The following is a 115,343-nucleotide window of genomic DNA, read 5'->3' on the forward strand; positions in this document are numbered from 1 at the left end:
CAGGATCAGCACCAGCTCGTAGCGCGCGTAAACGTCGCGCAGCGTCACGAATTTCGGCGCGATATCGCGACCGCGATTGGGGGCGATCCTAACCTCCACCTGCCCGCCGGACCAGTCGGCGAACTCGCGCTCGATCGCCTTCTTCTTGGCTTCGGTGTCGGTGGTAATGAAGACATCGGCCGGAAAAGGCACGTTGTTCATGTAGCTGCGCATCAGCGGCGCCAGGTCATCGTAGAACAGGTGACAAACGATCGCGATACCGCGCGCGGGTGCGGTGACGCCGCTCAAATCGTAGTTGAACGGAACGATGGCGCTGACGTCGGGTACGTCGCTGGGGCGCGAGCGCCCCTTCGGGCCTGCCAGCAGCTTGCGGAAATTGCGCAGCGTGAAGGAGCGTGCCTTTCGCACCAGTATCGCAGGGGTCACGGATTATTCCTGTTGAAAGATAGCTCGGTTCGATCGAGCTGCGGCGCCCGGATCGTCGGCAGGGTCGAGAACATCATGCGTGATGGCCCCAGCCCGTGACGCCCAAGACGAAATCCTTGGCTGCCGAGAATAGTCGCGTCCGCGGCGCCACATCGTCGCCGCCCCGTAATCGCTGCAGCCGAACCCAGGCGCGCAGTCGTTCAACCAGCGTGTCGCCGCCATGCAGGCCGGCGCGCAACGCGAACCGGTCGCGCCGCTCGCGGTAGCGCGTGGCTGCGGCTTTGGCGCGGCTACCCAGCTCACCCTGGTTGGTGCGTGCCATCTCGTCGAACAACGCGGCCAGGTGACCGAAGAAGATCACGCGTTCGTGGTAGCTCCCCAACGGCACCGTGGTCGCGGTGCGCCATCGCGCCCGCAGCCCCGGCGTCACCATGCCGCACGCGTTGCCGCCGTGCTGCCGGTACAGGATCAATGGCTGCGCGATGTGCGACACGCGCCCGATCGCTGCCGCGACGATGTAGAGCCAGGTGTCGTGCGACAATAGCCGGTTCGCCTCCGGGTGGCGCGGGCGCTGGGCGCGCGGCACCAGCGTCACCAGTTCACGGCGAAACAGCATGGTGTTGCCCCACCCCGCCCAAGGATCGAGTTCCAGCGGCTGCCACACCCGATCGGCAACGATTCCCTGGTTCCATAATTCGGTTGGCACCAGATCGCCGTCGGTCATCATCAGCTGGTGCAGCGACATCAAGCTATCGTCGGCCAGCAGCCGTCGCGCACCAACCTCGAGCTTGTCGGGCGTCCATACGTCGTCCTGGTCAACGAACGCGATCAACGGGCTGGTGCAATGCTCAGCCGCGAACAGGAAGTTGTCGGAGAAGCCCAATCGCTCGGTCTTGTCCAAGATCCGGACGGGAAAGGGCACCTGCGCGGCAAAGGCGCGGATGATCGTCAGCGTATCGTCGCTCGACCCGTCGTCGCTGACCACCAGCTCAGCGGGGCGCAGTGTCTGCGTCGCAATACTGGTGAGCTGTTCACCGAGGAAGCGTGCGCCGTTGTACGTCGCCATCGCCACCGATACGCCGGGAAGATCGTGTAACTGCTGCACGGCCGCGTGCGCTACCCGTCAGCGGGGCAACTGGCTAGTCACGATGTGACGACTGACGCGTCGGTCGCTATTCCGCCCGCATCGGTGTCGACGATCTGCTGGGCCGCTTGGCTGGATCGCCCAGCACGCCGTCGCGCGGGTAAATGCCCAGCAGCTTGCCCAAGCGCCGCTGCACCCCGCTCAGGCGATGGTGGAGCCGCGATCCCGAGAGCAGAAAGGGACGCAGCGTAATGACGTGCGCCCAGCGTGGTCGCAGCGCGCGTGCGTATTTGGCGGTGATCGCATCGCGCGACCGATCGTAGCTAGCATCCAGCGTCCCCCCGCTGTTGTGGCGCAGGAAGAAGTCGATAACGTAGTTGTTCCAGCCCAGGATGTCGGAAACCGTGCACAGGTCCACGGCGTAATGGTGGAACCCCGACAGGTCGCGCGACACCGCGAGGTTCGCTTCGCGGCGCACCAGCAGGAAGTTCTCGTCGAGCGATACCACGCGAACGGGAAACGGCGTGCCCAGCACATCGCGATCATTGGCCGGGTGCGACAAGTTCAGCACCGGCCAACCTTCCGCGGTGTAGCCGGCATTGCCGCACACGCCCCAGTGCGGATCGATCTGGTCAAGCTCGGCTAATCGCCGTTCCAGGTCCACGCGGCCATGCTCGATCAGCACCACATCCTGGTGACAGATCAATACGTACCGGCCCGCAGCCGCCTGGAGAAATTCGTTCAATGCGACATAACCGTCGGCCCGATTGCCTGCGGTGTTGTCCAGCACGATGAACTCGCAGCTTTGGTGGTCGAACCCGCCTCGTGCGAACGACGCCATGCACCCGTCATATTCATCCCAGTTCGTCACCATCGTGCAAATGGAGAAGACCGGTTGGGCACTGCCGCCCAAGCGCGTGACGATGCCTGCCGGGCCGACCCGTTCACCGCGGTGCGTCGTTTCGGCTGTCATGTGATCGTTCGCCTGTTGCAGCATGATGCGCGCGTTCCACCACTTCGCCTGCGTGTGCAATAAGTTTAGCATCTGCGGCCGGACCTGCGCTACCGCGCCCACGCAACCGCCGACGTCGGGCGAGTGGAGCTTCCATGTCGATACGCAAGTCGCTGCTATGGTCCTATGGCAGCCAGGCCATCACCTTCGTTGTCAGTTTCTCGACCTCGGTCGTCGTTGCCCGGCTGCTGTCTCCGCGCGAAGTGGGCATCTATGCGCTGGCGGTCGCGGTATCGGCGGTGCTTGCCATTTTCATGACGTTCAGCGTGCACACTTATCTAGTGCGCGAGGAACGGGTCGATCGCGCGCTGCTACGCAGCGTATTCACGGTGAATGCGGTGCTGAACATCGTGCTGGCGGGCGCGCTGTTCGGGATGGCGTTTGTCGAATCCGGTTATCTGGGGCAGCCGGATGTGGGCGCGGTGCTGTTGCTGACCAGCATGGCGCCGCTGATCGCGATCTTTGAATTCATTCCCACAGCGCTCAGCATGCGCGAAATGCGCTACGGCCTGATCTCGGCGGTGAACGTGGTGCGCGTGGTCGTCACCTCGGCCGTGACGGTCGCGCTCGCGCTACGCGGCTATGGCGCAATCAGCCTGGCGATCGGCCCGCTGGTCGCAGGGGCGGTGTGTGCCATCATCTATACCGTGACACGCTGGCGCGACACGGTGTTTGCTCCGTCACTCGCCAATTTCGGCCCGATCATCGCCTTCGGTGTCCAGATGATCTCGATCAGCGGCGTCGCGCAGCTTGCTACGCGCGGCAGCGACCTGATCCTGGGGCGGCTGATCGGCCTCTCCGCACTCGGACTGTACTCCCGTGCATCAAACATCCAGGCGCTGGTGTTCAGCAACGTCTACGGTGCTGCAACCAACGTGATCTTCTCGCACATGTCGCGCGAACTGCACGATCGCGGAACGGTGCACGATACGTTCACCACCTCGATCCGCAACATCATCGCCATCATGTGGCCGCTACTCGTCGGGCTGGCGATCCTGGCGCGGCCGGTGGTCGTCACCCTGTACGGCGAGCGGTGGCTGGGCGCGGCGCTTCCCTTGTCGCTGTTGATGGTATCCACCTTCGTCACCCTGGGGTTCGGGATGAACTGGGAACTGTTCGTGCTGCGCAAGGAAACCGCGCGTCAGACCCGGTTCGAGATGCTGCGGGCGATCATCGGCACCGGCCTGTTCACGGTTGGATGCTTCTTCGGGCTTGCCTGGGCTGCCGCATCGCGGATCGTTGAAGCTGCCGTCGGCTACTTCCTGTACCGGCCGCACATGGACCGGCTGGCCGGCACGAACCCGGGCGAACTGGAGCGCATCTACGGCGAGGGATTGCTGCTTACCCTCGCCGCGACCACCCCGGCATTGCTGCTGATGCTATGGTATCGCTGGTCGCCGAACACGCCGCTCATCGCCTTGGCAGCAGCAGTGCTGTTGGGGATCGTCGGATGGGCCGGGTTGATCGTGGCGCGCGATCACTCACTGATGGCGGAAGTGCGGCGATTGTACCATCGCCGCCGTGGAGCGTGACGCGTTATCGCATCATTGCGCATCACGCTGCTGCTGTTCACGCTCCAACAAGCCCGGCGTCATCGCGCAGCGCACCGCGATCGGAACCGTGACGCGGTAGTCAACGCCGCCTTGCTCGTAGGTGCAAATACGATTGCTGGCATCGGTGGCTTCGCTGCGCAGCGCAGCATTGGACGGGATCGGGGCGTTGGGGTCGCTGTAGGGTGCGCTGACCGGACATTCCTGTCCCAGACCAACCGTTGTGGCGCGCGCTCCGGACGCGTCATTGGGTAGCGTCGGCGAGCCGACGTACACGCAGACGCGCTCGTCGCCGCGTATTTCGCTACTGATCAGCTGCGCGTGCGCGGATCCGGCGATCATGCCTGCCATCGCGGCAATGGCAACGACCGTGTTGGCGATCCGTGTGGTGCGCTGGTGGATCATTGCTTCGTTGCTCCATTGCTTGCAGGAACCAGGCTGCGATAGAGCCCGACCAGGTCACGGTTCATCTTTTCCGAGGTGAAATGTTCTAGATACCATGCGCGCGCGCGCGGTCCCATTGCCTGCAGGCTGTCGCGATCAAGGCTCGCGAGCAGCGTGCTGAGCGCTGCCACATCGTCGGGTGGGAACAGATGACCCGACACACCTTCGCGGACCAGCTCGGGCAAGGCATCGACGTTGCTAGCGCACACCGGCACTTGCTGCCGCATCGCCTCAAGTGCGGCAAGGCCGAACCCTTCCCAGCGCGACGGCATCACCAGAGCGTCGGCCTGAGCCAGATAGGCCTCGACGTCCGCACGCGACTTCCAGCCGTGCTGAACTACGTTGGTGGGCACGGCGTCGATGCTCGTCTCGTCGCTATCCTGCGCCGACACCACCGCTCCGCCAACGACGTGCAGCGTGATCGGATGCCCTTGCAGCGTGTGCATCGCTTCCAGCAGCGTGTCATAGCCCTTTTGCCGATCGTGACGTCCGACGAACAGCAGGTTGAGTGTCGCAGGGTTGAACACCCCCCCACCGCGCCGCGCAGCGACCGGCTGATCAGCAATCCCGTTGTGGATGAGGTGCAGCAGGTCACGCGGCAACCCGCGCCGGATCGCCTGCGCGTACTCGAACCGGGAAATACACACGATCGCGTCCGTCACCCGTGCAAAGGTGCGTTCCAGCAGCGCGTAAATGCCCCGCAGGCGTTCCGAAACCTGCATGTTGAACGCCCAGCCGTGCGCGCAATAAACGATTGATGGGCGGTTCCACGGCAGCAACAAGAACCACATCCGCACCAATGCACCCGCGAACGTACTATGCAGGTGGATAACGTCCGGCTTCTCGGTGTTGATGACCTGGATCGTGTGAAAAAGGAAACGCAGCAAGCTGCCGACCTTGCGTCCCCTGGTTGCGATCGGGCGCAGCAGTGCAGGATCGTCATCGTCGATGAACGCGACCTCGCTCGCCGGAATGGCGACCAGCACCGCATTTCGACCAAAGGTCCGACGCTGATAAGGGATCACCTCGTTCAGGTAGCTGGCGACGCCCCCTTGTATCATCTGGGCGATGTGGATCACTTTCATGCGTCATTCCTGCATCGAACGTCGTGAGCCGGTCGTGAACCAAACCGCCGGCTTCGGATTGCGTGTTCTAAAGCGATAGATACGAGTGCACCGCGATGCCGGATGTGATCAGTGGCAACTCGACACAATCGAGGCTCGATCATCCACGCGGGGCCGCACGTCGCACCAACGGCAGCACGCCGCGCGCCAACCGGGCATATGCGTCAGCGCTCAGGTGCACCCCGTCACTCCACATGTTCAGCGTTCGCGGCACTGCGTAGAAGACGGCGCCCGAGCGGCGCGCTATTTGCGCCGCGGCACTGCGATATGGCTGGCATTTTCGGTCAGCCGCGGGATCCGCCAGCGGAGGTGGTGCCACGATGATGATCCTGGCCTTGTTCGCGCGGCGTCGTTGCACCAGCGTTCGAAGATTGGTGGAATAATCCACCACCGACAAAGCACTCGAATACCCGCCGTAGTTCATGCAATCGTTGGTGCCGTACATCAGCACCACCACCTTTGCCTGAGGGGGCGCTGGCCACCGCGCCAATCCCTCGGTTGTGCGATCTCCCGGAAATCCGTGGTTCAGCACCGTGTAACCACGGCCGAGCAGACGCTCGAGCGTTTCGGGATAGGGCGTGGCCGATCGACTGGCTCCTGCTCCGTTGATCGGAGGCAGCACCCGTGACGATGCCGTATCCTGCCCGTAGGTCAGGCTGTCGCCTTCCGCGACAATCACGATGGGGCCCGAACCGATTGATCGGGCAAAGCCGGCCGATCCGATGCTCGCGAGCAACAGCACGGCCCAGTGGATGGTTGTTCGACGGATACGCATTACAGCCGCTTCATGGCCCATCCCCGCCTGCGCGGCTAGGGTACGGAATGCCCTCCCGTCACATCGCTTTCGGCGATTGAATGCACATGCTAGCCGCGACGCATGACCGCGCAGCGTGAACAGATCGGCCTGACCTGCATTCGCGGCTTCGCTGCCTTATGGGTCGTTTTGTATCATTTCTCCGGGCATTTCGGCCCCGCACTCAGCGGTGAGTTCGTGCAGCGCGGCCACCTGGGCGTCGATCTGTTTTTCATTCTGAGCGGCTTCATTCTCGCGTACGTGTATCTTGCGCCGATCGAGAAAGGCGCATTCGAGTATCGCGTCTTTTTGCGCAAACGGTTCGCGCGCATCTACCCGGTGCACGCTGTCACCATGATCGCGGCATTCATCATTCTAGCAGGTGGATCGGCCGCCGGTCTGTCAAACGTCGACATCGCAAGCGAAGTGCGCGCGCTGGTGCCAACCGCACTGATGCTACAGGCTTACGGCCTGTTTGACAAATTGTACCTCAACTACCCGTCCTGGTCGATCAGCGCCGAATTTTTCGCCTATCTGCTGTTCTGGCCGATCGCCTTCGCCGTGCTGCGGGTACGATACCCGCTGGTCCTTGGCGTAGCGGTATTTCTAGCCTTTGTGGCGGGATTGGAGGCCGTCGGCGTTGATCCATTCGAGCTGACGACCTTCAGCCTGTTGCGGATCATGCCTGAGTTCATTCTCGGCATCACGCTTTTTCAAGCCTGCCGGCATGTTGCGATCGGCCGCACCGCCACAGTTGGCGGGTTACTCGTGGCACTTATCCTCGGATTTGGACCGAATTGGATCGCGGTGCTCGGCTTTGCCGTGCTGATCGCGACCTTGTTCATGAGCGACTGGCAGCTCACCTTTCCAGGACAGCGCGCGCTCACCCATCTGGGACACATTTCCTATTCGATCTACATGGTGCACGGCTTGATCGAGATGACCGGTTTCAAGGTGATCGAACGTGTCTTCGGTTATGGTGACGGTGTCGTGCCGATCGCGTTCCTTCCGGGGATGCTCATAGTAACGATCCTTGCCGGACACCTGTTGCACCGCTGGATCGAAGTGCCTGGGCGGACGCTGATCCTGCGCCGGCGTCGGTCGGCATAGAGGCCGATTATCGGTGCGCGGATAAGCTAGTCGCGCGTGACCGTTTCCAGGACGGCCAGCACACGTTCGGCCGCTGCCTCCCACGTGAACGATGCCGCGCGCGCGCGTGCATGGACGGCCAGTTGCTCGCGCAGCGCAGGCTCGTTCACGATCCGGCGCAATGCCTCGGTCCAAGCAGCGCGGTCATGCGGATCAGCGTAGACAGCGGCATCACCGCATACTTCGGGAACGGCACCCCCCGTGGTCGCGACAACCGGGCAGCCAAAGGTCATCGCCTCGAGCGGGGGCAGGCCAAATCCTTCGGAAATCGACGGGCACGCGAATGCCATCGCATTGGCATACAAGCCTTTCAGCGCGGCATCGCTGATACGCCCGGTATAGTGGATGTTGGCGCCTTCCCCGAAGCCCGCGTGCTGGAAGATGCGGGAATTACCGCCTCCCGCGATCACCAGGCTCACGTCAGGTAGCTCAGCTGCGCGGAATGCCTCCACCAGCATTGCTAGGTTCTTGTGGCGCGCCAGCGATCCGATCGCCAGAATGTAACGGCGCGGGAGGATCCCGATCTGCGCCAGGATCGTCTCGTCGACCGCCCCTTCTTCCAGATGGTCGACCCCCAAACGCAGCACGTGCGCCTTCCCCACCGGGACCAACCCGTGGCGCTCCAGGGACTTCTTCGAGAACTCGGATACGGTAAACACCGCGCCAGCCCGTCGCCCCAACACACTCAACACCAACCGGTACCACCAGCGGAACATGCGCGAGAATGATTCCGGGTGGTCGATGAACAGCGTGTCATGGATCACGACGGCCTGACGCCGGCGCAGCATCGGCCCGACATTGCACAGGCTGAGCAGCCACGCGTCCGGCTGCGCCCGCATCAGATCGAGCTGCTCCCACGCATGCCCGCTGCGTCGCCCAACAGCGGTCATGACCGGCACGGGATCGCCCATCGTCGCTGCAATATCGCTGGCCAAGGGGACGGGTGGGATCAACACGGCGATGTCGCGTTCGCCGCGTTGCGCAAGCACGGTGCGCATCGCGCGGGTCAGTTCCAGCGCTACGCGTTCGACCCCGGTGACAGGACGCCCGAGAAAACGGCCATTGAGAACGAGGCGCACAGGCTGTTGCTCTTGTTGTAAATCGACGTGCCACAATGCAGCAAAGTCCCCGATAGGGTGAGCGGGCCTAAATTCCCAGCCGCCTGCACGCGACCGTGCCGCTGATCGTCAGACACGTGAAACGAGGGTTAAAGCAGGACGGGCAAGGGCTGCCTGATGAGCGTGACCGGATCATGGCGGCCGTACGGCTCCATGCGTGGCGCTTAAAGGTTGTCGGACGCTGGCGCGCGCGGCTACGGAGTGCCGGGTGTATTGCCCGCAGGAGTGCAGATGAGTTCTTCCCCGCCGATTGGGGTGTCGGTTGCCGACAACGTACCCGACGGCACGGCGGAGCGCCCGCGCGCGCGGCGTTTAGCGCTGGTGCTGCATCGCCCGCCGGGACGCAGCATGGCATGGTGGCTCGATCCGATCTGGGCGATTGTCGCCATCGTGCTGCCGATCTTCTGCTTCGCAGCGTACCTCAATCAGTTCAACTACTCGTTATACAACGCGAGCGCCGATTTCGTGACATGGCAGACGTTCGGTCTGGCAATGTTCAGCGCTACGATGCTGCTGCTGGGCATAGCGATCGGCCGCGGGCTCGTACGACGGCGGGACATGATCGTGCTGATTGATCCCGACCGCGCCACCAAGGTGCTGCAGTGGTTCGGATGGATCGCCATCGTCGCTTACGTTCTGCTGCTGGGAACCCTGCTGTATCGCTTCGACCTGGTGCTCGAGCTTCTGCGCGGCAACGCGGCCGCTGCGGGGCTGCTGCGCGAGGCATTGGGTCGGATACCAGGGGTTACTTCCCTGGTTCAGTTCGGAATTGTCTATTTGGCGCTTTTGTCGGCGCTGGTCACGCTGGCAGGTTACCAGATGCCATCGCGCATCCGCCAGATCGCGCTTGCAATCATCGTGCTGACGTTCCTACGCTCGGTGCTCAACTCGGAACGGCTCGCATTGCTGGAAATCCTGGCTGCGATGTTCATGATCCCAATCGCGTATCGCTGGCGACCGTCTGCGTTGCGCAATTTCGCACCGTTTATCGGTGTCGGCGCCGTGTTTGCAGCATTCGCCGCGGGCGAATATTTCCGCAGCTGGCAATATTACCGATTATTTTTCCGCTCGTACCTCGATTTTATCAGTCAACGCTTCGCGGGGTATTTTTCAACCTCGATCAACAATGGTGCGGGTGCGTATCTGATGTACGGCCGTCATCATTCCACGCCTGAGATCACGATCGGTTGGATTAGTAAATTTCCCGGACTTCGCACCTTTTTTGCTTCCGAAGACGAATCGATGATGAATCAATATCTTCAGAAATACGCGACGCTCGAATTCAATAATCCAGGCGGATTTTTCTCCGCCTACCTGGATTACAATTTCGTTTTTGCATCCTTGTTCATGGTGGGTCTCGGTATTCTGATCGGCTCGGTGCACCGCAGCTTCCAGAACGGCAACCTCGCTGGACTGATGTTGTATCCCGCGGTGTTCCTCGGCTTAACCGATCTGATCCGCGTCATTTACATCGTCGACACACGCACGCTGCCGATCTTCCTAGGTACGGCAATCGTCTTTTACGCGCTGCGACCGATGCAGTTGCCGCGGGATCGTTTTCTCGCCCAAGTGGCATCAGCCGCGAACTGATAGGCGTTCCTCATGCACGAAACCGCAGCGTTCCCTGCCTCTGCCCCTGCCTCTGCCCCTGCATTGTCGCTTGTGGTGACGACGCTTGGACGTGTCGAACAGGTCGAACGGCTGTTCGACAGCCTTGCGCAACAATCCTTCACCGATTTCGACGTGCTGGTGGTCGACCAGAATGACGACGACCGTTTGGCCAGCATCTGCGTGCGGCCATGGCCTTTCCGGATCGAACGCCTTCATACGCCGGGCGAGCGCGGTGCCAGCCGTGGCCGTAACCGGGGATGGCGCCGAACCCGAGGCAATATCGTGCTCTTCCCCGACGATGATTGCTGGTATCCGAGCGACTTCCTGGAGAAATCCGTCGCGGCGATGACGCACTGGAATTGCGACATCATATCGGGCCGCGCCGCTGACGAAACCGGTCGAAGCATCAATGGCCGGTTCGAGGAGGCGCCCCAACCGCTCGACCTGGTCAACGTTTGGACAACGGCGATCGAGTGGATGGTGTTGTTCCGTCGCAGTGCGCTGGACATGCTCGACGGGTTCGATGACGACATCGGCATTGGTGCTGCGACACCGTGGCAATCGTGCGAAATCCAGGACATTCTCATTCGTGCGCTACGTGCCGGTCTGCGCTGCTGGTATGATCCCGCGCTCGTCGGTCACCACGAAGAGATGATCCTGGGCAGTCCCGATGCGAAGCTGATGCGAAAGGCGCACGGCTATGCTCGCGGCATGGGATTTGTCCTTCGGCTGCATGGCTATGGCCCAATCAAGATTGCGGAGTGGGTCGCGCGCCCGCTGGCCAGTGCGGCAGTGTCGCTGGCGCGCGGGCGCGCCGATATGCTGCCGTACTACGGTCGTGTCGCGATTGGCCGATTGGAAGGCGCCTTGCGCCGCACCTATGGGAATTGATGCGTTGATGGCATGGTCGCGCCGCCAGGTGATCGCTGGTCTAGCTGGTTCATGCGTGATCACGGCATGTCAGGGCAAGGAGCGCTCGGTAGCATCCGCGCCTACCGGCACGATCACCAAGCGACCGACGCGCACGCTATCCAGCCTGGGGGTCGACCGGTTCAGCAACCGTGATCAGTGGACACGGCTTGATCAGGCCTTTCGCGCCGCACACGAGCAAGGGTTCGATCTCCTGGGCGATCCCGATGCTTACTACCGCCACGATGGTCCCTTGTCGCTTCAGGGTGTCTCGTTCGATGGCCAGGGATGCACGTTGGGCGCACTGGCGGATGCGCGACAGGTGTTGCGCTGTATCGGGCGCGACTTCCGTATCGCGAACCTACGCCTGCTCGGCGCGGCGAACGCGCGCACGTCCGACGATTGGGACGATGGTCTGTGGATCGGCGACGAGGGCAACCAGGCGACTGATTTCGTCATCGAGAACGTCACGGTTGACGCGGTTGCCCCTGGCCGAGGCGTGGCTGCCGCAGGCTTCATGTTCAACAACGCGCATCGTGGGCGCATCATCCGGCCCATCGTGCGCCACAGCTTCGCCGACGGCATCCACGTCACCAACGGATCGACTGACCTGACATTCGAGCGGCCGTTGGCGGAGAATACGGGCGACGACGGTTTCGCGGTCGTCTCCTATGTGCGGCAACGTCAGGTATGTCGCAATATTCGCGCGGTCGACGGCATCAGCCGTGACTCAGCGGCGCGTGGCTTTACTGTGGTTGGCGGAACCGACGTCGTTTATGAGCGGCCATTGATCGAACGCGCTGCGGCCGCGGGCGTCTATCTCTACGGCGAGGAAGCGTTCAACACGTTCGGCGTGGCGCGCTGCCAAGTGATCGCACCCGTGATCCGCGGCTGCGTGACCGGGCGCAGGCTACCCGCTGGCTTCGATCAAGGCGCCATCACGATTGGCGGGCGGGCGGGTCAAGACCTTGCTGGATCGGAAACGCTCCCGCGCGCGGCGGTGGATTGTACCGTCACTGATCCCGTCATCGATACGGTAGGCCGGGCATGTCGTGCGGCGGTGATGCTGCATGAATTCGCGGTACGCCCGCGTATCGCCGGCGCACGTTTGCGCAACATCACCTCCAACAATCCCGACCTCCGCCCCAACGGTTTCGACATCGGTGGGCGCGATGCCGTGATCGATCGACCGCAACTGACCGACATCGCCGGCCTTGCTTTCGTGTTGACACGCACGGCAAGCGGAACGGCAACGGTCACCGCGCCAGTCGTCAGCGGCAGCCGGCTTCGCGGTGGCCCGGTCGACAGCGCGATCTACGCAGAGAATGCACCGGGCCTGCGTCGCCTCAGCATCAGTGGCGGACGCTTCACCAAGGGTTCTACGCGGCTGGTGATCAGCCTGTTACCCGCCGACAAGCTGCGTCTTGCCGACAACGTGATCGGTTGACCTCACCCGACCGCTCCGGCGTTTCACATGGACACTTCTGCTACCCGCCGGTAGGCGGCCCGCGTCGTCAACGCGTGAACAAGGGGGCGCGCACACACATGAACGCAGTCCGATCTCGAATGCCCTGCGTCACCCTGCCGCGCTCCGGGATGGTGGTGCCGCGGATCGGTGTCGGCCTTGCGCACCTCCATCTAATGCCGTCGCACGCCCGTACCGCGCTGATCGACACTGCGATCGATCTGGGGATGACTCACTTCGACACGTCGCGTTTCTACAGCGACGGTTTGTCCGAAGAAGTGCTCGGCCGCGTACTTGGAACACGCCGCAACAGGGTTACGATCACCACCAAGTTCGGGTTGCTGCCAACGCCGCTGATCGGTCGCATGGGGCCGCTGGCACCGTTCGGGCGCAAGCTGCGCTCCGCCGCTACGCGGTTGAAGCTGACGCGTTATCCCAGACAACGCTACACGCCGGACACGTTGCAGCGCTCCATCGCTGCGTCGCTCAAGGCGCTGCGGACTGATTACGTCGATGTGCTCGCGATCCATGAGCCCGCCGGCGCTGCGAGCCTCAATAACGAGATGATCGAGGCCTTGGTCGCCGTGCGCGCCAGCGGCATGGCGCGCCTGATCGGCGTGGCCGGCGATACGATCGACGACGTGGTCGCACGCTGGGGCGACGTGCTGGATGTGGTGCAGACCGCGGAAAGCCGCTGGGAAGAAACCCGGTTCGTGCCCGATTTCACCTATAGCCTGTTTTCGTCGCAGCGCGCGCACAGCGCAGCCCCGCTGTCGCAAGACGGGATCAACGCGCGCCTGACGGGAGCACTGGAGCGTCGGCCGAACGGAGCGGTGATTGTGCAAACGCGCAACCCGGATCGATTATCCGGTTATGCACGATTGGTGACGCCGTGACGCGCTCCGCCAGTCGACATTCGCTCGGGTCCCGACGCGAGCACGTCCATGCCGACGTGTGCGTGATTGGCGCAGGCATTGCCGGCCTGACGGCAGCCGTTAGGATCGCTGCGCATTCGCGCCTGCGCGTCGTTGTGCTGGAAAGCGGTACGGCAACGGCGCTCGACCACGAAGCGGCAATGGTCGAGCTCGACACGGTGGACGATCCCACGGGCAGGTATCAGGGGATCGCACGCGGTCGCGGCATCGGCGGCACCTCGGCCAAATGGGCTGGCAAGCTGCTTCCTTTGTCGCCGGGCGACATGGCGGCTCGGCCATATCTTGACCTGCCCGGCTGGCCGATCACGCCGAACGACCTGTCGCGCTACACCCGCGAGATCGAGGCGATGATGGGGGTTGATAACAGCCCCTACGAACATGATCAGGACCCCGATCTAAATCCCGGGCGATTGTTGCCCACCGGCATGTCCGACATCGCTTGGCGCTGGCCCAAGCGTCCCACCAAGGCAAATCATCGGATCGATCACGTGCTGCGGCACGAACTCGAGCGATTGAATAACCTCGAGATTTGGACCGATGCGACCGTGGGTAGGCTGGAGATAGCGGAAGGGCGTCTGACCGAAGTGTCCGCGACCAATCACCGCGGAGGCGAATTGACTGTGGCGGCCACCATGTTCGTGATCGCGGCCGGCACGCTTGAAAGTACCCGCTTGTTGCTGTTGGCTGATGCGCAAAACGAGGGTTGCATCAGCCGCACGACAGACAGCCTGGGACGTTATTTCAACGACCATTTCGGCGTAGAGGTCGCCGTTCTACGCGCTGCATCGATGACGCCGCTCAACCGCGCGCTCGCCGACCGCAAGGTCAACCGCACGGTTCGCCACCTACATGGTGAGCTCAGCGCGGGGCGACAACAAGCAGCTCGAAGCGCAAGCGCGTACTTTGACTTCGACGCGGTGTTTGCAGAGGATTCTGCGACCGCGCGCGCACGGGCGATGATTGCCAGCCTGCGTGCGCGTGATGGCGCTGCAATGCTGCGTCACTCGGTGAGGATGATGCGAAAGCTTCCCGCACTCGGGCGAGCGTTGGCGTGGCAAGCGCGCCACCACCAACAATTCTGGTCCGCGGACGCGGTGATCAACGTCAAAATCTGGATCGAGCAACGTCCGATCGCAGCGAACCGGCTGACATTGGGCGAGCGGCGCGACAGTTTGAACATGCCGATGCTGCACGTGGATCTTGAGCGCACGTCGGACGACGAGCACACGCTGCAAACCGCGCGGCAGAGCCTGGCGGATCTGTGGCATACCGATCCGACGTTGGGTTCACTCGACTGGAGCACGTTGCCTGAGCGCGCGATCGACGCCGCGTCTGAACAGGCGCACCCCGCAGGATCGCTGCGAATGGGACATGATCCGCGCACGTCTGTGGTCGGACCGACGCTGCGGGTTCACGCAATCTCCAACGTACAGATCGCCAGTGCCGCGGTGTTCCCGACTTCCGGTAGCGCCAATCCTACCTTCACCATCATGCAACTGGCGATGCGAGCGGCCGACGATCTCCTGTCGCAGTTCCGCATCGCCAGTTGAGGATATACCACCCGGCCAACGAGCAGCCGATCTGCCGGTATTGCGGCTACGCGGCTATTCGACGGCCACCACGCAGTCGGATACGCGGATCGGTCGTTCGGAAGCAGTTTGGCCGATCTGATCGATCCGGGTGGAGTAGCGATTGAGCGGGTCGGAAAGAGGAGCGATGCGATAGACCGTCGCGGATGTGGTGTCGTTGACCGACCAATCTTGCCCGGATTGCTGCGGTGCTGTCCCATAGGCGCGGCCCAGACAGGTGGCGACCTGCTCCACCGGCACGTTGGTCAGCCACGTGGCTTGCGCATCCGCACTGTCCTGTATCCTCGCTACCCCAACTCCTGAAGAGGTGCATCCGCACAGTAGCACCAGCACCGCAGATACCAAACTTCTCACCCGTCTACTCCTCACTTCCGGCAGTACGCCGAGCCCAGCATCCATTGCAGAAGATGGCGCGATAACGAAGCCGCTTTGACGTACGCATTTCCTACTCGAAAGCACGAACTCGCATACGCTCATGGGTGCTTTTCCTCGCGCATACGCCTTCGCCCTCCCCAAAGTTCGTGCTTTCGAGTAGGAAATATCCGGCATGACCCAGGTACCCGCCAAGCCGTCCGCTGCCCTCCCCGCCCGCACGCCTGCGTCCGCGCGCAAGCGCGATGGCAAGCCGCTATCGCAGCGTGACCTGTTCCAGCTCGACAGCCCCTTGTACGGCGAGATCCGCGGCGAGCGGTCGCTGATGGCGTTTCCGTTCTTCGCGCTGTCGAAGAACGCGTGGATGAAGCCGCTCAGCTACGAGCACGCCACCGTCTCGATCGAGGTGCGCCCGTCCGCCAACGGCGTCGCGACGATCTACGACAAGGAGATCGTGCTCTACATCGCCAGCCTGATGGCGGCGAAGCTGGAAGCGGGCGAGGACGTCGCGCAGGATTTCGTCTTCACCGCGCACGATTTGTTCTCGGTCACCGGCTCTAACCATTCGGCGCGGTCGTACCAGCGATTGTCCGAAGCGCTCGAGCGGCTGCAGGGCACGCAGATCAAGACCAACATCGAGGCGGGCGGCGAGGGCGAGGAGGGCTTCTTCTCGTGGCTGTCTGAAGCGCGACTGCATTATTCGAAGACCAAGACCGGCGAGCGGCGCCTGAAAGCCGTCAAAGTGCGGCTGTGCGACTGGCTGTTCCGCGCGATCCTGCGCGACCGGCAGGTGCTCAACTACGCCGCGACCTATTTCCAGCTCGGCCCCATCGAGCGGCGCATCTACGAGGTCGCGCGCTCGACCTGCGAGGACGGGCGGATGGAGATCGACCTCGCGACCTTCCGGCTCCAGATCGGCTATCAGAACCCGCTGTCGAACTTCCGTGCCGCGATGCGCGGGATCGCCGGGTCCGATGCGATCCCCGATTACGCGATCGAGCTGATCGAGGACGAGACCCCTGCCCCGGCTGCCGACGTTGGTGAGGGCGCCCAGCGCCGCGGACGCCGCGCCGCGCCCGCGCGCGTGGTCATCAACTATCGGCCGGAGCAGGCCGGCGAGCCGACCGACGAAGAGGTCGGCGGGCAGATTAACGCAGGCGCCGAATCACCGGCCACTGGCGCGCGCGAATCGACGCGCGAGCTGCCCGAGTAACGTCGATCAATTCTACTCGAAAGCACGAAGAGCGCGGCTATTTCCTACTCGATAGCACGAACTCTCCGTGCTTATTCTACTCGAAAGCACGAATAGACCGCGTGTATTTGGAGTTTTGTTCGCCAAATTCGGCATTTCCTACTCGAAAGCACGAACCGTAGTCGCTTTCTTTGTTGGATTTTTCTTGCGACACCATGCGCAGGATCGGCGCTGATGCCGGCACGAGTAGGAAAGCGGCTGTGACCACATAAAAGAAAGCCCGGCACGAAGGCCGGGCATCCCGAAAGGTAGATGGAACGACGTCGCCAAACGTCGTCCCGGGGTCAATCACAACCCCTTCTAGATACCGGCGAAACCTTCCCGTTTCAAGGATGCGCGTTCGGCGCCACGCCCCTTTTTTGTTCCTGGTCCCAGCCCTGCGAAGGGGATGGACGATGACGGCCTATACGCTCGGCGAGGTGGGCGCGCTGGCGCTCGCGCGGATCGGACAGCGCGCTGGCGTGATCACGGACGCGGCCCCGCGCCCGGTGCTGCCCGGCAGCCGCGAGGCGGGCACCTTCGAGGACGCGTTCTTCGCTCCCCCTGCGAAGGGTGAGACCGACCGCGTGCTGCGCGCCGCACGACGCGCGCTCGATGCCGCGCGGATGCTGCGACGGATCGAGCGGCGCGGCGAGCGCACGCTCACCGCGTCCGAGCGGCTGGTCGCACGATTGAGCGCGGGCGCGGTGCGCGTACTCGAGGAGTTGCTCGCGCTCGCGCGGCTCAACCGCGGGCGCGTCTATCCGAGCTACGACCATCTCGCGCGCGTCACCGGGCTGGGGCGTGCGACCGTCGCGCGCGGGTTAACGCTGCTCGAGGAGATCGGTTTTCTCGTCCGCCAGCGCCGCTTCGCGCGGCTGCGCGCCGAAGGGCCGGGGCCGCGGATCGCGCAGACCTCGAACGCCTATCGGCTGATGCTGCCCGACCGGCTGCTCCGCCACCTGCCGCGCTGGCTACGCCCCGCGCCGCTCCCCGCCGACGCGGAACAGCACGTGGCCGAGCACCAGCGCGAGCAGAGCGCGATGCGGCGGACGCTGTCGTGCCGAGAGCTCGCGCTCGCGACGCTCGACGGCCCGCTCGGGCGGATGCTCGCGAAGCTCGGCGCGGGTATCGACGCGCGCGAGGCCGCCAACCACACCGCGTTGGATCCAAGTGCGACGAGCGCGAGTCTCACGATGATCCGTAATCCCTTACGCAGTTATTAGTTACACAGTATTCCTACGGTATCCGTAACGATGACAGCGATAGACGATGGCACCAGCTCTTCATCAGCACCGGATAGCTAGTCATTGTACGACCAAACAGGTGGAGCGACTTCGTTGTCGCTAGATTGTGTATGCGGATTGGCATTGACGCCGTGCCCCGCACATTTTGATGAATCCGTGCATGCGATGCGACGGAACAGACGAAACGAACGATCAATCACCTCGACGTTTTGTTGCGACGCAGCTAAGGTAGTGTGTCTTACACACGGGAGTCACAACATGTTCGCTAGGTATTTCGCGGTTGCGGCCGCATCGGCGCTGGTCGCCGCCCCGGTCGCTGCGGCGCCCGTCAACCCCGCTTCGTCGCTGTCGGTCACCAAGTCGGTTCGCGCCTCGGCGCCGTTGGCGAACAAGAACGACATCGCAGCGGGCGGCAGCGGCCTGATCATCGCGATCGTCGCGGCAGCCGCCGTGATCGCCGGCATCATCATCATTGCCGACGACAACAACAACTCGGACAGCAACTGAGTTGATCCCCCCTGCCCTGCCGTTCGCGGTGGGGCAGGACCTTCCGCGCTGTGGCTCAGATCCGCGCGCGCAGCACGACGGTCGGACGACGCCGTCGCCGGTCCGGTCGCCAGACGAAATGCGTCGCGACCCCGAAATTGAACACCGAACTCATCAGCGCTCCCGCCACCCCCGCGAGCGGCCAGCTGCCCATCTCGTTGAGCGTCAGATTGGCGACCGAGATATTCGCGAGCGCGCCGAGGCTGCATACCGCGCTGAACACCAGATAGCCGATCACGAACCGCACGCCCCTCAACCGCGCCGAGCGATAGGTGATCGCGTTGTTGAGCACGTAGTTGAACGCCATCGCGGCGACGGTCGCGATCACCTGCGCGCGCAGGAATGTGACCCCCTGCCCGATCGTGATGTCGAGCACCGCGAGATGACACAATAACCCAAGCCCGCCGATCGCGCAGAACAATATAAACCGCGGCGGGATCAGCCCGTGCGTCAGCTTGTCGATGAGCAGGAAGGCATATTCGATCAATACGACGACATCGAGCTTGCTGGTGCCTGCGTGGCGTTCACGAAAGACGTAGCCGACCTCCGCCACCCTCAACGGGCGCGGTGAAGCGGTCAGGATATCGAGCAGAATCTTGTAGCCCTGCTGCGACAGATCGTAGATTGCCGCCTCGACCACCGATCGGCGCACCACGAAGAACCCACTCATCGGATCGCTGACGCGCACGCCCGCCAGCCGGTGCGCGATCCAGGTGGCGACCCGGCTCATGCGTTGCCGATGCTGGTCCCACTCCCCTACCCCGCCACCCGCGACATGGCGGCTGCCGATGACGAGGTCGACGTCGGTCGTCTCGAGTAGGCCTAGCATGACGGGCAGTCGCGTCTCGTCGTGCTGGAGGTCGGCGTCGATGACCGCGACCAGCTCGCTCGTCGCGGCGAGCACACCCTCGACCACCGCCGAGGCGAGCCCGCGCCGGTCGATGCGGCGGATGCAGCGCACCGGTGCCCCCTCCCCTGCGAGCACCGCGACCTCGCGCGCGGTACCGTCGGGGCTGTCATCGTCGACGATGATCAACTCCCACGACGTCTCCCCCATCGCATGCGCGACCGCGTGGACCAGCGGGCGGATGTTCTCGCGCTCGTTGTAGGCCGGGGCGACGATCGAGAGCGCGGGGGCGGCGTGCTGGACGGTAAAACCGAAGGGCTCCTGCCGCTGAATCATAAGGGCGACGGTGTTGACAAGGCGATGATGGTACCTGCTTGGGCGAGAAGCGTACAATAAGACGTTCCGACATGTCGACAATCCTTCATTTCGGCAGGATGGCGCATGAGTGATTACCGCGGGAGCATTGGTGACATCGAACTGGCCTCGTCGCGCGTGTCGCTGATAGTGACCCGATCATCTATGTCGATATGTCAGAGTGTCGACACCTCTACTTCTGAGTTCCGATCCGAAACCAGCCAGAACCCCAGATCTGACGCAATGCAGGTGGACTGGTTTCCGGCAACGCCGCATTGGGGAAGTCGCTAGCGTCTCGGCCTACGATGGTGACGATACAGTATCGGGACGCGATCGATGCGCGTTCAGCGGGCATCGCGGTCGGGCTAAGCCCTAGTCTCAGTCCACCGAGTTGAAGCAGCTTGGACAAGTTTGCCGCACGGAATGCTGTTTCGATCGCCGTCCGCGACTTCGTGGGAGCTTCTGCAGTAAAGATCACTGGAAACTCCAATGTCTGGAGCGCGTCCAGCCACAGCAGCGCGGTGGGTGCGAATGTCCAGCGCTCGCCAGTGCTGCTCATCGCAGTTTCGAGCCGGACGAGCATGGCTCGCGGCTTGCCGGAACATGGCACCCATGATGGTGCGTCGCTGCTGCTGCCACGCAGCAGGAGGACACTGTTGGTTGGCACGGTTGTTTGCGCGGCGACATAATGACCGATGTCGGCCCAACTGGTCGGAGGCAAAGCGGCGGGCACGGGTTCCGTGGGATGTGAGGAGGCAGCGGGGCGGGGCAGGTCGCCGGCGTAGATGACACCCGCTCGCATCGCTCGCGTGTCCTCCGGCAGGGGCACGACCACGGTTGATGGTGAAGGGCTCAGCTGCGACGGGGCAATTCCTGGTGCGGCCGACGCCGCCACAGCGCGTTCCGGGTCCGGCGTAGAGCGCGCGGGCGCGGCGTCTGACGGGGGCTGCGTTTGCCCGCGGCGCTTGGCGCGCGTCGTGGCGGCGTAATCGCCCGCCTTCTTCGCAGCGAGTCCGCCGGCAACAGCGGGGATTGCCGCGACCGCGACGCACCCCGACAGTGCACAGGCGACGAACACGAGCATCGCCGCCTGTACGCCGCGTTCCACCAATGCCGTCATTTGCGTCTCCTTGCTCATATTCTTCTGCGCTCAGCACGGTTGCACTGCAACGCACCGATAGTGTCGATCTGTTGACCTGTTGACCTGTTGACCTGTTGACCTGTCTACATGGAGACACGTAGAGATGACGTTATGCCGATAGTCGCGATCATCAGTCAAAAGGGCGGAGCGGGGAAGACCACGCTCGCCATTCATCTCGCCGCAGCCGCGCACGAAGCCGGACGCGTGGCGTTGATCGTGGACACCGACCCACAAGCGACCGCTAGTCAGTGGGCGTCGTGGCGCCACGACTCACCGCCCGAGGTCATCGACAGCCCGCCACCGCGCTTGGCAGCCAAGGTAGCGGCAGCGGCAGGGCAGGGGGCCGAGCTGATCGTGATCGACACGCCTCCACATGCCGACAGTGCCGCACGCGCGGCAGTCGAGATCGCCGACCTGGTGCTGATCCCGTGCCGTCCAAGTGCCTTTGACCTGTCAGCGATCCAGACCACCGCCAAGCTGGTTCAATTGCTGAAGAAGCCCGCCTTCGTCGTCTTCACCGCTGGCGCACCCAATGCGCCGCGCGTCTATGCCGAAGCAGGTGAACTGGTGGCAGAATATGGCTCGCCCGCATGCCCGGTGATAATCCCCGATCGCGCCGCCTATCGGCATGCAAGCGCGGAAGGGAAAAGCGTGATGGAAACCGAACCTACCGGCCGCGCTGCGTCTGATATCCGACTATTCTACGACTGGACGTGTCGACAACTCGACATGAAGACTCGCAAGCGTAAGGGAGTTACCGCTTGAGCCGCAAACCCAGCTTCGCCAATCTGCGCACCGCCGCAACACCGGCACCCATGCGCACGCCTGAGCCGGTGATGCCGGACAAACCATCGGGGGCGAGCACAGAAGGTGCGAGGGCAGGGGGCACGATGCCGCGTGCCGCCAGTCGGGAAGGCCGCAAGCAGGTCGCGGGCTTCTTCAGCCCTGAGATGTCCTTCGCGATGCACACCCTTGCGAGACGTCAGGGCCGCAGCCTCCAGGCGTTGATGGCCGAGGCGTTCAACGACGTCCTGCGCAAGCACGGCGAAAGCCCAATCGGTGACTGACTCCGTGTCGACATGTAGGATAACCTACACGTCGGCATATCTACTAACCATTTTCCTGCGCGAGCAGTAACTCACAGAACCTTCCCAATCTGCTTCGGCGGCAAGGGTTGGCATGGCACCCGCACAGGTCGTACCCGCCATGACGTGGGAAGGGGGGCGACATGTCTCAGAAGCGCATACGGGGGACCAATGCTGATCGCTTCCTGATCGTCGTCGCGCCGATCTGCGCGGGTGCGCCGCGCGACGAACGCAACCACGTCGAGCGGCCCGCCAGCGGACCATCGATCGCGTCGGTACGCCGACAACCGTCTGCTAGCGAATGCTCAAGTTGACGTGGGGATGTAACGACGCCCGTGCCGCATCGCTATGCGTGAGGACAACGCCGAGCTTCGACGAGGTCCGGCATGTGGCGTTTGCGCGCAATGTTGGGGGCCGATGTGCCGCCAGCCTCGGCCACGAGGTCACGCGTGGTGCGCAGATAGATAGCGTCGGCGCGTGGGGGGGGGCGACGACTAGTCTGGGTCCATATCGATTGCGTAGCTGACCGATAGCTCGACGATCCAGTTGTGCAGGTCGCAACGCCCCACCGCACGTGTTCCGCCTCGGCGCTGCGCCCGCACCAAGCCGCACTGATGCCGCGGCACCGTGGATCGCATCAGCGACCATGAAACCTGCCGAGTAAAAAGCTGAACCGCCTCGCGCACTCAGGTCGAATTGCGGATCAAGCGTGTGCGATCAAGTTGCTAGCTTTTGACCCTCATTACCTTGGAACTGACTTGTCCTATCCATCTCGAGCTCTCGATTGATCGGGCTCATAGAAAACGGGCTGGCCGTGAGGCCAGCCCGTTTGGTGGTGATAAAGCCGAAACCGCAACGGTCGCGGGCCGACATCATGCTGGATCGTAGAACGATCCTTGACGCCGGCCTGTGATCGTTACGCGATCACCAGATGCTGGCTGTGTGCCACATCGCCGATGTCGTTCTGCCAAGCCGACCCGCTGAACAGCACAGCGTCACCCGTGTTGGTGCTGACTGCATGGTCTGCGCCATCAACGAACGCTGCCGCCACGCTTGCGGCGGGTGCCGATGCTGCGGACGAAGTACCGAGCGAACGTCCTTCCGCGAAGCCGTAGAGGACGTAGTGGCGAGCCAGCGCCTCGGCATCGTTGCCGAATGCCGCCGCCAGATCAGCATTGGCTGCCGCATAGGCCTGGGCATTGAAGGTGATCGTGCGGTTCTCGTTCGCACCGTATTGAATGAAGTGCTGTGCTGCGGCTGCTTCGTTGGGGCCGAATGCCTGGATTAGATCCCCGTAAGAGGCGAGGTACTTCCAGCCATCAAAGGTGGTGCTGCGGTTCTCGCTAGCGCCATACAGGATGTAATGCTGTGCACCACCCTCTGCATTGGTGCCGTAAGCGGCCCGAAGATCGCTGTACGAAGCGATATAGTCGAGCGCGTTGAAGGCCATGCCGCGTCCTTCGGCGAAGCCGTATTCCACGAAATGTTGCGCACCCGCAGCAGCATTTGTGCCGAATGCAGCGCGCAGATCGCTGTACCCGGCGATGTAGCTCAACCCGCTGAACGTCGCCGTATTTGCGGTCAAGCTGGAGAAGGATTGTAGCGAGCCATTGAGGAAGCTGCCTTGTTCGATGTTGGCAACCTCGACAGCGCTGCGTGCGGCGACAAGGAACGTGCGGCCCCCCGACGCGAGCAGTTGGTAGTCGGCCTGGAACCCACCAAGACTAAGCGTGTCGAAGCCGTCTCCGCCATCAATACGATCAAACCCGGCATCGGGCTTGATTGCTGCGTTCCCGGTGACCGTGACGATCGTGTCATAGCCGCCACCGCCATTCAGCACGTTGTTGCCGCGGTTACCGAGGATATAATTGTTCTCGTCGTTGCCGGTACCATTGATCGACGCGGTTCCGGTGAGCAGCAGTGCCTCTACGTTGGCGCTTAGCGTGTAGCTGACGCTGCTCGACACGAAGTCAGTGCCACCGTTGCTGGATTCCAGCACCTGATCGTTGACGTTGTCGACTACGTAACGGTCGTTGCCCATCCCACCGGTCATGATGTCGGCGCCCGATCCGCCGTCGAGCAGGTCGTTGCCATCCCCGCCGTTCAGCGTGTCGTTGCCGGCCAAGCCGTACAGGTTGTCGTCACCGCCACCGCCGCTCAGGATGTCGTTACCCGTCGCGCCGGTGATCGTCTCGTTGCCGTCGAAGCCCGTCAGCGTCAGATTGCCGATGAAGCCGTCGAAATTGTACGCCGTGAACCCGCCGGTGTAGCCGTTGCTGATCGTGAAGATCGTCACGAACCCGTTGGTCGTGCCGGCCCCGTCGCGGTCGCTCTGGAGCAGCAGGTCGGTGCCCGACTGGATTAGCCGCAGATGACCGCTGGCAAAAGCGTTGCTGTTGGCGGTGTAGCCGGTCAGCCCTCGGTTGAGGAAGTCCGTCATCTCGAACCGGTCGCCGGCATTGCCGACCTGGAAGTCGGTAACGCGGTTGTCGCGCGCAGTCGCGGCAACCTCGGTCGACGTCGCGGCACTGCTACCGACACCCAATTGGATCGTGTCGGCGCCCGCACCCAGCGTCAGCTGATAGTTGTTCACCCCCGATGCGCCACGCATGCTGATGCTAACGGTATCGTTGCCACTACCCGCATCGACCGTCGCATTGGCGACGCCGGTCAGGATGATGCGGTCGTTGCCCGCACCACCATCGACGCGCACCACGTCGAGGGCGCGATCACCGGTCACACCTGCCGCGAGATAGGTCGCAGTCGACAACCCGTCGGCAACGGCGGCAAGCGCGCCGGTCAGCGAGCCGCTGCGCAACTCGATGATGTCGTTACCGTCGCCGCCATCCATATTGATGATGGTTGCGACCGAACCGGCACGCGTCACCAGCAGGCTGTCGTCGCCGCCATAGCCGAAGAGCGAGTCGGTCTGCGCCAGCTGCGTGGCGGTGCCGATGCCATTGTCGATGATGAGGTTGAAGCTGTCGTTGCCGCGCAGCGTATCACCGAAGCTCGAACCGGTCAGATACTCGATCCCGATCAGCGTATCGATGCCCTCGCCGCCGGTGTCCTGAGCCGTACCCTGGATGCGCAGGTCGACGTTCACGCCCGCGGTCGCATTGACGTAGGTCGCGGTGTCAAGGCCTTCGCCGCCGATCAGCGTGTCGTTGCCGAGCCCACCCGACAACGTGTCGTTGCCGTACCAGCCGTCGAGGATGTCGTCGCCCTCGTTGCCGACCAGCGTGTCGGCGGTACCACCGCCGCGCACGTTGTCGTTGCCGGTGCCGCCCCGGAAAATTACGCGCTCGACGCTGGTGAACGAGCCGATGTTGGTGCCGTCAAGCGTGATCGCGCTGTTGCCGTCCAGGTTGCCGAGGTCGAACGACACGCCGCCTGCACGGCCGGTGTAGTAAGCATAAGCCGTGTCGGTGCCGTCGCCGCCGTCGAACGTGTCGTTGCCGCCGTCGTTGGTATATACCTGGGTCAGCCCGTTGATGGTGGCATTGGCAATGCCGCCCACCAGCGTGTCGTCGCCGTCACCGCCGCGCAGGATGTCGTTGCCGAGCCCGCCGACCAGGATGTCGCTACCTGCACCGCCTTCGAGCACGTCATTGCCATCGGCAACGCCGGCGGTGGTGTTGAAGGTGTTGACGTAGTCACCAAACATCACGTCGTTGCCCGCGCCGCCAATCAGCGTGTCATTGGTGCCGCCACCGATGATGAAGTCGGCCAGCGCACCGCCGACGAGGCGGTTGTCGGTGCCGTTGCCGCCCGTCAGATTGTTGCTAGCGGTCGCCGAGCCGATGATGTTCTCGATGTTAGTGATCGTGTCGCCCGCGGCCGCGCCGCTGGTCTGCGCGGTGGTCAGGTTGAGGTTGACCGCCGCGCCGAGCGTTGCGGCGGAATAGTCGACCGTGTCCGACCCTGCGCCACCGTTGTAGCTGTCGCTGCCACCGCCGTCGAAGAAGATGTTGTCGCCCGCGTCGCCGGTGACCGTGTCGTTGCCCGAGCCGGTGCGAACGTTCTCGAACCCGATGATCGTGTCGTTGCCGACACCGGTGTTCTGCGCCGTGGTGATGCTCAGGTCGACTGTCACACCCGTGCTGCCGGTGAACGCCACGGTGTCAACACCTGCACCGCCGTTCAGCGTATCGTCGCCCAGACCGCCTTCGATCACGTTGGCGTTGTCATCGCCGGTCAGGACGTCGTTGCCCGCACCACCGGTCAGGTTCTCGATTCCGCGCAGTGCCGCGATCTGCCCCCCCGCAACGGCAGCAATGCCGTCGTTCGCACCGCGCAGCGTGGCGGTGACGCTCTCGGTATAGCCCGAGAAGGAGGCGGTGTCCGAACCCGTGCCGCCGTCGAGCAGGTCGACGGTGCCACCGGCATTGCCGCCGGTGCGCAGCGTGTCGTCGCCCGCGCCGCCGTACAGCGTGTTCTCACCCGCGTCGCCGGTCAGCGTGTCGTTGAACGCCGAGCCGAGCAGGTTCTGGAACCCCGTCAGCGTGTCGTTGCCAGTGACGCCGGTGTTCTGCGCCGTGCCCTGCAGCGCGAGGCTGACGGTCACACCCGCCGACGCACCCGCGTAGGAGGCGGTGTCATTGCCCGCACCACCGATCAGCGTGTCGTCGCCGAGCCCGCCCTCGATCACGTTCGCATCGGCGTTGCCGATCAGCGTGTCGTTGAGCGCAGAACCAATCAGGTTCTCGATACCGATCAGCGTGTCGCGGCCCGCAGCCACCGTGTCCTGCGCCGTGCCCTGGATGTTCAGGTCGACGGTAACGCCGGTCGTCGAGCCACCGCTGAACGCGTTGGTGAACGCCGCGGTATCGTTGCCGCTGCCGCCGTTCAGCACGTCGTTGCCGAGCGTGCCCGCGATATAATCGTTACCCTCGCCACCGTCGGCGATCAGGCTGCTGTTGTTGGTCGCGGTGGTGGTAGTGGTCACCACGGCCGAGTTCGCCAGCGAGATGTTGAGCTGGTAGGTCTGCCCCGCGATCAGCGGCTGCGCGGTCGCAGCGCCGTTCCACAATCCGACGCGGATGTAATAGGTGCCCGCGGTCTGGAAGGTGTAGGTCAGGTACGCGTCGTCGTGGCCCGGGTAGGTTGGGTCGCCCGTACCGGTGTCGTTCGATGCGATCACCACACCAGCCGAGTTGACCAGCTCGATGAAGCTGTCGTCGAGCGTGCCGGGACCGTCGATGTCGAAGATCGCCTGCGAGCCCGGCACCGTCACGTCAATGCGGTAATATTCGAGCGAGCCGCCCGCCGCGGTCGCGTTGATCGTCGCGTGCGGGAGCGAGGTCGAGTTGGTGATGTCCGGATTGGCGTCGACGTCGTAGGCGCCCGCGGTGGCGACTGCGGTCGCGATGCTGCCGTTGTTGATCGACTGCGGCTTGGTGATGTCGGGCTGCGACGGAGCCGACACGGTGGTGGTGGTGGTGAACCCGCCACCGATCAGCCGGTCGTCACCCGCGCCGCCCGACAGCGTGTCGTTGCCGCTGGCACCGCCCGACAGCGTGTTATTCTGGCTGTTGCCGGTGATCGTGTCGTTGCCGACCGTGCCCTGGATGTTCTCGATGCTGCGCAGCGTGTCGGTTTCGCCGTCATGAGTGACGATCACGTCCGCGCCGGTATCGTTCAGCGTCACGTTGACGCCGGTGGTGTTGGTGAACACCACCGTGTCGCTGCCGGCACCGCCGTCGAGCACGTTGTTGGCGGTGTTGCCGACGAACACGTCGTTGCCCGCACCACCCTTGGCGTTCTCGATCAACGAGCGCGCGTCGTTGTTGTAAAGCAGCGACATCGCGATGTTGCCGGGCGCCAGCGTCGTGATGTTCTGGTACGCGGTATTGTTGGCGAGCTGCGCCTGGTCGACGGTCGAGAACTGGCCCGGACGCAGGTCGATCGTGACGCCGTTGGCGTAGTTGCTGGCGTCGATCGTGTCGTTGCCGCCGCCATCCCAGATGGTGGAGAAGATCTTGTTGCCCGACGGCGCGCCCTGGCCGACGCCATTGATGAACATCTCACCCGTAGTCTGGCTGAAGGTGTAGACGCTGTCGGTCGCGTTGGTGGTGTAGTTCGCGCCGTAGAGATACTGCAGCGCGGCCAGATCATACTGCATGTACGTCTGCGGCTGGTTGATCTTGTCGCCGGCGAAGCCGCCGGTGCCCGGTGCCGGGGTGTAGGTCATCAGCGACCATGCCTGACCGTCGTTGTCCGGGGTCAGCGACTGCGTGCCGAAGCGCGGCGCAGTGCCGAAGTAGAACGACAGGTCGCTGTTGGTGTAATCCTGGTGCCCGTGCTTCAGCCCCATCGTGTGGCCGATCTCGTGCATCATGGTGGCGTAGCCCCACGTGCCCTTGTTCGCGAGATCGTAATAAGGCTGACTGGTGCGACCGAACCAGATGTCGCCTGCCGCGCTCTGCTTGTCCGACGGGAAGCCGCCGTACGCCGAGGCAACATCGTTGTCCGCGGTCTGCGAGATGCGGATGTTGGCATGCGTCGTGTCGGTTTCGGTGATCTCGGTGAACTTGAGGTTCGTCGCGGCCGAGATCTGCGCGAATGACGCACGCGCCGCCTGCTGCTGCAGCGTGCCGAGTGCGAGATGGTAATTGTCGACGCCAGCGTTCAGCGGCGTGCTGCCATTGTAGTTCGAGCCCAGCGTCGGGAAGCTGTAGGTGAGCTCCAGCGTGCCCCACTTCGACCCGATCAGCGTCGCGTCGACGTTGCGGTTGCCGGTGAACGAGCGCGTCCCGTCCGGATTGGTGACGAGGTTGAGCAGGACGCCGAGCGGATTGCCCGCGGGGTTGGCGTCGGTGATCCCATCAGTCGTGTCCGGTGCGGCGGTGTCCTTGACCTTGCCGTGCAACGCTTGGTCACGCAGCCCCTTGCAGATCGGGCAGTCGCAGCCCTGCACCACCGTCTCGTGGTTCATCTCGGCCAGCGGATCCCAGGTCACACCGCCGCCATTGGTTGCACCCAGGCCAGTCTCGGAAATGCTCATCGATCGTTCCCCTCTCGGCACGATTGTAAGGTTCCACCCGGCAAAGGCGCACAAAACACCCCGGTTACCCGCAAATCGCGACAATATAATTGTTTATTCATGTTCCTGTAATGCTGGTCAAGCGGTGAACGTGTCGCTTGTTACGATTGTTTGCAGTGTGCGATTGACAGCATGATAGGGTGCAGGCTGGCCGGTGCGGCTCGTTGGAGAAGGTGATGCAACGTTATCGTTCACCCCGGGGACTTTCGCCCTTGTGTGCCACCCCAATCGCGGGGGCATTGCTGATTGTGCCGGCGTCGGCACAGGAACCTCGCGCGGATGCCGCACAACAGGGCCCAATCCTTGAGCCCGTGTCTGCCGCCGAAAACCTGCACCCGGCGAGCGTTGCCGCGTCGCGGTTGAACGACGATGCCGCGTCGCATGGACGCAGGATCGTCTCAACCGCGTTCGTCCAACTGGGCCCAGACGCATGGATGCGACTGGAAATGCGCGATGGTGGTGTGCTAATGTTGCAGGACGTGACGATGGAGCCGTACACTGTCTGCGGTGCTACAACAGCGCGGGGGGGCGCAGCCAAACGGCGCTGTATCAATTATTCCCAGGTTACACGGGCCCGTCCAGCCGATCCGCCCGCTCGTATCGATACGATCGATGTCGGCCCCGGCCAACGCGCGACCGAACGCACACCACCTGCTCGCTGAGTGGCTTCGGTGCGACAGACCCAGTCCATTGCCGTGCAACAGTGATGCAAGGTCGGGCGCACGATCACTACTTATTCAGCGGCAGCATTCCGCGCCGACCACAAGCAAATGGATCGCGATGTTGCTGCTGAACGACGGTCTTGCTGATTTCGCCTGAACACATGGCGCGTAGGCAGTCGTATGAGGCACGACAAAAGGCCAAGTCATCCGCTACAGGCGGATGACTTCCTCCGCACTATTCGCGCAGCGCTTCCTCGCTCAGTCGAGTAAACGGCGTCAGGATGTAGGCCATGACCGAGCGCTTGTCGCCGATCAGGTTGACGTCGGCGGTCATGCCGGGGCCGATATTGAGGCGGCGTCCTTCGGGATCGCGGAAGTTCTCCGCGTCGGCGCGGACGCGGACGATGTAGTGGCTCTCGCCGGTGCGCTCCTCGACGGTCGCGTCGGGGCTGATCGTAATAACGCGGCCTTCCATCCCGCCATAGATGCCCGATTCATATGCGGTGATGTTGACGCGCGCACGCTGGCCGATGCGGACCGCGGCGATGTCCTTGGGCGCGACCAGTGCCTCGACGGTCAGCGCGTCGGCGCTCGGCACCACCTCGACAATCGGCTGGCCTGCACCCACGCTCGCGCCGACCGTTGAGACGAGCACGCGGTTGACGCGGCCGTCGACCGGGGCGGCGACGGTCGCGCGGCCGAGCCGGGCGACGAGCGCGGGCATCGCCTGTCGCCGGGCGCCCAACTCACCCTGCGCGGTGGCGAGATCAGCACCTGCTTGCGCGCGCCACGCGCCGCGGACCTGCGCCAGGCTCGCGCGTGCCTCGGCAACGCTCGCCTGCGCGCGCGCAATTGCGGCGGATGCCTGCGCCGCGTCGGTGGTCGCGACCGCGGCTGCGTTCTCGTACTGGATTAGCGTCATGCGCGGCTCGATCCCGCGCTCGACCAGAGGGCGCATGACCTCGAGCTGGCGACGTGCGCCGTCGCGTGCCGAAACGCGCGACTGGTACGCCGCCTGTGCTTCGGCCACCGCGCGGTTCGCCTGCGCCTCGCGTGCGGCCGCGGCTGCGCTCAAACTCGCGAGATCGCTCATCCGTGCAGCGTGAAGCGAGCGCTCGATCGCGATCTGCTCGGCGACGTCAGGGGTCGTCGCAGGCGGATAGGCGGGTTCACGTCCCGCGATCTCGGCCTCCAGTCGCGCGATCTTCGCCGAAAGCGCACCGACCGTCGCCTGCGAGCTGCCAAGTTCGGCACCCGCCTGCGTGCGATCGAGCCGGACCAGCGGCTGCCCACGGCGCACCAGATCGCCCGCGCGCACCAGGATCTGCGACACGATGCCGCCCTCCAAATTGCTCAGCACCTGCAAGCGGCTCGACGGCACGACGCGGCCGGGTGCGTGAACGGTACGGTCGAGTTTCACGACGCTCGCCCAGACGATGAAGATCACGACGAAGCCTACGATCAGCCACAACAGCAGGTTCGATACCGCCCTCGGCTTGATGCGGTCGGTCAGATCCTCGAGGTGGGTGTGATGCGTGTCGGTCATCGTATCGGTCATGCTGTCCCTCATGCCACCGCGCGCGGACGCTGGAGGGCCTGGAGCACCTGGTCGCGCGGTCCATCCTGGACGACGCGGCCACCCTCGACTACGACGATGCGCTCAACCAGCCGCAGTAGTGCGGGGCGGTGGGTGATGAGTACGAAGGTGCGGCCTTTGAGCTCGGCCTCCAGCCGCTGAATAAGTTGTGCCTCGCTGCCCTGATCCATCGAGCTGGTCGGCTCGTCGAACACCACCACCTGCGGGCGGCCGGCGAGCGCGCGCGCGAGGCTGATCGACTGGCGCTGTCCGCCCGACAGCCCCTCGCCGCGATCAGCAAGTTTGAGGTCGTAGCCGTTGGCGAGCTGCCCCATGAAGGCGTGCGTCCCCGACAGTTCGGCGACGCGCAGCATCTCGGCATCGTCGACATGGCCGCGTTCGAGCACGATATTCTCGCGCACCGTGCCCGACAGCAGCACCGGCTCCTGCAACGCGGTGCCGATCAAGCCGCGCATTGCATGCGGGTCGTACTGTCGGATGTCAGTGCCGTCGATCATGACGAGCCCCTCCTGCGGCGGGTAGAGCCCGAGGATCAGCCGCGCGATCGTCGACTTGCCCGACCCGATCCGGCCCAAGAGCGCGACGCGCTGGCCAGCGGGAATGACGAGGTTGAGCCCGTCGAGCGTCTTCTCCGCCGCGCCCGGATAGCGGAACTCGACGCCCTTCAGCTCGATACGGCCCTCGAATTTGGTCGGGTGGAGCGCGCCCGCGCCGGGTTCTTCCGACCCCGTCTCCATCATCGCGTTGATCTGCTTGTAGGCGGTGCGCGTCGCCGACAGGCGCGTCAGCAGCGTCGCGATCGTCGCGAGCGGCTGCACCGCGCGCCCCGACAGGATCGAGCAGGCGACCAGCGCGCCCGTCGTCAATTTGTGGTCGGCGATCAGGTACACGCCCGCGACGACCGTTCCGGCATAAGCGAGCGTGTTGGCCGACACCGACACGGTGGTCGCGATCGTCGACACCAGCCGCTGGCGCACCGACGAGTCCGAATGCTCCTCGTTGGCGCGCTTCCACCGCCGGCCGAGCAGCCGCGCCGCGCCCGAGGTCTTGACCATTTCCAGCGCGCCGACGGTTTCCACCAGCACGCTCTGCTTGGTCAGCCCCTGGCTCATCGACTTGGCCGAGAGGCGATCGAGCGCGGGGCGCGTCAGCCAGCCTGCACCGATCACGATCGGGATCGCGGCGAGCGGCACCCACACGATCGGTCCGCCGAGGATCGCGATGAACGCGAGCGTGACGATGATGAACGGCACGTCGACCAGCGCGGTCATCGTCGCCGAGGCGAAAAAGTCGCGCAGCGTCTCCAGCTCGCGCATCATGCCGGTCAAGGCGCCGGTCGAGCCCTTCTTCTGGTCCAACCGGATTGCGACCAGCCGGCGAAACACGCGCCCGCCGATGTCATGGTCGATGTCTGCGCCCGCGAGATCGGTGAAATAGGCGCGCAGGATCCGCAGCAGGAAGTCGAACACGACCAGGATCATCAACCCGATCGACAAGGCGATCAGCGAGGAAAAGGCGTTGTTGGGGACGACGCGGTCGTAGACGGTCATCGTGAACAGGGAGGTCACGAGCCCGAAGATGTTGATCATCGCCGCGGCCACCGCGACTTTCAGGTAAGTGCCCTTGTTGCGCAGCATCGGCTCGACCAGCCACGGCGCGAAGCGCGGGCGCGGGTGGTCGACCGCGTGGGTGTCGGTGTCGGTCATCGTGGTTCCAGCGCGGCGGGTTGGATGTTGAGCGCAGGGAGCAGCCGCCCGGTGCGGGCGAGCAGCGCGTAGCGCGCGGTGTCGAGCTCGATCGTGGTCTGAATGAAGCGCGCAGCGACGCCGAAGTAATTGTTATCGGCCGCCAGCAGGTCGAACAACGTGCCGCGCGATACGCGAAACCGCTCCGCCAGCACATCGCGCGAGCGTCGACTGGCGAGATAATTTTCTTCGATCGCGCTTTGCGCGTCGCTCAAGGCAGACACGTCGGCGAGCGCGATCTCGGCGTCGCGGCGCACCTCGATCTGAGTGCGGCGCAATCGCGCGTCGGCACCGCTCGCGCGCGCCTCGGCCTGCCCGATGCGTTGGTCGATGCCGCCCCCAATCCGCATGCTTAGTGTCAGGCTGCCGCGGATGTCGTAGTCACGCGAGGTTTCGATGATGCCGTAGCGCCCCGCATCGATTCCGGCGGAGAGCTGCGGCAAGCGGTCCCCCTGGAGCGCACGCACGTCGGCGCGCGCCGCCTGCACGCCTAGCCTGGCGGCGCGCACCAATGGCAGCCGGTCGGTTTCACCCGACAGCGTCGCCGCGGTGATCCCGCCGAGAGCGGGTAGCGGCGCGCGCGATAGGTCGGCGGGCGCGGGTTCGCCGATCACAGCGACATATTGCGCCTCCGCGCTGGCGAGCTGACGGCGGAAGTCGGCGAGCTGTGCGGCGGACGAGGCGATGTAGCTGTCTACCTGCGCGATATCGCCCGCGGCCGCGGCACCCTGGCGGATGCGCAACTCGATGCTGCCGCGCAGCTCGCGCTGGCTGTCGGCGAATGCCTCGCTCAAGCGCACCAGCGCGCGATAGCCGTAAACATTGTACCACGCCGACACCGCCTGGAGCGCGAGGCGGGTGGCGGTGTCCTCGACGCTCGCCTGCGCGCCCTCAAGCCGCGCCTGCGCCGCACGAATGCGCGCGTTGCTGGCGCCGAAGTCGATCACCGGCTGCTGGATGCGGACGAGGCCGTCGGTGCGCGCGCGCGGACGCGATCGCTCCAGTACGTTGCCGGGATCATTCGAGAACGCGCGGTCGATCACCTGGAAGGTCGAGATCGACAGGTCCGCGGTCGGCAACTGACGCGCGCGTGCCTCGCCGCGTGCTTCACGGGCTTCGTCGACCTGCGCGCTCGCCTCGTCGAGCGACGGGTTGCGCGTCACCGCCGCCCCGATCGCGCGCGCGAACGTATCGATGGAGGTCTGCGTGCGCGCGAGCCGCAGGATCGGATCGCTGCCGGCGTCGATGTGGAGCGGGTCACCACTCGGCACCGGAAGTCCACCAGGACGCGCGCGGCGCGGCAGTGCGTCGCTCGTGGGGGCGGACGGCAATTCGCCGCGTGGTGCGGTGGGGGTGAGCGGCGCGATGCTAGGGCCAAACGGGACGGGCTGCGCGGCCGGGGCAGGGGATAGCGGTGAGCCCGACGGCACCTGCGCCGGCAGCGGCAGCGAAGGAGAGGGCGGCAGCGGGCGCGGTGTCGCTCCCTGCTGCGGATTGACCACCAGCGAGCCCTGCGGCTCGCCGCGTGGAGCCGAGGATGATAGCGGGGAGGTGGTTGTCGACTGCGCGAGTGCGGGAACAGCGAGCAGCGGGGTGAGCAATGCGGCGGACAGGCCGGCGCGGAACGCCGCGCGGTGCGTACCGCCCGTCACTGCACCCGCCAACGTTTTATGTTCCCGTGGCATCGCCCCTGTACGGCCGACGCCTTTCTCCACTGTCACGTCGTTCCACCCCGATCCCGCGCCGCTGCCACCGTTCTACCGGTGCAGCAACACTCGGGAACAATTTTCCCGGAAGCGGGTTCTTTGCGCCGTTTTCACGCAAAATCTACCATAATAACAATCGTCACCACCTTACGCGTACGATTAGACGTGTGCCGATGCAGTGCAGCGACAGCGGGGTGATGGTCGGCAATTTGGAAGAGCGCGCAGCATATTAGTTTGCTGGCACAGGCAGCATGCGGCGAGCGCCGACATGGAACGATCGGATGGACGATCAATGGTCGGGGAGACAGGATTCGAACCTGCGACCCCCTGGTCCCAAACCAGGTGCGCTACCAGCCTGCGCCACTCCCCGACGCACTCCGCCCTGTAGCGGAAGCGTGCGTGCGGTCAAATCACGTTATTGCCCGCTCGGGACGAGCGGTAAAAAGCTGGTCGGGGAAAAAGGAGCACCTACTCACAAAGCAGGTGCTCCTAGTTTCATGCTGAACCGGCAATATGGCAGCAACATTCAGTAACACAAGGCGCCATCCCCTCCTCGACAGGATGGCGCATTCCCAACATCATGCGATGACCGTGCTGGTCCCGGTCAGGATCCCATCGGCATGCGGGTCGCGCAGTTCGTATGCACCAAACTCAAGATAGTGAGTCAGCGGATTGATCCCGCTTGCCGCCACGTCGGGATTGTCGGCCAGATAAGCCTTGGTGTCGAACGCGCCCGAAGGATCGCGTCCCTCGCGCCAGCCGAAATTGTTGAAATGCTCGAGCGGGTTGACACCGGCTGTGGCGACATCGGGATTGGCACGCAGATAGTCGGAGGTGTCGAACAGTGCGTTGGGATCGCGACCTTCGCGCCACCCGGTCGTGGCATAGTGCGTATAAGGGTCGGTGCCGGAGGCTGCCACATCGGGATTGCTGAGCAGGTAATATTCCGCGTCGAACCCGATTGGGGTGACGTCGTCACCGATCGCTGCATAGCTCGCGCGACCCTCAAAGCGACCATAGTTTAGATAATGGTCGAGCGGATTGACGTTAGCGCTCGCCACGTCCGGATTGTGGAGCAGGTACAGCGCCGTGTCGAACGCGGCCGAAGGGTCACGTCCTTCGCCAGCACCAAACTGATTATAATGGGTGAGCGGGTTGACGCCGGCCGCGGCGACGTCGAGATTGGCACCCAGGTAGCCGCTGGTCGAGAAAAAGGCGTTGGGATCACGCCCTTCGGCCGCACCAAATTGCGCGTAATGCGTCGCCGGATCGGTTTCGGCCGCGAGTACCTCGGGGTTGCGTTCCAGATAGAACAGGTTGTCGACCAACCGGTTGCTGCTGTCGAGGTTGACCGTGCCGTTCGCGAAGCGCAGCGCCTCGATGTTCAGCAGCGTGTCGGTGCCCTCGGGCCCGCTGATGGTGAGCGCGTGGACCCCGGTGCGCGTGATCGTGGTGGCGGCACCCAACGTATAGCCGAACACGACCGTGTCGAAGCCTTCGCCACCGTCAACGCGGTCGTTGCCGCCGAACATCGCGAACACGTCGTTACCAGCACCCCCGATCGCGCTGTCGTTGCCGTTGCTGCCGATCACGTTCTCGGGGTTCTGGTCGATCACCTGAACCGTGATCTGCTTGTCAACGAACAGCCCACCCGCGTCGGTCGCGCGCGCGGTGATCGTGTAGGCAGGCGTTGCTTCGAAATCGAATGCCACACGCGTTGTTACGATACCGGTCGCTGCGTCGACTGCAAACCGCCCGCCCGCATCGTCGGTGAGGCTGTAGCTGAGCGCACCCGTGTCCTGCGCAGTGACGACGCCGACGCGCGTGCCCGGCGCCGCATTCTCGATCACCGCCGCATTGTCGATCGCGAGGTCGGTGGGCGCGGTGTTGGCGCGCGGCACGTACAGCCGCGCGAGCGGCTGGTCATGATCGGTCGCCTGATAGACGGTGCCCGGCTGCTCGGCATTGTAGTGGACGACGTCAAAGCTCGCACTGTCGAGCAGGTTCTTCGACACCACGATGTTGTCGAACGCCTGCAGATAGCCCTCGAACAGGTACGAATAGCGTTCCTCGACCGGCAGAAGGTCATAGAGGTTGGCGAGCTTTCCGTCACTGGTCAGCCGCTGGAGCGCCGCCTCGTAATAATAACCGTTGAAGTCGCCGAGTGTCACCACGTTGGCGTCGGGGTTCGCGCCCTGCACGCCATCGATATAGGCCTTGATCGCGGCCGCCTGCGCGGTGCGCGAGCCGTCGCCGGCCTGCGCGGGCGGCTGGATTGCGCCGAACAGCGTGTCCGATCCGCCGCGCGAGGTGGAGTGGACGTTGACCACCGTCACGTCCTCGCCGTTGAACTTGAACGTCGCGATCAGCGGGCGCCGGCTGCCGGTGAACGCCTGGTCCTCGATCAAGCGCACGCTGGTTTCGTCGAGCGTGACGCGGTCGGGATTGTAGAGGAAACCGTTGCGGATGTTTCCGCCCGGCTCGCCGCCCGTCGTGCCATAGGCAGGAGCGATCTCGGTGTAGCGATAGGTCGGGCCGCCCGCGGCGACGATCGCGTCGATAATCGCCTGCGCGGTCGCCGCGCCCGACGTGTCAGTGCCGGTGCCGGCACCATCGGCGTCTTGGATTTCCTGCAACGCGATCACGTCGGGGTTGCGAAGCGCGGTCGTCACCTCGGTCGCGATCGCGCCGAATTTCTGCGCGCCGTCGCCGGGGTCAGCATTCTCGACGTTGAAGCTCGCGATCGTCATGTGGTCGGCATCACCCACCAGCGTGCTGGTTTCGCGGGTCGGCGCGGCGCGATCGGTCGTAACCGAGAGTGCGCCGATCGGATCGAGCTCGTAGCCAGCCGAGGTGCCTCCGGCGTTCCCGAAATACGTCAGGATGCCATTCACGTCCGCGAGCACGTCGCCCTGGTCGAACGTGCCACCGCCCGGCGCGTAGATCTTGATCTTCTCCGGCGCATTGTCGCCGGCCGAGATGGTGATGCCGTAGCGCTCGTTGATACCGGTCGCGCCGATCCCGCCGTTCGCGACGACGTAGGTCTGGCCGATGCCGTCAGTCGAGCTGACCACCAGCGGCGTACGCACGGTGACGAGCATGCCTTCGAGCGATTCGTAGAAATCGATGCCGTCGCTGTTGGGATCGTAGCTCTGCAACCGGTCGTCATCGACCACCTGCGTTGGGGGGGCGTAGCCGCCCGCTTCGGTCGAGATCAGCGTCGCGGCGGGCAGCGTCGCATTCGCCTCGGTCACGGTAATTGCGGTCGCGCCGGTGAGGCGCGTGACCGTCAGATTGGCGGCGTTCTGAGTGTACTCGGCGACCGTACCCGACAAGGTGATCGCGTTGCCGACCGCGACGGTCGGCGACACGCTGCCGGTCGAGACGAAGATCGCGTCGGAGGTGCGCATATCACCGTCGCCGGTCGCGTCCTGCAGGAAGAAGCCGCGGTCCGAGCCCGTCGTGCGCAGCGCGGTGACGACGCCCGCGGTCTGTACGGTCAGCCCTTCGTAAGCGGAGCGGTGTCCCAGCCCCTGGATGTCATAGATTGCGACGGGACCGGTGTCGTCGTTGGTGATCGTGACGCGCGCCTGCGTGTCGGGTGCCAGGAAGCCTTGTGCGTCAGAGAAATTGACGAAGAACGTCTCGTTCGGCTCGTTGCGCGTGTCGCCTAGGATCGCGATCTGAATCGTCTTGCTGGTCTCGCCCGCGGCGAAGGTAACGACACCGCTCTGCGCCAGATAGTCGCTGCTCGCCTGCGCCGATCCGTCCGCGGTCGCGTAAGCGATCGAGGCGGTGCCCTCGCCGCTGGTGCGCGTCAGGGTGATCGTCGCGAAGGTGGTGCCGCTATTGCCCTCGGTCACGGTCACGTCGACGAAGGTCAGCGTCGATGCGTCGGTTAGCGTCGCCTTGACCGACAGATTGTCGATGCCAAATTCATCGCGATTGCCGCTGCCCGACGAGCTCAGGTGGCTCCAGCGGAGATAGAGGTAACCGCCATCGGCGACCACCAGATCGGCGATCGACACCATCGCGGTAGTGAGCGAGAAGACCGCCGGCACCGGCGAGGTGGCCGCGCCCGGCGTGGTGAACGCGCTGGTCGGCGCAGCGATGAAGGTGACACCGTCCGAGGAGTAGGACAATTGGAGCGAGGAGGCGCGATTGCCCGAATTACGCCACGCCCAGTCGAAATCGACCGCGAAGCCGGTCGCGGTGAAGCCGCTGGTGTTCTGGATCCGCGCCTCGAACGCGCCATTGGCCTCGACGAAGTCGCTGCCGGTCGCCTGTACCACCAAAGCGGCATTGGCCGACGGCGAGTAGATGCCGCCCGTGGTCGGATCGGCCGAACCCTGGATCACACCGCGCGCGAAATCGTTCGCGGTCGTGCCGGTCGGCGAGGTGAAGCCATAGGCAGGAGCGGCGAGGTCACTCAGCCCCAGTACGCGGAAGACGTTGGAGTCGAGTCGCGTTCCGCTTGCGCCCGGTGCGAAACCCGCCGCGGTGAAGCCGTCGAACCCGGTCTGGAACAGCGTCTGCAGTCCTTCCGGCGCGGCGCTGATGATGCTGGCGGTCTGAGCTGCGGGGGTGGATGAAGCAACCGGCGCCGTGGTGCGTGCGCCGCTTAGATCAGCGGCCAGACGAAACTCGTTCCACGACGTGGTGAACGACGGAGTGGATTGGTCGCGCGCATCGAAACGCGCGAACGACGACGTGCCGACGACATCATGAATGGTGATGCTGTCGTTGCCGACACTCTTCTTGGTGATCGCAGCCACTTCAAACCCCTTTGTCGCCCACTCCGCACCAGATGAGCGCGGTTTGGATCAGCCATAAGCATTTGAATGACACGATTATTACGGTTCGTTCATCTGCCCGTGATTGAGCTTGCGACGCGGGGTATCCTCCCTCAATATCGCACGCTGATCGTCCCCATCACCGTGCGCGGTGCGCCATAATAGCCGCCGTCGAAATTGGTCGCGGTCAGGTATTTGGTGTTGGTCACGTTGCGCACGTTGACCGCGGCGGAGATGTTGGGGGTGATCGCGTAGGCGCCGAGCAAGTCGAGCAGCGCGTAATTGCTCTGACGCCCCAGCCCCGTGGGCGAGATGATCCGGCTCTGATACTGCGCCGCGGCGCCGAGCTTTAACTGCGGCAGCATCGGCAGCGTGTAGCTGACGTTCAGCCGCCCGGTGTTGCGCGCGACGAAGCGGCGGACCGGGTTGCCCTCGGGATCCTCGATCCGCATCAGCGTGTAGCCGCCCGTCACCTGCAGTCCAGGTGCGAGCTGCCCGCCGACGTCGAGCTCGACGCCTTGCGAGCGCGCATCAATGCCCTGGTAATAAGTTCGCGTCACGCCGTTAGTGTCGGTCACGATCCCCGCGGCCTCGGCGGTATTGTCCTGCCGCGTCTGGAACACCGCCAGCGTCGCGTTGAGCCGTCCGGCGAACCACTCGCCCTTCAGGCCCAGCTCGAGGTTCTCGCCCTCGATCGGGTCGATGATGCGGTTGTTGATGTCGAGCAGCTGGTTCTGCGGATTGAAGATCGTCGCCCAGCTTCCGTAAAGGCTCAGATTGCGCGTCACGTCGACGGTCGCGCCGGCGAAGGGGAGGAAGCGCGTCGCGTCGAAGTCGGTGTTCGCGCCGTAGGAAAAGCCGGTGCTCTTCGCATGGGTCACGTTGCCGCCAAACATTACCTTGACCCCATCGCCGGGGTTGAGTCGGACGAGGCCGTAGACGGTTTCGCGCCGCGTGTGCGTGTTCTGGCTCGACGCCGGGTCGGTCGAAAAGGTGGTGGGGAAATTGGGCAGCGGGAAATTGCCCGCGAACAGATCGGGGTAGGCGAGGTTCACGCCGACCGTGCTGAAATCATAGGCCGAACCCTGGATGTAGCGCTGTGCGCTGCGGTTCACGCCGATGTTGATCTCGTGCTCGCGCCCCAGGATCGTGACGGGGCCGGTGATATAGGCTTCCATCGTCAGGTTGCGCGTCTCGGCGTTGAACTTGCCGGGGTAGCTCTTGATCGCGATGTCGTCGAACGGGTCGGCGGGATTGGCGATGTCGATCCCGTTGGGTGCGGTGCGCGACGGGTTGCCGTAGACGTAGAACAATGTGTTGTTCTCGGTAGTCGCGCGGCGGATCGCACTGGCGCGCGCGATCCAACCGTTGCCGAACTTGTGCGTAATGTCGCCGAAGATCTGCCGGTCGATCACGTTCCAGCTCGACCAGTCAGGCGCGGGGTTGGACGAACGCGCGAAGTTCAAGGGCGTGCCGTCGGAGTAAGTTAGCGGGATCGCGCCCCACATCGCACCGCGGCTTTTGTGATCCTGGTGGCCGTAGCCCGCGCTGACGGTCGTGTTCGCGCCGAGATCGGCCTCGAGGATGCCGTAACCGACCCAGCGGCGCAGCCCGTAGCGGTCGAGATAGCTGTCGCCATCCTGATACGCGCCGACCGCGCGGGCGCGGATGCTGCCGTTTTTGGTGATCGGCACGCTCAGGTCGGCCTCGCCGCGATACTGGTCGAACGAGCCGTATTGCGCGGACGCGCCCACCTGCAGGTCGCGTGTCGGGCGCTTGCGGATGAAGTTGACGACGGCCGAGGGGTTGCCGGTCGAGGACAAGAGGCCCGGCGCGCCGCGCACCACCTCGATATGGTCGTAGAAGGCGGTGTCGATTGATCCCGTCTGGATGCCGAACGCGAACGGCACACCGATGCCGTCGACCTGGAACGTCTGGATGTCGAACCCGCGCGCGGAGAAATAGACGCGGTCGGTCTCGCCCGCCTGGACATTGATGCCGGGGACGGTGCCGAGCAACGTGTTGACGTCGTTGAGCTGAAAATCCTCGATCTGCGCGCGCGTGACCACGCTGACCGACTGCGGCGTGTCGCGCAGCGACAGGTTCATCCGCGTCGCGGTGGTCTGCCCCGGAATGGTGTAGTCCTGGCTCCCCTCGGTCCGCGCGCCGGTAACGACGATCTCCTCGCCGAGCGGGGTGGTCTTCGCCGCGTCGCGATCCTCGACCGGCGCGGATGCCGGGGCGGATACGGTGGCAACCGCGATCGCGCTCGGATCGGCAGCAGCCGCGAGCGCGGCGAGCAGGGCAGACATCGATGTTCCTCCAAGAACCGTTGCGCGGCTTCTTGGCGGTGATTGATAGCTAATGCAAGTGACTATCAATAACAGGGTGGCTTGGAGGGCTAGTTCGCCTAACTGTTGTGCTGGCCCAATCGCCAGTCGAGTAGTCGGATGAACCGTTCGGAGTCGTCGAGCCGGAACGCGATGCAGGTGAACGATTGGCGCTTCAACGACGCGCGCCGCTGTTGCGGTTGCCGCAGGCGCAGCATCACGTTGGGCCAGGCGAGCAGCGCCGCGTTGAGCGTCGCAGGCGCGCGGACCTCCTCGCCGGTGACGTCGCCGTCGACCGCGAGGATCGCCTCGAACGGCACGAGCTGGTCGATCAGGAACCCGGCGCGAACGTGTACGCCTTCGGGGGTCAGCAGCACGGGCCGGTACCGGAACGATTTGATGAGGCCGACCAGATACACAAACCCCATGTCGCTCACGAGGAACATGACGAGCGCGGCGGTGCGGCTCCAATGACCGACGAGCAGATGGTAGACCGCGATCTCGATCGCTGACAGGATCAACAGTGCCGCGCACATCGGCGTCAGATGCTGGTGATAGGCGAAGGCGCGGGCGTTCGCAGGTGCGTCGGCTGGACCGCCCCAGCGGAACAGCGCCATGTTGATCACCGCCATCTCCGCGATGGCGAGGCGGACCAGCGCAGGCGGGAAAAATTCTGATGCAGCCGACGCCCACCGCTGCGGACGATCGACATCCTGACGGGTCACGACGCGGTGCGCGCGTATGCTGGCCCAAGTGATATGGCTCAGCACGATCCCTGCCATCACTACCGCCAATAGTGGTGTCGCCAGCAAGGCGGTGCGGACCGCGGACGGTGAACCGAGCCAGGTGACGAAGCTGGCGCCGGCGAGCACCCCCAGAATAGCGTTCCACCCTGGTCGTCCCGGGGAGCGGACGATGAGCGACAGCATCATGGTGTCGGCCGCGATCCAGAGGAACAGCAGCAGCGCAACGAACGGGTGGGCTGTCGCCAACGGTGCTCGTACCGCCAAGCCGGCGGACGCGATGACGATGATGGGCACGATCGTTGCGCCGAGTTGCCGGCGGTCGACACTGTAGCTGGTCAGGGTTGTCATCTGAACACTCGCCCGCTTTGCGCAGACGACGGGATATCGGTCAGCGCGATGCTGGCCGATGATAGACGATACGTCGGGTGGCCGCCAGCGGCGCGACCATGATGGTCTCACCGCGACGATGGTCGCGGCACCGTCTCTTGGGCCGTTTCTATCGTGTAAGTAGCGACGGGTCCGTGGCCATTGTCTGCTCACGCACGTGGTGCGCCTATTCTAAGCTATGATGGCCAAGCAGGTCTATGGCGCGGTGTCGACACATAGACCTGTAGGCGCCTCTATTTCGCCCTTACCCCTCGTTCGCGGCCTTGAACTTCGCGGTGCGGGCGGCGCGGTCGGCCATGGCGAGCCAGGCGTTCTCGGAGCGCCGGCAGCGTTCGCGGACGTGGTGGAGCGTTGCGGCGTCGGCGTCCCGGGCGCAGGATGCGGCCTGTTCGCGGTAGTAGCTTTCCATCGGCACTCCCCTTCGTTGTTCGCCGGATTTACGTGTCCGGCCTACCCACCGTGCGTGCCGACCCCAGTCGGGCCGTCGATCACGCGGCGCACCTTGGTGGCGAGTTCGGTACGCTTGTACGGTTTCTGGATCAGGTCGAATTCCGCGCCGCGCGCGTCGACGCGCTCGATCGAGGATTCGGCGTAGCCCGTGGTCAGCAGCACCCGGATGCGCGGGCGACGCCGCTTGACCTCGCGCGCGAGCATCACGCCGTTCATGCCGCCGGGCATGATCAGGTCGCTGAACAACAGATCGATATGCGCGCCCGCGCCGTCGAGCACTTCGAGTGCCTGGTCGGCATTCTCCGCGCGCAGCACGTTGTAGCCGAATTCGGTCAGCACCGCCTCGGCATAGTCGCCGACGTCGGTCTGGTCCTCGACCACGAGCACCGTCTCGTTGCCGTGCTTGTCCGCCATCGAGCGCTGCAGTTGCGCGCCCTCGGGCTCGACCTTGGCGGTCTCGCACGGGAACAGCATCCGCACGGTCGTGCCGTGGCCTTCCTCCGAATAGATCCGGAGCGACCCACCCGACTGCTTCATGAAACCGTAGACCATCGACAGCCCAAGCCCGGTGCCCTTGCCCTGGTCCTTGGTGGTGAAGAACGGCTCGGTCACGCGCGCGAGGATCTCCGGGCTCATCCCCGTGCCCTGGTCGGCGATCGTCAGCATGACGTAATCACCGGGCTCGAGCTCGCCAAAGCCCTTGTCGCCGCCCTCGATCGTGCGGTTGGCGGCCTCGATCGTGATCGTGCCCCCGTTGGGCATCGCGTCGCGGGCGTTGAGCAGCACGTTGATGATCGCGAGTTCGGCCTGCGTCGGGTCGATCCGCGCGTTGCACGTCCGATCGGCGTGGTTGATCTCTATCCGGATCGCGCCGCCCGCGGTCCGCTCGATCAACGGCTGGAGCTGATCGAGCAGGTCGACGAGATTGACGACGCGGCCCTGCAGCTTCTGCTTGCGCGAGAAGGCGAGCAATTGCTGCGTCAGCGTCGCACCGCGCTCGGCCGCCTGGAGCACCGCGCGCAGCGAACGTGCCGCCTTCGCGCGGTCGAACTCGCCCGGCTTTTCCAGATTGCCGAGCACGATGTCGCCGAACCCCTGGATCACGGTCAGCAGGTTGTTAAAATCGTGCGCGACCCCGCCGGTCAGTTGCCCGACGGCCTCCATCTTCTGCGCCTGGCGCAGGCCTTCCTCCGCGTCGCGTCGGCGCGTCACGTCCAACTGCGAGGCGAAGAAATAGATCAGCTTGCCGTCGGCATCGAACACCGGCGAGATGAACAGCGCGTTCCAGAACGACGCGCCGTTCTTCTTGTAATTGAGGATCTCGACCGAGGTCTCGCGCCGCTGCTCGATCGCGCGGCGGATCTCCGCCACGGTGTCGCGGTCGGTATCGGGGCCCTGCAGCAGCCGGCAATTGTGCCCGACGAGCTCGTCCCAACCGTAGCCGGTCATGTTGATGAACGCGGGGTTGGCGAAGACGATCGGATTGTCGTGCTTGTTCGGATCGGTGACGATCATCGGCATCCGCGTGGTTTTCACCGCCGCAAAGAAGATGGTGTTGTGATCGTCCCCCATATCGTGATTGGCCATGCCGGCGAGGTGCGGGGGCGGGCCGCCAGGGGGCGTTTCACTCGTTTCGTCGGCCATTCGGGTCCTTGGGGCAATGCGGGAAGGCAAAGCTCCGAAGTGCCGGCCCTTGGGCCGCACAACTAACCTGGAATAGGAATGTTCCTGTAGCCGGTAAATTTACCGCCCGTGGTCGCCGAGAGTCGCGGTGTGACGCGGGCGAGGGAACGCTCGCGCGCCTCGTTGTTTAACGTGCATCAGCTCCTCGCTTCCCCGGATGTGTATGACACGATTGTTCTTTCTCCACGCGCTCGGCGCGAGCGCGCGGTCGTGGGACGGCGTCGTCGCGCGGTTGAAGGCGGAAGCGGGCGACCGGCTCGACTGCGTCGCGCTCGACCTGCCGGGGTTCGGCGACGCGGCCGCGATGGGGCACAGAAGTATTGCCGAGACGCTCGACTGGTTCGCCGGCGAGGTATCGCGCCGCGGCCCTGCGCCGTGGATCGTCGTCGGTCACAGCATGGGCGGCAAGATCGCGACGCTGACCGCGGCACGCGACCCCGAGGGGCTGATCGGCGTCGTGCTCGTCGCCGCGTCGCCGCCCGCGCCCGAGCCGATGGAGGAGGAGCGCCGCGCCGAGATGCTCGGCTGGTTCGAGCATGGTGTCGCGAGTGAGGGACAGGCCGAGAAATTCGTCTCCGCCAACACCGCGCATCCGCTGCCGGCTCCGCTCGCCGCGCAGGCGATCGCCGACGTGCGTCGCAGCGCCCCCGCGGCGTGGCGCGGCTGGCTGGATGAGGGCGCGCGCGAGGATTGGGCGAAGCGGGCAGGGGTGATCGATCTCCCGGCGCTGATCGTCGCGGGCGCCGAGGACGGCGACCTGGGCGAGGATGCGCAGCGGCGACTGAACTCCCCGCATTACGTGCACGCCCGCGTCGAGCTGGTCGCCGATGCCGCGCACCTCATTCCCTACGAACAGCCGCACGCACTCGCGGCGCTAATTGCGGGCCACGTCGAACACACGACATTCAAAGGAGAGCGTTGATGGATCTAGGTATCAAGGGCCGTATCGCGCTGGTCAGCGGCGCCGATTCCGGCATGGGTAAGGAAACCGCGCGGCTGCTGCTCGAGGCGGGTTGCCGCGTCGCGATCACCGACAAGGGCGACAATACGATCGGCGAGGCGGTGAAGGAGCTGTCGTCGCTCGGCGAGGTGATCGCGGTCGCGGCCGACGTGCAGAAGCCCGACGAGGTCAAGAAACTGTGGGGCCAAGTGCGCGAGAAGCTCGGCGACCCCGACATCTACGTCAACGCGGCGGGTGTCACCGGCGCGACGGGTGATTTCCTCGAGGTCGACGATGCCGGCTGGCAGGAAACGCTCGACATCAACCTGATGGGCGCGGTGCGGATGTGCCGCGAGGCGATCCCCGCGATGCGCTCCAGGGGTTGGGGCCGGATCGTGCTGTTCGCCTCCGAGGACGCGGTGCAGCCCTATGTCGACGAGCTCGCCTATTGCGCGTCGAAGGCGGGAATCCTGAGCCTGGCGAAGGGGTTGTCGAAGGCGTACGGCTGCGACAACGTGCTGGTCAACACCGTGTCGCCCGCGTTTATCGCGACGCCGATGACCGACAAGATGATGGAAAAGCGCGCCGAGGAAAACGGCACCAGCTTCGACGAGGCGATCGACAGCTTCCTGAAGGAAGAACGCCCCGGCATGGTGCTCGGCCGCCGCGGCCGCCCCGAGGAGGTCGCCTCGGTCGCCGCGTTCCTCTGCTCCGAACGCGCGAGCTTCATCACCGGCGCGGGCGTGCGCGTCGATGCGGGGTCGGTGTTCACGATTCCGGCGTGAGCGGTGCTTCCACCGCAGCGTCGATCAGAAGGCGTTGCGGTGGACTAGCACTTTGAACGTCGCAATCAGAATTTGGATGTCCCGCACGACGCTCCAGTCGTTGATATATTCAAGATCGGCATCAAGCCGATTGGTCAGATCCTCGGTCCGGTGCGTCGCGCCGCGAAAGCCGCGCACCTGAGCAAGTCCGGTCAGCCCAGGCTTGCAGGCGTGACGGTGATGATATCGAGGATCAACCTCCCAAAATAACTGGTCGCCGGCGAGCGACCCCAGCGCGTGCGGACGCGGGCCCACAAAGCTCATATCACCCCGCAGGATGTTGAACAGCTGCGGCAATTCGTCGATGCTGGTCGCGCGGATCAGCTTTCCAACACGGGTCACGCGCTTGTCGTTGCGCGACGTCGACTGTGCGCCTGCGGTATCAGACAATTCAGCGCGCATGCTGCGGAACTTGAACATCGGGAACAACCGGTTACCGTAGCCGACGCGTGGTTGCACGAAAAAGGCAGAACCTGGGCTGTCGAGCTTCACCGCAATGAACACCGCCAACAGCAGCGGTGCGAGCACGATGATCGCGGGGATCACGATGGCGAGATCGAGAATGCGCTTCATCAAGCGCTCGCGGATAGGCAGCGCACCGGTTGAGACGAGCGCGGTGGCGATGCCGGCGAAATGCTTGTTGCCGATGACGCCGAACTGATCGAGTTCAGGCACCAATAATTCGGTACGTACCGCACTACCCTTCATCGTCACGGCCCAAAACGCACGCCGCTCGGGCAGACAGGCAATGAATGCTTCGTCCACCCCCTTCAGCGCTTGCGCCAGCCGATCGAGGAAATACGGGTGCGGCGTTCCTGCCCCAGGATCGATCCGGTGCGCATCGAGCGTCGCTACGTTGCGCGGCAGGTCGATGGCCATGCCATCGAGCACCACCAGTCGCGACACCGCGCTCCCGCCGAGCGCGCGCTCGCCGATGCTGCCAAGAAGGGTACGGAACAGGATCAGCAGCGTGCCCGACAGCAGCAAGGAACCGCCTGCGAACAACCGCGGTACATAGGCGGCGCGATTGAGGCAGAAGGATACGAACACCGCCAGCAGTAATGCGCCCATCAGCGAGGCTAGGCTTGTCACGGTGCCGCGTAGCCACTGTTCGAGCGTCGAAGGCCGCAGATTGCGGATTTCCAGCAGCACGAACAACACGATGGTTGCGACGAACAGTCCCAACGGCCGCGTGTCCTGCCACGTGTCCGGTTGCAGGTAGCGCGCCAACCAGAATCCCAGCGATACCGCTGCCGCGTCAACAAGCAGGATAGCGCTGTAAAGTCGCATCCGTATCTGACGCTTCAGCGAAACCCGCTGCCCCGTCACGGTGGTATCCAACATGCTACACACTTACTGCTACGAGTGCGCGAACTAACCAATTACCGCATCGAACGGTAGTGGCAAAAAGAGCACATATGGCGGGTGGAGCCGAAAAATACTGCTATCGCCGAAGGTATTTTTGTACCCATTGTTCATTGATCTAGCTTCTTAACCGGAGGTGTCCCCTCCGTAGATCACCGTTCATGGCACATTACAAAGTTAGAGATTTGTCACATGATGCCGTAGGCTTGAGGAGAGCGCGGGCACCGCTGACTCAATCGGGCTTGCTGTGCGGCAGTGGCAGTAATCAATGCGCGTAGCCGCAGCATCAGGCGAACAGGTCGCCCAGCGCGCGCGTGCGGAACGCGTTCAGCCAGCGGCGCCGCCGGTGTTCGCGCGCGTCGTGGCGCATGTGGCAGCGCTGGCACAAGGCGGCGAGATTGCGCGGGCGGTTGTCGCCCGGATCATGGTTCAGATGCGCGCTTGCCAGCACCACGCGGGTGACGCGCAACGTGGGCGGCGCGCCAATCCCTGCGAACCCCGGTGAACGGCGGGCAAGTTCTGTCGGTGCGGCGAGCCCTCGCACCGCGCGACCGCGCCCGTCGCGCCAGCGTGCGCTATCTTCGTCCCACCACGATCCCTCGCCCATGTGGAGCACGTCGCGTCCGTGCGGTCGCCGACAATGCTCGCACCGCCCGCCCGCGCGCGTGAAGCGGATGAACGCGGACAGCTCGCGCCAGTCGATCGGGTACAACCAGCGATGCTCACGCGCGATAGGCATGACGATTCTATGAGTCGGTGCGCAGGCGAACGAAAGCAGAAAATCGATTGATTCAGATAATCAATCAGTGGGTGAAGGTGCTGATTATTCAGCTAGATGTTCCAACGGGAATATAGCTGAACGTGTATCGATGCCGGTGATCGTGATAAGGTGCCGATCGGCCAAATAGGCCCATGTTATTGTGAGGTAGGATTACGGTAAGGATAGTTATGAGCGAAACTTATTTGGGCACGTTGGGCGGACAGGTGTCTTCCGTAGAGGCGGTAGCTACGAGTGTGCGTCGTCAGCTTCGCGTCAGAAATATCTTGCTTGCGATCGTTACATTCGAGGTGGTTGCGGTTTTCGGGATCCAACTCTGTACGGCTCTATAAGTGAGTGAGTCTCCGCCCAACGGACACGTAAAACAGAAAATACGATAGCCACTCCGTCCGCCTGCCTGACAAGCGACAGCGGCTTGTCTCCCTAACGCCCTTCTGCAACCATCAGGACGCGGTTCGGTAAATCCCGGCCGTGGGGCGTCGTAACCCCAACAATCGCTAGGTCCGGTCGAGCTATTCGGCCGGGCGGCTGTCACGCATGTCCAAGGCCTGGCCCAAAGGTGGCAGCGCCTTGTCCTAGCGCAGGGTTACGAACGCCCGGCTCTCCAGCCGGGTTTGCCTCCGATTTGAACAAGGAGGCATTGTGACAACCGACCTGGGAAACAGAATGCGTGAGTTGCTCGCGGACCTACGTGAAGCCCGACAGCCGATACCGAATTTGGCGGAGGTCGAGAATGAGCTGGTTCTTGCGATATTGAAGCGTGCCCTGAACCGGCCATCGAACATGACCAGATGTCAGGAGGCCTATGCCGACTGGCTGATCGAGGAAGCCGAGGAGTTTGCTGCCTTGGCAGCGACGGTAGTGCTGGAAGTTGGTGAAGGATTCACGAAACAGCAGCGCTCGTCGCTAGGCAAAATTATCGTGACCCTGAGGAGCAGCCTGGAGCAGTTCGCCAACGATTTCCTTCTTGCCATAGGGGACAGGCAGGAAATCCGTAGGCGAATCGAAGCAGGCTAGGAGCTGTCCCGGTAGGTGCCAAAGACTGTGCGTCCGATCTGCGCCCACAGATACAGAAATGCATCATTCCCGCATCAAATCTGCGTCATAATCGCATCATCAATGCACCGATGCCGCTGAGCTGCGCTCATCGGAATAGTTCGAACCCCCTTAAAGCTCGCACAGTCTCTTCCCAGCCTGTCTGCACTTTATTTTCGACCCTTAGGACCAAGATTTAGGTCGTACACCATACGCACCTTCCGGTGCTGCTAAGCAATTGACCAGAATAGACTTTCTAAAACGGCCAAGCTCAACAGTGGTCCCTGTGGGGACCACACAATTTTATAGTGCGTTGTAAATACTAGGCTTTATGCGGTAATGTAGGGTCCACGCTGTAGTCGGAGGTGCAATGGCTCTGTCAGACCCGATCAAGGTTCGTCTAAGAGAGGGGCAAGCGCTGGTTTACGCTGCCGAGGCGGAGGGCAGGGGCGTTGGCGTGGCGACCGTTATTCGCGAGCGTTTGGAACGCGCCGATAAGGCTGACGAGGAGCTTGCCAGCATTCGAGCTTCATTGATCGAGCTCGGAGACGACGTCGAAAGACTGCGTCGTCTCGTGGCCGATCAATCAGTTGAGGCGCCCGGCGGAGCACAACAAGAGGATCAGCCCAGCGCTGTGCAGCTTGAGATGCTACTGCTGTTGCGAGGGCTGGTGTCTCCGCAGACCCTGCGGATGGTAACTGCGGAAGTTGAGCGGCAAGGTTTGGTTCCCTGGGGACGCGGCGTGCGCTGATCGTCTCGTTACTGGTTCTGGCCGTAACGATGCCAAGCCTGCGACAGATGGGGTGGAACCAACCATAATTTCGGTCGTCCCCACCGCTTGTGCACTAAACTCACTTCAGGCCATTCCGAAACAAACTGACACAAGCCGGTCGGGCGCGCGTTGATGCGGCTGAAGAGGTGACATTGATGCCCATGCCGAGCCGTTCCGACCGACACGTAATCCTTGAACACAATCGTACCCGCAAGATGGCCCGTTCCGCACACGCCTATGTCCGCGGCAACACGGCAAAATTCTATGAATGGCTGGACGAATCCCCCGCCGCATCACGGGTGCCGGAGGGGCCGGCGATCTGGATCTGCGGCGATGCGCATCTCGGCAATCTCGGGCCGCTCGCAGCAGGAGACGGCCGCGTCGAGATCCAGATCCGCGACCTAGACCAGGCGGTGATCGGCAACCCAGCGCACGACCTGATCCGGCTCGGCCTCTCGCTCGCGACCGCGGCGCGCGGCTCCGATCTGCCCGGCGTCACGACCGCGCGAATGATCGAGGAGATGGTCGAGGGCTATGCCGCGGCGATCGCCGATCCGGTCAACGGTGATGCCGGGGTCGAGCCCGAGGTAGTGCGCAGCGTCAAGCGGAAAGCAATCAACCGCCGCTGGAAGCATCTGGCGAAGGAGCGGCTGGCGGCGGTCGAGCCTGCGCTGCCGCTCGGCAAGAAATTCTGGGCGATCGACGCCGGGGAGCGCGACGCGCTGGAACGCGTGTTCGCCGATCCGGCGGTGTGTGACCTGATCCTGTCGCTCGACCGCAAGAACAAGCGTCGGCGCGTCCGCTTCGTCGACGCGGCCTATTGGATGAAGGGGTGCAGCTCGCTCGGGCTGTTGCGCTACGCGGTGATCGTCGCGCTCGACAACACTAGGCGCCGTTCGGACTATGCGCTGATCGACCTGAAGGAAGCGGTCGAGCCGATCGCGCCAGTCGATGATCGCGCGGCGATGCCCGCGGACCATGCCGAGCGCGTCGTCGCCGCAGCGCGCGCGATGTCGCCGCATCTCGGCACGCGCATGCTGCCGGTACGGATGCAGGACCGCTCGCTGTTCATTCGCGAACTCGCGCCGCAGGACCTGAAGCTCGAGGTCGATCAGTTCAACCACCGCGAGGCGATCAAGGCGGCGCGTTACCTCGCCTTCGTGATCGGCAAGGCGCACGGGCGGCAGTTGAATGCCGACGCGCGCGCGGACTGGCTCAGCGAGCTGGAGGCGGATCGGCGCGGGCGGATCGATGCGCCGTCGTGGCTGTGGGAAAGCGTGGTGTCGCTCGCGGGCGCGCACGAGGCAGGCTACCTCGAACATTGCCGCCGCTACGCGCTCGCCGCGTGAAGGCGTGGGCGCGCGCGGCTAGAGGTATTTGAGCCAGGCGATGTCGCGCCGGCGCGCCTTCAGTCGCGCGAACCACGCGGTCGGCAGGTAGAGCGGCACGATCAGCAGGGCGTACCACGCGAGCACCCAGCGATAGTCGTCGACGCCGAAGGTGGTGCCGTGCGTCGCGCCCAGAAACGCGAACGCCGAATGGTAGAGCAGCCGCAGCACGGTGAGGTGGAACAGGTAGAAGAACATCGGTGCTCCCCCGAAGATCGCCAATGCGGCGGTCAGCCTGCCGTCGAGCCGCTCGAATGCCGCGAGCAGTAGTGTGCCGCAGCCGAGCGTCAGCAGCAGGAACAGCAGCGACGGGGGGTATTTGGTCAGCGCGAAGAAGCTCATCGCGGTACGCATCGCGCTGCCCGGCACGACGAACCACGGCGCATCGCCGTAGCCGTTCGCCAGCCGCAGCAGCACGAACGCCGCCAGCATCGCGCACCCGCTCGCCACCAGACGCCGCACCCGCACGCGCGACGGCATCTGTGTGAGGAACCACGGACCAATCCCCCAGCCGAGCAGGATCACGCCGATCCAGGCAAGCACCGGGTAGCTCGTCTTGGCGACTAGACCGAAAGGCAAGGCGATCACGTCGCGCTGGTGGAGCAACGCCCAAGGCACGAAGAGTGCGTCGCCGCTGCGCAGGTGTACCGCGTCGAGCAAATTATGCCCGCCGACGATCACCAGCCCCGCCGCCAAGAGTACCCGCCGCGGCAGCGCGATCACCGCGGCGAGCACGATCATGCAGACGCCGATGCACCAGATGACCTGCAGCCACAGCGTCGGCGACGCGATGCCCCAATAGAGTTCGGAGAGGTAGAACACCTCCAGCGCCATCAGCACCAGCCCGCGTTTTACCAGAAAGACGCGCGTTTGTGCGAGCGTGTGGCGCGTGCTGAACAGGAACGCGGACACGCCGGTCAGGACGATGAACACCGGCGCGCACAGGCTGGCGGCGAGCCGCGCGAGATAGAGCGTGGGCAGTGCGACGCGCGCGTCGATCGGATCGGGCATGGGGACGTGGAGGAACCAGGTCTCACGCAGATGGTCGAGCAGCATCAGCAGCATGACCAGCCCGCGCAGCGCGTCGATGCTGCGCAGTCGCGCGCGCGATACCGGCGATGACTGGGGCACCGGCTGGGACGACGAACGGGGTGCGGAAGAACCTGCAATCACCGAAGTCGCCGGCAGCGTGGCGGTCGTCACCATTGGATCCTCCTCGGCTGTGTTCGCGCGTCCCGCAGGACACGCGTTGCGGGGGCGGGCGCGACACCCGCCGCTTCGCTGGTCGGTGGCGAACCCTACTGGCGATCGCCCGACGCCCTGTTGACCTCCACCCGGCAACAACGCAAGAGATTATGATACAACATATCTATTCTGATTAGGGCGACGGTCATCACACGCATTCGTACATCGCGGCATGTTTCGCGCCGTGGTCCTGCCTATCGCATCCCTGCGCAGCGCCGCACGACCACGTCGCGACCGCTGCTGATCGTCGCCGCGCTGGCATCGGGCACGATCGCGATTCCCACCGCGGCGCAGGTCGAGGAAGACGCAAGCCGTGAAGAGATCGTCGTGCTCGGTACCCGCCGCTCGCGCGAGGCGACGCTCTCGTCTGATCGCGCGACCGAGCGGATGTCGCAATCGAGCCGCTCGATCGAGCAGGATCTGCTGCGCGCGGCCGGCACCTATCGCCTCGGTGATGCGCTCGAGCTCGTCAGCGGCAGCAGCCAGCAGAATAATCGCGGCGGGTTCGCGGACAATTTCGCGATCCGCGGCTTTCTCAGCACCGCCGATGGCGGCGGGGAATATTACGTCGACGGCTTCATCGCCAATCGCGGCAGCGCGCCCGCGCGCGATCCCGCCATGATCGAGCGGATCGAGGTGCTAAAAGGCCCGGCCGGCGCGGTGTTCGGCGACATCGATCCCGCGGGACGCGTCAACATGGTGACCAAGACACCGCGCTTCATCTCGCAGGCGTCGGCGCGGCTCAGCTACGGGTCGTTCGACACCCGCCGCGTCGAACTCGACGCAACCGGCCCCGTCACGGACGATCTCGCCGCGCGCATCGTCGTCGCGGTTGAGGACAGCGACGGTTACCGCGATTTCGTGTCGTTGAAGCGGCGCACGGTCGCGCCGTCGCTCACCTATCGCCCGTCCGACGCGTGGCAGCTGACCTATGTCGCGCAACTGATCCGCTACGCATCGCCGTTCGATCGCGGTGTGGTGGCGGTGAACGGCGACGCGCTCGCCCTCCCTGCATCGCGGTTCCTCGGCGAGCCGAACAACGGCGACACGGTCGCGCGCGACACGCGGCATCAGCTGACCGGCGAAGCGCGGCTGGCGGAGGGTTGGTCGCTGGTCGGCGGGGCCGCCTATCGCACCGGATCGCTGCGCGGTTTCTCCGCCGATCAATCGCGGCTGGTCGGCGGTCGGACATTGTGGCGCCAGCGGCGCGCGCGCGGCTACGAGGTCGAGGATCTGGCCGCCCGGCTGGAACTGCGCGGCGAGCTGGCGGCGCTTGGCACGCATCACCCGAGCGTCGGGGTGAAGGGCTACACGCTCGACTATCTCGAACTGCTGCGCCGGCGTAATCCGGCCGACCCGGCGCGCGGCGGGCTGCCGTACGCGATCGACATCTACGATCCCGTCTACGGCGTCGCTGAGGCAGCACCATTGCTGCCGAGCATCGACCAGCGCGAGACGCGCCGCGCGGTGACGCTCTATGCGCAGGACCTGTGGGACGTCGGGGACGGCGTCTTACTGGTGGGCGGCGCGCGCTACGATCATGTCGACCAGAAGCTGCGCCGCAACCTGACGGGCGCGACGTCGCGCCGCGTCAGCCAGCCGGTCACGTTCCGGCTCGGCGCGCGCTATCAGGTTGACCGGGCGGTCGCGGTGCACGCCAATTGGGGCGAGTCGACATTGCTCAACTCGGGCAGCGGCGCCGACGGTGCGGCCTTCGCGCCCGAGCGTGGGCAGGGATACGAGGTAGGCGTCAGCGGTCGCTGGGCGGGGCTCGACGTCGGCGCGACCTGGTTCGACATCCGCAAATCGAACGTGCTCACCACCGATCCGCGCGACGTCAATTTCCTGGCGCCGGTCGGGACGCTGCGCAGCCGCGGGGTCGAGTTCGACGCGACGCTCCGGCTTGCCCGGCGCTGGCAGGTGGTGGCCAATTACGCCTGGACCCGCGCGCGCTACGACGACCGGACGTTCCCGACGCCCCGCGCGCTCAACGTACCCGATCATTCGGGGTCGGTCTTCGTCGCCTATGCCGACGAGACGCCGCGCGGCACGTGGCGGATGAGCGCGGGCGCGACCTATGTCGGCGAGCGATCGGGGGCGACCGATACGAGCGGCCTAGTCCTACCCGCCTACACCAAGGTCAAGGCCGCGGCGGAGGTCCCGCTGACGCGCTGGTCGACGATCCGTCTGGAGGCGGACAATCTGCTGGACGAACGCTACGCGCTCAGCTCGTACAACAGCCTGTGGATCTACCCCGGCACCCCGCGGACGGTGCGGCTATCGCTCAACGCGGCGCTGTGAGGGAAGGGATGCAATAAGGCGTAGCAGCGCCCTCAGCGTACAACCGCACCTTAATCTAGCGACAATCGATCAGCACTTACCTGAGGGGTTACGTTGGGAGATCGCTGCGTACTGTGCTGCTGCGCCCCGCCCGTCCGCTCCATAGGGCCTAGCGATTGTAGCGTGCGGCCTTGCAGCATCAGACTGCAATCTCGGCTCCATCCGAATGTTGCGTAACGCATCACATGTCACCCTTTTGCAACAAAGCGATGGAAACCAACTGTAATCAAACATGTATACAGCATTAACGGTTGTAGTGCTGACCTAATTGATTTCATTCGAGACCAATCTAGCGCTCAAAGGCGCAGGTGAGATGATGGGGGTCTTGATAATGAAATTACGTCTTTTGGCAGGGAGTGCGCTTGCAGCAGGACTGATCGTCCCGTTTGCCGCGCTGGCTCAGGAAGTGCCGTCGACCGGTGATGCGACGCAGGTCGGAACGGTCACGCAAACCAACAACAACGGTACACCCGCGGACGACGCGAGCCTCGACAACACCATCGTTGTCACCGGCAGCCGTATCGCGCGTCCGGCACTCGATTCCGCGTCGCCGATCACGTCGCTTTCCGCTGATCAGCTCCTCTCCCAAGGCAATTTGTCGGTCGGCGATGCGCTGAACAACCTGCCCTCGCTGCGGTCCACGTTCAGCCAGGCCAACTCGACCCAGTTCATCGGCACGACCGGTCTGAACCTGCTCGATCTGCGCGGTCTGGGAACCAGCCGTACGCTCGTTCTGGTGAACGGAAAGCGCCATATCACGTCGTCCGAAGGCGATTTCGCGGTCGACACCAACACCATCCCGGTCGATCTGATCGAGCGCGTCGACACCGTCACGGGCGGCACGTCGGCCATCTATGGTTCCGACGCGATCGCGGGCGTGGTCAATTTCGTACTCAAGCGCAATTACGAGGGTATCTCGCTGCGCGCGCAGGGCGGCGTCACCGATCGTGGCGATCGTGGCGCGTACTTTGCCGCTGGCACGTTCGGTAAGAACTTCGACGAAGGCCGCGGCAACATCGCCGTTGCGCTCGAATATGCCAAGAACAACACCCTGCGCTACACCGATCGTCCGGATCTGACGGGTGCCTACACCGGCCGTCGTCAGTTCAATCTGTCGTCACCGGTCAACAACGACGATGTGCCCGATCGCACGTTCTTCAATGGCGGCATCTACAGCCTCGGGCTGAGCGAAGGGGGCACGTTCATCCCCTACAACGCGGCCAGTGCCACGACCTGCGTCAGCAACGGCACGGTTGCGACGCGTAATCCGCTGTCATGCCGACCTAACGGCTTCCCGCGTGTTTTCCGTTTCAATACCAGCGGTCGTCTGGAAGAGGCCAGCTACGGAACGACTGATTTCCGTCCGTTCGGTTCGAGTAACGTGCTCGGCGGTGTCGGTGGTTCGACGCTCAGTAACTACGGCGTCCTGCAGCCCGGCCTGCAGCGCTATTCCGCCAACGTGCTCGCGCACTACGACGTGTCTGACGCGTTCAAGCCTTATATCGAGGCCAAGTACGTCCGCGTTGAATCGACGCAGGAGAGTTCGCCGACGTTCGCGCAGAACGGTAGCGCGACCAACCCGGCTTTCGCCGCCAATTCGAACGGCGTGCCGATCTTCTTCGACAACGCGTTCCTCAACCCGGCGGACGCGGCGTTCATCCGCTCCACGCTGGTGTCGTCACTGAACCCGAACCCGACGTTCTTCCGTTTGTCGCGCAACAATCTCGATTTCGGATCGCGCGGTGAGTTGGCAACGCGTCAAACCTACCGCGTCGTTGCGGGTGTCGAAGGCGATTTCAACGAGGATTGGCACTATGACGTGTCGTTCAACTACGGTCGCTTCGACAACAAGCTGATCTCGCGCAACAACCGCATCGAGTCACGCTTCCGCGCGGCCGCTGATGCGGTCCGTAACGGTGCGGGTCAGATCGTGTGCCGGATCAACGCCGATGCCTCGACGGCGAACGACGACGCCGGCTGTATCCCGATCAGCCTGTTCGGTGCGAGCAATGCAACACTGACGCCGCAGGCGCTCAGCTATTTCATGACCGACACGCGTTATCGTGGTCGGGCGGAAGAATATGTCGTCAACGGCTTCGTGTCGGGCGACTCATCGCAGCTGTTCAGCCTTCCTGGTGGTCCGGTCAGCTTCTCGTTGGGTGGTGAATACCGCCGTGAAACGGCCAGCTCGGCATTCGATCCGATCGTTTCTTCGGGGCAAACCTTCCTCAACGCGATTGCGCCGTTCAACCCGCCGGCCTTTGAGGTGAAGGAAGCATTCGGCGAACTCAACATTCCGCTGCTGAAGGACGTGTTCGCGTTCAAGGAACTGACGCTGACGGGCGCAGGCCGCGTGTCCGATTTCAAGGGCGCAACGGGCACCGTCTACTCGTACAACGCCGGCATCGTCTGGGCGCCGATCCGCGACATTCGTTTCCGCGGCAGCTACTCGCGCGCGGTTCGTGCGCCGACGCTGAGCGACCTCTACTCGTCGCCGTCGCAGAATTTCGCGACGATCCAGGATCCTTGCGACCGTCTCTACAGCACCAACGGTCCCAACAACGGCGCGAACCGTCAGGCGAATTGCCGCGCAATCGGTCTTGATCCAACGACGTTCGAGAACACGGCCGCACGTGCGGCGAACACGGCTATCCTTTCGGGCGGCAATCCCAACCTGCGCGAAGAGAAGTCCGACAGCTACACCGTCGGGTTCGTGCTCCAGCCGCGCTTCCTGCGTGGGTTCTCGGTCACGGCCGATTACTATGACATCAAGGTCAAGAGTGTGATCTCGTCGATTTCGGGTCAGCAGACCGTCGACAGCTGCTTCGACTCCGCGACGCTCGACAACCAATATTGCTCACTGATCAATCCGCGTCAGGGCAACGGCTTCTTCGCGAGCCCGGCGCTGCTGGTGTCGTCGGTGAACTTCTCGGCGCTGCGTGCCAAGGGCATCGACGTTGACGCAAACTACCAGTACCAGTTCGACGAGAATAACTCGTTCTCGCTGCGCTTCATCGGCAATTACGTGAAGAACCGCAGCGACTTCCCGTACCTGGATACGCCTGATCTTCCCGAGCGTATCCGCGGCGAGCTGGGCGATCCGATCTACAGCTTCAACGCTTCGGCGAACGTGAAGCTGAGCGGCCTGACCCTTGGTTACCAGGCACGTTATATCGGGCGGCAGAGCGTCACCGATTGGGAAGCAACGCACGACAGCAAGCAGGGGCCGGCGTACGATCCCGATTACTCGAGCCCGCGTTACTACCCGGTCGTTTGGTATCACGACTTCCGGCTTGGTTATGACATCAACGAGAAGTTCAACTTCTACGCCGGTGTCGACAACGCCTTTGATCGTCTACCCCCGCTGGGCCTGCTGGGCACGACCGATGGTGGCGCGATCTTTTCCAACACCGGCCGCTTCCTCTACGCGGGCGTGAAGGCTAACTTCTAATAATCAGAGTTAAAAAGGGGGCTGCGTGGTTTACCCGCAGCCCCCTTTCTGTGATCGAGACCAGGGTCTGTATCGCAGACTGTAGAGCCACGCCGTTCAGGTCGTGGCTCTACCGTTTTTAGTGGTCGTGAGGGAGACGCCTGTTCCCACGACATTTCCTTACGACCGAACCCACGAAGTGCGTTGTTCGATTAACTAGCCGAAGGCAACGAAGGCAGCATTTCCGGGCCGTTGAGATCCCATCGCGTCATGACGGTACCCGAGCAGGCGTAAGTCGCGCCGTTGCGCCACGTGGCAGGCTTCAACGCTGTCGCGAGCTGCGGCTGCTGAGCCGCGAGCGTGGCGCGTGCGTCATCCACGTGCATCGAATGAGCGAGGATAGACAATTTCTCGCCATTGCTGAGCGGAAGGCCGATATACGGGTGGAAGTCGCCGAGGTACACGATCTCGCCAGCCCCGACGTGGAAGGTCGGCGCGCCGAAGCAATTGGTGATGGTGGGCTGGACGGCGCCGACGGTGGTCGAGTTTACGACGTAATCTCCAGCAGTTACCCGGATCGTCTGCACCTCGTATTCAGCCTTCTTGTCGTGACTGTTCGCGGTCAACGAATAGGTCGTCTTGTCCCCGTTCTTCTTCCAATCCTTCGGACGGTAGATGACGTCACGGTGTTCGAGGTCGTAGCGAAGCAGCGCGACCCCGCCCGATCGTCCTTGGGCGGCCGGTACGACGCGCCGATATCCCAGCACGACCAGGCCCTCGTTCGGCCCCAGAGTCATCGGCTGAGCGGAATCCACGTCCTTGCCGGCGTAGACCATGCCTCGTGCCTTGAGCGGCTCATCAAGCCGAAGCGCTGGATCAACAGTGATCGCAAAAGTCTTCATCTCGGTGATGGAGCCATCGACGTGCGCCGCTCCAACGAGTTCATTGAAGTAGGTGTCCCGGTCGGCGTCCGACAGTGCGTTCACCCGATCGGCGTCCTTCGCGCTTACCTCGACCAATCGCCAACCGCGGATCATCAAACACTGCTGCCGATTGGCCCGGCGTTGCTGCCCCTGCGCGATGGCAGCCCCGATCGCACCGCCGATACCCCCGCCAATTCCAGCCGCCAGAGGTGAAATAACGGCAGGATCGTAGTAATAAGGGATGCTTCCAGATGGCGTGCGTGAACCGCGCGCAATAAGGCGGCATTGTTGCCAGTCGGCGTCATATTGGGCGCGGGTGGCCCCGGGCTTGTTATAGAAGCGATTGTCTTTCAGGTCGCGTGCCGCGTCTTTGGCGATTTCCTCGGGCGAGTCCGATGGCGCAACGACGCCTTGCGGCACCGGTACCGTCTTCTCGCCGCCAATTGGGATCATCATGGTCTGCTGACCGGATGCGTCCCCCGATACGAGCGTCAGGCACCATCCGGCCACGACGGCCGTCTTCTTCAGCATGTTGAACCCCTCCCAGTTCAGCGCTCCCCAGCGCCGTTCCGCGATGCTAGCGCAGAGGATTATAGGTCGCCAGCGACTTTACGGGTCGGTGTCCAGCCAGCAAGCAATGCTCGTTGGCAAGGTAACGGTCAGTTGAAGCGACGGCTGCCGCCCTCTTGCAGTTATTTGCTCAACGTCTAGCCTATGATCATGGAAGACGTGACGGCATCGATATTCGGGATGTTGTTCCTGGCGTCCATGGTGATGTCCGAGCTGATGCCGTCATCGCGCAGAGCCAAGATAATCAGCTTGTTGCTGTTGCTCGCCGCGGGAATCATCACGTGGACGCGCATTTCGCTGCCGGTCAGCCAATCTACTGCCGATGCGCTATCCATAACGAGCATGGTGGGCTGGGCTGTGTTCATCCCCTGCGTCGCCAGGAAATGGCTTCGTGAGATTAAGGCAGCTTCTCGAGCGTGATTGTAAAACCTTCCTTGGTCAACTTCAGTACGGGTTGGGTCCAGTGAGGTTACATCAGAGTTGGTATGAATAAATCTTTCTTGCTCGCGTTTAATGTAGGCTCGATGTTCGTCGGACAACACACCGCCGTCGCTTTTCTGCAACGCCAACGCCTCCTCTCGAAGTGCTATAGCCCAACGCATCTTCTGTGCCCGCATCGATGGCGTTACATGCGTTTGGCCTGGAAAGTAACCGCCGACGGAACTCTCGTAACCGGATCCGGTGGACCGCTCGGCAGGTGACGTGTTGATCCCGGAAATTTGTGCGGTTGCCACGTTGGGCATGATCATCAGGGCTGCTGCCGCAATAACGATTTTCACCGAAGTGACTCCTATCGATTTCGTTTGACCAACATCAGCGAGGCGACGATGTTCCAAGTACGTGGCAGGGACAATTAAGCATTTTGTGTCCTCTATCCCGCTAAAAGGGGTAAATTGGTGCGTGTCCGCTTCTCAGTCATGCGGTTTCGGACTAATTGGCGAGAGTAATACACCGTAAGATGGTGGCGAACTCAAGGAAACATCTTACTACAAACCCGCGATCGCCCCGGGTCTGCAAAGGATATGCGCATGTTTGCATTTCTGCTTTTAGCCGCACTTCAAACACCCCCAGCGGATATCGTGGTGACGGGTGCACGACTGGATGACGCCTATGCGGAATGCGTCGCGCGCCACTGTTCGCCATTGCGTGACGCGCAGGTGTCGATCGCCTGGGCTGAGCGCGCCTTTCGCCGAGGCGACTACATAGCTGCCAAGCGCGGCCTCGCGGCTGCCGTTGCGCGAAACCGTTCCTCCGCGGCCGTCGCGCCCAGGCCGGTTGCGGCGTTATACGAGGCTTATGGAACGGTAACGCTGCAGGAAGGCGATCTCGACGCATACCGGGGGGCGGTAGGTGCGCAAATGCGCACGCTACGCGACAATCTGCCTGCCAGCGACCCCGCAGTCAGCAATGCCGAGCTGGCGCTGGGCGACATGTGGATGAAGCAGGGCGACACGCGCAATGCGCAAGCGGCTTATGAACGGGCGCAGCAACTGGCCATTACCCACGGGCAGAACGTTACCGCGCTCAGCGCAGGTTTGCGTTTGGTGACGCTCGCGAGTGCGCAGGGGCGGCATGGCGAAGCCAGTCGTTTGCTAGAAGGGATCGCGCGCTCTCCTGTGGCGCAGGACGCTGGGGTCCAATCGATCATACCGGCATTCCGCTTGAGACTGGCGGTCGGTCGCGCGGACAAGGCCGAGATAGACAAGCAAATCGCTGCCATGACTAGGTTGGGCAGTAACCTGCGCCCTGTCCTCATCTCGAACCCGCCGTTGGAACCGGTCGCCGCAACCGCCGCGCGGGAGCAAGCCGACAAGTTCGGTGACGTCAATCAATTCGCCATGCAGTCGACGGACCCGAGCGAGCTGAAGTGGGCCGACATAGGCTACTGGATACGCCCCGACGGGCGCACTGCCGACGCTTCAATCCTCCGATCGGCGGGCGATAAAAGCTGGGCGAGCGCCGCCTTGGATCAGATCGCCGCGCGGCGATATGCCACCTTCGCCGGTGATGCTGCAGGACAGGGAGTGTACCGGATCGAACGCTACACGCTACGCGGTAGTGGTTACGGCGTGCCCAAGGGAAGTCTCATTCGACGACGCATGGGGCCGATGCATGTGGAGGTTTTGGACATCACCTCCATACCAGATGTTTTATCGACGCCCGGTTCGTAGCAAGGAGCCATTGGTATCCTGTACAACAATGCGTGCGGCGATCGGGGAACGACATCTCCCAACCAAGCACCCGCTAATGCCCCGCGACCTGACCGCCGTCGACGTGGAGAATCTCGCCCGTCACGAAGCGCGCGTCCTCTAAATACATTACCGCCTGCACCACGTCGTCGACGGTGCCGATCCGGCCGAGCGGATGGTAGCGCGCGAGCCCGGCGCGTGTCTCGGGTGGGTGCATCGGTGTCGCGGTGATGCCTGGCGACACTGCGTTGGCGCGCACCCCGCGCGCGGCATATTCGATCGCGAGGCTGCGGGTCGCGGCAGCCAGCCCGCCCTTGGTCAGTGACGCCAGCACCGAGGGGAAGTCGGCATTGGCATGCTCGGCAAGCGTGGTGACGATCTGCACGACATGGCCGCTTCCTTGCGCCACCATCATCGGCAGCGCGGCCCGCGTCATGTGGAAGAAGCCATCTAGGTTGGTGCGCGTCATCTGCGCATATTGATCGGGCGTATAGTCGGTGAAGGCCGCGCCGATGAACACGCCGGCGTTGTTGACCAACGTGTCGATGCGCCCGAACCTTTCCCGTGCCAGGTCGACTGCGCGACGGGCGGTGTCGGGATCGGCGACGTCACCCGCCACCGTCACCCAATCGGGCTCGTCCGCCCCCTTGATCGACCGCGAGACGCCAACGACGCGCCAACCCCGCGCACGATAGCCGGTCGCGATCCCTTCGCCCAATCCCTGCGACGCGCCGGTGACGATCGCGACCTTGGACGCATCGGTGGAGGAGGCGGGAGCGTTAGTCATGGATCACAACCGATCGAGAGAGGGTCGTCTTGGCGATACGCGAGCCGGACGTCGGAAGCGGGGTGCGGTTGATCGCCGGTCCCCACGTCCGTGCCGGTTCGGGCGAGGATGAGGGCGGATGCGCAGCCCGCCCCCAACCATCAAGACAGCGGCGGTTGGCCGTTCGATGCGGTTAGCCCGCCGTCGACCGGCAGGTTCACGCCCGTCACGAAGTGCGCGTCCTCGCTCGCCAAGAACGCGATCGCGCCCGAGATGTCGGCGGGTTCGGCACCGCGGCCCATCGGGATGCGCTCCTCGAACTTGGCGATGAGGTCGGGCTGTTCCTTCATCCCTGCGGTCAGCGCGGTGTAGGTGAGCGATGGGTTGACCGCGTTGACGCGGACGCCGTGGCGGGCCTCGTCCATCGCGAGCGCGCGGGTGAAATTGCTCACCGCGCCCTTCGCCGCACAGTAGAAGCTGTGGTTCCAGTCGCCCCCCAGCCCCGAGACGGATGATACGTTGACGATGCAGCCCTTCGATTGCCGCAGATGCGGAACCGCGGCGCGGCTCATGTGGACGACGCCGTAGAGGTCGGTCTCGATCACCTTGGTGAATTCGGCGAAGTCGCCCTCGTCTACCTTGCCCAGATGATCGACGCCGGCGTCATTGACCAGCACGTCGATCCGCCCGAAGCGGTCGACCGCGGCCTGGACCAGCGCCTCGCATGCCGCACGGTCGGAGACGTCGGTTTCGCGCGTCTCGACCGTCCCGCCGAGCTCGCCCGCCAGTGTGTCGAGCGCCGCCTTGTCGATGTCACCCAGCACCAGTGTCGCGCCTTCCTCGGCGAAGCGGCGCGCGGCCCCCTCACCGATGCCCGAGGCGGCACCGGTGATGACGACGACCTTGTCGGAGAAGCGCGCCATTTACGCGTTCTCCGCCTGGGCGTCGTGTTTCCCTTCGCAGAATTCCTCGACCAGCTTGGCGCAGAAGGCGGGGAGGTCGTCAGGATTGCGGCTGGTGACGAGGCCCTGGTCGACGACTACTTCCTGGTCGACCCAGGTACCGCCCGCGTTCTCGATATCGGTCTGGAGCGTCGGGAACGAGGTAAGCGTGCGGCCGCGGACCTGATCGGCCTCGATCAGCGTCCACGGTGCGTGGCAGATCGCGGCGACGGGCTTCTTCGCAGCGAAGAAGTCGCGGACGAAAGCTACGACCTGATCCGACCCGCGCAGCTTGTCCGCGCCGACGCAGCCGCCCGGGATGACAAGCGCGTCGAACTGATCGGCCGAGACGTCGCCGATCGCCTTGTCGACATTGAACTTGGCACCCGGATCGAGGTCGTTGTTGAACGTCTCCGCCTCACCCGTTTCCAAGCTGACGACGGTGACGGTGCCGCCCGCCTGCTCGACCGCTGCCTTGGGTTGCGCGAACTCGGGCTCCTCAGTGCCGCGCGGCGCGATCAGGATCGCGATCTTCTTGCCTTGAAGCTTCATGCTGGTTCGTCCGATCTGGGGGAGGGGGCGCCGCTAAAGGCACCGGGGGAGTGATCGAACGAGCGGGTAAGTGGTTCCGTTGTGGCTAAAACAGTGTCGACGACTATGAAGGCATACTTGTCTACATGCACGCTGCAGACGTAAAGTTTTCGCGCTGTCGCCCCCAACGAACACGCGCCCGGATGCCGGTTCGAGCAGGTGAACCGGTATCCGAGCGCGATCCCACCGGGGTGGTGGGGACCCGCCGCAACCGAGGGGGAGGGCGGCAGGGCGGGGTTGCCTGGCCCCGGTGGAATGGGTGGGGGCTTACTTGCCCTTGTTCTTGCCCGACGCGTCGGAGACGGCGCTGCCGGCGGACTTCAGGTCACGGCCGGCGCCGTTGACGGTGTTGCACGCGGTAAGCGCCAGCATCGCGGTGAGGCCGGTTGCGAGAGCGATCTTCTTCATGGGAGCATCTCCTTGGATAACGGACGGACGGTCAGCATGCTGTCCGTCCGGTCTTCAACAAAGGGTACGGCGGGGCCGATACGCTGCCCCGCCCGGTCTTCGACAAAGGTGCGGCGGGGCCGGTACGCCGCCCCGCCGCGGGCACTCAGCGTACCCGGCGACGCGTCGCCGCGGTGGCGCCAAAGGCGGCCGCGCCTGCACCGACCAGCAGTGCAAGGACGAGGATGAACGAGGTCTTCGACGCCGCGCCCGCGGCCGTGTCGGCTGCGCTCTTCGCGGTCGCGACGGCCTGGTTCTTGGTGTCAACGAAACGCTGCTTGGCCTGGGTGACCTGCGCTTGCGCCTCGGGGCGGCTGATCTTGCGCTGCGCGGCGACGATGTCGACGATGCGGCTCTCGGCGCGCTGGCCCTCGGCCCCGCCACGCGCGAGCGCGGGCAGTTCCTTCGCCACTTCCTTCTGCGCCTGCTCCGGCGTCATCTGCGCGGGATCGCTCGGCGCGTCGGAAAGATAGTCGGCCGCTTCTTGGCGGATGTCGCTCTGGTCAATGCCCGCGACCGAGGCGGCGGTGGGTGCCGCGCGTGCGGCAGCACCGACGGTCGAGCCCGCTGCGCTGGCGACCGTGCCGACGGTGCGGAACGCGCCACCGATGATCCCGCCGACCGCGGAGGTCAGCAGGTAGATCGTCAGGATCAGCGTCACGCCCCACACGACCAGTCCGTGGACGAGCGCGTCGAACCGCTCGGTCACGCCCGATACGCGCGCCGCGGCATAGCCACCCGCGCCCAGCGCGACGACCGTGGTAATCAGCCAGTAGAGCCCGGCGCCGATGCCGAAGCCCGCCGCACCCGGGGTCGTGCCCTCGACCGGGTCAACCATCGAGAGGCCGATGCCGGTCCCGAGGATGCTGAGCAGCACCTGCACTGCGACGGCGAGCACCACGCCCGCGAAGATCGCGCCCCACGACAGTCGCGGCAGCACGCGCGGGGTCTGGATGGTGTCGGCCGCGACGTAATTGCCCGAAACCCCCGTTACATTGGTCGCCATATTCACTCCTGTTCTTGTTTTGGATTGGTGTCACGGCGCGGGCGGGACGGCGTTGCGCCGTCGTCGTCACCATGCCGTGCCGCGTGGCGCTGCTCGTTGCGGCCATCGCGGACCGCCTGGTCGTCGCCGAGCAGCTTGCCGATCGCCTCGAGCGCCGCTCCCTTGGCCTTGCGGACCTTCGCGGGTTCGGGCTTGTCGCGCTCGTCGCGGTGTTTCTTGTCGGTATCGTCGCTCACGCGTTCGCCTCCGCGAGCAGCCGTTCGCCGTCGAACCCGCGCGCACGCGCCCAGGCGGCCGCGGCGGTGCGGCGGTTTACGCCGATCTTGGCGTAGATCCTCGCCACGTGGTTGCGCACGGTGTTGCCCGAGACGCCGAGCGCGCGCGCGATGCTTTTATCGTCCAGCCCGCGGCAGATCAGCGCCAGCACCTCGCGCTCGCGCGAGGTCAGGTCGTCGAGCGAGGCGCCGCGTTCGTCGGGTTGCGGCGCGCGCAGCCGCGCGAGCTTGTCCATGATCGAGCGGCTGAACCAGCTCGTATCCTTCATCACCGCCTCGATCGCTTCGACCAGCTCGAGCTCGGTCGCCTTGCGCTGGGTAATGTCTTGGAAGGCCCAGAGCAGGCATTCGTCGCCGTTCAGCGTGAACGCCTCGGTCGAGACGAGGCAGTCGATATGCCCGCCCTCGCGCGTCGCGATCCCCGCCTCGTGGCCGCGCAAGGCCCCGCCCTGCTCGATCGCGGCCTCGATCTCGCGGCCGGTGCCCTCGCCCGCCCACAGCCCGACGTCGCTGAGCGAGCGGCCGATGATCGCGGGCGCGGCATAGCCGGTCAGCTGGGTGAAGCTCGCGTTGATCTCGCACAACAGATGCCCGTCGCGCGCGCCGATCGCCATCGCGACGGGCGCCATCTGGAAGGTGCGCGTGAAGCGTTCCTCGCTGTGGCGCAGCGCTTCCTCCGCCTGACGCCGGGGTTCGAGGTCGGCGAAGGTGAACAGCATGCACGGCTGGTCGTTCAGGTCGATCGGCTGCCCGGCGACGATCACGAGCTTGGTCGCGCCGCCCGGCAGTTCGAGCCGCGCCTCCATCTGCGGGATCGTCGCGCCTTCGCCGAGCCGCGTTTTCGCGAGGTCGCGCCGGTCGGCCTCGCGCAGCACATCGATGTCGTAGACGGTGCGGCTCAGCACCTCGTCGCGCGCGAAGCCGGTCATGTCGAGGAAACCCTGGTTCACCTTGACGAAGCGCAGGTCGGACAGCCGGCAGATCACCGCGGGCGCGGGGTTGGCGTTGAACGATTGCTCGAACCGGTCCTCCGCCTCGTATTGTGCGGTGACGTCCTGGATGACGAGCACGACGCAGGTCGGCGCGTCCTCGTCGCGGTCGTTGAGCACGAGGCTGCGGAACTGGTGGACCCAGCGCGGCTCCTCCTCGCCCGCGACCGTCACCTCGACCACCACCTCGGAGAAGCGGTCGCCCGCGACGACGCGCTCGATCGGGTAATCGTCGGCCGCGACGCGGTGGTTGTTACGGTAGCGCAACTGGAACCGCCGACGATAATCGTCGACGTCGGTACCCAGCGCCTCGAGCGAGGAGACGCCGTGCATCCGAAGCGCGGCGTCGTTCGCCCAGAGCAACGTCTGGTCGGGATCGATCAGGATCACGCCCTCGTCGAGCCCCGCGATGATCTGGCGCAGGTGGCGCAGATCCGCGGTCTCGCGCAGCGAAGTCAGCGACGCGGCCACCTGGTTCAGGCGCGCTCGCCGTGGATCAGCCAGCCGAGCAGATAGCCGCCGATCCCTGCCCCCAGCGCGGCGAACACCGCCCAGGACGCGGGATTGTTCGACACCGCCGCATTCGCCGCGCGCGTGCCACGCGCGGCCGCATCGCCCGCGCGGTCGGCGACGTCGTGCGCCCGGTCGGTTGCCCGGTCGGCGACGTCGCGGGCACGGTCGGCCGCGTCACCCAGCCGCTCCTTCGCCTCGTCGACGAAGCCGGGGGCGGCATCGACCGCGTCCTCGGCGATGCCGCGCGCGCGGCCGTAGAGGTTCTCAGCGCCGCCCGCGACCTGATCGACCACGCCGTTGACCTGCCATTCGCGGCTGCCGACCGCGTCGCCGACCGCCTTCTCGACCTTGCCGCCCAGATAGCGCGCACCGCCGTGCAATTCGTTCTTGTTCATGCCTGCTCCTCCGTTCGTGACGGCCGATCACCCACGCGCCGCGTCGCGCGCAGGCACGGGGGCACTGCACGGCGGGCGGGTGGGGGCAGCGGCAAACGTCAACAGCATCTCCGTTACGGCCGCGCAACGCAGCCGGTTCGGACGCATCAACCTATGTTAGCGACATTGGTTGCTGGTGATTACGTACGTGATGGTTGGTGTTGTTCTACTACGAAACAGTAGTTCGATCGCGATTTGGACTAGTGCACCACTGTCGCGCGACATCGATAATGCAAAGCACCGCCGACGAAGGATCGGCTGAGAAGGCAGGGCTTCCATCGTCGGGATCGCGCTCGCATCTTGTCGTAGTGCCCCGATACGGGCGATTGTTGTAGCCGTGTCTCACCACCCCCGCATCGTGCCTGGCAGTTCGGCTCCCATCACCGCGGTCAGCAGGAATGCCGGTATTGTGGCGAACAATGAGAGGGGGGCACGAACAGGCGCAAATACACCATCTGCGATCCCCATCGGTAGCGCTGAGGTGCTCTGAATCTACCTATCCTTACAGCTAGACGTGATCGACTCGACAAATCGCCCGGCTTCGATGATGGGAGCGAGTAAAGTGGGGGAATGTCATGAACTTGAATGGTGCGCTGCGTGGGCAGCGGGTGCGTCGCTATGCGCTGGGGACGAGCGGGATCGCGCTGGCAATGGTGCTGGGTGGGCCGGCTGAGGCGCAGTGCAGCCCCGATCCCACCACGGTCAACGGCACCACCAATTGCACCGGCACCGATGATAACGGGCTGACAGTCACGACGAATGGTACTCGTGTGATTGTTGCCAAGGACGCAATTGTGCGGGCAGGCACCACCCCGGCTGCAATCACGCTGAGCGCACGCGATCTGTCATTGAGCGTCGCAGGTTTGGTCGACGGCGACGTGAACAAGGCGGCCGTATTGCTGACCGCTGGGGCGCCGACCACCTACATCTGCACCGATCCCTATGCCGGCCCGGGTTATTTCTACTGCACGCCCGGCACGGTGGTGACGAGCTATCCCAGTGCGAACGCGTCGATCTCGATCGCAGCCGGCGGCTCGTTGACGGGTGCGCAAGGATTGGTGATCCGGCGTGATCCCGCCAACACCAGCGGCAGCGCGAGCGCCTATGTTACCAATGCCGGCACGATCACGGGCCGCGACGGCCGTGCCATCCTAGCCGATGGGGCGGGGGTGAGCGCCCTATCCTTGACCAATACCACGACGGGCACGGTCAACGGCAGCGTCAGCGGTGCGGTGTCCTACGTGACCAATGCCGGTCGGATCGTGGCGGGCAACAACGGGGCGATCGCCTCCTCGCAGAACGGCTTCAATCTCTACAACACCGGCAGCGTTACCTCGACCGGCACAACCGCGACGGTCACCGGCACGGGCTACACCTATGTCTCGAACGCTGCGAATGCGACGATCGGGGGTAGCGCGACCGCGATCAGTGCAAGCGGCGTATTGTCGCTGACCAACACGGGCACGATCAACGGATCAGTTTTGGTCACGAGCACGGGTGCGGCCGTAGAATCGAGCACGATCGACACGCGCAGCGGCACGATCAACGGCGATCTGACGCTTGGCGCGGGCAACGACATTCTGCGCGCGCGCTATGACGTTGCGACCGGGCGTGTGTCGTCGATTACCGGTTCGATTGATGGTGGCGCGGGAACCGATACGTTGGCGATCGGGATCGACGCCGACACGACCATCGCGCGCGCGGTGCTGCCAACCAATTTCGAGCTGCTCGGGCTCGACTTGTCGAACAACGCCACCGTGACGCTCGCTTCGAGCTTCACCGCTGGCAACGGCATTGCGCTGTCGGGTTCGGGCAGCGTCGTCAACCAAGCAGCGCTGGTCACGCGCGGCCCGGCGGTGACAACCGGCTTTTCCTCTTACGGCCCGATCTTCAACAATCAGGCGTCGATCACCGCGACCCTCGACAGCGTAGACCAGTTCGCGGTCAGCCTTACCAACAAGCTCACCAACTCGGGTACGATCACCGCTGTGAACGGTGCGGGGGTGCGTGCCTCGTCGCAGCTCGACAATTCAGGTACGATCACTGCAAGCGGCACGGGCGCAGCGCTCGACTATGCTACGCTGAACAATAGCGGCACCATTCGCTCCAGCGCAGGCGTGGGAGTGACGCTGTACAGCTACGGGGTGGAATCCACCAACAGCGGCATCATCGCAGGTGCCACGACCGGCCTGTCGCTATCGAGCGGGCGGCTCACCAACACTGGTACAATTTCTGGTGGTGTCACCGGCGCGCTAGTCGGCGGTACGTTGATCAACGCCGCAGGTGGCACGGTGACAGGCGGCACCGTGGCGGTTGCCAGCAATGGCGGCGCGCGGCTGGTCAATGCCGGCACCATCATCGGCTCGGTCGACTTCACCTCGCCCTATTATTACGACAGCAGCAGCGACCTATTCGTCGACGATGGCGGCAGTGTCAGCGGTGCGATCCGCCTGGGTGGCGGAGACGACACGCTGGTGGTGACGCTGGGCGATACGGGACGTCCGTTCGCAGGGGCAGCCGGCGGGGTCGACGCGGGCGCGGGGTTCGACACGCTGCGGTACCGCGTCAACGCCGATGCGAGCGCGACCACAGCGCTCTCCAACGGGTTCGAGGGGCTGGCGTTCGAGGTCGCAAACGGTGCAGCGCTGACGCTGGCGGCCGCAAATGGCGGAGCAGGCTCGATCGGCCTCACCGGGCAAGGCAGCGTCACGCTGACCGGCAGTTTTGCGTCGAGCGGTCGTTCGCTGATCGACACCACGATCCTGAACGTCGCGCAACTCACCGGTGCAGGTGCGGGCGAAACGCGCGACCTGTCGGTTATCAACAACGGCACATTGTCGATCAGCGCGAGCGGGGCCAATTACGGCTTCTACAATCTCGCAGCGATCCTCGGCAGCGACGCCGATATCACCAACAACGGCACGATCATCGTCAGTAATGCCGCAGGTACCTATTACCCGGCATCCGCCATCTCGGGCGGCGTGAATGTATCCAATGCCGGCACGATCACGCTCGGCGGGGGTGGTAGCGCGATCACCGGTGCACAGAATGTGACCAACACCGGCACGATCACCGCCACCGGAACCAATGCGGTCGGGGTCAGCGGCGCGACCACGCTCGTCAACAGCGGCACGATCCGCAGTGACGGTACCGCGGTCCAGAGCGGTTATTATTCAAACGGCAGCATCATAAACAGCGGTACGATCGAGAGCCGCTTCGGCACGGCGGTGATGACCAGCTATTACGGTGGCGAGCTGGTGAACGAGGCCGGAGGCACGATTACCGGGCTGACCGCGGTCGATCTTTCGAATGGTGGCACCGTCGTTAATCGCGGCATGATCACCGGCAATGTGGCGGCGGCCAGCTATTATTCCTACTCGCCTGCTACCTACGTCTCCGATGGCGGTACGCTGACCGGGAATCTTACCTTTGGGTCCGGGCAGGATACGTTGGTGCTCTTCGGCGAGACCTCGGGCATCTCGGGCATGATCGATGGAGGCGACGGCACCGACACGCTGATCCAAGCCCGCCGCGCGAGCAGCACAGTAACGCTCGGTACGGTGAAGCTGACCGGGTTCGAGCGTGAGGGCGTACGCGCGCTCGGCTCCGACACCGTGGTAAACGTTCGCGCCGATGCTCCCTTCACCGGCGACTTGTTGATCGACGGCGACGGTGAGATCGTCAACACTGCCACGATCAATGGCGCAATTCGTGCGAGCTATTTCAGCAATGTCAGTGATCCTACGCTGACGGACCTGAGCGGTGCGCTTGCCTTGACCAACCAGGGAACGATTGCGAACGGCGTGTCCGCGACGCTGCGGCGTTTCACGAACGCAGCCTCGGCAACGATCGGCAGCGCGACGTTGAGCGACAATGCGGTTTCGATCGCCGCTGTCGGTGACCTGGTGTTCGATAATAGCGGGACGATCAGCAGCAACGCTTCGTACAATGCGGTTTACTTAAGCAGTTATGCCGCAGGCGCGATCGCTGCGACCAACCGCGGAACGATCAACGGCGGACTGAGCGCGTATCAGCAATATGGTTCTAACCGGCCTACGAGCGAGCAGGCGGCGACGATCCAGTCGATGTCGCTAACAAACAGCGGCACGATCACGGGTGGGGTGTCGACAAGTATTTATCTCGGTTACTTTCAGACCGCCGACCAACCGATCACGTCACAGACGATCTCGCTCACCAACGCTGGGTCGATCGAAGGCGGCGTTTTTGCGAACATCGGATCATTCTACTCATTGGGGCAGAGCGAGCCGGTCACCACGCAGGCGATCACGCTGGCAAACAGCGGCACGATTACCGAAGGTGTGTACGCGGTTATCCAGCCGAACCGTTACACGGTGTCGCAGGATCAATCCCCGACGCAAACAATTGCGCTGACGAACGACGGTACGATCACCAGCGGGTCGAACTCGGCAGTGCTGCTCGGCGTTAATCTCGGCTATTCGTCGACGGGTAACATTTCGCTTGCGAACAGCGGAGCGATCGAAGCGACTGCTGCAGGCGGCAATGGCGCCAGCGTGTACATGAACACGTTGAACATCGATGGTGGCGCCGGTGCGATCGCGGTCAGCAACAGCGGTACAATACGCGCGAATGCCGGCGGCAACGTGGAGAGTTTCTTCGACATCGATGGCACGACGTCGCGCTACACGGACTTAGCTGTGGCGCTCTATGTCGGCCCTGCGAAGGGTATCACCACAACCGTCAGCAACACCGGAACCATCGAAGCGACCGGCAATCAATCGACGGCGGTCATGAGTATCGGGGCGACCGCGGGGTTGGCGTTGACCAACGCGGGCACGATCCGTGGCAGTGCAGGCACGTTGCTGGACGAAAAGGACGAGGCCATCCGCGACGGCAGCCGTTTCGTCGCCGGTGCGATCCAAACCTATGGCGGCGGGGACGACCGCATCACCAACACCGGCACGATCATCGGATCGGTCGCGTTGGGCGCGGGCAACGACCGGATCGACAATCTCGGCCGGATCGAAGGCGACGTCTTCCTCGGCGACGGCGACGACACCTTCCTGCACCGCGCGAGCGCGGTGCTGATCGGCACGGTCGACGGGGGACTCGGCACCGACAGCCTCATCATCGACGCGACCGGGGGCGGCGCAGTCAACGGCGACCAGTTCGTCAATTTCGAACGTTTCTCTCAGATCGGCGAGGGTAATGTCGCCTATTCGGGCAACTTCCGGTTCGACACGATCGGCGTGTCGGGCAGCACGATCACCGTCGCGGCGGGGCAGACGCTCGCCAGTGCGGGCGCGATCACCATCACCGGCAGCGACGCGGCCGAGCTCGTCGACAATCGCGGGACCATCGCGGGCGGCGTCGCGCTGGGTGGCGGCAACGACCGCGTCGACAACCGCGGCACCATCGCAGGGACGGTGTCGCTCGGTGACGGCGACGACGTGTTCGTCGACTATGCCGGCAGCAACGCCGGACTGGTCGACGGTGGGGCAGGTACCGACCTGTACCGCGTCATCCTCGCGGGCAATCGTACCGGCATCGGCCAGCGCACCGGGTTCGAACGGTTGTCAGTCGAGGGGCAGGGCACACTGGCGCTGACGCTCGATCAACCCTTCGATCAGATCGCGCTGGCGGGCACCGGACTGGACCTGACGCTCGGCGGGTTCACCATCGGGCAGGTGACGGGCAGCGATGCGGCCGAGACGCTGCGGGTCGACGGCGACGTGGCGTCGGTCCAGCTCGGCGCGGGCGACGACGTCCTGGCGCTCGGCACGACGCGCGCGGCCGGCAATTATGCCGGGGGTGCGGGTAGCGACACGCTGCGCTTCACCGCCAATGCGCCCGTCACGCTGGTCGGCACCGCGACCGGGTTCGAGCAGGTGACGCTCGCGGGCAATGCGCTGACGATCGCCGGCACGCTCGGCAGCGCGAACGCTTCGCTCGCGTTCGACGATGGCGCGCAGCGCATCGAGGTCGCGAACGGCGGTACGCTCGCGGGCGTGATCGATCTGGGTGCGGGCAACGATGCGCTGCGGCTCGCAGCGGGATCGACCCTCGCCGGCACCGTCTCGGGTGGTGCGGGCAGCGACAGTGCGACGCTGGTGCTGGCGGGCGACCGGGCGCTGGCGGCGGGTGTGCTGCGCGACTTCGAGCTACTGGCCAGCGAGGGCAATGGCACGCTGACGTTGACCGGCGCACAGACATGGCAGCGCATCGCCGCCGGCACCGATCTGGCAGTCGCAGGCGACGGCGTGCTCACCGCCGACCAGGTGCAATTCGGCGCACGCGACGATCGCTTCACGATCGCGGGACGCTTCGCGGGCCAGGTCGATGGTGGTGCAGGCAGCGACACGATCGCGGTATCGGGCGGCAGCGCAAGCACGCCGGTTGCCTTCTCGGGCGTCGCCAACATCGAACGTTACGTCCAATCGGGCGGCTTCGCGACGATGTCGGGCAATGCCGCACTCGGCCTCGTCAACCTGTCGGCCGGCCGGCTGGTGGGGCTGACCGGTTCGATCATCAACGCGAGCCAGATCAATGTCGCGCAGGGCGCGACCTTCGGCTCGGGCGGGACGGTCAACGGCAATTTGGCGATCGCGGGCACGCTCAGCCCGGGGGCAGGCATCGGCACGATGACCGTCAACGGCAACGTCGCGCTCGCGGGCACGTCGGTGTCGGCGTTCGAGATCGCACCGACCGGCGCCGACCGGTTGCAGGTCAACGGATCGGTATCGATCGCGAACGGCGCGACGCTGCAGCTCACCACCAGCGGCGCGATCCGTCCCGGCACCTCCTACGACCTCGTCGTGGCGACCGGCGGGATCAACGGCAGTTACACGACGATCCAGAAGCCCGACACGCTGTTCGGTTTCGTCGTCCAGCGCGCCGACCGGATCCAGCTGCTTGGCCAGTTCCTGGGTGGCGCGGGCTTCTCGCCGCAGGTGCAGCGCTCGATCGCTTATGCCAACACCACGCTACAGGCGCAGGCCGCGACGAGCCCGCTGTTCGCGGCCTTGCCCGCGCTGCTCAACGCCGATGGATCGTCGAACGCGCGGGCATTCGCGCAGCTGACGCCGGAAGCCTATGCCTCGGCGACGCAAGCCGGTGTCGACAATGCACTGACGCTCGCGAGCGCGGCGCGCAGCCCCGCCTTTGCGACCATGCAGGAGGATCCGGGTCTGTTCACCTTCGCGCAGACGGTGGGCCAGTGGCACACGTTGGGCGACGATCCCGCGGAAGGGACCGCCAAGGCGCGCACGCGCAGCTACGGCTTCCTGGGTGGTCTGGGCTACGGCAATGCCGAGCTCGCCGTCGGTGCGTTCGGAGGGTACCTGAACACGCATCAGTCGATCGACGCACTGGGTGCGGTGACCAAGAACGACGGCTTCGTCGCGGGCGCACATGCGCGCTACGCCGGCGCGGACGGCTTGGGCATCACCGCTTCCGTGCTCTACGACGGCGGGCAGGCGGATACGGTGCGCGCGCTGCCGGGCGCGGCACGCGCGGCCGGGCGCTACGATCTCCACAGCTGGGTCGGCGACCTGTCGGTCAGCTACGCGATCGACATGGCAGCCGACTGGTCGCTGCGCCCGCGTGCGGGTGTCACCTATCTGCGCACGACACGTGACGGCGTGGCAGAGGCGGGCGGCGCGTTCGCGCTCAACGTGGCGCGCGATCGCCACGTGTCGGGCTTCGTCGACGGTGGAGTGACGCTCGCACGAAGCGACGCTTCACCCGCACCGTTCCGGCCGTACGTCAGCCTGGGTGTTCGCTATCAGGTGGAGGGACGCCGCACCGACGCGGTCGGCGCTTATGCCGGCGGGCCGCTCGACCTGGTCGCGTTCGGCGCGCAGCGTGCCCGCGCGGTCGGCACTGCTGCGGCGGGCATGTCCTATCGACTGGCGGGCGGGCTCGACCTGTTCAGCACGGTCGCCGCGCAGACCGGGCGCGACGATCATCAGGAATCGATCAGCACCGGCGTGCGGCTGCGCTTCTGATCATCGACCGGCACCCGCGATAAACCTCGCGGGTGCCGGGTCCATGGATACTGTCGACGAGGCAGCGGGTGCGCCCGATCATTTCTGGCTGACATTCCGAGCGCGGCGTCTCGTCCAAAACGTTCTCATCGACGGCTGACGGATGGGATGGATTCCAAATCCGTAGTGTCAATTGGTTCCTCCGCCGATCCAAACGAGAAGTTGTCAGCTCGTTACGAATAGCGATAATGCCTTATTATCGAAGGTAGCTGTTTAGCACGGAATGAAGGCGCATCGATGTGGATCGATGCGCCTTCAACGCTTCAGCGCAGCAGCGTCTCCGCGAAGCTGCGCACCGCCGGGCCGATGTCGTCGCGCGCGAGCGCGAGTGCGAGGTTGGCCTGGATGAAGCCCGCCTTGTCGCCGCAGTCGTAGCGCTCGCCATCGAAGGTGAAGCCGTGGAACGGCTGCTCGCCGATCAGCTGCGCCATCGCGTCGGTCAGCTGGATCTCGCCGCCTGCGCCTTTCTTCTGGCGATCGAGGATGCGCATGACCTCGGGCTGGAGAATGTAACGCCCTGGGATCATCAGGTTCGAGGGCGACGTGCCCTTTGCCGGCTTCTCGACCAGCGCGGTCACCTCGGTCAGTCGACCCTCGACCTTGCCCGGCGAGATGATGCCGTATTTGCTCGTTTCCTCGTCGGCGACCTCGAGCGCACCGATGACGTTACCGCCGACCTGGTTGTACGCTTCCACCATCTGCGCGGTGAAGTTGGGGCGGTCGACCATCAGTTCGTCGGGCAGCAGCACCGCGAACGGCTCGTCACCCACGATCTCGCGCGCGCACCACACTGCGTGACCCAACCCCAGCGGCTCCTGCTGGCGCACGTAGACGGGGGAGCCGGGTTGCTGGCGGATGCCCTCGATCAGCGACAGGCTCTTGCCGCGCTCGCGCATTGTCGCCTCGAGCTCGTAGGAGATGTCGAAATGATCCTCGAGCGCACCCTTGCCGCGCCCGGTGACGAAGATGATCTGCTCGATCCCCGCTTCCAGCGCTTCCTCGACCGCATACTGGATCAGCGGCTTGTCGACGACCGTCAGCATTTCCTTTGGCATCGCCTTGGTCGCCGGCAGGAAGCGCGTCCCCAGCCCCGCCACCGGGAACACCGCCTTGCGCACCTTCTTGATCGTCATCTTCTGTCTCAACACTGATTGAACGCCGCTGTGTAGAAGCAGCTTGTCTCACTGCAAACCGACGATCTGGTGACACGTCGTTCGAATTGTGGATCATAGCTCAGCCATGATTGCTACGAGACATACCATGAGCGCTGATCATTGGCGCACCGGCAGTCTGCCCTGACGACGTGGTGGGTGTAGGTGCATTGTGAGTAACGACGACAATCAACACCATCTCGCACTCGTTCACGCGCGCGACGTGTCGGCGGAGCTCGCGCGTCATGCCTCGCGCGCGCGCGCGTATATAGAAGCCGCGCGCAGCCCGGCGACCAGGCGCGCCTACGCGGCCGACTGGACGCAGTTCACCGACTGGTGCGCCGCGCACGCGCTCTCGCCACTCCCTGCGACACCGGCGACGGTGATCCTGTTCATGACCGCGATGAAGGACGGCGACGCAGCGATCGATCCGCCGCGGCCTCCGAAGAAGCTCGCCACGTTGTCGCGCTATCTCGCCGCGATCAACGACCGCCACAAGGAGGCGGGGCTGGTGCCCCCGGCCGAGCAGAACGGCGGACATTACCTGCGTCGTGCGTTCGCGGGCATCCGCAACACGCACGGCACGCGACCGGAGCAGAAACAGGCCGCGGACGGCGAGCGGCTCGGCCGCATGCTCGCCGCGATCACCGGCGACGACGTGCGCAGCGTGCGTGACCGCGCGCTCCTCGCGATCGGCATGGCGGCAGCACTTCGGCGCTCGGAACTCGTCGCGCTCACCTTCACCGACGTGCATTTCGTCCCCGAGGGGCTGCGCATCTTCGTCGCGCGCTCGAAGACTGACCAGGCGGGACAGGGCGTCTGGATCGCGATCCCGGAAGGGCGGCGTATTCGCCCCAAGGCGCTGCTGCTCGAATGGCTGCGCGTCAGCCGTGTCACCGACGGGCCGATCTTCCGCAAGCTTGCCGAGGTGCGCGTCGCGCGGCGCGATGCCGCGGGCGAGGTAATCCGCGATGCGAACGGACGCGCCTCGCGCGAATGGCAGGAGGACCGCGTCCAGGCGGCTGCGCTCAGCCCGCAGAGCGTCGCACTGGTGGTCAAGGCGCGCGCGCGCGACGCCGGGCTCGATCCCGCGCTGTTCGCAGGTCACTCGCTCCGCTCAGGCTTCCTCACCGAAGCGGCACGCCAGCCCGGCGCCAACATCTTCAAGATGCGCGAGGTCAGCCGCCACAAGTCACTCGACATCCTGGCGGCCTATGTGCGCGAACACGACGGCTTTCGCGCTCACGCAGGTGAGCGGTTCTTGTAAGTTAAGGCAGCAAATTCCTCCAACACGCAGAAGAACATAGGCGACCCCATGTGCACGCGTTAAGTGACGCTCATAAGATGAAGGCGTCTGGGGGGACGGGTGATGACGGGGAAAAGCGAGCCGCTGACGCCGCTGGTGTTCGATACGGATCTGGTTCCGCCGCCCGCGCGCTTCACGGCGTGGCGCTCGGCGCTCAGCAGCCTGGACGTGACGCAGCGCGGCCCCGATCCGTTCGCAGGCTGCGCGCGTCTCTGGATGCTGGAATCGATGGTGCTGACGCACGCGCGCGTCGATGCGCTGCGCTATGATCGCAACGAAGCACGCGTGCGCGCCGATCTGAAAGACCATCTGGCGGTGGTGGTGCTGCTGGAAGGTGCATTCACCGGAGATTATGGGCGCGGTGAGCGCGTCTCAGAAGCCGGATCGGTCACCCTGCTCGACATGCGTCACGCCTGCTGGACCGACGCGACCCGGCTGGAAGCATTCATCCTGTCGATGCCGCGCGCGTTTCTGCTGCCGATGCTGGAAGGGTGCGATCCCCATGGGCTGATCGCGACGGGCGGGGCTGCCGCATTATTGACAGGCTTCCTGCGCACGGCGGTAGAGACGCTGCCGCAGCTCACACGCGACCACGCACCCGCGGTCGCGCGCACGATCCGCGACCTGCTCGCCGATGCCATTCTCGACGCCTGCCGGCGTGACGCCGCGCACGCGACGCGCGAGGATGCGCTGATCAGCCGCGTGCGCAGCTATATCGACGACCATCTGGCCGATCCGATTGACGTGTCCGCGATCTGTTCGGCGCTCGGCGTGTCACGCTCCGCACTCTACCGCGCCTTCGGCGACGGTGCAGGCGAAGGAGGCGGCGTGCTGCAGCAGGTGCAGCGCCGGCGCCTTCACGCACTGCGCGCGATGCTGGCCGATCCGGACGAGACGCGGCCGATTGCCGAACTGGCCGGCGCGGTCGGTTTCGCCGACAAGTCGCACCTGACGCGGGTGTTCAAGCGCGAGTACGGCTGCACGCCCGGCGCGTACCGCACGCACGGTCCCGACCCGCAGCGCGCAATCCCGGTCGAGGATGTGCCACTGGTGTTCGAGCGCTGGACGACGTTGCTGGACTGATCAACCGCGCCGCCTTCCCGATCCGGGACATGGGACGCGCAGGCAACGAGATCGGGACGCCCGTCTGATCGACGCGATTTTGGGTCAGGAGTATAGCCACTTCCGGTCCCGGGGGGCGGGGCCCACAGGGGGAGGTCACATGACCCGCAAGACCGTGAAGGGCATCGTGGGCGGCACTGCCGCGGTGCTCGTTGGCGCAGCCGCGACGCCCGCGACTGCATCGTCACTGATCTATACGCCGACCAATCCGTCTTTCGGGGGCAGTCCGTTCAACAGCGCGCATCTGCTGGCGACCGCGGAAGCCAACAACCGCTACAAGGACCCCGAAAGCAAGAAGGCGAGCGACCCTGCGCAGCAGTTCGTCGATCAGCTCCAAAGCCGATTGCTCTCCACCGTCGCGACGCAGATCGCGGACAAGATCTTCGGCGCCAACCCGGCGGACTCGGGACATTTCGTGTTCGGCGACCAGGTGATCGACTTCGTACGCGGGGTGGAAAGCGTGACGCTGACGATCTTCAATTCGGTTACCAAGACGACCACCAAGATCACGCTGCCGCTGCTGGGTGGCTGAAACCATGCGCCGTTCGTTGAACATCGTGGCATTGGCAAGCGCGCTGCTCACCGGGTGCGCGGGCGACATGGGGCGTCCCTCGACCTGGGCACCCGCGCGGATCGCGCAGGCAACGCCGGCACAGCGTACGCTGGAAGAGCTGCCGCCCGCTGAACGCCGCGTCGCGGTCGCGGTATATGGCTTCACCGATCAGACCGGCCAGTTCAAGGATAGCGACACGGTGCAGACGCTGTCGCGCGCGGTGACGCAGGGCGCGACCTCGATCCTGATCAAGGCGTTGCAGGACGCCGGCCACCGCGATTTCTTTCAGGTGATCGAGCGCGAGCGGCTCGACAATCTGTTGCGCGAGCGCTCGGTGATCCGCGAGATGCGCTCGGCATACCTGGGCGAGACCGAACTCAACACGAAAGCGCTGCCACCGCTGCTGTTCGCGGGCATCCTGCTGGAGGGCGGGATCGTCGGCTACGATTCCAACACTAAGACGGGCGGTATCGGCGCGCGTTTCCTCGGCATCGGCGGGTCAACCAAATACCGCGAGGACACGGTTACCGTGTACCTGCGCGCGATCAGCACCAAGACGGGCGAGGTGCTGTTGTCGGTCAACTCGCGCAAGCAGATTGTCTCGGTCGGTCTGGGCGCCGACGCATTCCGCTACGTCGGATTCAAGCAGCTGCTCGAGGTCGACAGCGGCATCACCTACAACGAGCCGGTGCAGTTGGCGCTCCAGCAGGCGATCGAGAAGTCGGTCTACGCGATGATCATGGAGGGTGCCGAGCAGCGCTTGTGGTGCTTCCGCGCGACGCCGGGTGCGGCCGAGGCGCTGGTGCGCGCGCACATCGCCGAGCGCGACCATCTGGCGCTGGAGAATGTGCGGCTACCCGCGGATGCGTCTGGGCGGACCTATTCCACCGCCTGCCCGCCCACTGGCGGTACGTTGCCGGGAATGGCGCTGCCCGCCCCGCGCGTGCAGCCGCTGCCTAAAGGTTAGTTCGCTCGAAATCAGGGAGAAATCAAGGAACACCGCCGGCGGCCAAGGAAATGAGAGCCCGAAAGCCACCGGCGATGCCACGAGCAGTCCGCAGGGGACCAGTCGTTATCAAAGGATGTGGGAAGCGGTCGCGCCGATGCCAAGCGACGCTGCCGCCCCGCGCATCACCCCTGTTGTCTGTTCACCCCGATCCGAGGGGGTATGTGGGATGGGACGGAGGTCGTTGCTGTGGTGGCCACGATCATCGGCGCTGAACCCTTTCAAAAGGGTGAACGCTTCTGCCCCCGCCTCCAGGCCTCACCGGGTCGTCATCTGGCCGGCGATCTGCCGGCTCAACGACGTGACCCAGCAGGAGGCTTTATGCGCAAATCGATACTGGCAGCCGTTTCCGTGATCGCGCTCAGCGCCACGCCCGCGCTTGCCAACAATTCCACCAGCAAGATCGATCAAAAGGATAGCAAGAACACCGCGCTCGTGACGCAGGTGGACTCGATCCTCGGCAGCGATTCCACCGTGACGCAGTCGGGCAGCGATAACACCGCGACCATCACGCAGAAGGACGACGGTGTCGCGCCGTTCAAGGCCGGAACGCGCGCCAACACGTCCGAAGTGACGCAGAGCGGCACCAAGAACCAGGCGATCGTCGATCAGTTCAGCGAAACCGCCGTTGCACGTCCCAATGCGTCGACGATCAAGCAGTCGGGTACGCTCGGCATCGCGCGCGTGACCCAGCGCGACGACGGGCAGAAGTCGACGATCGAACAGAGCGGCACCAGCCAGGTCGCGATCGTGGTGCAGGGCCGCGAGAAGTCGGGCGACACCAGCTATTACAATACGTCCAGCGTGAAGCAGCAGGGGCTGGCCAATACCGCCAACGTGTCGCAGCTCGGCTACGAGGGCAACAGCACGATCGACCAGAACGGCACCGGGTTGCTCGCCAACGTCCAGCAGGGCGAAAAGGGCAACGGCAACAGCGCGTCGATCACGCAGACCGGCGACGTCAACACCGGCACCGTCAAGCAGACCGGCGCCGGCAACACCGGCGCGATCGCGCAGGGCGGCGAGCATCAGAGCGCGTTCGTCAATCAGACCGGCAATTTCAACAGCGGGTCGATCAGCCAGCTCGACACCACCAACGTCGCGCAGATCGACCAGATCGGCAACAGCAACGGCGCTTCGATCTATCAATCGGGTGCAAACCAGCTCGCCAAAGTGACGCAGGGCGGCAACGGCAACCGCTCGCTGATCTCGCAGGCGGGCACCAAGCAACAGGCGTTCACCAACCAGAGCGGCAACAACAACACCTCCACGATCAACCAGAACGGCAGCGTGCAGTACGCCGAGCTGCTGCAGTCGGGGAACAACAACACCTCGTTCATCTCGCAGACCGGTACCCAGACCAACTGGGCGTACGTGACGCAATCGACCAACGGCAACACGTCGTCAGTGACGCAGAACGGCGCGGGGCTGCTCGCGGTTGTTCGCCAGTAACCCTTTATCCCCGGGCGGCGTACGCGCCGCCCGGTCCTTCTCGAGGTTCACCCAGAGGTTTCCATGACCGCTCGCACTCTGCTGATCGTCACGTGCCTCCTGCTCGCGGCATCCGCAGCCGCGCAGGACGGCATTCACAGCGACGCCTTCGTCGACCAGATCGGCGCGGTGCAGTCGGTTGCGGTGGTGCAATCGGGCGCGGCGAGTGCCGAGGTACGCCAGGAAGGCAAGTTCCAGCACGCGCGCGTCAAGCAGACCGCAAGCCCAGCGGGGCAGATCAAGCTCACCCTCGATATGCGCGGGATCGGCAATGACGCGGTGGTGACGCAGTCGGGCGTTGCGGTCGCCGGCGTTCAGATGGCGGGTGTCGGTAATCAGGCGCTGATCGCGCAGCGCGGCGGTACCGGCGCCGACGCCAACGTCATCGCCTTGCTGCAGAGTGGCACGCGCAACTACGCCAATCTGACGCAGAACGGTGCCGGCAACGCGATCGATCTCGCGCAGCACAACAGCGACAATAGCGCGACGATCACGCAGAACGGCAACAATCTCGGCATCAAGATGGTGCAGGATGGCGGTGCCAAGGCAGTCGTTGTGCAAACGGGTAAGTGATGCCGCTTCGTCGATCTGTCGATATGTCGTACAGCACACATGTGTGCATGATGGCGTATGTCTCCCTGATCGGCTTGGGTGCGACGGGCATCGCAGCCGCGCAGGTTTCTCCACGCCAATCCCCCGCCCCACACCCCCGTACGTTGCCGCAGGTTGAGCAGATCACGCCCACCTTGCCCGCCTCCACGCTCACCGAAACCGGACAACAGTTGAGCATCGAGGATCCGACCATCGCGCAATTGCCGCCGGAGCCGCGCGCGGTGCGCCAGCCGCGCCCGGTGCCCAAGTTCCCTTCCCCGGCCAGCGCGATCGACATCGAGCGCGCCTACGTCACCGTGTTCGGTCCCGGCGATGCGCTAACCCCGGCCACGGGCAGCGCGCCCGCCCTTGATCCCGACACGCAGGGCTATCTCGCCGCGCGGATTGCGGCCGCAGCGGGTGCCGCGGTAATCGACGCCGACGCGCATCCCGCCCCCAACCGGGCGCCGGTTCCTGCGCCCAAGGTGCCCAAGCCATGATGCTGCCCCCGGAGCCGCCCGCGGTACAGACACCCGCCCCCGATCAGGTCGCGCAGCCCGTCCGCGCGATCGTCACGCGTACGGGTAACGGCGTCCATGTTGTGCTGATCGGCGAGAGCGCGCGTGCGATCCGCGTCGACTATACGCTGACCGCGGGCGGGCACGGCAATCGTGCGACGCAAGGAGGTGCTGCACGGCTGGAGCCGGGACGCCGCGCGACGCTGCTCGACCTGACGCAGCACGGTGGAGGGGATTGGTCGGGCGTGCTTGAAGTACGTGTCGATGGCTATCCGGCCTATCGGACGGCGCTTCACGCAGCCGGGTGAGCGGTTATCCGACACTTCCTTGATCCAGGTGACGGATAGCGACTGCGTTCCGCTCGTTCTGCCTCGCAACTATCGTACGCGAGGAACACACGACCATGACGATCAAGGCCATCGGCTATGCCGCCTCCAGCGCCCGCGCGAAGCTGAAGCCGCTCGCGCTCGAGCGGCAGGACCCGCTGCCCAACGAGGTGCAGATCGCGGTGCTCTATTGCGGCGTCTGCCATTCCGACATCCACCAGTGCGAGAATGACTGGGGCAATACCGTTTATCCGTGCATGCCGGGGCACGAGGTGGTCGGGCGCGTCGTCAACAAGGGCTCGCTCGTCACCCGCCACGCGATCGGCGACCTGGTCGGCGTCGGCTGCATGATCGACAGTTGCCACGAATGCGCGCCGTGCCTCGCCGGCGACGAGCAATATTGCGAGGGGCCGAACAGCTGGCTCGCGACCTACAACGGCCCGATGAAGCCCGCGGCTAAGGCGAAGACGGGCGAGAACATGTACGGCCGCGACAACACGTTCGGCGGTTACTCGGACCAGATCGTCGTGCGCGAGGATTTCGTGCTCAAGATTCCGTCCGCGCTGCCGATCGAGGCTGCGGCGCCGATCCTGTGCGCAGGGGTCACCACTTACTCACCGATGAAGCATTGGGGCGTGAAGCCGGGGCACAAGGTGGGCGTCGTCGGCTTCGGTGGCTTGGGTGACATGGCCGTCAAGATCGCGCGCGCGATGGGTGCGGAGGTGACCGTGTTCACGCGAGACAAGGACAAGGTCGCCGAGGCGCACCGCCTGGGCGCGAAGAGCGTCGTGGAGGGTGACAAGGAAGCGTACACGGCGCTCGAGGGCCACTTTGACTTCATCGTCTCGACCGTGCCGGAGAAGCACGAGGTCGACCCGTTCATCCCGCTGCTGCGCCACGACGGCGCCTTCGTCGCGGTCGGCGCGCTCGCCCCGATGCCGGGGTGGAACCACATGAACGTGATCATGGGGCGCAAGACGATCGCGGGCTCCTTGATCGGCTCGATCGCGGAAACGCAGGAAGTGCTCGACTTCTGCGCCCAGCACAAGATCGCGCCCGACATCCAGTTGATCCCGATCCAGGAGATCAACGAAGCGTATAAATACGTGAAATCGGGCGACGTTCGCTTCCGTTACGTCATCGATGCGGCGAGCCTGGCTGAGGACAAGGCCGCCTGAACGGGGCCGGCACCACGCCGGCGGTGTGACACACCCGCCAGCGTGAGGGGCGCGCTCAACCGGGGCGCTGCCCCAGCCGCCACGCGAGCAGGCGAACGAACGGCGCGGGGTCGTCCAGCCGGAACGCGACGCGCGTGAACGAACCGCGCCGCAGCCACGATCGCCGGGGCAGCGGGCGGTCCAGCCGCAGCATGACGTTGGGCCAGGCGAGCAGCGCCGCGTTGAGCGTCGTCGCGTCGCGCACCTCCTCGCCGGTGAGCCCCGCGTCGACCGCGACGATCGCGTCGAACGGGACCAATTGGTCGATCAACAGCCCCGCGCGCACGCGGACGCCCTCGGGGGACAGCAGCACCGGCCGGAACCGGAACGACTTGATCAGGCCAACGAGGTACACGAACCCGACGTCGCTCAGCACGAACATGACGATCGCGGCGGTGCGGCTCCAATGCCCGATGAGCAGGTGATAGACCGCGATCTCGATCCCCGACAGGATCAGCAGCGCCGCGCACATCGGCGTCAGATGCCGGTGATAGCTGAACGCACGCGCGTCCGCGGGTACGTCGGCCGGGCCACCCCAGCGGAACAATGCCATGTGGATCACCGACAACTCGGCCACCGCCAATCGGACCAGCGCGGGCGGGAACAGCTCTGACGCGGCGGAAACCCACCGCTCGCGCGCACGCAGGCCCTTCCTGCCCGCAACCCGGCCGGCGCGCGCGGTAGCCCAGGCGACATGCATGAGGACGACCGCCACCATCACGCCCGCCAGCACCGGCGTCTGCACCAGCGCGGCCCGCATCGCGGGCGGCGCGCCCAGCCAGACGGTGACGCTCGCGCCCGCCAGCACAGCCAGTACCGCGGGCCACGCCGGCCTTCCCGCCGACCGCGCGAGCAGCGACAGCATCAGCGTGTCGGCGACGACCCACAGGAACAGCAGCAGCGCGGCGAACGGGTAACGCGCGGCCAGCGGCGTGCGCACCGCGACGCCTGCTAGCGCGACGATGACGACGGGTGCGACATGCGCGGCGATCTGCTTACGGTCGATCGCGTCGGTCCGGGTCGTCATGCAAACCCCCATCGCCGCGCGGGCCCATGGTGGTGTCAATGCGGCGTGACGCTATCCATAACCTACCGGTCCGCACGCCTGCCAGCGTCATCTTGTCCTATTTCAGCGGGATTCCGGCGGAACCGGCCGTGCGGGCGCGCGCTTGTGAACGACACGCGGGCAACGCCCGCGTCGGCCAGTCACGGGAACACCATTCATGCAGAAACGCACACTCGGCAGCCAGGGCCTTGAAGTCTCCGCGCTGGGGCTCGGGTGCATGGGGATGTCCGACTTCTACGCCGGGCGCGATGAGGCGGAGTCGGTTGCCACGATCGAGCACGCACTGGATCGCGGAGTCACCTTTCTCGACACCGCCGACATGTACGGGGTCGGCGCGAACGAGGAGCTGGTCGGGCGCGTCGTACGCTCTCGCCGCGAATGGGTGGTGGTCGCGACCAAGTTCGGCAACGTACGCGGTGCCGACGGCAGTTTCCAGGGGATCAACGGCCGCCCCGACTATGTCCGGAAGGCGTGCGACGCAAGCCTGAAGCGCACCGGGCTCGATTTCATCGACCTCTACTACCAGCACCGTGTAGACCCCGAAGTACCGATCGAGGAGACGGTCGGCGCGATGGCCGAGCTCGTGCAGGCGGGCAAGGTCAAGTATCTCGGCCTGTCGGAGGCCGCGCCCGCGACGATCCGCCGCGCGCACGCCGTCCACCCGATCACCGCGCTGCAGACCGAATATTCGCTGTGGACGCGCGATCCCGAAGGCGAGATCCTGCCCGTGTGCCGCGAGCTCGGCATCGGCTTCGTCCCCTACAGCCCGCTCGGCCGCGGGTTCCTGACGGGTCAGTTCAAGACGCCCGACGATCTGCCGGAGGACGATTACCGCCGCCACTCGCCGCGGTTCCAGGGCGAGGCGTTCGAGCGCAACCTTGACCTCGCCCGCGCGATCGAGGAGATGGCTGAGGCGAAGGGCTGCACGCCCGCGCAGCTCGCGCTCGCCTGGGTGCTGGCACAAGGCGACGACATCGTGCCAATCCCGGGGACCAAGCGGCGCACCTATCTCGACGACAATCTCGGCGCGCTAGACGTGACGCTGAGCGAGGCCGATCTCCGCCGGATCGACGCGGTGCTGCCGCCCGGAGCCGCGAGTGGCGAGCGTTATCCCTCGATGGCAACGATCGACCGATGAGCGGGGTCGCGATTGCACCGGCAAGCTCGCGGTGGTGAGGACGCGGCGGGCGGGATCGGGCTCGCCGCGGCGCGCGCGTTCGCCGCGCGGGGCATGCGGGTTGCGCTAATCGACCGTGCGGGCGACGCGCTGAAGGCGGCCGCTGCGAGCATTGAGGGCGCGAGTGCGCACGCGCTCGACGTCGCCGATCCGGACGCGTTGGTCACGCTGGCGGACGAACTGGGCGAGCCCCCTGCCCTGTTGATGAACAACGCCGCGATCGGCGCGGGCGGCGACGTGCTCGCCGGGGTCGCGGCGTGGCGACGCCTCCTCGACGTCAATTTGATGGGCGTGCTTCACGGCGTCGCCGCCTTCGCGTCCGCGATGATCGCGGTAGGCGAACCCGGCCTCATCATCAACACGGGCTCGAAACAGGGCATCACCCAGCCGCCCGGCAACACCGCCTATAACGTCAGCAAGGCGGCGGTGAAGGCGCTGACCGAGGGTCTCGCGAATACGCTTCGCGAGGCGACCGGCGAGCGTGTCACCGCGCACCTGCTGATCCCCGGCTACACCCACACCGGCATGACCGCGCGGAGCGCTGACAAGCCCAATGCTGCGTGGAGCGCCGAGCAGGTCGTCGATTTTATGCTGGCGAGGGTGAAAGCGGGCGACTTCTACATCCTGTGCCCCGACAACGAGACGACGCGCGAGCAGGACGCGAAGCGCATTGCTTGGGCCGCGGGCGACGTAAGCGAAAACCGCCCCGTGCTGTCACGCTGGCATGCGGCATGGAAGGATGCCTTCGCACGCTACATGGTAGAGTAAAATGTGTCGAGGTGTCAGACGTAGTCGCTTAAACGGGCTCAGCCTGATCGATTCTTTACAATTACAAGTTACCATTTAACAATAACACTATTAAAAATAATATATTTAGCACATTATGTATGCATCTATATGCTTCTAAGCACTTTTAGTATTCGCTTATAGAGTCAAATACCTCGATTTACATTTGAATTTACATGCAAACTTAAGTGCACTTATAACATTATAACATGTTTCTGAATTAATATAATATAAAGATCATATACTTGAATGTAATTAGATGCTATAACGTAGCAGCATCGCACAATATAACTACAACCTATTGTGTTTAGAGATTTTAACCTGAAAACTTATAAACTCTAACTCAAGTTACAGATAACTACCAAAATACTTATAATTATGCTTCAAACGACTGCTCTGTATAGCGAAATTCACAAGGTAAATTTCAATGCTGGCCGTTATAGTCTGTCGTAATACTCGTTAGAATTGGAAAGACGGCTTCGCATCTTAAATCAAGCCAAGCTGTAGGTAAGCGGCGTATAATAATATGGTTTAGGCTGGTCGCTTAACATATAGCGTCATATTCGCAAAAATGCATTTTTACACGCTAATAGGTAAATTGGGGTGGAAGTTTCATGAACGCGCGTTGGTATTTAAATCGCTTACGTAGCATGAGTGTTCCAGAGGTTGGACATCGCTTAGTAGAAAAAGTACTAAAAGTGCTTGGGCGGAAATTCATCAGCGGCTGGAGTAAGTTTTCTGTTAATGACATACATTTGCCTGTAATCCCAGGTTTTTCTAGATCTATTGATAGTGCGCCTGCTAGCTTACAAGAGGAAGCCGAATGTGCTGCAAAGCAAATTATGGCGCACCGCTTTAAAGCACTTGGAGTCGCTTGGCCCCACTTTACCTTCATTGCCGGCCCTAAGTCCCCTTGGCACTTAGATCCCGTAACAGGGAAATATTGGCCGGCTGAGCGATACTGTTTCGATATAAAATACCGCGGATCCACCGAGATGGGTGATGTGAAATACGTATGGGAGTTCTCAAGGCTGCAATTTCTTCAGCCTGTAGCGCTTCACGCACGACTATCAAATAATGAAGATGCTGTTAAATTTATCACGGAGGTAATCGCGAGTTGGTACGCGTCCAACCCGCCCTTTAAAGGCGTCGGCTGGTCATCTGGTATTGAGCTGAGTCTACGCACTATCTCTTTGCTAATAGTGACTAGTCTGATTGGCGATCGCTTAGACATGCGTACACGTATCCTGATAAATGAAATCCTGCTTAGCCATGCGTTCTGGTTAGAGCGCTATCCATCACGCTTCTCATCAAGCAACAACCACCTGGTTTCCGAGCAAGCGGCACTATACCTTATTGGTGTGACTTGCCCCTTTGTCCCGGGAGCGGCACGCCTCGTCAAACGCGCGGAAGCTGCGCTGGTGCGCGAGGCAAGTTTGCAAATCCACGCAGATGGTGTCGCCGCGGAACAGTCACCTACATATGGGGCGCTGACGAGCGAGTTGCTGCTGCTATGTGCATGGGTTGCAGACCAGCGGGGGAGCCCCATGACGGACGGTACGCGTGCGCGGCTGGCTGCTTTCGCCGAATGGATTAATTGGCTGGCCGAACCCGATGGCACCGTTCCGGCGATCGGCGATGATGACGAGGGCCGAGTGCTGACGTTAGGACAAGAGGAGCCCAGTTATGCTAGCTCTGTGGCTGCTGCTGTCGCTAGTTTCGCAGAGAGGAGCGACCTAGTCCCGCCGCACGTGCAGACTTTCCGAAATGCGCTCGTGGCACCAAGTTCACCCGCATCACGACCGTTCGGAACTCGCTCGTTTCCGGACGGCGGCTACACCGTTCATCGTACGATGCATGCAGGCCATCAGATATCGCTTGTGGTGGACCATGGCCCACTCGGCTACTTGGCTATTGCCGCCCACGGCCATGCGGACGCACTGAGCTTTACGTTGTCGATCGACGGTCAGCCGGTGTTCGTTGATCCAGGCACCTACCTCTACCATTCGGGCCATCAATGGCGTGACTGGTTCCGCAACACGCGGGCACATAACACCCTTTCGGTCGAAGGTACGGAGCAGAGCATCGTCTCCGGCGCGTTTAACTGGGCGAACAAGGCGCAAACGCGGCTTGAGCAGGTAAACGATGCTCCTTTCAAACTGCAAGCATCCCACGATGGCTACTGTAAGCGGTTCGGAGTGCGGCATCGGCGATCAGTTATGTTAGCTGACGGAGAGTTGACGTTGATGGACATGCTCGTTGGCGGGCCAGAACGCACGGCAGAGATTGTTCTGCAACTGGCGCCCGAATGCGAGGTGGTGAACGAGGGTCCGGAAATTGTCGTTCTGCGTGGGGCAAGCCGCCTCGTGCGGATTGCCTTTCCGCCAAGAGGCTCGATCAATCAAACGCGCGGCGCAGTGTCAACTACGGGTGGCTGGATCTCGCCGCATTTCGGAGCCAAGTTTCCGGCGACGCGGCTGGCGTGGAGCGGTCGGGTTGGTGCTGAAGGCGTAACCACCCGAATTACACTCTGCTAACCTGTTGATTCACCGTAAAGGTATGTCGCGAGCGCGTGTCCAAAAACGCTGCCGCTTCCTATATCATACCGGTTGGCCTATTCAGCATGCTACGTCAGGCATTCCACGATCGTGGCCGGCATATCTCTGGTAAAAACTTCGTGAGTATATGGTTGCGGCAGAGAAGGACTCTGCCATGCTGGTTAGTTATACCTGTAACTAACCAGCCTAGCGCCTGAAAACGACCGTTCGCGCACCATTCGGCAGAACTCGGCGCTCCGCAGCCCAAGTTACCGCACGGGCGAGCACCAAGCATTCGACATCGCGCCCTACCGCCACCATTGCCTCGGCTGTGGTGGCGTGATCAACGCGCTCAACTGTTTGCTCGATGATCGGCCCCTCGTCTAAGGCTCTAGTTACGAAGTGCGCAGTGGCCCCGATTAGCTTGACACCGCGCGCATGTGCCTGGTGGTACGGTTTGGCTCCTCGGAAGCTGGGCAGAAAGCTGTGATGAATGTTGATACATCGCCCGCTTAACGTGTCGCACATCTGCGGTGACAGCACCTGCATGTAACGGGCGAGCACCAGCATCTCGGCGTCGAGTTCCTCCACAAGTTTCAAAACGTGCGCCTCTTGCTGCGCTCGGTCAGTGGAATCCACAGGCAAATAGTGAAAGGGAACGCCATGCCACTCGCAGAGAGAGCGGAAATCAGGGTGGTTAGATATAACCCCCACTATTTGCACCGGCAGCGCCCCCGTGCTCCAGCGATGCAGCAGGTCGTTAAGACAATGACCGAACCGCGATACTGCAATCACGATCCTCATTGGCTCTCCCACGTCGTGGAGTGCCCAATCCATGCCGAATCGGCTGGCAACAGCGCCAAACGCGACACGCGTGTCGCCAATGGAACTCGCCGAGCGGTACGCCACACGCATAAAGAAGATACCACTTTCCGTATCTGCGAACTGCTGTGACTCTAGAATAAAGTTACCTCTGTCCGCCAAGAACCCGGACACCGCCGCAACGATGCCTACCCGGTCGTTGCAAGTGAGCGTCAGCACGTGTGGGTAGACGTTCACGTCGTAACTCTTTCCTGTATCGAGGGCGAAACTCGCTTCTCAAAGACCTGTCTTACAGAAAGCGACAGCCGGATGCTTGCAGACGGATGGGTTAAGTGGCGCATGAGACATCCCGGCAAAGAGGGCATGCCGTAATACCTCAAGCTGCGGCTGCATCGCGCCAAAGCACCACGAGACGACGGACATAGGGCGTGATGTCGAGCTGCTCGCGATGCAGAGCGGCCGCCGCAGAACCAAGTTGCGCGCGCAGATCCGGATCGTGGAGGAGGCGTCGGATCGCTTCGGCGAGCGCAGGCACGTCACCTGGCGCAACGAGCAGCCCAGTCTCGCCGTCGGCGACAATGTCTTCGACCGCGCCCACTGGGGTAGCAATTACCGCTAAGCCTGCGGCCATGCCCTCGATCACCGACATGGGCAAATTCTCGTTGTAGGAGGGCAGAATAAGCACGTCCGCCTCGGCAATCAGCTTGGCAACGTACTCGGCCCCCACCCAGCCTGGCACTTCCACCTTGTTAGATAGGCCGGCGGCCGCAACTCGCGCACGTGTTTCAGCGACCTCTCCATCGCCGGCCATTATCATGCGCCAGCCAAGTGTAGAATCTAGCCTAGCCAGCGCGTCAACCAGATCGCGCGACCCCTTGCGCTCGCCTAGGCGGCCAAGGAACAGCAGGCGCGTCTCGTCATCAGTTAGTCTAGGTGGGAGCACAGGCCGCCTCGTCGCATTAGGAAAGACCACAATCTTAGCACCGGGTACCCGACCTAGTACGAAGTCCCGCCAGACGCGGCCTAGTACCACCACACGCCCCGCGCGCGCGAACATCCATGCAATCGCGCGCGAAAGCCTAGGCGAGGCCTGGCCCCAAAAGTCCCGGAACAGCGCACCGTGGAGGTGGATTACGGTAGTAATTCCAAGCGCGTGTGCAGCAGCCGCGATGCAAAGCTTGCGGGAGGTGCTGCCGTGGCTAGCAACGTTGATATGTACCACGTGCGGCCGCCAGAGCGCCATGACTGCGAGGAAACGTGTGAGGACAAAAGGAGAAAGCACGATGGAACCCGACCCACGCGTTTGTTCGAAGCGCACCTCCATGCCTTCTGGCGGACAGCAGGCGAGTTCGTCGCGCACAAGATCCATTAGTCGGTCGATGCCGCCATTGCCGCCCCGTCCGAGCGGTGTCGCAACGAGCACGCGGATCACTGACTGGTTGTATCGATATAGATGGGTGATTTGCCGCGAGGGGTGCGGAGCGGCGCGTCGCCGAATATGTAGCGCGTGGTCACTTCTGTAGGCACTTTCAAGCGGACGTTGCGCTCAATCGCAGCGAGCGTCGCGTCGGAGAAGCTCGCACCGCGTACTACATGGACGTCGAGAGCGTGCGGACCCGTGCGAAGGAATTGCACAAAGTCCGCCCCTGGAACGAGACGCGGCATATGATTGAAGCCAATGATCTGACGCCCGTCAGGAAGCACCATCCGCTCGCCGGCACGGCCGGCAATACCTTTAAACGGCGCAAGACCGAGCGCCACATCCTCCAGCAATCCTCCAGCCTCCTGCTCGACGCCAACAATAACATCTCCCGTGTCGTAATGTGGCAGTAGCTGGGCAGTGTTGTGGAAGTTCGTGCCGACGACAATCCCCTGCGTACCGCCTCGGTCCAGCTCAACCATGCCGTAGTCGTGGCGAAAGTGATACGCGCCTGCCGCATCCGCTGACGCGAAGCACACGCGCTCGGCCTGACCGTAGTAGTCAAGCAGAGGACAGTCGAATGTGGTCCGCACCGCATCGAACAGGGCAGCGGGCATGTACTCTGAAGAGGTCAGCACGAGGTGGGGACGGATCTCAACCTGTCGGTCGCGCACGTGCGCAATCAGGAGTTCCAACGCCGAGGGATAGCAGTAGAGAATGTCTGGCCTGAAATCCGCGAGCGCTGCCAGGATTGCTGGCGCTGACGCGGCGTTGAGGTGCATACTGGAGAACAGTCGCTTCCGGTCGCTTGCATCGTACCAAAACGGGGCTGTCCGATCGTCCGGAGCCTTAAAGCTGTCGGCGCGAAATACTGCTTGGCGGGCGTTGCGCAGATCGACCCCATGTAACGCTACCACGTGGTCGATCGTAGCTTGCTCGTAGACCACGCTGGCTAGGGTGCGGTGCACAACCAGCGGCGCACCGGTGGTTCCTCCGGTTGCCGCCGAAGTCGACGGCCACCAGCTACGCCTATGATATCTTTCGGGTTTTTCACGTACGTCAGTCTTGGTAGTCGTCGCGTCAAAGTCGATCCCAGCCAACTCAGCAAGGGAGCGAAGCCGTTTGAGGTGCACGTCGCGGTAACGAATGCGCTCATCTCGCGCCATCACGTCCGCTTTCCGAAGCTGCGTTCGGTAGTGCTCGTATAATGGAAAAAGCCGCCGGCTGCCCTGGCGCCATCGCTGGATCAGCATCAGAGGCAAACCGAGGTATTCGCGGCGGAACGATAGTTCGCCGTCTCCAGATTCCGGCGCTTGATCACCCCGGGCACACCGGCAACTAGCGCATGAGCCGGGACGTCCTCTACGACAACACCGCGGCCGATGCGGATTGGACCGATCAACCGTGCGCCGGCGTGAACAATAACGCCGGTCTCTGGGTATGGTGCGCCTGACTCTGGAACGCGACCGCCGAATACAACATGCACGCCGATCTCACACCCCACCTCAATTACCCCAAACCCGCTATGATGAGAGAACACATTACGAGCAACTCTTGCTCGTCCCAAGATGGAGGCACCGAAAAGCAAACGCACCGCAACATCAATCGCACGCGACAACGGTTGTACCGGCGCACGAGTGAGCTGTTGAGACAACCGAGTCATCTGCATGATGGTCTGCAATGGTTAGCCCTCTTGTACTCGGCGGGAAATAACCGGGGAGGCACGCTGACCAAGTGCCTTTTGGTCAGCCCAAGCAGTAGTCGGAAGAACACCGGCAGGCAACAGTAAGCTCATGAGGCCCGTTATCGGGTTGTTACTTTCCATATAGAAAGACTCAGCAATCGATATTTGCGCTAGTATGAGCACTAGAACAACACAGAACACCCGCATGTTCGCATCGGTTTGATCTAACCGCATATCAAAGCGCCCTGCTAAAAAAAGCCTTCCTCCTTCGAGGAGGCTGATCCACCACCAAGACAAGAGTATGAAGACTAAGCCCACCATTCCAAAAGCGACGTACATGTCCAAGTAGGCGCTTTGGGAGTTGGGCGTGACCGAATAAGCTTTGTTAAAGACTGCAGTCTCTGAGATAGACTGAAAGCCCGATTTATAGCCCAGTCCAAACACCCAGTTATTCTCTAAGGATTGTCGCACTAGCTGCCATAACGCAGTTCGGCCCGTTAGGTCGGACGTCTTGCCGATCAGGTTGAGGAGTGAGATGTTAGTCGATGTCGTCAAAGCCGCAACCGACCAGACAAGCGCCAGCAGGGCGGTGCTCGTGGTTTTGAATAACAAGGCACCGAGCCGCGCCGCTCCACCAAGCAGGAAAAACGCGGCTAGTCCGAGGCCGCAAGTCAGGAAGGCGCCGGTGGATTGTGCCATATAGAGGCAGGTCAGCGCAGAACAAAGAAGTGGTAAGAGCCAGACGCCCGAGATCTGCCTTCGGAGCGCCACCAAAAAGACGATGAAAATGGCGCTGAATTGCCCCAAGCCGGTTCGATGTCCTAAAACCCCGCGCCACTCTCCCGCGTGGACAGATTGCACGGCGTCGCTGGTCTGATGCACACCTATTGAAGGGAAAACGAGAGCGGTGAAGATTGACAGGACGACAATACCACCGCCGACCCACGTGAAAATGGAGTAGGTAGCCTTGCGTCCGAAGTAACTCACCACGCCCAGGGAGCTCACGTACACCGCAACTAAAATTACACCTCTCGCTAGGGTGGTGGATGGATCGGTCGACCAGAGCGCCGACGCGAGCACAAAGAGCGGTAGGACGTACAAAGGCGCAGCGCGCCTAAAGATGGTTGCCGCGTTTACCAAATTTGTTGCGAGTAGCGCAAATCCGACGAGAAACGATCCGGATAAGACTATAGCCTGTGTGATTATACTTCCGGAGGCCTCGTCGGTTGCATAGTCGTATCCAACAATCACATTCCTGTAGGCGCCGAACGTGATGAACAAACCGAACGTTGCTAGTAGCGCCACATAACTTCTAATGAACTGCAATGCATGAGGCTTTTGCCGGCTTCTGAATTCCGGCGCATTTTTCTCGATCGCCATTACACGCTGGCCGCCAAAATTTGATCATACACCTGCATCACCTTATTCGCGAGAACCTCGTAAGATCGCTCACGGCGCACCCATTCGGCTGCCTCGCGACGAACGGATAGCGGGTCCCCTCGCTCGATGGCGGAGGCGATGCCTTGGTGAAAGCTTGCAGCGTTAAAATCGGTCAGGACGCCCGCTCCTGCTGTTCGAATGACATACTCTTGATCCGGATGCCGGTTCGCAACGACTTGCGCCCCTAAATACATATATTCGATCAACTTGGTTGGCGTAGCAACGGCAAGAAGCGTCGTATCCGCCGGACAAGGAGCCAGGCAGACGTCGGCCGCAGCGACGTACCCAAACAGTTCTGTCATAGGCATGTGGTCTAGGAAGACGTAGCGGTCCGCCACACCTAATCTATGAGCCGGTTTAAGTAAGATTTCTCTCTCGCGCTTGGTGGAGCCGCCTATAATAACAAATATGCCGGCGGGCTTTTCAAGCAAATACATAGCAACCCCCTCGGATGGGATTTCCATACGTCGAGGTAAATCAAGCGCTCCCACATACAATATAACTGGACGAGATGCATAAAGCTGAGAATTAAGTTTTAAAGGTAAAGAAAACTTTTCCGAGTTTATACCCATTGGAATTGCTATAATACGATCGGCCTTTAATCCCTGCTGCGTCAAAAGAAGTTTCATGAGATCGCTCTGCGCAAAAACGGCGTGAGCTAATTTCAAGGTTACGAAGAGGGTAAGTGCCCGGGCTAAATACCCGAATAATATCCTAAACAGTCCGGTTACGTACTTCTTCTGATACAGATGGTCTTGGCCCCTAGATATGTACCCCTCGCTCATCGGGTACGACATCCAGTACGTGAACTTGACGCGGCAGAGACGAGCGGTGATCCCGTACAAGGGCGCCACAACGAGAACGTCACGGCACTGGACGATGTCGTACTTACCCATCACGACTTGGCTCAAGGCGTGCAGGTGAGCCCAGAAAATTTGAAACGCCGCCACTACCGAATTGCGGGAACGCCCGTATACCCAGACCGTCTCTGACTCAGAAGTTTCGGATACGCGCTGCGATGCCGGCCCAGGCTCCGCCGCCCGCATCAGCCAAGTGATCTGCATCTTGCGCGCGATAAAATGGGAGAATAGTTCCACAATATCCACGCGGAACGTCGGAAACCTGTCGCGAGCGACGATCAATATCCTAGGCGGTCCGTGTTCGGCCATCACTCGCTCTGACGTTAGGTTTTCAAGATGGGCATATATTTGACCGGCAGGGTCGGCGCACTTCTACTTGCCTTACTATTTCAGGTCCTCGCCGTGCGACTGGCCCCAACGGTTGAATATGCAACTTTCTCGGTTCTATTGGCCGGAGGATCGGTGGCCAATACCGTCGCTGGATTGGGAAGTCAGCGTCTTATTCCGAAGATAATCGGCGCTCTCGAGAGGTGGGGGCCCGCAAGATCCGGGCAATTATTCCTGACGGTGCTCTTGCTGCGTGTGGTTGCGATCTGCACCGTATCCGCGCTCCTATTCTACGCGTACCTGCGAGGCATCGACACCAGCCTTCCTATTAGCAGCAGGTATGCGGTGCCGTTCATATATGCGGCCCTGACCATGTCAATCTACGTGGACGTTGAGGCGGCTTCGCAGACGTTACGGCAGCAGCGGCTTTCCAGGACCGTGGCCCTTTCCGATGTCGCGGGCCGCTGCATCGGCGTGGTCACCCTATATGCAGTGACTGGTCGGGTAACAGCCATGGCGCTGATCTTGATCATTGGATCAACCCAGTTCGTCGCCTCGGCGGTTTTATTCCTTACTACTATGCGCGAGCTACGACGTCGGGCATTACCGGATAACCCAAGCACGGCGAACACACGAGAACTGCTGCACTTGGCATTCGCGGCTTATGTGGGAGGGCTCGCATGGGTCGCGACAGCTCCGTCTACTTTACGACTGTTCGCGGCCTCCGTTCTTCAGCCAACGGCGCTTGCGACACTCGCGTTCGTCCAAAGTTTGGGGGCGAGCGTCCAGCGGTATACTCCCGGTTTTATGCTGATGCCCTACGTAGAGGCGCAGATAATGCGGGAAGGTCACGAGCTGACGACGAGCGAGGTGAACGCCCGATTGACTCTTCCTTGGAAAATCGACCTAGCACTCGCATTAGTGATTTCGGCAGGACTGGCTCCTATGGGCCAACTATTATTCACTGCTATAGGTCGTCCTCAGTTCGTCGGGTATGCAATTTTTCTCGCTCTCGTCGTGCTTCCAATTCCTACTGCGACTATGTACCGTAGTGGTGAGGTAGCAGCGGTGTTGGCAGAAAGGTATGGTGCAATGTTTCGAGGCGCCTTCGTGTCTGTGATCGCTTTCTGTATCGTGACGCAGGCAAACCGGATTGGAATTGTCGCGTTGCTACTACTGCCCGTCATCGACAACTGTCTGAAGTGTATCCTAATCGGTAGATCACTGGAGGATTCAGCGGTTCGCCCGTTTACCAACTGGCGAAGCGTACTGCTCCTGTTCAGTGCGGGTGCGGCCTCTGCCCTGCTCTGCGGCACCATGGTCCACCAAAGCTTCGGCTATTCGGTAATATTGTCGCTACTAGCGGCTGCCCTCATGTCGGGCCTCATCGTGGCCCTACGCCTGTTCAGCAGGTCTGAATTGCTTATGCTGGTGTCTATCCTGCCACCAAATGTGGCTGGGAGCGCCAGGACTTGGCTTGCCCGTTAGACAACCGACGAGGCGGTGATCTAGCCTGACACCAGTCCATGGGCGCGCAGGATTGCGAGGATGGCCGTGACAGAGGAGCGAGCCTCAACGTCGATCACAGATTTATTCAGGGGTGATGCAATGTCCGGGTGGACAGCGGCACCGCCTGTTTGGTCGACCAGCCTCCAGTCATGAACCCAAAGAAATCGCAGACGCGCGGACAAACCCGCCGGCGCGGCTAGGCGGGTGTCGCGGCAGATTACCGCGAAAGCGCCGGTTGCACCGGGCGTGCGAATGATCTCTACCTCATCACCTTGGAGAGCCTTGGAAGGCAGCGTAACGGTGCAATCAGCCGCAAGGGCCTCGTTGAACCACACCATTGTTCTGCTCGCGCGATGGACCTCTACGTCTGAGCTATCCGCAACGACATCAATCGTGACTGTTGCGGTGGACGCTGTAGCATTATCTGCGATCATTAGGGGCGTGTCGCGAGCCGGATCGATGGTTGGATCAATCTTTGTTGGCTTCCGCGCGCGCCACGCCACACCCGCGATCCGCGCACCGTCGTCCGTCAGCGTTGGTATGGCAGCGCCAATCACCGCTACGTCGGAATAAGCGTCGTACAGATCTGAACCAATCGCAGGTGAACCGCGGTAAATACGCCATGGCCCGTTGCCCGGCCACCTCACGTCCGAATAGAGGATAAGGGCGACAACGCTGCGACGGTCAGCCGGTACGAAGGCAGACACTTCCATCCCGGGCCCCGCGGCGATCAGGTTAATTGGATCAAGCAGGCGGATGGCTCGATAGCGATAGGTTCCGGTCGCGCCCGTCCACAGGGCCGCGCCAACATCGTGCAGAGTCACCCCGCCTTTACTATTGGTTCGACCATCCCACCCGGGCACTACGTAGCTGGAGGATAGTTGATAGCCAGGGTCTATCCGTCCCTGACGGGATGCTTCAGCCGCATGAGCAGCGAAGCCCGGTATCCCCGTCTGACCGTCGGCTTGGACAACACGGATGCCCGTGTATGCTACCGGCGCTCTGACACCGTTGACTTGTCGGCGGCAATCGGAGAGCACCAGGGTCGTGTTGCGACCAACCTGTATCTCTGGAAACAGGGAGCAGTTAGGGCCCATGGGGCCAGACCAGCGCCATGTCACCCGTGAAAGAGAGACAAAGGTTCCGGCATCGCTACTGGCGTCGTCCACAACGATGGACGGTCCTAAATGGGTTGTGGACTGCGCGATATTGGCTTCGTTCACCGAGACGGTGGCGCCGAGACCGACAAGTAGCCGCGCACCCTCTGCATGCCAATTGTCGAAATTGACACTGTAGCCCTCAATGCGCCAGAGTCCATTTATGCAGTTCCGCACCGATACATTGTAACTGCTGTCCCCGTTCTCGGGGGTGCGACGCAAAATAACCGCAGCCGCCTCGCCGGGCGGGAAATCGCATTGTTCGAAGATCAGCCCGTCGCCGCTGCCGCCGATATCGTACTGGTAGGTATTAGCGTCCTGAGGCGCCGAAAAGCTGCATTGCACGAAGCGGCAAGCGTCTGAGTAGGCATCATCTACCACGCTCTTAGAGCGGCGTGGCCCAAGAAGCGGCCGCCGTGGACGTACGACGATCTGCCGCATCGCAGTGCCGCTGATCCGCTCGAAGTTCGTCATGTGCCCGAAGAACATGCAGCCGATCATTCCGGGCACCGCTGATCCATCGAAGCGGATGTTGCTCAGCCCTCCACCGTTCAAAAAGCCATCAGTGACGCGGTTCTGCATGTCGACAGTATTAAGGCCTATGGCGACGTTAGCCGTGAACGTCGCACCGGCAAGACCCACGATGATTGTGCCGCCGCGAGATGGATCAGTTTTTCCTTGGCCCCCGTTTAGTTGCGCTCCATAGACGAAGCTAACACTGCGTCTCAGCCCAATTCGACCGGGTGGTAAGGTAGCCTCCCGAATGAACTGAGCTGCCATGTAAGCGGCCATGGCGCACATACCGTCAGTGTCGTCATCAAATCCGTTTGCCGCAATCCCGAACATCCGGGCATCAGGACAGCGCTCGTCAAGACGAAAGCCGCGATGCCGACCGTTCTCATCAACGGTAAGGAAGGACCAAGCAGGATTACTTTTTACAAATGCTTCGTTTACTGTCGTATCAGCAATATATTGCGCCCCAAGCCGATCGGGCACTCGAATACGATTGGTTCCGGAAGGAACTGATATAGGTCCTTCTGCGAAGGACGGGTAAGCAGGCACCAGGAAAATGCCACTTAGGGCCGTTGCCGTTGCGGTCTTCACGACGGCACGCCTACTAATAAGGGGCATGCCTTTCTCATCCCCCTCCCTCACAGGCAAAGCAAGCCCCGACCCCTCCCCGGACCACTGAGTTTCTGGACAAAATCAGGATGGCATTCCGACATATTGGCCCTGTCGTTCATCTGTGACTAATGTCGAGAGAAAGTGCACGCTGATAGGCTAACAAAAGAGGCGTTATTTGATAATTCCAGCTTAGTTCAGACTCGACACGACAACGTCCTAGCAGCCCCATCTGCTCACGCCGGACGGGATCTTCTAGCAACTCAATTATTTTCCCTGCCATGTCGATTGGGTCGTTCTTCGCAGCGTAAAGAGAAGAATTTTGCGCGGAAAACCGACCTTCGAGAACGTCAAACTGAACAATGGGCTTGCTTAGCGCCATATATTCCATAATCTTATTCATCGTAGATTTGTCATTCATTGGATTGACCCTATCCGGGTTTACGCCGATATCCATAGTAGACAATACTTCAAACAGCTCTTTGTCCGGGGCGCGACCGATAAAGGTAATATAATCGAGCAGGCCCTTGTCCTGCGCTAATGCACGGAACGACACGAGGCTCGGGCCGCCACCGACTAAGCAAAACTGGACGTCGTGGCGCCTCAAGTTGTAGACAATGTGCTGCACCGCATCGATTAGTAGGTCGATGCCTTCCTGATCGCCCATCACTCCCACATAGCCGACCAAGTAACGGCGGCCATTGCGCCACGCGTCTACGGGCGCGACCTTCTTGAGTCGACTGAGGTCGGGTCCGGAGCGGACCACGAACACGCGGTCGGGCGCCATACCGCCGCGCTCAATTGCGATTTGGCGGTAGCTGTTGTTGGTGGCTATAGACACAGAGGCCGTCCGAAAAGTCAGCTTTTCCACCAGCACTATGAGCCGCCAGAACACACCGCGGCGACCGAACTTGGCCTCGTATAGTTCAGGGTTTATGTCGTGGTGGTCGAATACGAACGGCACGCCCAAGAGGCGGAATGGCAGCGCCACCAAGAAAATAAGGTCAGGCGGATTACACCCCTGAATCACGTCGAACCCGCGTTTAAAGTAGATGCGCCATGCCAGCCATGTCTGCCAGAATAGCGCCGCACCATATTCGAGCAGGTAGCCTAACGCCCCTTTTGCATCGACCGGTAGGGGATGGCGGTGAATGTGTACCCCGTCCAGGCACTCGTAATGCTTCTCATAACCTTTGCCGGTCGGGCAAATCACGGAGACAGTGGCGCCCGCCGCCTTGAGCGTGCGCGCCTCTTGCCATACACGCCGGTCGAACGGCAGCGGCAGATTTTCAACAATGATCAGGACGCGTTTACCCGCTAGCGGCTGCCCCTTGATATAGGTTGGAAACTCCTGAGCCAAAGCCGCAAGGTTGCCAGACGCGCTCATGGAATGGAACTCACGTCAACGATCTGGACATCGCCGAGCGCCAATGCGCGCACCAGCTGGTTGGTAGCTACCACAACGTCCCAGCCTCCGGCTTCCGCTGTAGGTCGATCGACTAGCAACGTGTCAATAGTAGGTAAGTGGGCGTAGGCATAGCCTAGGTTCTGCCCAACTAGTCTTTCCGGCCGGAGCGCAGGATCGTACACGCGAACTTGATGCCCGGCGTCTAACAGCCTGCGCGCTAAGTCTACCGCTGGGCTCTCACGCAAATCGTCTGTGTTCGCCTTAAACGCCAGTCCGACCACCAGCACGCGCGCGCGCGGCGGAAGGTCCCGGACGATCCGGCTAAACTGGTAATGCTTGTGTGCCTCATTAGAGCGGATCAATGAGTCAATCAGGTGAGTATTGGCGCCCGTATCGCCCGCAATATGCTGCAGAGCACGCACGTCCTTAGGCAGGCATGACCCGCCAAATGCACCACCCGGTCGGGTATAGTAAGGTGAAATGTTAAGTTTAGTGTCCGAAACGAAGATTCTATGCACCTCACCTGCGGAGATGCTCAATTGCTGACACACACGCCCGATCTCGTTGGCAAAGGCGACCTTAACTGCGTGCCAGGTATTATCGACAAACTTGGTGAACTCAGCTTCCCGGATGCCAACGTGGAATATGGGTGCGTCAATGCCTTCGTGTAGCGCTTCCATAGCAGCCGACGGCTCACCGGAACGTGTGCCAATCACAATTTTTGGCGGGTTGAAATAGTCGTCAACCGCTGTCGCTTCCCGTAGGAACTCTGGATTATACACTAATTTCACAACATGGTCAGCCGCATCGCCTAATCGGCTACGCATGATTGGCGCGATAATTTGGTCGATGGAACCTGGCCGCATCGTAGAGCGAAAAGCGACGGTAAGCGGTTCTATGCGGTCTGGTCGAACCGCCTCCGCAATCTGACGACTTACCTGAGCCACGTAGCTCATGTTGTGCGCGCCATCGGCACCGCTGGGTGTGCCCACGCAAACAATGGCGATTTGTGCATCGTCCAAGTGGTCGCCGATTGTTCGCGATGCTTCAAGACGTTGTTGGGACAGCGCCTCAGCGAGTAGGTTATCTAGTCCTGGCTCATTAATTGGAGATCGACCGGCTGCAATCGTCTCCACCTTATCGGCGCTTGGGTCGATGCCGACAACATGGTGCCCACACTTGGCGATGCAGGCTACGGCGGTGCAGCCGACATATCCTAAGCCAAAAACGACGACCTTCATTACCCCTGCTGCTCCTTGGACCGTTGATGCCTGCCCCTAGGTGACTGCCCACGCACACGCATCATTTTTTCGGGTGGGCTTCGCCAATGGTAAAGAACAGCCTCTTATTGGCAGTTTATCTGCCTACCCAATCTTCAAAGGTTCGACAAATTCGTTCTGCGTCTGCTTGCCCGGTGTGAGGCAATGCCATTAGCGAAAATTGGATTTGTCGATCCGAGCATGATGCGCCAGCCCATGATCAAGAATTTCATCATAGCCCGCAGGCACTCTGACGTGACCCCCGCCTTTCATCCAGCAGCAGCCAGAGACTGACCAATTTTCTCGCGTATAAGCGCAGGTGAAGTAACCGACGGGGTTACCCCCCTGTTGCTGTTCAAATTAGGCGACGAATGCCGCCGGGGTGGCGTCGTCGCCGAGCGTAGAGTGCGGGGGTTCGTTGTTGTAGTCGTCGACCCAGCGCGCTGGGATCGAGCGGGCTTGGCCGATGGTGAAGAATAGCGTCTCATTGAGAAGCTCGTCGCGCATGCGACCGTTGAAGCTCTCTACGAAACCATTCTAGGTTGGTTTGCCCGGCGCGATGTAATGCCACTCGATGCTGGCGTCGCCGGACTAGGCGAGCACCGCATTGGAGGTCAGTTCGGTCCCGTTGTCGCTGACGATCATCTTCGGATTGCCGCGCTTGGCGATCAGATCGGCTAACTCACGCACGACCCGCCGGCCGGAAATCGATGTATCTACTATCACCCGGAGGCATTCGCGCGTCACGTCGTCGACGATGTTGAGCACGCGCAACCGTCGGCCGGTAACGAGCTAGTCGTGAACGAAGTTTAGGGTTAGGACCCGTTGATGTGAGCGTCGCGATCTGATTCAGGCTCCGCGAGGAAACCGGGATGAGCGACCCTTTTTGGCTGCCTGACGAGCAAATGGAGCGCTTGCAGCCGTTCTTTCCCAAGAGCCACGGCAAGCCGCGGGTCGATGACCGGCGGGTTCTGAGCGGCATCGTGTTCGTCAAGCGCAACGGGCTGCGCTGGCGTAATGCACCCAGCGCCTACTGTCCGCACAAGACGCTCCGCACAAGACGCTCTACAATCGATGGAAGGGCTGGGGCGAGGCAGGCGTGTCACGCGGATGATGGAGGGTCTGGCTGTGGTCGGCGCCGAGCCGAAAACGGTCATGATCGACGCGACGTATCTCAAGGCGCGCCGCACGGCTTCGAGCCTGCGGAAAAAAAGGGGATCTCGGCCGCCTGATCGGGCGCACCAAAGGCGGCATGAATACCAAGCTCCACGCATGGCTGACGCAAAACGGCCGCCCCTTGAGCTTCTTCAGGACCGCAGGCTAGGTCAGCGACTACACCGGCGCGGCGGCGCTGATGGACGACCTGCCGCAAGCGCAGTGGCTGCTCGGCGATCGCGGCTACGACGCCGACTGGTTCAGGGACGCCCTCCAGGCCAAGAGCATCCAGCCCTGCATCTCAGGCCGCCGGTCGCGCAACAAGCCGGTCAGATACGATAAGCGGCGCTATCGGCGCCGCAGCCGCATCGAGATCATGTTCGGCCGCCTCAAGGACTGGCGCCGCATCGCCACACGCTACGATCGCTGCCCCACGACCTTCTTTTCCGCCGTTGCTCTCGCTACCACCGTCATCTTCTGGCTGTGATCAACGAGTCCTAACCTTAGCAGTGAACGTTGAGGATAGTGTAGAAACCTGGAGCGGGTGAAGGGAATCGAACCCTCGTCGTAAGCTTGGGAAGCTTCTGCTCTACCATTGAGCTACACCCGCATCGATACGACGCTTTCACCACCCAAGCGCTAAACCCGCTTGGCCGGTTAGATATGATCTGCAACGCTTGTGAGAGCGCGTCAAGCTCGTATGCAAGATCTATAATTGGCTTGGGACGGGATTGGCCGCGTAGATGTCTGCCGCACTGGCACCCAAAAGGCCAATAAGAGCGGGCCTTGCCAGTCGTGTGGCGAGGCTTTCGAGGCTTGGCAAGGCGCATCAAGGCTTCGCTCACGCAGCGCTTGCACGATCGGCCTCAGTCATCAGCTAAGAGGGTGCAGGCATATGTGACCTTCAGATGACTACTTAGCGCTCTCAACAACGACGATGCAGTGGGAGATAGCAAAGGCGGAAGGACGCCATCTGTGGGCATTGAAGAACGCTGAGCCCCCACTCAGCCCTCCTACCGCGTACACGATACGCAAGTCAGCTTATTGATACAGCTTGCGCTCGTAGCTTCGTAAAAACATCATCGAGAGCAGCAGGGCAATTGCAACCAAGGTCAAGCCGGGCAGCATCATCGCTGCATATATAATGTTATGTGATGCGCCCTTTAGCGACATGATCCATCTCCTGCCGCTAGTTTATAGCTAGATCGTTAAATCTCTATAGAGATTATTTACAATGGGAACTTGTAGCGCCTTCGAGCGTGCCGAGCGAACGGCGGCTTCTGAAAGGGCATGCCGCTAGCTGACTGATCCTAAACCGTCGCTCGCTGGCGATCAAATTTCTGCGCAGGGGAGACATGACATGCCGTCCAAGAATAGTGCCTAACCATCTCGATGACTACGTCTCGGCGTTGCACTCAATCGACCGCCAACGATCGATGGTGGCTTCAGCCCTGCTCCACTGCGCGCAGGATGGCGCGTCCGTAGGCGGTTTTCTTGAACCGCTCACCTGCGGCACGCGCTTGGTCGGCGGAGATAAAGCCCATTTCGAACGCGATCTCCTCGAGACAGGCGATCTGAACGCCCTGGCGGTGCTGGAGCGTGCGGACGAACTCGCCGGCTTCAAGCAGGCTGTCATGCGTGCCGGTGTCGAGCCAGGCATAACCGCGCCCCATCTGCTCGACGAATAGATCGCCCGCCTCTAGGTAGATGCGGTTCAGGTCGGTGATCTCGAGCTCGCCGCGCGCGCTCGGCTTCAGGTTGCGCGCGAACTCGACGACGCGGTTGTCGTAGAAGTAGAGGCCGGTCACCGCGTGGTTCGACTTCGGCTGGGCGGGTTTCTCCTCCAGGCTGACTGCGCGGCCGCCTTCGCCGAACTCGACCACGCCGTAGCGCTCGGGATCCTCGACCTGGTAAGAGAACACCGTCGCGCAGCCTTTCCGCGCGACCGCATTTTTCAGCAGGTCGGTCAGGTGCGCGCCGAAGAAGATGTTGTCACCGAGCACCAGCGCGACGTCGTCGTCGCCGATGAAGTCCGCGCCGATCGTGAACGCCTGCGCCAGCCCATCGGGGCTCGGTTGTTCGGCGTAGGCGATCGAGATGCCGAAGGCGGAGCCGTCCTCGAACAGCCGGCGGTAATTGTCGAGATACTCAGGCGACGAGATGATCAGCACGTCGCGGATGCCGGCGAGCATCAGCACCGACAGCGGGTAATAGATCATCGGCTTGTCGTAGACGGGCAAGAGCTGCTTGTTGACCGCCAGCGTCGCCGGGTGGAGCCGCGTGCCCGAGCCGCCCGCGAGAATGATGCCCTTCACTTCACGTCTCCGATCAGGTCGTTCAGAATGTCGCCGAGCGCGTCCTGCCAGGGGCGGGGTGCGATACCGTAGGCCTCCTGAATCGCCTGGTGGCTGAGCAGCGAGTTGGCCGGGCGCTTGGCCGGGGTGGGGTATTCGGCGGTGGTGATGCCGGCGACTTCGGCCGAGGCACCGCCGCGCGCCGCGGACTGGCGGAAGATCTCGCGCGCGAAGCCCGCCCAGGTCACTTCGCCCGCGTTGGAGAAGTGGAACGTTCCGGTCGGCGCGTCCGGGTCCGCGATCAGCCGGAGCGTGATCGTCTGGAGCGCCTGCGCGAGGTCGGCCGCGCTGGTGGGCGAGCCGCGCTGGTCGTCGACGACGCGCAACGTCGGGTTGGTCGCGGCGACGCGCAGCATCGTCTTCACGAAATTGTTGCCGTGCGCCGAGACGACCCAGGCGGTGCGCACGATCGCGTGGCGCGCGCCCGAGGTACGGACCGCGAGCTCGCCGCCCAGCTTCGACGCGCCATAGACGCCGAGCGGCGCGACCGCGTCGTCAACCTGCCACGCGCCTGCCTTGTCGCCGGCGAAGACATAGTCGGTCGACACCTGGACGAGCGGGATGTTGGCGTCCGCACACGCCTTGCCGAACGCCGCGGGTGCCATCGCGTTGACGGCCCAGGCGGTAACGAGGTCGTTCTCGGCCTTGTCGACCGCGGTATAGGCAGCACCGTTGATCACGGCCGCGAACGGTTGCCCGTCGTGCCCGGCCGCGACGCGCGCCTCGACCGCAGCGGTGTCGGTCAGGTCGAGGTCGGCGACGTCGATCGCCACCACCTGCACGCCCGCGGGCCAGGTGAGCCGCTGGAGCTCGGTGCCGAGCTGGCCGTTCGCGCCGGTGACGAGGATGGCACCTGTCGCCGTGTCGCCTTGTCGGCTCGTCGACGTGTCGACAGACATTATGCCGCGACCCCGCGGCGCTCGGACGCCTTGGCCGCGACTAGCGGGCGCCACCAATCCTCGTTGGCGAGATACCATTCCACCGTCTTGCGGATGCCGCTCTCGAACGTCTCCTGCGGGTACCAGCCGAGCTCGTCGCCGATGCGGGATGCGTCGATCGCGTAACGCTTGTCGTGGCCGGGGCGGTCGGCAACCTCGCTCATCTGCTCGGCATAGGGACGGCCGTCGGCGCGCGGGCGCAGCTCGTCAAGGATCGAGCAGAGCGTGCGCACGACCTCGATGTTCTGCCGCTCGTTGTGCCCGCCGACATTGTAGGTGCGCCCGACCTCACCGCGCTCGAACACTGCCTGCAATGCGCGGACGTGGTCCTCGACGAACAGCCAGTCGCGCACCTGGTCGCCCTTGCCGTAAATCGGCAGCGGCTCGACATCCAACGCCTTGGCGATCATCAGCGGGATCAGCTTCTCAGGGAAGTGATACGGCCCGTAATTGTTCGAGCAATTGGTGATCAGCACCGGCAGCCCGAAGGTATGACCCCAGGCGCTTACCAAATGGTCCGACCCTGCCTTCGACGCCGAATAGGGCGAGCGCGGATCATAAGGCGTGTCCTCGGTGAACAGACCCGTCTCGCCTAATGTCCCATAAACCTCGTCGGTCGAGATGTGGTGGAAACGGAAAGCCGCGCGGGCGTCCTCGTCGAGCCCAAGCCAATAAGCGCGCGCCTCGGCGAGCATCGTGTAGGTGCCGACCACGTTGGTCTGAACGAACGCGCCGGGTCCGTCGATCGAGCGATCGACGTGGCTCTCGGCCGCCAGGTGCGTGATCACGTCGGGCTTGAACTCGGTGATCGCGCTGCGCACCGCATCGGCGTCGCAGATGTCACCCTGTACGAAGCGGTAGCGGTTTGAGTCCGCGACACGCTCCACGGTCGACAGCGTGCCGGCATAGGTCAGCTTGTCGAAGTTGAGCACTTCATGCTCGGTATTCTCAATCAGGTGACGGACGAGCGCCGAGCCGATGAAGCCGGCCCCGCCGGTGACGAAGATACGCATCGATACTATCCTTCAGGCGAGGGGCTGGAGCGGGTTGCCGTCATAGGGGAACGGGCTGTCGAAGTCGGCGAGCGCGGGCTGCACCTTGTCCTTGTCGCTGAGTTCGGGCGTCATGCCCGCCGGCATCGGCCAGCCGATCCCGGCACTGTCCCAGCGGATGCCGCCATCGGCCTCGGGCGCGTAGGTGTCGGAACATTTGTAGGTCACCTCGCAGTCCGGCTCGAGCGTGACGAAACCGTGCGCAAAACCTACGGGAATGAACAGCTGATGCCCGTTCTCGGCCGACAACTCGGCACCGACCCATTGGCCATAGGTCGGTGAGCCCTTGCGCACGTCAACCGCGACATCCCAGATCCGCCCGCGAATGCAGCGCACGAGCTTGTCCTGACCGCGCGGAGGCGCCTGGAAGTGCAGCCCGCGCAGCGTGTAGGCGGGGACCGATAGAGAATGGTTGTCCTGCACGAAGGTGCACGTGATGCCGAGCTTGGCGAACGCCGGCTCGGAATACACCTCGGTGAACCAGCCGCGGGCATCGCCAAAACGGCGGGGTTTGATCAGTTGGACGGACATGGGCGCGCCTTCTATTGCGGCGTTGCGGGAACGGCAATGAGGCTGAGTGGGATTGCCCGCGTTGCGGTATTTGCCGCTTTTCAATACAGCGGCGATCCATTGCGGTAACGCGTAGCGAATTGATTGCTCAAATTCGTTGTTGCTGCGGCATTCCAAGGAGTTGGTGTTGCAGCCGCGTTCGTTTGTTAAGCCTGGATTGATCCTGCTCCTAGGGCTCCTGATCGGCTGGGGCGTGCTGGCAGCGACAATCGATCGGGTGTTCGCTAACCGGGCGCCTGCACTTGCCTCGCAGTGGAACCCGGGCAGTGCAGACGCCAACGCTCGTCTCGGCGACACGTTGCTGCAAGGCGGTGATATTAAGGCAAATGCTGCCCGCATTGCCGCGCTCGCAGATCGCTCGATCGGACGGCAGCCGATTAATCCTATAGCGGCACGCCTACGTGGTTTGGTCGCTGCCGCGCGCGGAGATGAAGGGCGTGCAACCGGGCTGGTCCACTATGCGGAGGCCATGTCACGGCGGGATCTGCCGACGCAATTGTGGTTGATTGAAACCAACGTTGCACGCGGCGACGTGGATGCGGCGCTGCGCCACTACAACCGTGCCCTGAAAACATCAGTCAGCGGCCGCAACCTGCTTTTCCCGATCCTGGCGCAGGCCGCGAACGATCGTGCGATCTGGGTGCCGCTCAGCCGCATGCTCGCCGAGCGACCGCAATGGTGGCGCCCGTTCATGGTGCAGGCGGTTCAGCAAGGTAACAACCCCGACGCCTTGTACGCCTTCGCGCGCCGGCTTGGCATCGACCAACCAGGACGGCTCGACACCGGATTGTTGCAGGGTATCGAGAAGCGCTTGGTCGATCTGGGCGACTATCGCCGCAGCGCCGAGCTGTTCAACCGTGCACACGGCCAACCCGTGGGCTCCAATCCTTTGCTGCGCAACGGCGGGTTCGAGCAACCGAGCGGGTTCGATCCGTTCGAGTGGAATTTGAAGGACGAGCCCGATCTTGCCGCGGTGCGCCAGCCGAGCCCGCGTGCGCAGGGGGGCAGCGCGCTGTTCCTGACGGCAACGAACGGGCGCGGCGGTGATCTGGCGGTACAGTTGATCATGTTGGCACCTGGACGCTACGTCGTTGGAGCGACGGTGGGCGGGGTGTCAGGTGATCCGCTCGCCTTTCCGCACCTCGTCGTGCGCTGCGCGAAAGACGGGCGCGAGATCGTGAACACCCCCTTCCCCGCCGCGCCGAACGACGGCCGGGCGTGGCGCACCGGGTTTACGGTACCCGCCGGCTGCGCGGCACAGCGCATCGTCTTCCAGGCGACCGCCTCGCTGGATCCTTCCGACCTGACGCCGTGGATCGACAACATCACCATCCAACCGCAAGAAGGACGCTGACATGGCGTCGCCCCGTCGTCACCGCGCACGCGCTCATCGTTCGGCCGCCACGCATGGCTGGCTCCCGTCCGCGCTACAGGGCCCGCTCGCGCAGACCGCCCCCTTTTACCTGCTGCTCCTGCTGCTCGTCGCCTGCGCACTGGGCGGTGGATCATCGTTCGCCGACGTTTATTCGCTGCTATACGTCCGGCCGATCGCGATCGTCTGCTTCATCGCGGCGCTGCTGACCCCGACCGTTGCCGATTGGCGCACGTATCGCGCACCCTTGCTGCTGTTCGCGGTGTTTGCGCTGATGATGGCGGCTCAATTGATCCCGCTGCCGCCATCGGTCTGGACCGCGCTGCCCGGACGCGCACCCTACGTTTCGGCCGCGGCGCTGTCCGGCATCGCGCAACCGTGGCGGCCGATTTCGCTGACGCCCGACCTGACGCTCAACAGTCTCGCCGCCCTGATCGTGCCCGCCGCGGTACTGGCCGCCTTTATCAAGCTGACGCCCGTCCAGCGGCGCGCAATCGTGCTGGTGTTGATCGTCTTGTGCGGCCTGAGCGCTGCCCTAGGCGTGGCACAGTTCGCAGGCGGCAAGCGCAGTCTGCTCTACTGGTATCAGCGCACCTACCAGGGATATCCGGTCGGTTTCCTGTCCAATCGCAACCACCACGCGGTGTTGCTGGCGCTCGTATTTCCTGCGCTTCGCGTGTGGACGCTGTCGGCAACCCAGAACAAGGCTTGGCGCGTGCGTCGGCAATGGGTCGCGCTTGCGCTGGGCGTGTTCACTCTCCCGGTGATCCTGGCGACCGGATCACGCGCGGGAATGATGGTGACGCTGCTGAGCCTGGCGACCACCTTTGCGCTGTTTCCCGCCCGATCGGATCGCGAACGTGACCAGACCGCGGCACCGCGCTGGCACGGCCGATTGCTGCGCTTTGGCCTGCCGGCGGTGCTGCTGCTGCTGGTTGCGCTGACCTACGCGTTCGGTCGCGCCGCCTCGATCGACCGGTTCCTGTCGTTGTCGGCGCTCGATAGCGACCAACGGTTCCTGTACGCGCCGATCGTTCTCGCTATCGTCAAAGCCAATTTTCCCGTCGGCACCGGCTTCGGCAGTTTTGATCCGGTTTTCCGTCAATATGAGCCCGACGCGATCCTCAAGAGCAGCTTCTACAATCACGCGCATAATGAGCTGTTCGAACTAGCAATGATGGCGGGTTTGGCGGGTTTGCTGCTGTTGGTCGCGTTCCTGCTGTGGTGGGCGGTGCGGATGATCGCTGCGTTGCGGGTGCGTGGTGTCGCCGAAACCGATCTCGCGCGACTGGGCGGTGTGATCGTCGCCTTTATCCTGCTTGCCAGCTTGTTCGATTATCCGTTGCGCGCGCCGTTGATGGCGGCGGTGTTCACGCTCGGCTGCTGCCTGTTGTGCGAACGCCCGGGCACCGCGGCGAACACGGGCCGAACATCCCGGCTGTGACTTCCTTGCATGGCCGGTCTCATCATCGGCGCAGCCTACATTGCCACAATGGGGAAGCTGCCATAGAGGGTGAACATATGTCCCCGGTGCCCAGGAGCCCGCCTCCCCGATGAAGTTCTCCCTTGTCACGGCTACGTTGATCGCGCTGATCGGCGTCAGCGGGTGTGCCGAAGACCGGTTCGTTGGCCGCCCCGGATTGACTGTCGTGCAGCAGGGCGCCCTACCCGAACCGCTCGCCACCGATCTTGTGTCGGCGTCGCGTCCGCAGGTGCTCGGACCGTTTGATCAATTGTCGGTCGACGTGTTCGGCTTGCCCGAATTCAGCCGCACGGTGACGATCGATCGCAGCGGCAATATTTCCTTGCCGCTGGCAGGCGAGATCCCGGCCGCGGGGAAGACACCGACCCAATTGGCCCAAGCGGTGACGCAGAGCCTGCGCGCCAATTACGTGCGCGACCCGCGCGTCACGATCAACGTCACCCAGGTCGTTAGTCAGGTTCTGACGGTATCGGGTCAGGTGCGTCAGCCCGGACTCTACCCGGTGACCGGGCGCATGACGCTGCTGCGTGCGATCGCGCGCGCGCAGGGCGTGTCGGACGTCGCACGCGAAGACCTCGTGCTGGTGTTCCGGCGCGTGAACGGCCGCGACACGGTGGGCTTGTACGATCTGCGCGCGATCCAGCAGGGCATTTACGCCGATCCCGAGGTGTTCGCGAACGACGTCGTGCAGGTCGATGAATCTCGCGCGCGTCGCCTCTTCAACCTGGCCATTGCGTCGTCGGGGCTGATTGCCGGCCCGCTGATCGCGATCCTGAACTGATCCTGCGGAAAGCTGGCGGAGCAATGAACAATCTATCTTTCAGGCCCGCTCCCGCATCCGCGGGAGGAGCGTTCCCGGTCGAGGTGGAGCTCGCCGATACGAACGCCAACAAGCGCTCGCTGATCGCCGATTATCTGTCGATCGCCAATCGGCGCAAATGGCTGATCCTGGGCACGACGGTCGGTTTCGTGCTCGCCGGGCTGCTGATCACCCTGTTCATGACACCGCTTTACACGGCGTCGGCGACGATCGAGATCCAGCGCGAAACCAGCAACGTCGCCGAGGTTAAGGGCGAGGAGCGCACCCAGTCGAGCGTTGATGCCGAATTCTACGAAACGCAGTACGGGCTGCTGCGCTCGCGCGCACTCGCCGAGCGCGTGGCGCGAACCTTGCGGCTGGGCGACGATCCGGCGTTCTTCGAAACCTTCGGCGTCACCGCCCCGGACGAGTGGTTTCGGAACGGCCGCGCGGTTCAGACGCCAGCGGTCCGCGAGGAACGTTTGAAAACGGCAGGCGGACTGCTGCTCAAGAACATCAAGATCGAGCCCGAACGATTGTCGCGCCTGGTGGAGGTGAGCTTCACCAGCCCCGATCCGCAACTGTCCAAGCGCGTTGTCGATGGCTGGTCGGAGAACTTCGTTCAAACCACGCTTGAGCGTCGCTACGCGGCGACATCCTACGCGCGCAAATTCCTCGAAGACCGACTTCAGCAACTGCGCGTTCGCATCGACCAGTCGGAACGCGCGCTTGTTGGCTATGCCGCCAATCAGAATATCGTCAACATTCCGGGCAACAGCGGCACGCAGGGCGAAAGCACCGGCG

Annotated in this window: 85 protein-coding genes, 2 tRNA genes and 2 pseudogenes (1 of these 89 running past the window's edge); 39 read left to right on the forward strand and 50 right to left on the reverse strand. The window is 63.3% G+C overall.

Annotated features, from left to right (window positions below):
* The 3 genes from KZ810_RS16120 to KZ810_RS16130 all read right to left on the reverse strand — a co-directional run.
* Positions 1–426 (reverse strand): rhamnan synthesis F family protein (locus tag KZ810_RS16120; RefSeq protein WP_219770153.1); only part of this gene is annotated, 426 nt, incomplete at its 3' end.
* A gap of 73 nt (positions 427–499) precedes the next feature.
* Positions 500–1,531 carry a glycosyltransferase family 2 protein gene (locus KZ810_RS16125; RefSeq protein ID WP_219770154.1) on the reverse strand — a complete coding sequence of 344 codons (1,032 nt, stop codon included), beginning with the start codon at positions 1,529–1,531 and terminating at the stop codon, positions 500–502.
* Positions 1,532–1,598: 67 nt separating this feature from the next.
* Positions 1,599–2,507: a hypothetical protein gene (locus tag KZ810_RS16130; protein WP_219770155.1), complete on the reverse strand. Its 909-nt coding sequence runs from the start codon at positions 2,505–2,507 to the stop codon at positions 1,599–1,601.
* 110 nt (positions 2,508–2,617) lie between these two features.
* Here KZ810_RS16130 and KZ810_RS16135 point away from each other — a divergent pair, with 110 nt between their 5' ends.
* A complete protein-coding gene (locus tag KZ810_RS16135; RefSeq protein WP_219770156.1) occupies positions 2,618–4,054 on the forward strand; it encodes an oligosaccharide flippase family protein in 1,437 nt (478 codons plus the stop codon).
* 12 nt (positions 4,055–4,066) lie between these two features.
* Here KZ810_RS16135 and KZ810_RS16140 read toward each other — a convergent pair whose 3' ends face one another.
* The 3 genes from KZ810_RS16140 to KZ810_RS16150 all read right to left on the reverse strand — a co-directional run bounded on the left by KZ810_RS16140 (position 4,067) and on the right by KZ810_RS16150 (position 6,415).
* Entirely contained in the window at positions 4,067–4,477 is a 411-nt protein-coding gene (locus tag KZ810_RS16140) for a hypothetical protein (protein ID WP_219770157.1), read from the reverse strand.
* On the reverse strand, positions 4,474–5,601 hold the full coding sequence (locus tag KZ810_RS16145) for a glycosyltransferase (protein ID WP_219770158.1): 1,128 nt from the start codon (positions 5,599–5,601) through the stop codon (positions 4,474–4,476). The genes KZ810_RS16140 and KZ810_RS16145 overlap by 4 nt, the downstream gene beginning before the upstream one ends.
* Before the next feature lie 139 nt (positions 5,602–5,740).
* Positions 5,741–6,415, reverse strand: a complete 675-nt coding sequence (locus KZ810_RS16150; protein WP_219770159.1) for an SGNH/GDSL hydrolase family protein — start codon at positions 6,413–6,415, stop codon at positions 5,741–5,743.
* Between the two features lie 102 nt (positions 6,416–6,517).
* Between KZ810_RS16150 and KZ810_RS16155 the strand changes: the two genes are divergently transcribed.
* Positions 6,518–7,543 carry an acyltransferase family protein gene (locus tag KZ810_RS16155; RefSeq protein WP_219770160.1) on the forward strand — a complete coding sequence of 342 codons (1,026 nt, stop codon included), beginning with the start codon at positions 6,518–6,520 and terminating at the stop codon, positions 7,541–7,543.
* A 26-nt stretch (positions 7,544–7,569) separates the two neighbouring features.
* Here the strand turns inward: KZ810_RS16155 and KZ810_RS16160 are convergent, their stop codons facing one another.
* A complete protein-coding gene (locus KZ810_RS16160) occupies positions 7,570–8,661 on the reverse strand; it encodes a glycosyltransferase family 4 protein (protein ID WP_219770161.1) in 1,092 nt (363 codons plus the stop codon).
* A gap of 270 nt (positions 8,662–8,931) precedes the next feature.
* Between KZ810_RS16160 and KZ810_RS16165 the strand changes: the two genes are divergently transcribed.
* The 5 genes from KZ810_RS16165 to KZ810_RS17405 are packed head-to-tail and all read left to right on the forward strand — an operon-like array spanning position 8,932 to position 15,170.
* Positions 8,932–10,290 carry an O-antigen polymerase gene (locus tag KZ810_RS16165; protein ID WP_219770162.1) on the forward strand — a complete coding sequence of 453 codons (1,359 nt, stop codon included), beginning with the start codon at positions 8,932–8,934 and terminating at the stop codon, positions 10,288–10,290.
* Positions 10,291–10,302: 12 nt separating this feature from the next.
* Positions 10,303–11,202 (forward strand): glycosyltransferase family 2 protein, encoded by a 900-nt coding sequence (locus KZ810_RS16170; RefSeq protein WP_219770163.1) that lies wholly within the window; start codon positions 10,303–10,305, stop codon positions 11,200–11,202.
* Between the two features lie 7 nt (positions 11,203–11,209).
* Complete coding sequence (locus KZ810_RS17455) at positions 11,210–12,667, forward strand: hypothetical protein (protein ID WP_373369175.1); 1,458 nt, start codon at positions 11,210–11,212, stop codon at positions 12,665–12,667.
* Complete coding sequence (locus KZ810_RS16180) at positions 12,664–13,581, forward strand: aldo/keto reductase (RefSeq protein ID WP_219770165.1); 918 nt, start codon at positions 12,664–12,666, stop codon at positions 13,579–13,581. Before KZ810_RS17455 ends, KZ810_RS16180 begins: the two co-directional genes overlap by 4 nt.
* Positions 13,578–15,170 (forward strand): GMC oxidoreductase, encoded by a 1,593-nt coding sequence (locus KZ810_RS17405; RefSeq protein WP_219770166.1) that lies wholly within the window; start codon positions 13,578–13,580, stop codon positions 15,168–15,170. Before KZ810_RS16180 ends, KZ810_RS17405 begins: the two co-directional genes overlap by 4 nt.
* Positions 15,171–15,224: 54 nt before the next feature.
* Here KZ810_RS17405 and KZ810_RS16190 read toward each other — a convergent pair whose 3' ends face one another.
* Entirely contained in the window at positions 15,225–15,563 is a 339-nt protein-coding gene (locus KZ810_RS16190) for a hypothetical protein (protein ID WP_219770167.1), read from the reverse strand.
* Positions 15,564–15,756: 193 nt separating this feature from the next.
* Here KZ810_RS16190 and KZ810_RS16195 point away from each other — a divergent pair, with 193 nt between their 5' ends.
* The 3 genes from KZ810_RS16195 to KZ810_RS16205 all read left to right on the forward strand — a co-directional run bounded on the left by KZ810_RS16195 (position 15,757) and on the right by KZ810_RS16205 (position 18,566).
* Entirely contained in the window at positions 15,757–16,794 is a 1,038-nt protein-coding gene (locus tag KZ810_RS16195; RefSeq protein WP_258045047.1) for a replication initiator protein A, read from the forward strand.
* 434 nt (positions 16,795–17,228) lie between these two features.
* Complete coding sequence (locus KZ810_RS16200) at positions 17,229–18,038, forward strand: helix-turn-helix domain-containing protein (RefSeq protein WP_219770168.1); 810 nt, start codon at positions 17,229–17,231, stop codon at positions 18,036–18,038.
* Between the two features lie 279 nt (positions 18,039–18,317).
* Positions 18,318–18,566, forward strand: coding sequence for a hypothetical protein (locus KZ810_RS16205; protein ID WP_219770169.1), 249 nt, complete (start codon positions 18,318–18,320; stop codon positions 18,564–18,566).
* Between the two features lie 55 nt (positions 18,567–18,621).
* On the opposite strand, the gene KZ810_RS16210 is transcribed toward KZ810_RS16205, so the two are convergent.
* A complete protein-coding gene (locus KZ810_RS16210; protein ID WP_219770170.1) occupies positions 18,622–19,788 on the reverse strand; it encodes a glycosyltransferase family 2 protein in 1,167 nt (388 codons plus the stop codon).
* Positions 19,789–19,999: 211 nt separating this feature from the next.
* Positions 20,000–20,926, reverse strand: a complete 927-nt coding sequence (locus KZ810_RS16215; RefSeq protein WP_219770171.1) for a hypothetical protein — start codon at positions 20,924–20,926, stop codon at positions 20,000–20,002.
* Between the two features lie 132 nt (positions 20,927–21,058).
* Here KZ810_RS16215 and parA point away from each other — a divergent pair, with 132 nt between their 5' ends.
* Both parA and KZ810_RS16225 read left to right on the forward strand, forming a co-directional pair.
* Positions 21,059–21,712 carry a ParA family partition ATPase gene (gene parA / locus KZ810_RS16220; RefSeq protein ID WP_219770172.1) on the forward strand — a complete coding sequence of 218 codons (654 nt, stop codon included), beginning with the start codon at positions 21,059–21,061 and terminating at the stop codon, positions 21,710–21,712.
* Complete coding sequence (locus tag KZ810_RS16225; protein WP_219770173.1) at positions 21,709–22,014, forward strand: ribbon-helix-helix domain-containing protein; 306 nt, start codon at positions 21,709–21,711, stop codon at positions 22,012–22,014. Before parA ends, KZ810_RS16225 begins: the two co-directional genes overlap by 4 nt.
* Positions 22,015–22,948: 934 nt before the next feature.
* Here the strand turns inward: KZ810_RS16225 and KZ810_RS16230 are convergent.
* From KZ810_RS16230 to KZ810_RS16275, 10 genes are all read right to left on the reverse strand, one after another.
* Complete coding sequence (locus KZ810_RS16230; protein WP_219770174.1) at positions 22,949–29,038, reverse strand: M10 family metallopeptidase C-terminal domain-containing protein; 6,090 nt, start codon at positions 29,036–29,038, stop codon at positions 22,949–22,951.
* Positions 29,039–29,974: 936 nt separating this feature from the next.
* On the reverse strand, positions 29,975–31,297 hold the full coding sequence (locus tag KZ810_RS16235; protein WP_258045048.1) for an HlyD family type I secretion periplasmic adaptor subunit: 1,323 nt from the start codon (positions 31,295–31,297) through the stop codon (positions 29,975–29,977).
* Between the two features lie 8 nt (positions 31,298–31,305).
* A complete protein-coding gene (locus KZ810_RS16240; RefSeq protein WP_219770175.1) occupies positions 31,306–33,042 on the reverse strand; it encodes a type I secretion system permease/ATPase in 1,737 nt (578 codons plus the stop codon).
* A complete protein-coding gene (locus tag KZ810_RS16245) occupies positions 33,039–34,733 on the reverse strand; it encodes a TolC family protein (RefSeq protein ID WP_219770176.1) in 1,695 nt (564 codons plus the stop codon). The genes KZ810_RS16240 and KZ810_RS16245 overlap by 4 nt, the downstream gene beginning before the upstream one ends.
* A 347-nt stretch (positions 34,734–35,080) precedes the next feature.
* Positions 35,081–35,157: transfer RNA gene (locus KZ810_RS16250), tRNA-Pro, on the reverse strand.
* A 208-nt stretch (positions 35,158–35,365) separates the two neighbouring features.
* Positions 35,366–39,562 (reverse strand): DUF8508 domain-containing protein, encoded by a 4,197-nt coding sequence (locus KZ810_RS16255; protein ID WP_219770177.1) that lies wholly within the window; start codon positions 39,560–39,562, stop codon positions 35,366–35,368.
* 131 nt (positions 39,563–39,693) lie between these two features.
* Entirely contained in the window at positions 39,694–41,892 is a 2,199-nt protein-coding gene (locus tag KZ810_RS16260; RefSeq protein ID WP_219770178.1) for a TonB-dependent siderophore receptor, read from the reverse strand.
* A gap of 98 nt (positions 41,893–41,990) precedes the next feature.
* Positions 41,991–43,004 (reverse strand): hypothetical protein, encoded by a 1,014-nt coding sequence (locus tag KZ810_RS16265; RefSeq protein ID WP_219770179.1) that lies wholly within the window; start codon positions 43,002–43,004, stop codon positions 41,991–41,993.
* Positions 43,005–43,287: 283 nt separating this feature from the next.
* Positions 43,288–43,452: a hypothetical protein gene (locus KZ810_RS16270; RefSeq protein ID WP_219770180.1), complete on the reverse strand. Its 165-nt coding sequence runs from the start codon at positions 43,450–43,452 to the stop codon at positions 43,288–43,290.
* A gap of 41 nt (positions 43,453–43,493) precedes the next feature.
* Positions 43,494–45,137 carry a histidine kinase famiy protein gene (locus KZ810_RS16275; protein WP_219770181.1) on the reverse strand — a complete coding sequence of 548 codons (1,644 nt, stop codon included), beginning with the start codon at positions 45,135–45,137 and terminating at the stop codon, positions 43,494–43,496.
* A gap of 202 nt (positions 45,138–45,339) precedes the next feature.
* On the opposite strand from KZ810_RS16275, the gene KZ810_RS16280 reads away from it, so the two are divergent.
* Positions 45,340–46,098, forward strand: a complete 759-nt coding sequence (locus KZ810_RS16280; RefSeq protein WP_219770182.1) for an alpha/beta fold hydrolase — start codon at positions 45,340–45,342, stop codon at positions 46,096–46,098.
* A complete protein-coding gene (locus KZ810_RS16285) occupies positions 46,098–46,901 on the forward strand; it encodes an SDR family NAD(P)-dependent oxidoreductase (RefSeq protein ID WP_219770183.1) in 804 nt (267 codons plus the stop codon). Before KZ810_RS16280 ends, KZ810_RS16285 begins: the two co-directional genes overlap by 1 nt.
* A 24-nt stretch (positions 46,902–46,925) precedes the next feature.
* Here KZ810_RS16285 and KZ810_RS16290 read toward each other — a convergent pair whose 3' ends face one another.
* Together KZ810_RS16290 and KZ810_RS16295 are read right to left on the reverse strand one after the other, a co-directional pair.
* Positions 46,926–48,284 carry a sugar transferase gene (locus KZ810_RS16290; RefSeq protein WP_219770184.1) on the reverse strand — a complete coding sequence of 453 codons (1,359 nt, stop codon included), beginning with the start codon at positions 48,282–48,284 and terminating at the stop codon, positions 46,926–46,928.
* 307 nt (positions 48,285–48,591) lie between these two features.
* The gene (locus KZ810_RS16295; protein WP_219770185.1) at positions 48,592–49,044 is read right to left on the reverse strand and encodes a hypothetical protein; all 453 of its coding nucleotides are present in this window, start codon (positions 49,042–49,044) and stop codon (positions 48,592–48,594) included.
* A 681-nt stretch (positions 49,045–49,725) separates the two neighbouring features.
* On the opposite strand from KZ810_RS16295, the gene KZ810_RS16300 reads away from it, so the two are divergent.
* The 3 genes from KZ810_RS16300 to KZ810_RS16310 all read left to right on the forward strand — a co-directional run bounded on the left by KZ810_RS16300 (position 49,726) and on the right by KZ810_RS16310 (position 52,239).
* Positions 49,726–50,100, forward strand: coding sequence for a hypothetical protein (locus KZ810_RS16300; RefSeq protein WP_219770186.1), 375 nt, complete (start codon positions 49,726–49,728; stop codon positions 50,098–50,100).
* A 388-nt stretch (positions 50,101–50,488) separates the two neighbouring features.
* Positions 50,489–50,869: a hypothetical protein gene (locus KZ810_RS16305; protein WP_219770187.1), complete on the forward strand. Its 381-nt coding sequence runs from the start codon at positions 50,489–50,491 to the stop codon at positions 50,867–50,869.
* 236 nt (positions 50,870–51,105) lie between these two features.
* Positions 51,106–52,239: a DUF2252 family protein gene (locus KZ810_RS16310; protein WP_373369178.1), complete on the forward strand. Its 1,134-nt coding sequence runs from the start codon at positions 51,106–51,108 to the stop codon at positions 52,237–52,239.
* Positions 52,240–52,257: 18 nt separating this feature from the next.
* On the opposite strand, the gene KZ810_RS16315 is transcribed toward KZ810_RS16310, so the two are convergent.
* Entirely contained in the window at positions 52,258–53,484 is a 1,227-nt protein-coding gene (locus KZ810_RS16315; RefSeq protein ID WP_219770189.1) for an acetyltransferase domain-containing protein, read from the reverse strand.
* A 366-nt stretch (positions 53,485–53,850) separates the two neighbouring features.
* Between KZ810_RS16315 and KZ810_RS16320 the strand changes: the two genes are divergently transcribed.
* Together KZ810_RS16320 and KZ810_RS16325 are read left to right on the forward strand one after the other, a co-directional pair.
* On the forward strand, positions 53,851–55,824 hold the full coding sequence (locus KZ810_RS16320) for a TonB-dependent receptor (protein ID WP_308461582.1): 1,974 nt from the start codon (positions 53,851–53,853) through the stop codon (positions 55,822–55,824).
* A gap of 370 nt (positions 55,825–56,194) precedes the next feature.
* The gene (locus KZ810_RS16325; protein ID WP_219770190.1) at positions 56,195–59,314 is read left to right on the forward strand and encodes a TonB-dependent receptor domain-containing protein; all 3,120 of its coding nucleotides are present in this window, start codon (positions 56,195–56,197) and stop codon (positions 59,312–59,314) included.
* Positions 59,315–59,505: 191 nt separating this feature from the next.
* On the opposite strand, the gene KZ810_RS16330 is transcribed toward KZ810_RS16325, so the two are convergent.
* Together KZ810_RS16330 and KZ810_RS16335 are read right to left on the reverse strand one after the other, a co-directional pair.
* Positions 59,506–60,747, reverse strand: a complete 1,242-nt coding sequence (locus tag KZ810_RS16330) for a hypothetical protein (protein ID WP_219770191.1) — start codon at positions 60,745–60,747, stop codon at positions 59,506–59,508.
* A gap of 176 nt (positions 60,748–60,923) precedes the next feature.
* Positions 60,924–61,565, reverse strand: coding sequence for a hypothetical protein (locus tag KZ810_RS16335; protein WP_219770192.1), 642 nt, complete (start codon positions 61,563–61,565; stop codon positions 60,924–60,926).
* 249 nt (positions 61,566–61,814) lie between these two features.
* Between KZ810_RS16335 and KZ810_RS16340 the strand changes: the two genes are divergently transcribed.
* Complete coding sequence (locus tag KZ810_RS16340; protein WP_219770193.1) at positions 61,815–62,957, forward strand: tetratricopeptide repeat protein; 1,143 nt, start codon at positions 61,815–61,817, stop codon at positions 62,955–62,957.
* A 73-nt stretch (positions 62,958–63,030) separates the two neighbouring features.
* Here KZ810_RS16340 and KZ810_RS16345 read toward each other — a convergent pair whose 3' ends face one another.
* The 8 genes from KZ810_RS16345 to KZ810_RS16380 form a co-directional block, all read right to left on the reverse strand.
* The gene (locus KZ810_RS16345) at positions 63,031–63,762 is read right to left on the reverse strand and encodes an SDR family NAD(P)-dependent oxidoreductase (protein WP_219770194.1); all 732 of its coding nucleotides are present in this window, start codon (positions 63,760–63,762) and stop codon (positions 63,031–63,033) included.
* A 140-nt stretch (positions 63,763–63,902) separates the two neighbouring features.
* Complete coding sequence (gene budC, locus KZ810_RS16350) at positions 63,903–64,664, reverse strand: meso-2,3-butanediol dehydrogenase (protein ID WP_219770195.1); 762 nt, start codon at positions 64,662–64,664, stop codon at positions 63,903–63,905.
* Complete coding sequence (locus KZ810_RS16355; protein WP_219770196.1) at positions 64,665–65,234, reverse strand: type 1 glutamine amidotransferase domain-containing protein; 570 nt, start codon at positions 65,232–65,234, stop codon at positions 64,665–64,667. It lies immediately after the preceding gene.
* Positions 65,235–65,540: 306 nt separating this feature from the next.
* On the reverse strand, positions 65,541–65,681 hold the full coding sequence (locus KZ810_RS16360; protein ID WP_219770197.1) for an entericidin A/B family lipoprotein: 141 nt from the start codon (positions 65,679–65,681) through the stop codon (positions 65,541–65,543).
* A gap of 145 nt (positions 65,682–65,826) precedes the next feature.
* A complete protein-coding gene (locus tag KZ810_RS16365; RefSeq protein ID WP_219770198.1) occupies positions 65,827–66,726 on the reverse strand; it encodes a hypothetical protein in 900 nt (299 codons plus the stop codon).
* Between the two features lie 2 nt (positions 66,727–66,728).
* Positions 66,729–66,962 (reverse strand): hypothetical protein, encoded by a 234-nt coding sequence (locus tag KZ810_RS16370; protein ID WP_219770199.1) that lies wholly within the window; start codon positions 66,960–66,962, stop codon positions 66,729–66,731.
* Positions 66,959–68,461, reverse strand: a complete 1,503-nt coding sequence (locus KZ810_RS16375; RefSeq protein ID WP_308461583.1) for a PAS domain S-box protein — start codon at positions 68,459–68,461, stop codon at positions 66,959–66,961. Before KZ810_RS16375 ends, KZ810_RS16370 begins: the two co-directional genes overlap by 4 nt.
* 5 nt (positions 68,462–68,466) lie before the next feature.
* The gene (locus KZ810_RS16380) at positions 68,467–68,898 is read right to left on the reverse strand and encodes a CsbD family protein (RefSeq protein WP_219770200.1); all 432 of its coding nucleotides are present in this window, start codon (positions 68,896–68,898) and stop codon (positions 68,467–68,469) included.
* Positions 68,899–69,512: 614 nt separating this feature from the next.
* Between KZ810_RS16380 and KZ810_RS16385 the strand changes: the two genes are divergently transcribed.
* Complete coding sequence (locus KZ810_RS16385; RefSeq protein WP_219770201.1) at positions 69,513–76,922, forward strand: autotransporter outer membrane beta-barrel domain-containing protein; 7,410 nt, start codon at positions 69,513–69,515, stop codon at positions 76,920–76,922.
* A gap of 302 nt (positions 76,923–77,224) precedes the next feature.
* Here KZ810_RS16385 and galU read toward each other — a convergent pair whose 3' ends face one another.
* Positions 77,225–78,094, reverse strand: a complete 870-nt coding sequence (gene galU, locus KZ810_RS16390) for a UTP--glucose-1-phosphate uridylyltransferase GalU (protein ID WP_219770202.1) — start codon at positions 78,092–78,094, stop codon at positions 77,225–77,227.
* Positions 78,095–78,284: 190 nt separating this feature from the next.
* Here galU and KZ810_RS17410 point away from each other — a divergent pair, with 190 nt between their 5' ends.
* The 9 genes from KZ810_RS17410 to KZ810_RS16435 all read left to right on the forward strand — a co-directional run bounded on the left by KZ810_RS17410 (position 78,285) and on the right by KZ810_RS16435 (position 86,203).
* Positions 78,285–79,379: a site-specific integrase gene (locus tag KZ810_RS17410; RefSeq protein WP_219770203.1), complete on the forward strand. Its 1,095-nt coding sequence runs from the start codon at positions 78,285–78,287 to the stop codon at positions 79,377–79,379.
* A gap of 102 nt (positions 79,380–79,481) precedes the next feature.
* Entirely contained in the window at positions 79,482–80,501 is a 1,020-nt protein-coding gene (locus tag KZ810_RS16400) for an AraC family transcriptional regulator (protein ID WP_219770204.1), read from the forward strand.
* A gap of 139 nt (positions 80,502–80,640) precedes the next feature.
* Positions 80,641–81,072, forward strand: a complete 432-nt coding sequence (locus KZ810_RS16405) for a curli assembly protein CsgF (RefSeq protein ID WP_219770205.1) — start codon at positions 80,641–80,643, stop codon at positions 81,070–81,072.
* Between the two features lie 4 nt (positions 81,073–81,076).
* The gene (locus KZ810_RS16410) at positions 81,077–82,060 is read left to right on the forward strand and encodes a CsgG/HfaB family protein (RefSeq protein WP_219770206.1); all 984 of its coding nucleotides are present in this window, start codon (positions 81,077–81,079) and stop codon (positions 82,058–82,060) included.
* 360 nt (positions 82,061–82,420) lie between these two features.
* Positions 82,421–83,551: a hypothetical protein gene (locus KZ810_RS16415; protein WP_219770207.1), complete on the forward strand. Its 1,131-nt coding sequence runs from the start codon at positions 82,421–82,423 to the stop codon at positions 83,549–83,551.
* 63 nt (positions 83,552–83,614) lie between these two features.
* Entirely contained in the window at positions 83,615–84,163 is a 549-nt protein-coding gene (locus KZ810_RS16420) for a hypothetical protein (protein WP_219770208.1), read from the forward strand.
* A 50-nt stretch (positions 84,164–84,213) separates the two neighbouring features.
* Positions 84,214–84,681, forward strand: coding sequence for a hypothetical protein (locus tag KZ810_RS16425; protein WP_219770209.1), 468 nt, complete (start codon positions 84,214–84,216; stop codon positions 84,679–84,681).
* Positions 84,678–85,007, forward strand: coding sequence for a curli-like amyloid fiber formation chaperone CsgH (gene csgH, locus KZ810_RS16430; protein ID WP_219770210.1), 330 nt, complete (start codon positions 84,678–84,680; stop codon positions 85,005–85,007). Before KZ810_RS16425 ends, csgH begins: the two co-directional genes overlap by 4 nt.
* Positions 85,008–85,102: 95 nt before the next feature.
* A complete protein-coding gene (locus KZ810_RS16435) occupies positions 85,103–86,203 on the forward strand; it encodes an NAD(P)-dependent alcohol dehydrogenase (protein WP_219770211.1) in 1,101 nt (366 codons plus the stop codon).
* A gap of 55 nt (positions 86,204–86,258) precedes the next feature.
* Here the strand turns inward: KZ810_RS16435 and KZ810_RS16440 are convergent, their stop codons facing one another.
* Complete coding sequence (locus KZ810_RS16440; RefSeq protein WP_219770212.1) at positions 86,259–87,269, reverse strand: amino acid adenylation domain-containing protein; 1,011 nt, start codon at positions 87,267–87,269, stop codon at positions 86,259–86,261.
* A 196-nt stretch (positions 87,270–87,465) separates the two neighbouring features.
* On the opposite strand from KZ810_RS16440, the gene KZ810_RS16445 reads away from it, so the two are divergent.
* From KZ810_RS16445 to KZ810_RS16455, 3 genes are all read left to right on the forward strand, one after another.
* Positions 87,466–88,446, forward strand: coding sequence for an aldo/keto reductase (locus tag KZ810_RS16445; RefSeq protein WP_219770213.1), 981 nt, complete (start codon positions 87,466–87,468; stop codon positions 88,444–88,446).
* 12 nt (positions 88,447–88,458) lie between these two features.
* A complete protein-coding gene (locus KZ810_RS16450) occupies positions 88,459–89,253 on the forward strand; it encodes an SDR family NAD(P)-dependent oxidoreductase (protein ID WP_219770214.1) in 795 nt (264 codons plus the stop codon).
* Between the two features lie 632 nt (positions 89,254–89,885).
* Positions 89,886–91,808 (forward strand): heparinase II/III family protein, encoded by a 1,923-nt coding sequence (locus tag KZ810_RS16455; protein ID WP_219770215.1) that lies wholly within the window; start codon positions 89,886–89,888, stop codon positions 91,806–91,808.
* A gap of 207 nt (positions 91,809–92,015) precedes the next feature.
* On the opposite strand, the gene purU is transcribed toward KZ810_RS16455, so the two are convergent.
* From purU to KZ810_RS16485, 6 genes are all read right to left on the reverse strand, one after another.
* Positions 92,016–92,867 carry a formyltetrahydrofolate deformylase gene (gene purU / locus KZ810_RS16460; RefSeq protein ID WP_308461584.1) on the reverse strand — a complete coding sequence of 284 codons (852 nt, stop codon included), beginning with the start codon at positions 92,865–92,867 and terminating at the stop codon, positions 92,016–92,018.
* Between the two features lie 139 nt (positions 92,868–93,006).
* Positions 93,007–94,062, reverse strand: a complete 1,056-nt coding sequence (locus KZ810_RS16465) for a glycosyltransferase family 4 protein (RefSeq protein WP_219770216.1) — start codon at positions 94,060–94,062, stop codon at positions 93,007–93,009.
* Positions 94,059–95,303, reverse strand: coding sequence for a phenylacetate--CoA ligase family protein (locus tag KZ810_RS16470; RefSeq protein ID WP_219770217.1), 1,245 nt, complete (start codon positions 95,301–95,303; stop codon positions 94,059–94,061). The genes KZ810_RS16465 and KZ810_RS16470 overlap by 4 nt, the downstream gene beginning before the upstream one ends.
* The gene (locus tag KZ810_RS16475; protein WP_219770218.1) at positions 95,303–95,731 is read right to left on the reverse strand and encodes a hypothetical protein; all 429 of its coding nucleotides are present in this window, start codon (positions 95,729–95,731) and stop codon (positions 95,303–95,305) included. The genes KZ810_RS16470 and KZ810_RS16475 overlap by 1 nt, the downstream gene beginning before the upstream one ends.
* 3 nt (positions 95,732–95,734) lie before the next feature.
* On the reverse strand, positions 95,735–97,114 hold the full coding sequence (locus tag KZ810_RS16480) for an O-antigen ligase family protein (protein ID WP_219770219.1): 1,380 nt from the start codon (positions 97,112–97,114) through the stop codon (positions 95,735–95,737).
* Positions 97,114–98,343, reverse strand: a complete 1,230-nt coding sequence (locus KZ810_RS16485) for a glycosyltransferase (RefSeq protein WP_219770220.1) — start codon at positions 98,341–98,343, stop codon at positions 97,114–97,116. Before KZ810_RS16485 ends, KZ810_RS16480 begins: the two co-directional genes overlap by 1 nt.
* A gap of 153 nt (positions 98,344–98,496) precedes the next feature.
* On the opposite strand from KZ810_RS16485, the gene KZ810_RS16490 reads away from it, so the two are divergent.
* Positions 98,497–99,849, forward strand: coding sequence for a hypothetical protein (locus tag KZ810_RS16490; protein WP_219770221.1), 1,353 nt, complete (start codon positions 98,497–98,499; stop codon positions 99,847–99,849).
* Between the two features lie 20 nt (positions 99,850–99,869).
* Here the strand turns inward: KZ810_RS16490 and KZ810_RS16495 are convergent, their stop codons facing one another.
* From KZ810_RS16495 to KZ810_RS16510, 4 genes and pseudogenes are all read right to left on the reverse strand, one after another.
* The gene (locus KZ810_RS16495; RefSeq protein ID WP_219770222.1) at positions 99,870–102,131 is read right to left on the reverse strand and encodes a hypothetical protein; all 2,262 of its coding nucleotides are present in this window, start codon (positions 102,129–102,131) and stop codon (positions 99,870–99,872) included.
* Positions 102,132–102,267: 136 nt separating this feature from the next.
* Positions 102,268–103,536 carry a glycosyltransferase family 4 protein gene (locus KZ810_RS16500; protein ID WP_219770223.1) on the reverse strand — a complete coding sequence of 423 codons (1,269 nt, stop codon included), beginning with the start codon at positions 103,534–103,536 and terminating at the stop codon, positions 102,268–102,270.
* On the reverse strand, positions 103,533–104,798 hold the full coding sequence (locus tag KZ810_RS16505; protein ID WP_219770224.1) for a nucleotide sugar dehydrogenase: 1,266 nt from the start codon (positions 104,796–104,798) through the stop codon (positions 103,533–103,535). Before KZ810_RS16505 ends, KZ810_RS16500 begins: the two co-directional genes overlap by 4 nt.
* 378 nt (positions 104,799–105,176) lie before the next feature.
* Positions 105,177–105,632, reverse strand: a pseudogene (locus KZ810_RS16510) (integrase core domain-containing protein); the annotation flags it as partial.
* A gap of 56 nt (positions 105,633–105,688) precedes the next feature.
* On the opposite strand from KZ810_RS16510, the pseudogene KZ810_RS16515 reads away from it, so the two are divergent.
* Positions 105,689–106,458: pseudogene (locus tag KZ810_RS16515) on the forward strand (IS5 family transposase).
* Between the two features lie 49 nt (positions 106,459–106,507).
* Here the strand turns inward: KZ810_RS16515 and KZ810_RS16520 are convergent.
* From KZ810_RS16520 to rfbC, 5 genes are all read right to left on the reverse strand, one after another.
* A tRNA-Gly gene (locus tag KZ810_RS16520) sits at positions 106,508–106,581 on the reverse strand.
* An 835-nt stretch (positions 106,582–107,416) separates the two neighbouring features.
* Positions 107,417–108,286 carry a glucose-1-phosphate thymidylyltransferase RfbA gene (gene rfbA / locus KZ810_RS16525; RefSeq protein ID WP_219770225.1) on the reverse strand — a complete coding sequence of 290 codons (870 nt, stop codon included), beginning with the start codon at positions 108,284–108,286 and terminating at the stop codon, positions 107,417–107,419.
* Positions 108,283–109,224: a dTDP-4-dehydrorhamnose reductase gene (gene rfbD / locus KZ810_RS16530; protein ID WP_258045052.1), complete on the reverse strand. Its 942-nt coding sequence runs from the start codon at positions 109,222–109,224 to the stop codon at positions 108,283–108,285. The genes rfbA and rfbD overlap by 4 nt, the downstream gene beginning before the upstream one ends.
* Positions 109,224–110,276 carry a dTDP-glucose 4,6-dehydratase gene (rfbB, locus tag KZ810_RS16535; RefSeq protein ID WP_219770227.1) on the reverse strand — a complete coding sequence of 351 codons (1,053 nt, stop codon included), beginning with the start codon at positions 110,274–110,276 and terminating at the stop codon, positions 109,224–109,226. The genes rfbD and rfbB overlap by 1 nt, the downstream gene beginning before the upstream one ends.
* Before the next feature lie 12 nt (positions 110,277–110,288).
* Positions 110,289–111,002, reverse strand: coding sequence for a dTDP-4-dehydrorhamnose 3,5-epimerase (gene rfbC, locus KZ810_RS16540; RefSeq protein ID WP_308461585.1), 714 nt, complete (start codon positions 111,000–111,002; stop codon positions 110,289–110,291).
* Here rfbC and KZ810_RS16545 point away from each other — a divergent pair.
* From KZ810_RS16545 to KZ810_RS16560, 4 genes are all read left to right on the forward strand, one after another.
* Positions 110,986–112,239 (forward strand): tetratricopeptide repeat protein, encoded by a 1,254-nt coding sequence (locus tag KZ810_RS16545; RefSeq protein ID WP_219770228.1) that lies wholly within the window; start codon positions 110,986–110,988, stop codon positions 112,237–112,239. The two genes, rfbC and KZ810_RS16545, sit on opposite strands and share 17 nt — an antisense overlap.
* A gap of 1 nt (position 112,240) precedes the next feature.
* On the forward strand, positions 112,241–113,701 hold the full coding sequence (locus KZ810_RS16550; RefSeq protein ID WP_219770229.1) for an O-antigen ligase family protein: 1,461 nt from the start codon (positions 112,241–112,243) through the stop codon (positions 113,699–113,701).
* Positions 113,702–113,810: 109 nt separating this feature from the next.
* Positions 113,811–114,521 (forward strand): polysaccharide biosynthesis/export family protein, encoded by a 711-nt coding sequence (locus KZ810_RS16555; RefSeq protein WP_258045053.1) that lies wholly within the window; start codon positions 113,811–113,813, stop codon positions 114,519–114,521.
* A 23-nt stretch (positions 114,522–114,544) separates the two neighbouring features.
* Positions 114,545–115,343, forward strand: the 5' end (the start) of a protein-coding gene (locus tag KZ810_RS16560) for a GumC family protein (RefSeq protein ID WP_219770230.1). The gene runs 1,409 nt beyond the window's last position; only the first 799 of its 2,208 coding nucleotides appear in the window; the start codon lies at positions 114,545–114,547; its stop codon lies off the right edge, out of view.

This window comes from Sphingomonas citricola (assembly GCF_019429535.1).
Classification (GTDB): domain Bacteria; phylum Pseudomonadota; class Alphaproteobacteria; order Sphingomonadales; family Sphingomonadaceae; genus Sphingomonas; species Sphingomonas citricola.

Coding starts and splice junctions, on each gene's coding strand:
- KZ810_RS16130 (WP_219770155.1), bottom strand. CDS start 2,507: ATGCTGCAACAGGCGAACGATCACATGACAGCCGAAACGACGCACCGC.
- KZ810_RS16135 (WP_219770156.1), top strand. CDS start 2,618: ATGTCGATACGCAAGTCGCTGCTATGGTCCTATGGCAGCCAGGCCATC.
- KZ810_RS16140 (WP_219770157.1), bottom strand. CDS start 4,477: ATGATCCACCAGCGCACCACACGGATCGCCAACACGGTCGTTGCCATT.
- KZ810_RS16145 (WP_219770158.1), bottom strand. CDS start 5,601: ATGAAAGTGATCCACATCGCCCAGATGATACAAGGGGGCGTCGCCAGC.
- KZ810_RS16150 (WP_219770159.1), bottom strand. CDS start 6,415: ATGCGTATCCGTCGAACAACCATCCACTGGGCCGTGCTGTTGCTCGCG.
- KZ810_RS16155 (WP_219770160.1), top strand. CDS start 6,518: ATGACCGCGCAGCGTGAACAGATCGGCCTGACCTGCATTCGCGGCTTC.
- KZ810_RS16165 (WP_219770162.1), top strand. CDS start 8,932: ATGAGTTCTTCCCCGCCGATTGGGGTGTCGGTTGCCGACAACGTACCC.
- KZ810_RS16170 (WP_219770163.1), top strand. CDS start 10,303: ATGCACGAAACCGCAGCGTTCCCTGCCTCTGCCCCTGCCTCTGCCCCT.
- KZ810_RS17455 (WP_373369175.1), top strand. CDS start 11,210: ATGGCATGGTCGCGCCGCCAGGTGATCGCTGGTCTAGCTGGTTCATGC.
- KZ810_RS16195 (WP_258045047.1), top strand. CDS start 15,757: ATGACCCAGGTACCCGCCAAGCCGTCCGCTGCCCTCCCCGCCCGCACG.
- KZ810_RS16200 (WP_219770168.1), top strand. CDS start 17,229: ATGACGGCCTATACGCTCGGCGAGGTGGGCGCGCTGGCGCTCGCGCGG.
- KZ810_RS16205 (WP_219770169.1), top strand. CDS start 18,318: ATGTTCGCTAGGTATTTCGCGGTTGCGGCCGCATCGGCGCTGGTCGCC.
- KZ810_RS16210 (WP_219770170.1), bottom strand. CDS start 19,788: ATGATTCAGCGGCAGGAGCCCTTCGGTTTTACCGTCCAGCACGCCGCC.
- KZ810_RS16215 (WP_219770171.1), bottom strand. CDS start 20,926: ATGACGGCATTGGTGGAACGCGGCGTACAGGCGGCGATGCTCGTGTTC.
- parA (WP_219770172.1), top strand. CDS start 21,059: ATGCCGATAGTCGCGATCATCAGTCAAAAGGGCGGAGCGGGGAAGACC.
- KZ810_RS16230 (WP_219770174.1), bottom strand. CDS start 29,038: ATGAGCATTTCCGAGACTGGCCTGGGTGCAACCAATGGCGGCGGTGTG.
- KZ810_RS16235 (WP_258045048.1), bottom strand. CDS start 31,297: ATGACCGATACGATGACCGACACGCATCACACCCACCTCGAGGATCTG.
- KZ810_RS16240 (WP_219770175.1), bottom strand. CDS start 33,042: ATGACCGACACCGACACCCACGCGGTCGACCACCCGCGCCCGCGCTTC.
- KZ810_RS16260 (WP_219770178.1), bottom strand. CDS start 41,892: ATGTCTGCCCTGCTCGCCGCGCTCGCGGCTGCTGCCGATCCGAGCGCG.
- KZ810_RS16265 (WP_219770179.1), bottom strand. CDS start 43,004: ATGACAACCCTGACCAGCTACAGTGTCGACCGCCGGCAACTCGGCGCA.
- KZ810_RS16270 (WP_219770180.1), bottom strand. CDS start 43,452: ATGGAAAGCTACTACCGCGAACAGGCCGCATCCTGCGCCCGGGACGCC.
- KZ810_RS16275 (WP_219770181.1), bottom strand. CDS start 45,137: ATGGCCGACGAAACGAGTGAAACGCCCCCTGGCGGCCCGCCCCCGCAC.
- KZ810_RS16280 (WP_219770182.1), top strand. CDS start 45,340: ATGACACGATTGTTCTTTCTCCACGCGCTCGGCGCGAGCGCGCGGTCG.
- KZ810_RS16285 (WP_219770183.1), top strand. CDS start 46,098: ATGGATCTAGGTATCAAGGGCCGTATCGCGCTGGTCAGCGGCGCCGAT.
- KZ810_RS16290 (WP_219770184.1), bottom strand. CDS start 48,284: ATGTTGGATACCACCGTGACGGGGCAGCGGGTTTCGCTGAAGCGTCAG.
- KZ810_RS16295 (WP_219770185.1), bottom strand. CDS start 49,044: ATGCCTATCGCGCGTGAGCATCGCTGGTTGTACCCGATCGACTGGCGC.
- KZ810_RS16305 (WP_219770187.1), top strand. CDS start 50,489: ATGGCTCTGTCAGACCCGATCAAGGTTCGTCTAAGAGAGGGGCAAGCG.
- KZ810_RS16310 (WP_373369178.1), top strand. CDS start 51,106: ATGGCCCGTTCCGCACACGCCTATGTCCGCGGCAACACGGCAAAATTC.
- KZ810_RS16315 (WP_219770189.1), bottom strand. CDS start 53,484: ATGGTGACGACCGCCACGCTGCCGGCGACTTCGGTGATTGCAGGTTCT.
- KZ810_RS16325 (WP_219770190.1), top strand. CDS start 56,195: ATGAAATTACGTCTTTTGGCAGGGAGTGCGCTTGCAGCAGGACTGATC.
- KZ810_RS16330 (WP_219770191.1), bottom strand. CDS start 60,747: ATGCTGAAGAAGACGGCCGTCGTGGCCGGATGGTGCCTGACGCTCGTA.
- KZ810_RS16340 (WP_219770193.1), top strand. CDS start 61,815: ATGTTTGCATTTCTGCTTTTAGCCGCACTTCAAACACCCCCAGCGGAT.
- KZ810_RS16345 (WP_219770194.1), bottom strand. CDS start 63,762: ATGACTAACGCTCCCGCCTCCTCCACCGATGCGTCCAAGGTCGCGATC.
- budC (WP_219770195.1), bottom strand. CDS start 64,664: ATGGCGCGCTTCTCCGACAAGGTCGTCGTCATCACCGGTGCCGCCTCG.
- KZ810_RS16355 (WP_219770196.1), bottom strand. CDS start 65,234: ATGAAGCTTCAAGGCAAGAAGATCGCGATCCTGATCGCGCCGCGCGGC.
- KZ810_RS16360 (WP_219770197.1), bottom strand. CDS start 65,681: ATGAAGAAGATCGCTCTCGCAACCGGCCTCACCGCGATGCTGGCGCTT.
- KZ810_RS16365 (WP_219770198.1), bottom strand. CDS start 66,726: ATGGCGACCAATGTAACGGGGGTTTCGGGCAATTACGTCGCGGCCGAC.
- KZ810_RS16380 (WP_219770200.1), bottom strand. CDS start 68,898: ATGAACAAGAACGAATTGCACGGCGGTGCGCGCTATCTGGGCGGCAAG.
- KZ810_RS16385 (WP_219770201.1), top strand. CDS start 69,513: ATGAACTTGAATGGTGCGCTGCGTGGGCAGCGGGTGCGTCGCTATGCG.
- galU (WP_219770202.1), bottom strand. CDS start 78,094: ATGACGATCAAGAAGGTGCGCAAGGCGGTGTTCCCGGTGGCGGGGCTG.
- KZ810_RS16400 (WP_219770204.1), top strand. CDS start 79,482: ATGACGGGGAAAAGCGAGCCGCTGACGCCGCTGGTGTTCGATACGGAT.
- KZ810_RS16405 (WP_219770205.1), top strand. CDS start 80,641: ATGACCCGCAAGACCGTGAAGGGCATCGTGGGCGGCACTGCCGCGGTG.
- KZ810_RS16410 (WP_219770206.1), top strand. CDS start 81,077: ATGCGCCGTTCGTTGAACATCGTGGCATTGGCAAGCGCGCTGCTCACC.
- KZ810_RS16415 (WP_219770207.1), top strand. CDS start 82,421: ATGCGCAAATCGATACTGGCAGCCGTTTCCGTGATCGCGCTCAGCGCC.
- KZ810_RS16420 (WP_219770208.1), top strand. CDS start 83,615: ATGACCGCTCGCACTCTGCTGATCGTCACGTGCCTCCTGCTCGCGGCA.
- KZ810_RS16425 (WP_219770209.1), top strand. CDS start 84,214: ATGGCGTATGTCTCCCTGATCGGCTTGGGTGCGACGGGCATCGCAGCC.
- csgH (WP_219770210.1), top strand. CDS start 84,678: ATGATGCTGCCCCCGGAGCCGCCCGCGGTACAGACACCCGCCCCCGAT.
- KZ810_RS16435 (WP_219770211.1), top strand. CDS start 85,103: ATGACGATCAAGGCCATCGGCTATGCCGCCTCCAGCGCCCGCGCGAAG.
- KZ810_RS16440 (WP_219770212.1), bottom strand. CDS start 87,269: ATGACGACCCGGACCGACGCGATCGACCGTAAGCAGATCGCCGCGCAT.
- KZ810_RS16445 (WP_219770213.1), top strand. CDS start 87,466: ATGCAGAAACGCACACTCGGCAGCCAGGGCCTTGAAGTCTCCGCGCTG.
- KZ810_RS16455 (WP_219770215.1), top strand. CDS start 89,886: ATGAACGCGCGTTGGTATTTAAATCGCTTACGTAGCATGAGTGTTCCA.
- KZ810_RS16470 (WP_219770217.1), bottom strand. CDS start 95,303: ATGCTGATCCAGCGATGGCGCCAGGGCAGCCGGCGGCTTTTTCCATTA.
- KZ810_RS16480 (WP_219770219.1), bottom strand. CDS start 97,114: ATGGCGATCGAGAAAAATGCGCCGGAATTCAGAAGCCGGCAAAAGCCT.
- KZ810_RS16485 (WP_219770220.1), bottom strand. CDS start 98,343: ATGGCCGAACACGGACCGCCTAGGATATTGATCGTCGCTCGCGACAGG.
- KZ810_RS16500 (WP_219770223.1), bottom strand. CDS start 103,536: ATGAGCGCGTCTGGCAACCTTGCGGCTTTGGCTCAGGAGTTTCCAACC.
- KZ810_RS16505 (WP_219770224.1), bottom strand. CDS start 104,798: ATGAAGGTCGTCGTTTTTGGCTTAGGATATGTCGGCTGCACCGCCGTA.
- rfbD (WP_258045052.1), bottom strand. CDS start 109,224: ATGTCTGTCGACACGTCGACGAGCCGACAAGGCGACACGGCGACAGGT.
- rfbB (WP_219770227.1), bottom strand. CDS start 110,276: ATGCGTATCTTCGTCACCGGCGGGGCCGGCTTCATCGGCTCGGCGCTC.
- KZ810_RS16550 (WP_219770229.1), top strand. CDS start 112,241: ATGGCGTCGCCCCGTCGTCACCGCGCACGCGCTCATCGTTCGGCCGCC.
- KZ810_RS16555 (WP_258045053.1), top strand. CDS start 113,811: ATGAAGTTCTCCCTTGTCACGGCTACGTTGATCGCGCTGATCGGCGTC.